Annotated in this window: 102 protein-coding genes and 2 pseudogenes (2 of these 104 only partly in view); 61 read left to right on the top strand and 43 right to left on the bottom strand. The window is 62.7% G+C overall.

Going from position 1 to position 115,343, the window contains the following annotated elements:
• The 5 genes from K5Q02_RS05385 to K5Q02_RS05365 all read right to left on the bottom strand — a co-directional run.
• Window positions 1-43: the 5' portion of a heme acquisition protein HasA gene (locus K5Q02_RS05385; RefSeq protein ID WP_225837159.1), read on the bottom strand. It extends 521 nt beyond the left edge of the window; 43 of the gene's 564 nt are visible here — the first part of the coding sequence; its start codon is at window positions 41-43; its stop codon lies beyond the left edge, outside the window.
• 116 nt (window positions 44-159) lie between these two features.
• The gene (locus tag K5Q02_RS05380) at window positions 160-3,159 is read right to left on the bottom strand and encodes a TonB-dependent receptor (RefSeq protein WP_225837157.1); all 3,000 of its coding nucleotides are present in this window, start codon (window positions 3,157-3,159) and stop codon (window positions 160-162) included.
• Between the two features lie 131 nt (window positions 3,160-3,290).
• Window positions 3,291-4,271 (bottom strand): FecR family protein, encoded by a 981-nt coding sequence (locus K5Q02_RS05375; RefSeq protein ID WP_225837155.1) that lies wholly within the window; start codon window positions 4,269-4,271, stop codon window positions 3,291-3,293.
• A 90-nt stretch (window positions 4,272-4,361) separates the two neighbouring features.
• Window positions 4,362-4,865 (bottom strand): RNA polymerase sigma factor, encoded by a 504-nt coding sequence (locus K5Q02_RS05370; protein ID WP_225837153.1) that lies wholly within the window; start codon window positions 4,863-4,865, stop codon window positions 4,362-4,364.
• Window positions 4,866-4,924: 59 nt separating this feature from the next.
• Complete coding sequence (locus K5Q02_RS05365; protein WP_225837151.1) at window positions 4,925-5,788, bottom strand: LysR substrate-binding domain-containing protein; 864 nt, start codon at window positions 5,786-5,788, stop codon at window positions 4,925-4,927.
• A 96-nt stretch (window positions 5,789-5,884) separates the two neighbouring features.
• On the opposite strand from K5Q02_RS05365, the gene K5Q02_RS05360 reads away from it, so the two are divergent.
• Entirely contained in the window at window positions 5,885-6,310 is a 426-nt protein-coding gene (locus tag K5Q02_RS05360; RefSeq protein ID WP_225837150.1) for a VOC family protein, read from the top strand.
• A gap of 28 nt (window positions 6,311-6,338) precedes the next feature.
• On the opposite strand, the gene K5Q02_RS05355 is transcribed toward K5Q02_RS05360, so the two are convergent.
• The 14 genes from K5Q02_RS05355 to K5Q02_RS05290 form a co-directional block, all read right to left on the bottom strand.
• Window positions 6,339-6,971 carry an SCO family protein gene (locus K5Q02_RS05355; protein WP_225837147.1) on the bottom strand — a complete coding sequence of 211 codons (633 nt, stop codon included), beginning with the start codon at window positions 6,969-6,971 and terminating at the stop codon, window positions 6,339-6,341.
• Window positions 6,972-7,239: 268 nt separating this feature from the next.
• Window positions 7,240-8,769, bottom strand: coding sequence for a SulP family inorganic anion transporter (locus K5Q02_RS05350; RefSeq protein WP_225837146.1), 1,530 nt, complete (start codon window positions 8,767-8,769; stop codon window positions 7,240-7,242).
• Window positions 8,770-8,969: 200 nt separating this feature from the next.
• A complete protein-coding gene (locus K5Q02_RS05345) occupies window positions 8,970-9,701 on the bottom strand; it encodes a carbonic anhydrase (RefSeq protein ID WP_225837144.1) in 732 nt (243 codons plus the stop codon).
• 411 nt (window positions 9,702-10,112) lie between these two features.
• Window positions 10,113-11,777: a glucose-6-phosphate isomerase gene (gene pgi, locus K5Q02_RS05340; protein ID WP_225837143.1), complete on the bottom strand. Its 1,665-nt coding sequence runs from the start codon at window positions 11,775-11,777 to the stop codon at window positions 10,113-10,115.
• A gap of 101 nt (window positions 11,778-11,878) precedes the next feature.
• Window positions 11,879-12,841, bottom strand: a complete 963-nt coding sequence (locus K5Q02_RS05335; RefSeq protein WP_225837141.1) for a carbohydrate kinase family protein — start codon at window positions 12,839-12,841, stop codon at window positions 11,879-11,881.
• A 70-nt stretch (window positions 12,842-12,911) separates the two neighbouring features.
• The gene (xylB, locus tag K5Q02_RS05330) at window positions 12,912-14,396 is read right to left on the bottom strand and encodes a xylulokinase (protein WP_225837140.1); all 1,485 of its coding nucleotides are present in this window, start codon (window positions 14,394-14,396) and stop codon (window positions 12,912-12,914) included.
• A gap of 3 nt (window positions 14,397-14,399) precedes the next feature.
• Window positions 14,400-15,875 carry a mannitol dehydrogenase family protein gene (locus tag K5Q02_RS05325; RefSeq protein ID WP_225837138.1) on the bottom strand — a complete coding sequence of 492 codons (1,476 nt, stop codon included), beginning with the start codon at window positions 15,873-15,875 and terminating at the stop codon, window positions 14,400-14,402.
• Between the two features lie 17 nt (window positions 15,876-15,892).
• Window positions 15,893-16,999 (bottom strand): ABC transporter ATP-binding protein, encoded by a 1,107-nt coding sequence (locus tag K5Q02_RS05320; protein ID WP_225837135.1) that lies wholly within the window; start codon window positions 16,997-16,999, stop codon window positions 15,893-15,895.
• A 228-nt stretch (window positions 17,000-17,227) separates the two neighbouring features.
• Entirely contained in the window at window positions 17,228-18,061 is an 834-nt protein-coding gene (locus tag K5Q02_RS05315; RefSeq protein WP_225837133.1) for a carbohydrate ABC transporter permease, read from the bottom strand.
• 10 nt (window positions 18,062-18,071) lie between these two features.
• Window positions 18,072-18,998 carry a carbohydrate ABC transporter permease gene (locus tag K5Q02_RS05310; RefSeq protein ID WP_225837131.1) on the bottom strand — a complete coding sequence of 309 codons (927 nt, stop codon included), beginning with the start codon at window positions 18,996-18,998 and terminating at the stop codon, window positions 18,072-18,074.
• A 107-nt stretch (window positions 18,999-19,105) separates the two neighbouring features.
• Entirely contained in the window at window positions 19,106-20,416 is a 1,311-nt protein-coding gene (locus K5Q02_RS05305) for an ABC transporter substrate-binding protein (RefSeq protein WP_225837129.1), read from the bottom strand.
• A 224-nt stretch (window positions 20,417-20,640) separates the two neighbouring features.
• Window positions 20,641-21,546 carry a helix-turn-helix domain-containing protein gene (locus tag K5Q02_RS05300; protein ID WP_225837127.1) on the bottom strand — a complete coding sequence of 302 codons (906 nt, stop codon included), beginning with the start codon at window positions 21,544-21,546 and terminating at the stop codon, window positions 20,641-20,643.
• 344 nt (window positions 21,547-21,890) lie between these two features.
• A complete protein-coding gene (locus tag K5Q02_RS05295) occupies window positions 21,891-22,616 on the bottom strand; it encodes a carbonic anhydrase (protein WP_225837125.1) in 726 nt (241 codons plus the stop codon).
• Between the two features lie 283 nt (window positions 22,617-22,899).
• Window positions 22,900-23,961: a PA0069 family radical SAM protein gene (locus K5Q02_RS05290; RefSeq protein WP_225837123.1), complete on the bottom strand. Its 1,062-nt coding sequence runs from the start codon at window positions 23,959-23,961 to the stop codon at window positions 22,900-22,902.
• A 181-nt stretch (window positions 23,962-24,142) separates the two neighbouring features.
• Between K5Q02_RS05290 and K5Q02_RS05285 the strand changes: the two genes are divergently transcribed.
• The 3 genes from K5Q02_RS05285 to K5Q02_RS05275 are packed head-to-tail and all read left to right on the top strand — an operon-like array spanning window position 24,143 to window position 29,384.
• The gene (locus K5Q02_RS05285; RefSeq protein ID WP_225837121.1) at window positions 24,143-25,240 is read left to right on the top strand and encodes an efflux RND transporter periplasmic adaptor subunit; all 1,098 of its coding nucleotides are present in this window, start codon (window positions 24,143-24,145) and stop codon (window positions 25,238-25,240) included.
• Window positions 25,237-26,304, top strand: a complete 1,068-nt coding sequence (locus K5Q02_RS05280) for an efflux RND transporter periplasmic adaptor subunit (protein ID WP_225837119.1) — start codon at window positions 25,237-25,239, stop codon at window positions 26,302-26,304. Before K5Q02_RS05285 ends, K5Q02_RS05280 begins: the two co-directional genes overlap by 4 nt.
• Window positions 26,301-29,384 carry an efflux RND transporter permease subunit gene (locus K5Q02_RS05275; RefSeq protein ID WP_225837118.1) on the top strand — a complete coding sequence of 1,028 codons (3,084 nt, stop codon included), beginning with the start codon at window positions 26,301-26,303 and terminating at the stop codon, window positions 29,382-29,384. The genes K5Q02_RS05280 and K5Q02_RS05275 overlap by 4 nt, the downstream gene beginning before the upstream one ends.
• 46 nt (window positions 29,385-29,430) lie before the next feature.
• Here K5Q02_RS05275 and K5Q02_RS05270 read toward each other — a convergent pair whose 3' ends face one another.
• Together K5Q02_RS05270 and K5Q02_RS05265 are read right to left on the bottom strand one after the other, a co-directional pair.
• Complete coding sequence (locus K5Q02_RS05270) at window positions 29,431-29,838, bottom strand: DUF2388 domain-containing protein (RefSeq protein ID WP_225837115.1); 408 nt, start codon at window positions 29,836-29,838, stop codon at window positions 29,431-29,433.
• Complete coding sequence (locus K5Q02_RS05265; RefSeq protein ID WP_225837114.1) at window positions 29,835-30,836, bottom strand: bile acid:sodium symporter family protein; 1,002 nt, start codon at window positions 30,834-30,836, stop codon at window positions 29,835-29,837. Before K5Q02_RS05265 ends, K5Q02_RS05270 begins: the two co-directional genes overlap by 4 nt.
• Window positions 30,837-30,934: 98 nt before the next feature.
• On the opposite strand from K5Q02_RS05265, the gene K5Q02_RS05260 reads away from it, so the two are divergent.
• Window positions 30,935-31,726 (top strand): AraC family transcriptional regulator, encoded by a 792-nt coding sequence (locus K5Q02_RS05260; RefSeq protein WP_225837111.1) that lies wholly within the window; start codon window positions 30,935-30,937, stop codon window positions 31,724-31,726.
• Between the two features lies 1 nt (window position 31,727).
• Here K5Q02_RS05260 and K5Q02_RS05255 read toward each other — a convergent pair whose 3' ends face one another.
• The 3 genes from K5Q02_RS05255 to K5Q02_RS05245 all read right to left on the bottom strand — a co-directional run bounded on the left by K5Q02_RS05255 (window position 31,728) and on the right by K5Q02_RS05245 (window position 35,088).
• Complete coding sequence (locus tag K5Q02_RS05255; protein WP_225837109.1) at window positions 31,728-32,507, bottom strand: DUF1835 domain-containing protein; 780 nt, start codon at window positions 32,505-32,507, stop codon at window positions 31,728-31,730.
• A gap of 22 nt (window positions 32,508-32,529) precedes the next feature.
• Window positions 32,530-33,603 (bottom strand): hypothetical protein, encoded by a 1,074-nt coding sequence (locus K5Q02_RS05250; protein WP_225837107.1) that lies wholly within the window; start codon window positions 33,601-33,603, stop codon window positions 32,530-32,532.
• A 72-nt stretch (window positions 33,604-33,675) separates the two neighbouring features.
• Window positions 33,676-35,088 carry an FAD-binding oxidoreductase gene (locus K5Q02_RS05245; protein WP_225837105.1) on the bottom strand — a complete coding sequence of 471 codons (1,413 nt, stop codon included), beginning with the start codon at window positions 35,086-35,088 and terminating at the stop codon, window positions 33,676-33,678.
• Window positions 35,089-35,593: 505 nt separating this feature from the next.
• Here K5Q02_RS05245 and K5Q02_RS05240 point away from each other — a divergent pair.
• The 3 genes from K5Q02_RS05240 to K5Q02_RS05230 all read left to right on the top strand — a co-directional run bounded on the left by K5Q02_RS05240 (window position 35,594) and on the right by K5Q02_RS05230 (window position 38,643).
• Window positions 35,594-36,562: a tripartite tricarboxylate transporter substrate binding protein gene (locus tag K5Q02_RS05240; protein WP_225837103.1), complete on the top strand. Its 969-nt coding sequence runs from the start codon at window positions 35,594-35,596 to the stop codon at window positions 36,560-36,562.
• 61 nt (window positions 36,563-36,623) lie between these two features.
• Window positions 36,624-37,109, top strand: coding sequence for a tripartite tricarboxylate transporter TctB family protein (locus tag K5Q02_RS05235; RefSeq protein ID WP_225837101.1), 486 nt, complete (start codon window positions 36,624-36,626; stop codon window positions 37,107-37,109).
• 10 nt (window positions 37,110-37,119) lie between these two features.
• On the top strand, window positions 37,120-38,643 hold the full coding sequence (locus K5Q02_RS05230; protein WP_225837099.1) for a tripartite tricarboxylate transporter permease: 1,524 nt from the start codon (window positions 37,120-37,122) through the stop codon (window positions 38,641-38,643).
• A gap of 61 nt (window positions 38,644-38,704) precedes the next feature.
• Here K5Q02_RS05230 and K5Q02_RS05225 read toward each other — a convergent pair whose 3' ends face one another.
• Together K5Q02_RS05225 and prlC are read right to left on the bottom strand one after the other, a co-directional pair.
• A complete protein-coding gene (locus K5Q02_RS05225) occupies window positions 38,705-38,989 on the bottom strand; it encodes a YheV family putative zinc ribbon protein (RefSeq protein ID WP_225837097.1) in 285 nt (94 codons plus the stop codon).
• Entirely contained in the window at window positions 38,986-41,034 is a 2,049-nt protein-coding gene (prlC, locus tag K5Q02_RS05220; protein ID WP_225837095.1) for an oligopeptidase A, read from the bottom strand. Before prlC ends, K5Q02_RS05225 begins: the two co-directional genes overlap by 4 nt.
• A gap of 99 nt (window positions 41,035-41,133) precedes the next feature.
• On the opposite strand from prlC, the gene K5Q02_RS05215 reads away from it, so the two are divergent.
• The 5 genes from K5Q02_RS05215 to K5Q02_RS05195 all read left to right on the top strand — a co-directional run bounded on the left by K5Q02_RS05215 (window position 41,134) and on the right by K5Q02_RS05195 (window position 43,689).
• The gene (locus K5Q02_RS05215) at window positions 41,134-41,676 is read left to right on the top strand and encodes a gamma carbonic anhydrase family protein (RefSeq protein ID WP_225837094.1); all 543 of its coding nucleotides are present in this window, start codon (window positions 41,134-41,136) and stop codon (window positions 41,674-41,676) included.
• Complete coding sequence (locus K5Q02_RS05210) at window positions 41,673-42,104, top strand: hypothetical protein (protein WP_225837091.1); 432 nt, start codon at window positions 41,673-41,675, stop codon at window positions 42,102-42,104. Before K5Q02_RS05215 ends, K5Q02_RS05210 begins: the two co-directional genes overlap by 4 nt.
• Before the next feature lie 130 nt (window positions 42,105-42,234).
• Entirely contained in the window at window positions 42,235-42,705 is a 471-nt protein-coding gene (gene parS / locus K5Q02_RS05205; RefSeq protein ID WP_225837089.1) for a type II RES/Xre toxin-antitoxin system antitoxin, read from the top strand.
• Window positions 42,705-43,166, top strand: a complete 462-nt coding sequence (locus K5Q02_RS05200; RefSeq protein WP_225837087.1) for an RES family NAD+ phosphorylase — start codon at window positions 42,705-42,707, stop codon at window positions 43,164-43,166. Before parS ends, K5Q02_RS05200 begins: the two co-directional genes overlap by 1 nt.
• Before the next feature lie 25 nt (window positions 43,167-43,191).
• Window positions 43,192-43,689 (top strand): GNAT family N-acetyltransferase, encoded by a 498-nt coding sequence (locus K5Q02_RS05195; protein WP_225837085.1) that lies wholly within the window; start codon window positions 43,192-43,194, stop codon window positions 43,687-43,689.
• A gap of 206 nt (window positions 43,690-43,895) precedes the next feature.
• Here the strand turns inward: K5Q02_RS05195 and solA are convergent, their stop codons facing one another.
• Both solA and K5Q02_RS05185 read right to left on the bottom strand, forming a co-directional pair.
• Entirely contained in the window at window positions 43,896-45,065 is a 1,170-nt protein-coding gene (gene solA, locus K5Q02_RS05190) for an N-methyl-L-tryptophan oxidase (protein WP_442963964.1), read from the bottom strand.
• Window positions 45,062-45,733 (bottom strand): HD domain-containing protein, encoded by a 672-nt coding sequence (locus tag K5Q02_RS05185; protein ID WP_225837081.1) that lies wholly within the window; start codon window positions 45,731-45,733, stop codon window positions 45,062-45,064. Before K5Q02_RS05185 ends, solA begins: the two co-directional genes overlap by 4 nt.
• 286 nt (window positions 45,734-46,019) lie before the next feature.
• Here K5Q02_RS05185 and K5Q02_RS05180 point away from each other — a divergent pair, with 286 nt between their 5' ends.
• The 11 genes and pseudogenes from K5Q02_RS05180 (at window position 46,020) to K5Q02_RS05130 (ending at window position 58,004) form a co-directional block, all read left to right on the top strand.
• Window positions 46,020-48,245 carry a type VI secretion system Vgr family protein gene (locus tag K5Q02_RS05180; RefSeq protein WP_225837080.1) on the top strand — a complete coding sequence of 742 codons (2,226 nt, stop codon included), beginning with the start codon at window positions 46,020-46,022 and terminating at the stop codon, window positions 48,243-48,245.
• Window positions 48,246-48,274: 29 nt separating this feature from the next.
• A complete protein-coding gene (locus K5Q02_RS05175) occupies window positions 48,275-48,727 on the top strand; it encodes a DUF6484 domain-containing protein (RefSeq protein ID WP_225837079.1) in 453 nt (150 codons plus the stop codon).
• A 1-nt stretch (window position 48,728) separates the two neighbouring features.
• Entirely contained in the window at window positions 48,729-49,676 is a 948-nt protein-coding gene (locus tag K5Q02_RS24510; protein ID WP_442963963.1) for a PAAR-like domain-containing protein, read from the top strand.
• 10 nt (window positions 49,677-49,686) lie between these two features.
• The gene (locus K5Q02_RS05165; RefSeq protein WP_225837078.1) at window positions 49,687-50,601 is read left to right on the top strand and encodes a hypothetical protein; all 915 of its coding nucleotides are present in this window, start codon (window positions 49,687-49,689) and stop codon (window positions 50,599-50,601) included.
• 22 nt (window positions 50,602-50,623) lie between these two features.
• On the top strand, window positions 50,624-51,736 hold the full coding sequence (locus K5Q02_RS05160) for a DUF2169 family type VI secretion system accessory protein (RefSeq protein WP_225837075.1): 1,113 nt from the start codon (window positions 50,624-50,626) through the stop codon (window positions 51,734-51,736).
• A complete protein-coding gene (locus K5Q02_RS05155) occupies window positions 51,733-52,770 on the top strand; it encodes a beta-ketoacyl synthase N-terminal-like domain-containing protein (protein ID WP_225837073.1) in 1,038 nt (345 codons plus the stop codon). The genes K5Q02_RS05160 and K5Q02_RS05155 overlap by 4 nt, the downstream gene beginning before the upstream one ends.
• Window positions 52,770-53,986 (top strand): annotated as a pseudogene (locus K5Q02_RS05150) (PAAR-like domain-containing protein). The gene K5Q02_RS05155 and the pseudogene K5Q02_RS05150 overlap by 1 nt, the downstream one beginning before the upstream one ends.
• Window positions 53,983-54,966, top strand: coding sequence for a hypothetical protein (locus K5Q02_RS05145; RefSeq protein WP_225837072.1), 984 nt, complete (start codon window positions 53,983-53,985; stop codon window positions 54,964-54,966). The pseudogene K5Q02_RS05150 and the gene K5Q02_RS05145 overlap by 4 nt, the downstream one beginning before the upstream one ends.
• Complete coding sequence (locus K5Q02_RS05140; protein ID WP_225837070.1) at window positions 54,878-56,116, top strand: TIGR02270 family protein; 1,239 nt, start codon at window positions 54,878-54,880, stop codon at window positions 56,114-56,116. The genes K5Q02_RS05145 and K5Q02_RS05140 overlap by 89 nt, the downstream gene beginning before the upstream one ends.
• A gap of 236 nt (window positions 56,117-56,352) precedes the next feature.
• Window positions 56,353-56,823 (top strand): DUF4198 domain-containing protein, encoded by a 471-nt coding sequence (locus K5Q02_RS05135; protein ID WP_225837068.1) that lies wholly within the window; start codon window positions 56,353-56,355, stop codon window positions 56,821-56,823.
• Window positions 56,824-56,924: 101 nt separating this feature from the next.
• A complete protein-coding gene (locus tag K5Q02_RS05130; RefSeq protein ID WP_225837066.1) occupies window positions 56,925-58,004 on the top strand; it encodes a lipase family protein in 1,080 nt (359 codons plus the stop codon).
• Window positions 58,005-58,049: 45 nt separating this feature from the next.
• Here K5Q02_RS05130 and K5Q02_RS05125 read toward each other — a convergent pair whose 3' ends face one another.
• The 4 genes from K5Q02_RS05125 to purE all read right to left on the bottom strand — a co-directional run bounded on the left by K5Q02_RS05125 (window position 58,050) and on the right by purE (window position 60,571).
• Entirely contained in the window at window positions 58,050-58,583 is a 534-nt protein-coding gene (locus K5Q02_RS05125) for a DUF3299 domain-containing protein (RefSeq protein WP_225837064.1), read from the bottom strand.
• A 66-nt stretch (window positions 58,584-58,649) separates the two neighbouring features.
• Window positions 58,650-58,898 carry a GlsB/YeaQ/YmgE family stress response membrane protein gene (locus K5Q02_RS05120; protein ID WP_084303730.1) on the bottom strand — a complete coding sequence of 83 codons (249 nt, stop codon included), beginning with the start codon at window positions 58,896-58,898 and terminating at the stop codon, window positions 58,650-58,652.
• A 96-nt stretch (window positions 58,899-58,994) separates the two neighbouring features.
• A complete protein-coding gene (locus K5Q02_RS05115) occupies window positions 58,995-60,080 on the bottom strand; it encodes a 5-(carboxyamino)imidazole ribonucleotide synthase (protein WP_225837061.1) in 1,086 nt (361 codons plus the stop codon).
• A complete protein-coding gene (gene purE / locus K5Q02_RS05110) occupies window positions 60,080-60,571 on the bottom strand; it encodes a 5-(carboxyamino)imidazole ribonucleotide mutase (RefSeq protein ID WP_225837058.1) in 492 nt (163 codons plus the stop codon). The genes K5Q02_RS05115 and purE overlap by 1 nt, the downstream gene beginning before the upstream one ends.
• Before the next feature lie 250 nt (window positions 60,572-60,821).
• On the opposite strand from purE, the gene adhP reads away from it, so the two are divergent.
• From adhP to K5Q02_RS05065, 9 genes are all read left to right on the top strand, one after another.
• On the top strand, window positions 60,822-61,844 hold the full coding sequence (adhP, locus tag K5Q02_RS05105; RefSeq protein ID WP_225837056.1) for an alcohol dehydrogenase AdhP: 1,023 nt from the start codon (window positions 60,822-60,824) through the stop codon (window positions 61,842-61,844).
• A gap of 89 nt (window positions 61,845-61,933) precedes the next feature.
• On the top strand, window positions 61,934-62,731 hold the full coding sequence (locus tag K5Q02_RS05100; RefSeq protein WP_225837054.1) for a hypothetical protein: 798 nt from the start codon (window positions 61,934-61,936) through the stop codon (window positions 62,729-62,731).
• Window positions 62,732-63,014: 283 nt separating this feature from the next.
• Window positions 63,015-63,923 carry a glutamate/aspartate ABC transporter substrate-binding protein gene (locus K5Q02_RS05095; RefSeq protein WP_225837053.1) on the top strand — a complete coding sequence of 303 codons (909 nt, stop codon included), beginning with the start codon at window positions 63,015-63,017 and terminating at the stop codon, window positions 63,921-63,923.
• 288 nt (window positions 63,924-64,211) lie between these two features.
• Window positions 64,212-64,958, top strand: a complete 747-nt coding sequence (locus K5Q02_RS05090; RefSeq protein WP_092371531.1) for an amino acid ABC transporter permease — start codon at window positions 64,212-64,214, stop codon at window positions 64,956-64,958.
• Window positions 64,955-65,623, top strand: a complete 669-nt coding sequence (locus tag K5Q02_RS05085; protein ID WP_225837051.1) for an amino acid ABC transporter permease — start codon at window positions 64,955-64,957, stop codon at window positions 65,621-65,623. Before K5Q02_RS05090 ends, K5Q02_RS05085 begins: the two co-directional genes overlap by 4 nt.
• On the top strand, window positions 65,620-66,354 hold the full coding sequence (locus K5Q02_RS05080) for an amino acid ABC transporter ATP-binding protein (protein WP_225837048.1): 735 nt from the start codon (window positions 65,620-65,622) through the stop codon (window positions 66,352-66,354). The genes K5Q02_RS05085 and K5Q02_RS05080 overlap by 4 nt, the downstream gene beginning before the upstream one ends.
• 106 nt (window positions 66,355-66,460) lie before the next feature.
• Window positions 66,461-68,362, top strand: coding sequence for a sensor histidine kinase (locus tag K5Q02_RS05075; protein ID WP_225837046.1), 1,902 nt, complete (start codon window positions 66,461-66,463; stop codon window positions 68,360-68,362).
• Window positions 68,363-68,402: 40 nt separating this feature from the next.
• Window positions 68,403-69,677 carry a sigma-54-dependent transcriptional regulator gene (locus K5Q02_RS05070; RefSeq protein WP_230411031.1) on the top strand — a complete coding sequence of 425 codons (1,275 nt, stop codon included), beginning with the start codon at window positions 68,403-68,405 and terminating at the stop codon, window positions 69,675-69,677.
• A gap of 82 nt (window positions 69,678-69,759) precedes the next feature.
• Window positions 69,760-70,293, top strand: coding sequence for an REP-associated tyrosine transposase (locus tag K5Q02_RS05065; protein ID WP_225837042.1), 534 nt, complete (start codon window positions 69,760-69,762; stop codon window positions 70,291-70,293).
• Between the two features lie 31 nt (window positions 70,294-70,324).
• Here the strand turns inward: K5Q02_RS05065 and K5Q02_RS05060 are convergent, their stop codons facing one another.
• A complete protein-coding gene (locus K5Q02_RS05060; RefSeq protein WP_225837040.1) occupies window positions 70,325-71,236 on the bottom strand; it encodes a LysR substrate-binding domain-containing protein in 912 nt (303 codons plus the stop codon).
• 179 nt (window positions 71,237-71,415) lie between these two features.
• On the opposite strand from K5Q02_RS05060, the gene aspA reads away from it, so the two are divergent.
• A complete protein-coding gene (aspA, locus tag K5Q02_RS05055) occupies window positions 71,416-72,873 on the top strand; it encodes an aspartate ammonia-lyase (protein WP_225837038.1) in 1,458 nt (485 codons plus the stop codon).
• 124 nt (window positions 72,874-72,997) lie between these two features.
• Window positions 72,998-73,765: a substrate-binding periplasmic protein gene (locus K5Q02_RS05050; RefSeq protein ID WP_225837036.1), complete on the top strand. Its 768-nt coding sequence runs from the start codon at window positions 72,998-73,000 to the stop codon at window positions 73,763-73,765.
• 205 nt (window positions 73,766-73,970) lie between these two features.
• On the opposite strand, the gene K5Q02_RS05045 is transcribed toward K5Q02_RS05050, so the two are convergent.
• Window positions 73,971-74,783: a helix-turn-helix domain-containing protein gene (locus tag K5Q02_RS05045; protein ID WP_225837034.1), complete on the bottom strand. Its 813-nt coding sequence runs from the start codon at window positions 74,781-74,783 to the stop codon at window positions 73,971-73,973.
• 161 nt (window positions 74,784-74,944) lie between these two features.
• Here K5Q02_RS05045 and K5Q02_RS05040 point away from each other — a divergent pair, with 161 nt between their 5' ends.
• From K5Q02_RS05040 to K5Q02_RS05030, 3 genes are all read left to right on the top strand, one after another.
• Complete coding sequence (locus K5Q02_RS05040) at window positions 74,945-76,393, top strand: alanine/glycine:cation symporter family protein (RefSeq protein WP_225837032.1); 1,449 nt, start codon at window positions 74,945-74,947, stop codon at window positions 76,391-76,393.
• Window positions 76,394-76,597: 204 nt separating this feature from the next.
• Entirely contained in the window at window positions 76,598-77,587 is a 990-nt protein-coding gene (locus K5Q02_RS05035) for an asparaginase (RefSeq protein ID WP_225837030.1), read from the top strand.
• 93 nt (window positions 77,588-77,680) lie between these two features.
• Window positions 77,681-78,076, top strand: a complete 396-nt coding sequence (locus tag K5Q02_RS05030; protein WP_225837020.1) for a hypothetical protein — start codon at window positions 77,681-77,683, stop codon at window positions 78,074-78,076.
• A 63-nt stretch (window positions 78,077-78,139) separates the two neighbouring features.
• Here K5Q02_RS05030 and glsB read toward each other — a convergent pair whose 3' ends face one another.
• Together glsB and K5Q02_RS05020 are read right to left on the bottom strand one after the other, a co-directional pair.
• Window positions 78,140-79,048, bottom strand: coding sequence for a glutaminase B (gene glsB / locus K5Q02_RS05025; RefSeq protein WP_225837019.1), 909 nt, complete (start codon window positions 79,046-79,048; stop codon window positions 78,140-78,142).
• 97 nt (window positions 79,049-79,145) lie between these two features.
• Window positions 79,146-80,045, bottom strand: a complete 900-nt coding sequence (locus tag K5Q02_RS05020) for a homocysteine S-methyltransferase family protein (RefSeq protein WP_225837017.1) — start codon at window positions 80,043-80,045, stop codon at window positions 79,146-79,148.
• A 111-nt stretch (window positions 80,046-80,156) separates the two neighbouring features.
• On the opposite strand from K5Q02_RS05020, the gene K5Q02_RS05015 reads away from it, so the two are divergent.
• The 8 genes from K5Q02_RS05015 to K5Q02_RS04980 all read left to right on the top strand — a co-directional run bounded on the left by K5Q02_RS05015 (window position 80,157) and on the right by K5Q02_RS04980 (window position 88,283).
• On the top strand, window positions 80,157-80,978 hold the full coding sequence (locus K5Q02_RS05015; RefSeq protein ID WP_442963962.1) for an ABC transporter substrate-binding protein: 822 nt from the start codon (window positions 80,157-80,159) through the stop codon (window positions 80,976-80,978).
• On the top strand, window positions 80,975-81,811 hold the full coding sequence (locus K5Q02_RS05010) for an amino acid ABC transporter permease (protein WP_225837015.1): 837 nt from the start codon (window positions 80,975-80,977) through the stop codon (window positions 81,809-81,811). Before K5Q02_RS05015 ends, K5Q02_RS05010 begins: the two co-directional genes overlap by 4 nt.
• An 82-nt stretch (window positions 81,812-81,893) precedes the next feature.
• Window positions 81,894-82,349, top strand: coding sequence for a GNAT family N-acetyltransferase (locus K5Q02_RS05005; protein ID WP_225837014.1), 456 nt, complete (start codon window positions 81,894-81,896; stop codon window positions 82,347-82,349).
• Between the two features lie 440 nt (window positions 82,350-82,789).
• Window positions 82,790-83,236, top strand: coding sequence for an Lrp/AsnC family transcriptional regulator (locus tag K5Q02_RS05000; protein ID WP_225837012.1), 447 nt, complete (start codon window positions 82,790-82,792; stop codon window positions 83,234-83,236).
• A gap of 388 nt (window positions 83,237-83,624) precedes the next feature.
• On the top strand, window positions 83,625-84,734 hold the full coding sequence (locus K5Q02_RS04995) for a TRAP transporter substrate-binding protein (protein WP_225837011.1): 1,110 nt from the start codon (window positions 83,625-83,627) through the stop codon (window positions 84,732-84,734).
• The gene (locus K5Q02_RS04990) at window positions 84,731-85,249 is read left to right on the top strand and encodes a TRAP transporter small permease subunit (RefSeq protein ID WP_225837009.1); all 519 of its coding nucleotides are present in this window, start codon (window positions 84,731-84,733) and stop codon (window positions 85,247-85,249) included. Before K5Q02_RS04995 ends, K5Q02_RS04990 begins: the two co-directional genes overlap by 4 nt.
• Window positions 85,246-86,571, top strand: coding sequence for a TRAP transporter large permease (locus K5Q02_RS04985; RefSeq protein ID WP_225837007.1), 1,326 nt, complete (start codon window positions 85,246-85,248; stop codon window positions 86,569-86,571). Before K5Q02_RS04990 ends, K5Q02_RS04985 begins: the two co-directional genes overlap by 4 nt.
• A gap of 128 nt (window positions 86,572-86,699) precedes the next feature.
• The gene (locus K5Q02_RS04980; protein WP_225837006.1) at window positions 86,700-88,283 is read left to right on the top strand and encodes a gamma-glutamyltransferase family protein; all 1,584 of its coding nucleotides are present in this window, start codon (window positions 86,700-86,702) and stop codon (window positions 88,281-88,283) included.
• 177 nt (window positions 88,284-88,460) lie between these two features.
• Here K5Q02_RS04980 and K5Q02_RS04975 read toward each other — a convergent pair whose 3' ends face one another.
• From K5Q02_RS04975 to K5Q02_RS04950, 6 genes are all read right to left on the bottom strand, one after another.
• A complete protein-coding gene (locus tag K5Q02_RS04975; RefSeq protein ID WP_225837004.1) occupies window positions 88,461-89,834 on the bottom strand; it encodes an alanine/glycine:cation symporter family protein in 1,374 nt (457 codons plus the stop codon).
• Between the two features lie 307 nt (window positions 89,835-90,141).
• A complete protein-coding gene (locus K5Q02_RS04970; RefSeq protein WP_442963961.1) occupies window positions 90,142-90,972 on the bottom strand; it encodes an alpha/beta hydrolase in 831 nt (276 codons plus the stop codon).
• Complete coding sequence (locus tag K5Q02_RS04965) at window positions 90,972-92,186, bottom strand: YeeE/YedE family protein (protein ID WP_225837000.1); 1,215 nt, start codon at window positions 92,184-92,186, stop codon at window positions 90,972-90,974. The genes K5Q02_RS04970 and K5Q02_RS04965 overlap by 1 nt, the downstream gene beginning before the upstream one ends.
• 206 nt (window positions 92,187-92,392) lie before the next feature.
• A complete protein-coding gene (locus K5Q02_RS04960) occupies window positions 92,393-93,064 on the bottom strand; it encodes a hypothetical protein (protein WP_225836998.1) in 672 nt (223 codons plus the stop codon).
• A 236-nt stretch (window positions 93,065-93,300) separates the two neighbouring features.
• On the bottom strand, window positions 93,301-95,112 hold the full coding sequence (oadA, locus tag K5Q02_RS04955; RefSeq protein ID WP_225836997.1) for a sodium-extruding oxaloacetate decarboxylase subunit alpha: 1,812 nt from the start codon (window positions 95,110-95,112) through the stop codon (window positions 93,301-93,303).
• Window positions 95,113-95,122: 10 nt separating this feature from the next.
• The gene (locus K5Q02_RS04950) at window positions 95,123-96,538 is read right to left on the bottom strand and encodes an acetyl-CoA carboxylase biotin carboxylase subunit (protein ID WP_225836995.1); all 1,416 of its coding nucleotides are present in this window, start codon (window positions 96,536-96,538) and stop codon (window positions 95,123-95,125) included.
• A gap of 186 nt (window positions 96,539-96,724) precedes the next feature.
• Between K5Q02_RS04950 and K5Q02_RS04945 the strand changes: the two genes are divergently transcribed.
• From K5Q02_RS04945 to K5Q02_RS04920, 6 genes and pseudogenes are all read left to right on the top strand, one after another.
• On the top strand, window positions 96,725-97,675 hold the full coding sequence (locus tag K5Q02_RS04945; RefSeq protein WP_329959559.1) for a LysR family transcriptional regulator: 951 nt from the start codon (window positions 96,725-96,727) through the stop codon (window positions 97,673-97,675).
• 48 nt (window positions 97,676-97,723) lie between these two features.
• Window positions 97,724-98,395, top strand: a complete 672-nt coding sequence (locus K5Q02_RS04940; RefSeq protein WP_225836991.1) for a GntR family transcriptional regulator — start codon at window positions 97,724-97,726, stop codon at window positions 98,393-98,395.
• Between the two features lie 264 nt (window positions 98,396-98,659).
• Window positions 98,660-99,733, top strand: a complete 1,074-nt coding sequence (locus K5Q02_RS04935; protein WP_225836989.1) for a proline racemase family protein — start codon at window positions 98,660-98,662, stop codon at window positions 99,731-99,733.
• A pseudogene (locus K5Q02_RS04930) lies at window positions 99,730-100,853 on the top strand (NAD(P)/FAD-dependent oxidoreductase). The gene K5Q02_RS04935 and the pseudogene K5Q02_RS04930 overlap by 4 nt, the downstream one beginning before the upstream one ends.
• Window positions 100,846-101,082, top strand: a complete 237-nt coding sequence (locus tag K5Q02_RS04925) for a (2Fe-2S)-binding protein (protein WP_225836986.1) — start codon at window positions 100,846-100,848, stop codon at window positions 101,080-101,082. Before K5Q02_RS04930 ends, K5Q02_RS04925 begins: the two are co-directional and overlap by 8 nt.
• On the top strand, window positions 101,079-102,344 hold the full coding sequence (locus K5Q02_RS04920; RefSeq protein ID WP_225836984.1) for an NAD(P)/FAD-dependent oxidoreductase: 1,266 nt from the start codon (window positions 101,079-101,081) through the stop codon (window positions 102,342-102,344). The genes K5Q02_RS04925 and K5Q02_RS04920 overlap by 4 nt, the downstream gene beginning before the upstream one ends.
• Before the next feature lie 1,059 nt (window positions 102,345-103,403).
• On the opposite strand, the gene K5Q02_RS04915 is transcribed toward K5Q02_RS04920, so the two are convergent.
• Window positions 103,404-105,821, bottom strand: a complete 2,418-nt coding sequence (locus K5Q02_RS04915; RefSeq protein WP_225836982.1) for a glucose/quinate/shikimate family membrane-bound PQQ-dependent dehydrogenase — start codon at window positions 105,819-105,821, stop codon at window positions 103,404-103,406.
• 210 nt (window positions 105,822-106,031) lie between these two features.
• Between K5Q02_RS04915 and K5Q02_RS04910 the strand changes: the two genes are divergently transcribed.
• The 9 genes from K5Q02_RS04910 to dctP form a co-directional block, all read left to right on the top strand.
• Window positions 106,032-106,781, top strand: coding sequence for an AraC family transcriptional regulator (locus tag K5Q02_RS04910; RefSeq protein WP_225836980.1), 750 nt, complete (start codon window positions 106,032-106,034; stop codon window positions 106,779-106,781).
• Between the two features lie 220 nt (window positions 106,782-107,001).
• Window positions 107,002-107,820, top strand: a complete 819-nt coding sequence (locus K5Q02_RS04905) for an ABC transporter substrate-binding protein (protein ID WP_225836978.1) — start codon at window positions 107,002-107,004, stop codon at window positions 107,818-107,820.
• Window positions 107,821-107,956: 136 nt separating this feature from the next.
• Window positions 107,957-109,768, top strand: a complete 1,812-nt coding sequence (lhpI, locus tag K5Q02_RS04900; protein WP_225836976.1) for a cis-3-hydroxy-L-proline dehydratase — start codon at window positions 107,957-107,959, stop codon at window positions 109,766-109,768.
• The gene (locus tag K5Q02_RS04895; protein WP_092371750.1) at window positions 109,761-110,426 is read left to right on the top strand and encodes an amino acid ABC transporter permease; all 666 of its coding nucleotides are present in this window, start codon (window positions 109,761-109,763) and stop codon (window positions 110,424-110,426) included. The genes lhpI and K5Q02_RS04895 overlap by 8 nt, the downstream gene beginning before the upstream one ends.
• A 12-nt stretch (window positions 110,427-110,438) precedes the next feature.
• A complete protein-coding gene (locus K5Q02_RS04890) occupies window positions 110,439-111,089 on the top strand; it encodes an amino acid ABC transporter permease (protein WP_225836974.1) in 651 nt (216 codons plus the stop codon).
• On the top strand, window positions 111,082-111,804 hold the full coding sequence (locus K5Q02_RS04885; protein ID WP_111462896.1) for an amino acid ABC transporter ATP-binding protein: 723 nt from the start codon (window positions 111,082-111,084) through the stop codon (window positions 111,802-111,804). Before K5Q02_RS04890 ends, K5Q02_RS04885 begins: the two co-directional genes overlap by 8 nt.
• Window positions 111,805-111,816: 12 nt before the next feature.
• The gene (locus K5Q02_RS04880) at window positions 111,817-112,854 is read left to right on the top strand and encodes a trans-3-hydroxy-L-proline dehydratase (RefSeq protein WP_225836972.1); all 1,038 of its coding nucleotides are present in this window, start codon (window positions 111,817-111,819) and stop codon (window positions 112,852-112,854) included.
• Window positions 112,855-113,168: 314 nt separating this feature from the next.
• Window positions 113,169-114,116, top strand: coding sequence for a dihydrodipicolinate synthase family protein (locus tag K5Q02_RS04875; RefSeq protein ID WP_225836970.1), 948 nt, complete (start codon window positions 113,169-113,171; stop codon window positions 114,114-114,116).
• A gap of 315 nt (window positions 114,117-114,431) precedes the next feature.
• On the top strand, window positions 114,432-115,343 hold the 5' portion of the coding sequence (dctP, locus tag K5Q02_RS04870) for a TRAP transporter substrate-binding protein DctP (protein ID WP_225836968.1). It continues 141 nt past the right edge of the window; only the first 912 of its 1,053 coding nucleotides appear in the window; the start codon lies at window positions 114,432-114,434; its stop codon lies off the right edge, out of view.

Below are 115,343 nucleotides of genomic sequence, written 5' to 3'. Positions count from 1 at the left end.
CCAAAGGAAACTCGTTGGCATCGTAGCTGTAGGAAATTGCCATTTTCTCTCTCCTTGCTTCGGCGATTGAATCGCCGCGTGAGTGACACCTCGCGGGTGCCGGTTTCCATGCCGTTCCCGACATGCTTCCTGGTTGGCCTCGAAAGGCAGTGGCCAGCCTCAGAACTGCAGCTCGAAACCGCCCATCACGGTGCGGCCCGGGCCATAGGATTTGGTGAAAATGTCGGAGTAGCCGCTGACGTAACTACGGTCGCGGATGTTTTCCACGGTGGTGCGCAGCAGCAGGTTGCGGCTGACCCGGTAGCTGGCGAACAGATCCCAGGTGGTGTAACTGGGCCACAGGTCGTAGTCCCAGTCCTCGGGGCCGCCAGCAGCGCTGTAGTTGAGCCGTGCACCAATCTCCAGGCTTTCGTTGAGCCAGCGGGTGCCGACCACCCAACTGCCGCGATCCATCGGCAGGTTGCGCGCACTGTTCATGCCGAACACATCACCGGCACAGGATTGCTGGGCATCTAGGTAGGCCTCATAGGAGGCATAGCCCGCAGCGATGGCATCGTTGTGGAAGTCCGAGTAGCTGCCGTCCTCGCGGGGCATGTCTTCATTGATGAAATCACTGCCCAGCGGGTACACCTTCTGGCAGAGCTTGTTATCGCCACCAAGCACATGGGTGTAGTTGATGCCCGTGTACCAGCGCCGAGCGTCGTAATCGACCTCGAACTCCATGCCGCGAAAATTCATCGGCACCTGGTTATTGACGAACATGGTGTTGCCCAGGCCGCCGGTGCGGCCCGGCAGGATATTGACCATGGAGGTCACCAGGTAATTGTCGACCCGAGTGTCGTAGTAGGCGACCTTGGCCTGGAAACGATCGCCACTGCGGAGCAGGTCGAAGGTGTCGACGTTGAAGCCCAGCTCCCAGCTACGTGAGGTTTCGGGATCGGCATAAGGGTTGGGATACATGCGCGCGAAGGGATCACCAGGGTGTGAGCCCTCCATCAGCGATTCGGTCAGCGCGGGCGGCCGCCAGGACTCGCCCCAGTTGGCGAACAGTTCCAACCAGCCAGTTGGCCGATAGGCCGCGGAAAGCGTCGGCAACAGCTTGCCCATACTCTCGTCGACGCTGTAGTCGCGCATGCCCGCATTCGAGAGCCAGCGCGGGGCGTAGTTGCCAGAGGTGTAGTAGTTGGCGACGGAGGTCGGATCGGCCAAGGCCGCTTCAAAGGTTATGGCACTGTTGCAGCCGGACTGGATACCGGCCGCGCAGCGCGCTCTGGCGTTGTTCAGTTGGTTGGTCACGACCGTGGTGAAACGTTCGAGGCGGCTCTGATAGGCCCACTCGGTTGACGGCACCTGGGTCTTGCCCTTGAGGTGGTAGTAGTCGTATCGCAGCCCACCGGAGAGCGTGAACTGTTCAGTCTCGAAGGTCAGGTTGCCGAAAGCGCTGGCGATGCTGCGCTTGCCATTCGGGTTAAGCGTGTTCTGCCCGGACGCGAAGTTTTCGCCCTGATAGTTGCTCTGGTTCTTGGAGGTTCCCTTATCGAGGAAATACTCCAGGCCATGATTGAAGTGAAACCCTTCCACACCAGCGACGGCAAAACGTGCGGTGTTGTCGAGTTTGAAACCGTAGGTATCGACCCGCGTGTTGGTCTCGCTACCCAGGCCAGCTTCGCACTCCTGCAGCCAGTCGGCAGGAATCGGGTTCTGCCGACAGTAACCCAGCCTCCAGGCCGTCGCGGTCATGTCCACGCCATCGGTAACGATAGGTCGGCCGGCCGCGGTATTGCGCTCGTTCCTGGTGGTCACGTAGTAGAGCTTGGCGTTCAGGTCGATCCAGGGCGAGTCAGGCGTGAAGGTGTAATCCAGGCCAAATGACTGCGAGCGCGCACTGGCATCGCCGAACTTGGCCCAGGCCGCGTCACCGTCGATGGCCGAACCGTCTACCGCGCTGGTCACACGGCGGTCGGAAACGTTGTTGTAGCTGAGGTCGGTGCCCACGTAGGTAAATTGCAAGGATTGCTCGGGCGTCAGGGTAAAGCGGCCCTTGAACAACTCCGAGTCTTGCTCCTGATTGGAGAACTTGATGCGGTCGACCACCTGGGTGACACCTTCCCTGCCGTCCTGAACGCCGGAGGTGAGAAAGTCGAAATTCTCCCGACGCGAGCCCGGTGCATAGTCGCCAAAGCTGCGTCGGCTACGTGCGCCGACCAGCTCCAGGCGGTCACCGAAGCGCCCGGCCACGGCGGCACTGCCGATGAAATTGACGCCATTGCCGTGGCCGCCCAGCCCGGTCATGCCGCGCAGGCGAACGCCCTGATCCTGGCCCGGCAGGATGATGTCATCGACATTCAGCGTGCCGAAGTTGGCGCTACCGGCAATCGACGTGGCTCCGGTGACGTCGGAGCGCGGGCCCTTCTCGATCACCACGCTGCTGATCAGCTCGGAATCCACGTAGAGCTGGCCATTGCGTTGCTGGTGGCCGTTCTCGTTGAAGTTCTGGCGCATGCCATCGATCATCGTGTTGACCCGACCGAAGTCCTGCATGCCGCGGATGTTCACCGACAGACCAGGATCCTGGGCGCTTACCGCGCTGTACACGCCCGGTGTTTCGACCAACATGTCGGCCGCATGCCGCGGCGGATTGCGGTCGAGCTGCTCGCGGGTGATCACGCTGACCGAGCGCGGCGCCTGGTAGATCCATTCGTTGCTGACGTCACGGGTCGATTCGATGGTCGTCGCATCGATCTGCAGCGTGCCGGCAACGTCGCTCACCCGCTCCACGTTGACCCGCCGCTCACCCGTGAAGCTGTAGCTGACCGGCAGTCCACTGAGCAGCAGACGCAAGCCCTGCTGCGGTGGGTGTGACCCCTTTAGCTCACGACTTTGCAGCCCCGCCAACTTGCTGCTGTCGAAGAACACCTGAATCCCGGCCTGCTCGGCAAAGGCAATCACAGCGCTCCCCAGCGGCTGTGCGGGAATGTCGAACTGGATCTGAGCCGCCCGTACATCGCTGCCCACAGCCGCCACAGGCGCCGGCTGCTGGGCCCAAGCGCTGCCGCCAGAGACCAGCGCCGCACCTACCAGCAACCCACCAGCCAGCCCCAGAGCGCGATGCGTTCTCTGGTTTCCGACGATTGGATGACGCATTCCCTTGTTGCCCATCGACCCTGCTCTTTGTTGATATTGGTGTGTAATGAAAATCACTACCAACAAGCAAGACGTTGCAGCAGGGAAAACTCAGTAAGCGTTTTTGGAAATTATTTGTTCGGCTGAAAAGCGCAGGCGACCGCGGCTCAGTAAATGATGCTGAGGCCGGGCAGATCGCTATGCCGGGCCTGCAGCTCGCCCGTGAGGGTGGCGACCGCAGCGTCCAGCGAATCCAGGCGGAACACACCGCTGACTCGGCGCTGCGCCAGTTGGCCGCCAGCGATGAGAATGTGCCCGTCGCGGTAGCGATTGAGCTGGGTCACCACCTGCTGCAACTGTACCTGATCGAAAATCAGCAGACCGCGCTGCCAACTGCTGGCTCGCGACAGATCCAGGCTCAGCCGCTCGATCCGCCCATCGGCGTCGAAACGCGCGCTCTGCCCCTCGTCGAGAATCAGGCTCTGGCCATGTTTGCTGACGGCCACGCGGTGCTGCATGACACCGACGAGCGCCTGCTCGGCGTCATCCCGACTGACCAGAAAACGCGTGCCTAGCGCCTGGGCCTTACCACCACCGCTGTCGACGATGAATGGCCGGGATTCGTGCTTGCCCACCGGAGCCGTCTGAAAAATCGCCGAGCCGGCCAGCAATTCGATACGCCGCGCCTGGGTGGTGTAATCGAGGCGTATGGCACTGCGCGCATCGAGCGTCGCCTGGCTACCGTCGGGCAGCTCGAAGGTGCGCACTTCCCCGCTGGCGGTCAGGTGGTCGGCGATCAGCGGCAGGTACAGAGCGCTGCCCTGCATCCAGCCGATAGCGGTAACGATCATCGCCAGTGAGGCACTGCTCAGCCAGCGTAATGCACGCCGGCTACGACGCCTTGGCAGCGCTGCAATCGGCCGAGCGGGTGAACGGCGCGGAGTATCTAGAACCGGCTCCCCCAGGCCTGCCAGGTCGCCCCAGGTATGCCGGGCGAACTGCAGGGCGGCGCCGTGACGCAGATCGAGGGCGAGCCAGGACTGCAGCGCCAGCTGCTCATTCTCGTCGAGTGGCGAGTCGCTCATGCGCACCGCCCATTCGGCAGCGGCCTGGCGAATCTCGCGATCCTGCAGGTCTGGGCTATTCACGTCGTGCTCTCGGTTTCTCTTATAAGGGTAATGACGCTCGGGCGGCCCTTTTACCGTAAAAGTACCCGCCGATAACGGTATTTTTGCCGTTCACGAGCTGGCTCCCAGGCGCTCCATGACATGCGACAGCGCCTTGGAGAGGTGCTTTTGCACCGAGCTGTCGCTGATTTCCAGACGCCTGGCGACTTCGGCGTGGGTCAGTCCTTCGATTCGGTTGAGGTGAAAGATTTCGCGGGTACGCGGCGGTAGTTCAGCCACTGCACGCTGCAACAGCTCCATACGTTGCTGCCTCTCGGTCGTGTCTTCCAGGCTGTCGACCTCATCTTCGACAGCATTGAGCACCTCGTCGCCCACCAGGTCGGTCTTACGCCGCTCCTGCTGGCGACGGTGGTCGATCAGCAGATTGCGTGCGGTACGGTAGAGATAGGCTGGGGTATTTTCGATGTGGTCGTGCCGCGCTTGCTCGGTCAGGCGCAGGAAACTCTCCTGAACCAGATCGGCGGCCAGGTGCGGGTCACGGCTCTTGCGCAGCAGGAAGCTTTGCAGCGCCCTGGCGTGCTGCTGGAAAAGGCCTTTGAGATCCAGATCCGACAATCGTCATACCTGACCTGAGCGGGAAGGAGCAGCATCTTACCGGCGGATGAGAATAGTTTTCAATTATCATTTCTGCCAAGGCACTGCAGCAGCCAGTCCAGTGCCGGCTGGCGCTGTGCCCGGCGCAAGATCGCCACCAGCTCACGATGGAAAGTTAGCTCGCCCAGCTCCAGCACGCGCAATGTTGTGGGTCGCTGGCACCAGAGCCCGGCGCGGGGGATCAGGGAAACGCCCAGGCCGCACTCGACCATGCGCACGATGGCTTCCAGTTCATCCAGCTCCAGCGCCTCGCGAGGCGTCAGGCGTTGCTCGCGCAGAAATCGTTCAACCTGGCGACCGCCGAATGAGCGCCGGTCGTAGCGCACGAAGGGCTGCTCGCGCAGTAGTTGCAGCGGGTCATCTCCAGGCAACTCGGGCGGCGCGATCAACACGAAAGGCTCGCGTACCAGTTCTACCTGCAGCAGCTCCTTGGGCAATTCGAACGGCGGGCGGATCAGCACGGCCAGATCCAGTTCGCCGGCATCCACCTGACCCAGCAGGTCGAGAGAAACCCCGGGAACCAGCTTCAACTCCACCTGCGAGGCCTGGGTGCGAAACCGCACCAGGGCTTCGGGCAACAACCCGGTCTGCACGCTGGCGATGGCGCCGATCTTCAATTCACCCTGCCATTCCGCCAATGCGGTCGGCAGGGCCATCTGCGTATACAGGCCAAGGATCTGCTCGGCCAGCGGCAGCGCATGGCGCCCGCCCGCACTCAGCACGGCGCTGCGCCCGCTACGATCAAACAGACGCACGCCCAGGCTCTGCTCCAGCACGCGCATCTGCGCGCTCACGGCGGACTGGGTGAGGCCCACACGCAAACCGGCGGCGGCGAAGGTGCCATAGCGGGCGACGGCGATGAAGGTTTTCAATTCGCGGAGCATTGATCGATTTCATTTGAGCTGGGCGGCAAGAATATTCGCTTTTAATCAAAATTCTTGCATCTAAAATCGACTGGCACCGACCTTAGGAGCCTGATCATGGCATTGTCCCCGTTTCACTTGGCCATTCCGGTCTACGACCTGGCAGCCGCCAGACATTTCTATGGCGACGTCTTTGGCTGCGCCGAAGGCCGCAGCAGCGACCACTGGGTGGATTTCGATTTCTTCGGTCACCAGTTGGTGATCCACGAAGCGCCGAAGATGGCGTACCAGGAATCGGCCGTCAGCAACCCGGTAGACGGCCACGACGTGCCGGTGCCGCACTTCGGCGTGATTCTCGACTGGCCGGTGTGGGAGGCCTTGGCGCAGCGCCTGCAGGAGCGCGAGACGGCGTTCGTGATCGAACCCTACGTGCGCTTCAAGGGCCAGGTGGGCGAACAGGCCACCATGTTCCTCCTCGACCCGTGCGGCAACGCACTGGAGTTCAAGGCGTTCAAGGATATGAGCCAACTGTTCGCGAAATGAAAAATGGGGCCGTACAGGCCCCATTCTTTCAGTCTTTGCGGATCAATCCCGGCAACTGTGCGGCCAGTTTTTCGACATTGATGGGCGCACGAATGAAGCCGCGCTGGGTGCCGTCCGGGCCGATGACGGCGAGATTGCCGCTGTGGTCGACGAGGTAGTTTTCCTTGCTGGTGTCAGCGGGGATATAGGGAATGCTCACCGCGTTGGCCAGTTTCTGGATGGTGTCCGGCTCGCCGGTCAAGCCCATGTAACCGGCGTCGAAATAGCCCAGGTACTTTTTCATCTGCTCCGGCGTGTCGCGATTCGGGTCGACGGTCACCAGCACGATGCGCAGATTGTTCCAGGCCTCCTCCGGGATTTCCGAACGCAGTTGGCGCAGCTGGGCCAGCGTCGCCGGGCAGATGTCCGGGCAGAAGGTGTAACCGAAGAACAGCAGACTCCACTGATCCTTGAGCTGGCCGGTGGAGAAGGTCTGGCCATCCTGATCGACGAAGTCCAGCGCCGGCACCTGGCGTTGTTGCGGCAGCATCACGATGCCGGCGTCGAGCAGCGCGGCGGGATTGTTCCTCGACTTGCTGCTGAGCACCTGATTGATGGCGAGGCCGAGCACCAGAGCGGTGATGGCGATCAGGACGAATACGGTGATTTGCTTTCGGGTCATGGCGGCCACGATGGTCTGAGTGAAAGGTGATCGCCCAGTCTGGCCAGATGACCCCGATCGACACGCAGATGACACGTCGGCCAGGCAGATGAGATCAGCCGGTAGGCGATGAACAGCGGGAAAAGGTACCAGATACTGAGCGCCAAGGTCGCATTGGCGCATGCGGCCAGCTGTCACGGTGAAGAGAGTCGCGCCTGCCATTGCAACAGGCGCGTATGAAACGGGCGGGCTCCACGCTGCACACTCTGCAGCTGAAGCCCCCGGGCTATCAGGCCACCGCGCGACGCATGCTCAGCGTGCGGCCTTCCAGCCGTCGGTTGAGGCCGTGGCGCTCGATCAGCAGCGCACCGCCCTGCTGTTCTGCCGCGCGGCCCCAGTCGTCGAGCAACTCCATGCAGGCATGATCGACGTAGCTAAGCTTGTCGAGCGGCACATGCAGACGAGTGGTTGGTGCAATGCCTTCCAGCACGCTGGCCAGGTGCGGCACCTTGAGGAAGGTGGCGGAGCCGATAAGGCGCAGTTCCGCTTCATCTGGGCCGAGTTGGTTGAGGTTGACCTTCAGGCGCGAAGCCTTGCCGGCCAGTTTGACCAGGGTCAGCGCGAAGCCGATCAACACACCAGTGAGCAGGTCGACTGCGACGATGCCGATGGCAGTGGCCGCGTAGATAAGTACCGGCGCACGCCCATAGCGGCCAAGGCTACGGATCGCCTTGATGTCGACCAGTTTGAAGCCGGTGTACACCAGTACCCCGCCGAGCGACGCGATGGGGATGCTCTGCAGCACGCCGGGCAACAGCATCACGAAGGCCAGCAACCAGGCACCGTGCAGAATGGCCGACATGCGGGTGCGCGCGCCGGCCTGCACGTTGGCCGAACTGCGCACGATCACCCCGGTCATCGGCAAGGCACCGAGCGCACCGCAGAGCATGTTGCCGATGCCCTGAGCGGACAGCTCACGATCCATATTGGAACGCGCGCCACTGTGCATGCGATCCACCGCCGCCGCCGACAACAGGGTTTCCGCACTGGCGATGAAGGCCACCACGACTGCGGCGAGCAGGATGTGCGGGTTGGCGAGGTTGAGCAGATCGGCGGGTTTTACCCAGTCGATGGCATCGCTCAGCGTGGCCGGCACTTCGACCCGCGCCACACCCAGGTTCATCCACAGGCTGATCAGCGTCATCGACGCCACACCCAGCAATGCGCCGGGCAGAAAACGCAGGCTGTTGGGGCGCAGCTTGTCCCACAGGAACATGCAGGCGATGGTGCCGAAACCCAGCAGGGCTGCCGCCATGGCGCTGCCGCCGCCAAGGCCGGGAATCGCCTGGCGCACCGTGTCGGGGAAGGCCAGCAGGTTGTCCAGGCCGGACGCCTGGGGTTTCACGTCGAACATCACGTGCAGCTGCGAAAGTATGATCAGGATGCCGATACCGGCGAGCATGCCGTACACCACGGCAGGTGCCGTGACGCGAAACCAGCAGCCCAGTCGCAGGCGCCCGGCGATCAGTTGCAGCAGACCAGCGAGCAGCAGAATCGGCCCGAGCATGGCCAGGCCGTGGGTGCGTACCAATTCGAACACCAGCACGGCGAGGCCGGCAGCCGGGCCGCTGACCTGCAGCGGCGAACCGGCCAGCCAGCCGACTACCAGGCCACCGATGATCCCGGTGATCAGGCCTTTGGCCGGCGGCATGCCAGACGCGATGGCAATACCCATGCACAGCGGCAGGGCAACGAGAAATACCACGATCGATGCCAGGGCATCACGGGGTAGCGCGGATTTGAAAGAAGCTAGGGTCATGGTGCGGTCTCCTGCGGGTACGGCGCACGAAAGGTCACGACGACAAGCAACGCTCGCCGTCTGGCAGGTAGGCAGTCAAAACCCAAGGGTCTGTCACCGTCATGAAACGACGGAGCAGACCCGAACACGGCTGTCGATTGTTGGCGGGGTTAACCCACGGGTCGATTCATGGCCACCGGGCGACGTCCTGTCGGGGTCGGCTAGGAAGCCAGGTAACGCGCCCGCGGGCTGGCGTTGGGAGCGGTTTCGCCATCGAGAGGCAGGAACTCGCCGCGCTCGGCGTCATAGGCCTTGATGGTGCAGTTCTCGATGTCGTAGACCCAGCCATGGATGAACAGCTGACCGCTGGCCAGGCGCGCCGCTACCGACGGGTGCGTGCGCAGGTGGTCAAGCTGGGCCACCACGTTCTCTTCGGTGAGCACGCCGAGCGTAGAGTGATCGGCGCAGCCGCAGTTGTCGGCCACCACGGTCTTGGCGACCTCGGCGTGGCGCAGCCAGGCCTTCACCGTCGGCATGCGCTCGATGGTGTCAGGCGCCAGCACCGCTTTCATGGCGCCGCAATCGGAATGCCCGCAGATGATGATGTGCTGGACGCCCAGGCCCATTACCGCGTACTCGATGGCGGTGGATACGCCCCCGTTCATCTGCCCGTACGGCGGTACCACGTTGCCGACGTTGCGGGTCACGAACAGCGAGCCAGGGTCGCTCTGGGTAATCAGTTCGGGAACGATGCGCGAGTCCGCGCAGGTGATGAACATGGCCTGCGGGCTCTGCTGGCGGGCCAGCTTGCTGAACAGTTCGCGCTGCTCGGGAAAGACTTCGGTGCGGAAACGCTGAAAGCCATCAAGCAGGGTCTGCAGGGCATCTTCCGCGGTCTGCTTGCCGGCTGCCGGGGGTGTGGCGGATCGGATGGAACGAATGCGCTCGCTCATGGTGCCTCCTGGTTTCAGTCGTGATATTGACTTGCCATCTGATGGCAGTTTGCAACATGACCAATCAGTCACATTGAAACCGAAGTTACCCATGAAGGCTTAAACCAACCTTAATCGCAAGAAAAGCGACTCAAATTGGTTGGCGATATGTAACTGCATGCCACTGAGCCGGGCTTACCCTCGCTCTACCACCAACTGCTCTAGCACGGGCCTTAAACCTATCCCATGTAAAAGCGTGCAGATGTCCGCAGTGTTACACCGAGCGGCCTTTGATCAGAAAAGTCATGGATGAGCAGAGCAAGGCCGGCCACGCACGGCCAGGCAAAACACTGATCAAAGGGAGAAATGCCGGGCGGCTTTTGCGCATATGGCTGCGCAAAAGCCGCTCCAGGCAAAGCTACTGCGGAACAATCAACCGCGGTGACGACCGCGGAAGAAGTCGATCAGGCCCTGGGTGGAGCCGTCTTCCGCACGCGCTTCTTCGCTGCCGACCATGCGCGAATAAACGCCCTTGCCAAGATCCTTGCCCAGCTCCACGCCCCACTGGTCGAAGGCGTTGTTGCCCCAGATAACGCTCTGCACGAACACCTTGTGCTCGTACATGGCGATCAGCGCGCCCAGGCGCCTTGGGCTGACGCGTTCCATGACCAGGGTGTTGCTCGGACGGTTGCCAGGGATCACCTTGTGCGGCGCCAGGCGCTGCACTTCTTCCTCGTTCACACCCTTGGCGCGCAGCTCTTCCTCGGCTTCCTCGCGAGACTTGCCGAGCATCAGTGCCTGGCTCTGCGACAGGCAGTTGGCGTACAGCCACTGCTGGTGGTCGGCGACCGGGTTGTAGCTGCTCACCGGCACGATGAAATCCGCCGGAATCAACTGAGTGCCCTGGTGCAGCAACTGGTGGTAGGCGTGCTGACCGTTACAGCCAACGCCGCCCCAGATCACCGGCCCGGTGGCGGTGGTGACCGGCTCGCCATCCTTGCGCACGCTCTTGCCGTTGGACTCCATGTCGAGCTGCTGCAGGTGCTTGGTGATGTTTCGCAGGTAGTGGTCGTACGGCAGGATGGCATGGCTTTGGGCGTTCCAGAAGTTGCCGTACCAGACGCCGAGCAGGGCCAGCAGCACCGGCATGTTCTCTTCGAACGGCGCGGTCTGGAAGTGCTCGTCCATGCGATAGGCACCGGACAACAGCTCCTTGAAGTTGGACATGCCGATGGACAGCGCGATCGGCAGACCGATGGCCGACCACAGCGAGTAGCGCCCGCCAACCCAGTCCCACATCGGGAAGATGTTCTCTTCACGAATGCCGAAGCCCACCGCCGCTTCGCGGTTGCTCGACACGGCGATGAAGTGACGATACAGCTCGGCCTCGGAGCCACCCTGAGCCAGGTACCAGCCGCGAGCGGCCTGGGCGTTCTTGAGGGTTTCCAGGGTGCCGAAGGACTTCGACGAGACGATGAACAGCGTGGTCTCGGCGCGCAGCTTGGCGGACAGTTCGTGGAATTCGCTACCGTCGATATTGGCCAGGTAGTGGCAGCGCACACCGCGCTGGGCGAAGGGCAGCAGCGCCTCGGAGACCAGTTGCGGGCCGAGGAAGGAGCCACCGATGCCGATGTTCACCACGTCGGTGATGGGCTTCTCGGTGTAACCGCGCCACAAGCCATCGTGGATGCGCCCGACCAGCTCGGTCATCTGCTGCAGCACGCGCTGCACCTCGGGGATGATGTCGACGCCATCGACCTGCACCTTGTCACCCAATGGGCGACGCAGCGCGGTATGCAGCGCCGGGCGCTTCTCGGTGTTGTTCAGCAGCTCGCCGTCGAACAGCGCGCGAATGCCCCGCTCCAGCCCCACTTCACGGGCCAGATTGACCAGCAGCTCGCGGGTCTCGGTATTGATCAGGTTCTTCGAGTAATCCAGAAACAGCCCGCAGCCGCTCAGGCTGAAGGTTTCGAAGCGCTGCGCATCCGCGGCGAAGGCCTGGCGCATGCTGAAACCGGCGAGGCGCTCACGATGGGCGACCAGGGCCTGCCAGCTCGGCAATTGCGTGACATCCAGCGATGATGAAAGGTACGGCATGAAGACTCCTTGGTTCGGGTCAGCCAGGCTGACCTCGCGAATTCAATTACATGCCGCATGGGTATCCGGCGTTGGCAAAATACTGCGCTGAAAATTGCCGACTACGCCTGGTGTCCCTCAACGGCCTGATAACGCTCCAGTTCATGGCGATACGGCAACTGCGGGCCAACCCGTGAACAGGTCAACGCCGCGGCCTGCACCGCAAAATCAAGCATCGCATCGAGCCTCTCACGAGACAACGCAGCAAGGGCAGTCGGGCTGTCCAGCCCATGCTGCACCAGGTAAGCAATGATCGCCGCCTGGAAGGTATCCCCCGCTCCCACCGTGTCACGCGTGACCACCTGGCGCGCCGGCACTGACCAGTGCCCATGCTGCCGGCTGAACACGCTCGCCCCTTCGCTGCCACGGGTCAGAAACACCACCTGGCAACGCTGGGCCAACCAGCGCTCGATGCTCGTCAGCGGCTCGATACCGGGATAGAGCAGCTCCAGGTCTTCCTCGCTGACCTTGATCAGATGCGCGTGGGCGGCAAAAGATTCAATTCGCTGGCGCCAGCGCTCGATATCCGGTGCAGGATTGAGACGTACGTTGGGATCCAGGGTGATCAGCCGGCGTTGGCTTTCGCGCTCGACCAGCGCCAGCAGGGTGTCGCCAACCGGCGGTACGACCAGCGAATAGGAGCCAACGTGCAGGCCGGTGACCTGCTCGTCCAGAGCGGGCAGATGCTCGGGGAGCAACTGTCGATCCGCGCAACCCTCGCCGCGAAACATGTACTGCGGCGAGCCCTTGGCATCCAGCGCGACCATGGCCATGGTGGTCGGCGCCTCGCTGGCGATCAGGTAACGATCGCTCACGCCCTCCTCCTCCAGCACCTTGCGTAGACGCTGACCGAGGTAATCGCTGGAAATACCGCCGAACAGGGCTGACTCCACGCCCAGCCGGCGCAGGCCGACCGCTACGTTGAACGGCGAACCACCGGCCAGGGCCTGGAAATTCAGCTCGCTGCTGCGCTCGCCAGGGTTGCAGAAGAAATCGAACAGGGCTTCGCCGCATACCAGGTACATGGAGTCTCCGCATCACAGAAGGCGCGCTCGCGCAGGGAAGAGCCGACGGCGAAGGGCCGCCGGAATGGATTCATTGCAGCTGTCGCACCTGCTCACGGTAGCGTTGATAGACGCCCTCGTAAGCCCGACTGCGCAGCGCGTCGGGTTGTGCGCTGCGGGTTTCATCCAGGGTCACGCAGCGCTCGCACAGGTCATCCAGGCTCAGCGCCTCGCCGTTGTCATGGCTCGCGCACCAGGCCGCCTGGATCGCCGCACCAAGGGCAGCCGCTTCGGTATGCTGCGGGCAGGCCACCGGCGCGCCCATGATATCGGCGACGATCTGCCGCCATGTGGTGCTCTTCGCGCCGCCACCGATCAGGCGGATGGCATCGCTGCGGATGCCGCTGTCGCGCAGCAGGTCGAGACCGTAGCGCAAGCCGAAGGTAGTGCCTTCCACCACCGCGCGACAGAGATTGGCGCGGGTCAGATTGTCAGTCGTCAGGCCATGCAGGCTGCCGCTGGCACGCGGTAGCGCCGGCACCCGTTCACCGTTGAGAAATGGCAGCATCAGCACGCCACCGGCGCCAATGGGCGCTTCGCCGACCAGCGCGCCGAAGGCCTCGATATCCAGCCCCAGCAATTCACGAATCGCACCGCTGGCGTTGGTCAGGTTCATGGTGCAGATCAACGGCAGCCAGCCACCGGATGACGAACAAAAAGTCGCCACCTGCGGATGCGGGCTGACCCGCGGCTGATCGGCGTAGGCGTATACCGTGCCGGATGTGCCGAGGCTCATGGTGATGGCGCCAGGGGCGATATTGCCTGTGCCGATGGCGCCCATCATGTTGTCGCCACCGCCGCTGGCCACCAGCGCCCTGGGGTTGAGGCCAAGGCGCTCGGCGATCTGCGGGCGAATCGGGCCGACGCAGCGATGCGATTCGATCAACTCCGGCAAGGCCCGCACCAGCGCGCCGCTCGGATCGATCAGCTCGAGCAGTTCGCTATCCCAGGCACGGTTGCGCACGTTGAAATAACCGCTGCCCGAGGCATCGCCGTACTCGGCGCAGAAACGTCCGGTCAGCCAGTAATTGAGGTAATCATGGGGCAGCAGGATGTGGGCGATACGGGCGAACACTTCAGGATGGTGATCACGGGTGCACAGCAGTTTCGACACCGTGTAGCCCGGCGCGATAGCCAGGCCAAGACGCTCGAGCGCACCGTTGTCACCGCCTAGAAAGTCCAGCAGATGAGCGTTTTCGGGCGCCGATTCGGTGTCGCACCACAGCTTGGCCGGGCGCAGCACCTCGCCCTTGGCATCGAGCAGCACCAGGCCATGCTGCTGCCCGGAGACGCCAATGCCGAGGATCTCGCGACCGGACACACCGGCCTGCTGCAACGCCCGCGCGGTGGCCAGCTCGAAGGCCTGCAGCCAATCGGCCGGCTCCTGCTCGCGGCGCCCGTTGGCGCCGCTGATCAGTTGGTGCGCCGCGCTGCCCTCGCCAAGCACCCGGCCACTGTGGATATCCAGCACCAGCGCCTTGGTACCCTGGGTGCCGCAATCGATGCCGAGGTACATGGCTCAATCACCCAACAGGGTCTGCAGGGTGCGTGTCACGCCGAGCTTGCGCAGGCTGTCGTAGCAGAGCTCGAAGGCCGTGACGAACGCCGCCGACTGCGGGATGGCCGTGCCGAAGATCACCTCGACGCCCAGCACGCGCTCACTGACCCGGTCGTCATCCTGTACCAGTGCCTGGCAGAACTCGGCACGCGGATCGGGGATGCGATAGCGGGTGCCTTTCTCGTCGACACCCTTGAGGTACAGCGCCCACGCGGCGACCACCAGCGCAGCGCGCTCCAGCGGCCGACCGTCCTCGATCAGCCGGTTGATGGTCGGCACGATGAACTTGGGAAACTTCGACGAGCCGTCCGAGCAGACGCGTTCGAGCTGATCGGCGATGGCCTGGTTGGAAAAGCGCTCGATCAGGGTGTCTTTGTAAGCCTCCAGATCGATACCCGGCACCGCCGCCAGTTGCGGGGTCACGTCGAGATCCATGAAGGTTCGCACATAGCGCTGGAACAGCGGATCGTTCATGGCTTCGTGAACGAAACGATAGCCCTTGAGGAAGCCCAGGTAGGTCAACGCCAGGTGGCTGCCGTTGAGCAGTTTGATCTTCATCTCCTCGTAGGGCGTGACGTCGTCGGTGAACTGCACGCCGACCTTTTCCCAGGCGGGGCGACCGCTGACGAACTTGTCTTCGAGCACCCACTGCAGGAACGGCTCGCAGACCACCGGCCAGGCATCCTCGACGCCATGGCGCTCGGCCAGCTGCTGGCGATGAGCGTCGCTGGTCATCGGTGTGATGCGGTCGACCATGGCATTGGGGAAGCTGACGTGGCTGTCGATCCAGGTCGCCAGCTCGTGGTCGGCCAGGTGGGCGAAAGCCAGCAGCGCCTTGCGGGTCACCGCGCCGTTGTGCGGCAGGTTATCGCAGGACATCAACGTGAATGCCGGCGTGCCGGCAGCGCGGCGCCTGGCCAGGGCGGCGCAGAGGAACCCGAAGACGCTGCGCGGTTCATCCGGGTGCGCCAGGTCATGCTGGATGTCCGGCAGATGGGCCATGAACTCGCCGCTGCTGTCGTCGATGCAGTAGCCGCCTTCGGTGATGGTCAGCGAGACGATACGAATCCCCGGGTCGGCCAGTTTGTCGATCAGCGCGGCCGGCGAATCCTCGGCCAGCAGCATGCCATTGATGGCACCGACCACACGGACTTCCAGACCGGGCTCATCACCCAGCACGAACATCGTGTAGAGGTGATCCTGCTCGGCCAGCGCCTGTTGCATGGCGCGGTCCTCGCGGCGCAGGCCAACGCCACAGATGCCCCAGTTCAGGGCTTCGCCACGGTTGAGCAGCGCTTCGGTGTAGATCGCCTGGTGAGCGCGGTGGAAGCCGCCGACGCCGATGTGGGCGATGCCCTGGCGCACGTCCGCCGGATCGTAGGCCGGTACGTCGACCTCGGCGGCCAGTGATGCGAGATTCTTGCGGGTCAGTTTCATGGGGTCATTCCTGCGCTTCAGGCGGCCTGGCCAGCCTGGATGCGTTTGTCGATGGCCAGGCCATCGGCGTTGAAGAGGTGGCAGTGGGCCGGATCGAAATCCAGTGCCAGAGGCTCGCCATAGGCCGGGGAGAAATCACCGCGTACACGCACGGTGAGCATTTCATCGCCCACCCGGACATGGCAGAAGGTGTCGCTGCCCAGACGCTCGCTGACGTCCGCCGTCGCCTGCAATCGGCCCTGGCCGGCAGGCACCACGTTGAGATGCTCGGGGCGGATACCCAGGGTGACCTGGCTGCCGCTCGCCAGGCCAGTGCCTGCCAGCGGCAGATCCAGCGTGGATGCGCCTTCCAGGCGGATCTGGCACAGCCCGGCATCGACGCGCTCGACCTGGCCGCGCAGGAAGCCCATCTTCGGCGTGCCGAGAAAGCCTGCGACGAACAGGTTGTCCGGGTGGTTGTAGAGCTCCAGCGGTGAACCGACCTGCTCCACGCGGCCGCCGTTGAGCACGACGACCTTATCGGCCAACGTCATGGCCTCGACCTGATCGTGGGTCACGTAGATCATCGTCGCCTTCAGCTCCTTGTGCAGGCGCGCCAGTTCCAGGCGGGTCTGCACGCGCAGGGCGGCATCGAGGTTGGACAGTGGCTCGTCGAACAGGAAGATCTTCGGATTGCGCACGATGGCGCGGCCGATCGCCACGCGCTGGCGCTGGCCGCCGGAGAGCTGCTTGGGCTTGCGCTCGAGCAGGGCTTCCAGCTCAAGGATGCGCGCTGCGTTGGCGACCTTCTCCTGCACTTCCTGCTTGCCCACCCGAGCGAGATCGAGGGCGAAGGACAGGTTCTTGCGCACGGTCATATGCGGATACAGGGCGTAGGTTTGGAACACCATCGCCAGGTCGCGCTTGGCTGGCGCGGTGTCGGTGATATCGGTGCCATCGAGGGTGATCGTCCCGCTGGACACTTCCTCCAGCCCGGCGATCAGCCGCAGCAGCGTGGACTTGCCGCAGCCGGACGGGCCGACGAAGACCACGAACTCGCGGTTCTCGATATCCAGGTCGATGCCCTTGATGATCGCCGTGCCGTCGAAGCCTTTCTTCAGGTTGCGGATTTTCAAATCAGCCATAGCGGGCTCCAGTCTTATTCTTCGATTATTTACAGACGCTGCAATTCTGCTTCTGCCCATCGGGCGTAGGAGCCCGGCTTGCCGGCGATCTGCTGGGCACCAGCAGCAAAAACTCCCTCGACCGTGACAGCAAGACTGCGTCTATCAGAGCTGCTGCCGGTTCCCGGCAGATCGCGAGCAAGCGCGCTCCTACGGCCTACGGCCAGAATCAAACACATAACGGCGCCCTCACTTCACCGCGCCGAACGACAGGCCGCGCACCAGCTGCTTCTGGCTGATCCAGCCGAAGATCAGGATGGGCGCACAGGCAAGCGTCGAAACGGCGGAAAGCTTGGCCCAGAACAGGCCTTCGGGACTGGAATAGGACGCCACCAGCGCGGTCAGTGGCGCCGCCGCGGAGCTGGTCAGGTTGAGCGACCAGAAGGCCTCGTTCCAGCACAGGATCAACGACAGCAGCATGGTCGAGGCCAGGCCGCCGCGGGCGATGGGCAGCAGCACGCGGACGATCTCCTGCCAGGTGGTGGCCCCATCCAGGCGCGCCGCTTCAAGGATCTCCACGGGGATGTCCTTGAAGTAGGTGTACACCATCCACACCACGATCGGCAGGTTGATCAGGGTGTAGATGACGATCAGCGCGATACGCGAATCGAGCAGGCCGAACTGCTTGGCCAGCAGGTAGATCGGCACCAGCACACCGACCGGCGGCAGCATCTTGGTCGAGAGCATCCACAGCAGCGTGCCTTTGGTGCGCTTGGTCTCGAAGAACGCCATCGAGTAGGCCGCTGGCACCGCGATCAGCATGCACAGCAGGGTCGCCGAGAAGGAGATCAGCACCGAGTTCCAGGCGAAGCTGAAGTAGTTGCTGCGCTCGTTGATGTGCAGGTAGTTCTCCAGCGTCGGCGTGAAGATGAACTGCGGCGGCGTGGCGAAGGCGTCGAGTTCGGTCTTCAGGCTGGTCAGCACCATCCAGAAGATCGGAAAGAAGATCAACGCGGCGATGGCCCAGGACAGGGTGCCGATGATCAGGCTCTGCAGGCGACGGGATTGCTTGAGCGTCAACATGTCAGGGCCCTCACTGCTTATCGGTCAGGTTTTTGCCGATCATGCGAATCAGCACGATGGCGGCGATATTGGCGATGACCACGGCGATCAGCCCGCCGGCGGAGGCCATGCCCACGTCGAACTGCAGCAGCGCCTGGGTGTAGATCAGGTAAGCGAGGTTGGTGGACTCATAACCCGGCCCGCCGCCGGTGGTGGTGTAGATCTCGGCGAATACGGAGAGCAGGAAGATGGTTTCGATCATCACCACCACGGCAATCGGTCGCGCCAGATGCGGCAGGGTCAGGTGCCAGAAAATGGCCAGCGGTCCGGCACCGTCTAGGCGCGCAGCTTCCTTCTGCTCCTGGTCGAGCGACTGCATGGCAGTCATCAGGATGAGAATGGCGAACGGCAGCCACTGCCAGGACACGATGAGGATGATCGAGAACAGCGGGTGGTGCGCCAGCCAGTCAACCGGCTGAGCGCCGAAGAACTGCCAGACCGCAGCGAGAATCCCCGAAACCGGATGGAAGATCAGGTTCTTCCACATCAACGCACTGACCGTCGGCATGATGAAAAACGGCGAGATCAGTAACACCCGCACGATACCCCGGCCAAAGAATTCACTGGCCTCCAGCAGCGCGGAAATCAGCACGCCGAACACCACGCTGATCAGCAGCACGCTGCCCACCAGCAACAGGGTGTTGCCCGCGCCAGACAGGAACGCGGCGTCGGTGACGAAGTACTCGAAGTTCTCCAGCCCGACGAAATCGTTCTCGCCGGGGTACAGCAGGTTGTAGCGGATCAGCGAGAAATAAACGGTCATGCCCAGGGGCACGATCATCCAGATCAGCAGCAGGATGACCGAGGGGCTGACCAGAAACCAGCCGGGCGCCAGGCGTCGCGACTTACGCGGCGCCGGCTCGCGGGCCTGCTCTGCAGGATTTTCGATGGTGTTCATCGTGTCTCCGAAAGACGGTTCTACAGCGGATTGATCGTTCCCACGTCGAGGCGTCGAAGCGTCCCGACATACGTTCCCACGCAGAGCGTGGGAACGATCGCGGCCCGCTACTTCGGATACCCGGCGCGCTTCATTTCCCGTTCGGTGCTCTGCTGTGCTGCCTGCAGGGCCTGATCAGGTTTCATCTGCCCGGTAAGCGCGGCGGCGAACAGCTTCCCGACACTGGTGCCGATGGCCTGGAACTCGGGAATGGTCACCAGCTGGATGCCCACGTAAGGCACGGGCTTGGCGCTGGGGTTGGCCGGGTCGGCCTTCTTCAGCGAGTCGAGGGTGACCTTGGCGAACGGCGCCGCCTTCATGTAGGCATCGCTGTAGGTCGAAGCGCGGGTGCCTGGCGGCACATTGGCTACGCCATCCTTCTCGGCGACCAGCTGGCCGTAGGCCTTGGAGGTGGCCCAGGCGCTGAAGGTCTTGGCAGCTTCTTTGGACTTGGAGCTGGTGGGGATCGCCAGCGCCCAGGAGTACAACCACGAAGCGCCCTTGTCGGTGACCTGGGTCGGCGCGAAGGTGAAGCCCACCGAATCGGCGACCTTGCTCTGCGACTTGTCGGTGACGAACGAGCCGGCCACGCTGGCATCGACCCACATCGCGCACTTGCCGCTGTTGAACAGCGCCAGGTTCTCGTTGAAACCGTTGCTCGACGCGCCCGGCGGGCCGTACTTGTTCATGGTGTCGACGTAGAAATTCAGCGCGTTCTTCCACTCGCTGCCGGTGAATTCAGGCTTCCACTGCTCATCGAACCAGCGCGCGCCGTAGGCATTGGCCACGGTGGTGATCAGCGCCATGTTCTCGCCCCAGCCGGCCTTGCCGCGCAGGCAGATACCGTACTGGCCCTTGTCGGGCTGGTGCAGCTTGCTGGCGAACTCGGCCATCTGATCCCAGGTCGGCTGTTCGGGCATCTTCAACCCGGCCTGCTCGAAGAGGTCAGTGCGGTAGTAGGTGATGGATGCTTCGGCGTAGAACGGCAGGGCATAGAGCTGGCCCTTGGCCGAGAGGCCTTCACGCACGGAGGGGAATACGTCATCGAGGGCGTAGTCGGCGGGCAGATCGGTCATCGGCTCCAGCCAGCCCTTCTCGCCCCACAGCGCCGCTTCGTACATGCCGATGGTCAGCACGTCGAACTGGCCACCCTGGGTGGCGATGTCGGTGGTCAGCCGCTGACGCAGCACGTTCTCTTCGAGTACCACCCACTTGAGCTTGATGTCGGGGTTCTGTTCTTCGAAGGTTTTCGCCAAGCGTTGCATGCGAATCATGTCGCTGTTGTTGACCGTGGCGATGGTCACGGTCTCGGCGGCCTGCGCGCCAACGGTGAGCGACAGGCATGAAGCGGCTACCAATACTTTGATCGTGTGGTTCATGGTCTTGAACTCCTCTCCCTGGCCGATTGAGCCTCGGGAGACATTATTGTTTTTGTGGGCCGACCCGGATTACACCCCTACGACCGAGCGCGGACAACGCCTCGACTGCACTGCAACCGATACTTTTTTGCACTCATCAGGTAACGGGCAGCAGTCATCAAATGAAGCAGAAAGGCTCAAGCGCGAGCCTTTCGACATCTTTCCGGTGAATGAGAGCGGCGGAATCAGTACAGGTTTTGCTCGGTAACCCGCTGCGTACCCAGCCTGCGATAGCCGCTGGGCGTCATACCCTTGAGCTGCTGGAAGCGCCGGTTGAAGTTGGAAATGTTGTTGAAGCCCGATTCGAAACACACCTGGGTCACCGGCTTGTCGCTCTGGGTCAGCAGCTCGCAGGACTTGCTCACCCGCATGCGATTGACGAACTCGACGAAACCACGCCCGGTGGCCTGCTTGAAGAAACGCGAGAAATAGGTGGGCGTCATGCCCAGGTACTCGGCCACTTCTTCCTGGGTCAGCTCTTGAGCGTAGTGCTGGAAGATGTAATCCACCGCGCGGTTGATGCGCTCGACGTGATGCTCGTCAGCCAGCTGCGCAGCGGTTCTGTCCGACAGCAACTGGTAGTCGTCGCAGGCGGCGAGCAGCTCCATGAGAATGAAGAAATTGCCCAGCCGGGTCATGCCCTGGGAATCGGCGATACGCTGCAGCAGCTGGCGTGCCTCGGCGATGGTGCGCTCGCAGCGGAACTCGATGCCGTAATGGGCACGGCTGAGCAGCGGCTGCAGATCCTTGAGTTCGGCGAATACCGCAGTGCCGCTTTCCAGCACCTCGTCGGTGAAGTTGACCAGCATGTCGCGCTCGGCCACCGCCTCGCCCACACCCATCTGGCTGATCCAGTTGTGCGGCAGGTTGGGGCCGGTAAGAAACAGGGTATCGGGGGAGAAATTGCCGATGTAGTCGCCGATGAACACCTTGCCGGAACTGGCAACGATCAGGTGCAGCTCGTATTCCTTGTGGAAATGCCAACGCACCAGCGGGCTGGGGAAGCCGTGCTGGCGATAGATCAACGAATGACCTTCGTGGTCATCCATCAACTCATAGGACGGGTCGAGCGTTCTTTGCGTTCGGGACATGGCTCGGCAGCCTGCTCTTGTTCTTGTCGAAACAGTTATCGACTAGAGACCCTAGCACAGACCGATGGGTTCGCTGACTGACCTCGCCGCGAGAACCCGGTCACACCCACGCCCTGCTCACCCACGCTGAGATCGCAAAGCGGTGAGCTGACATCGTGCGATCCACCGTGGGAGCGGGCCACGCCCGCGATTCGCGCGCATGGCGCGCTCCCACACAGACGCAGGGTGGCTCAGGGCGCGTAGCTGACGCTCTTTTCATCCACCATCGCGGTCAGGAAGCGGTGGGCTGACGTTACGCGATCCATTGCAGGAGCGGGCCACGCGCCCAACCAAAGCGAGCAGACTCAGCCCTGTGGATAACGAGCGCGCGGCGTCGCCATCGGCAGCGGGCCATCGCCGATCTGGCGGAACTCACCGGTTTCGGAGTCGTACGCCTTGATCTGGCAGCTTTCGATGTCGTACACCCAGCCGTGGATGAACAGCTGCCCGGCGGCGAGGCGCGAGGCTACCGACGGGTGGGTACGCAGGTGGTCGAGCTGGGCCACCACGTTCTCTTCGGTGAGCACGCCAAGAGTGGTGTGATCGGCGCAACCGCAGTTGTCGGCAACGACCGTCTTGGCGACTTCGGCGTGGCGCAGCCAGGCTTTTACCGTGGGCATGCGCTCCAGGGTTGCCGGGTCGAGCACCGCTTTCATCGCGCCGCAATCGGAGTGACCGCAGACGATGATGTGCTGGACGCCCAATGCCGCCACGGCATATTCGATGGCGGTGGAAACGCCGCCGTTCATCTGCCCATAGGGCGGCACGACGTTACCGACGTTACGGGTCACGAACAGATCGCCCGGCTCGCTCTGGGTGATCAGCTCGGGAACGATGCGCGAATCGGCGCAGGTGATGAACATGGCACGCGGCGACTGAGCGTGGGCCAGCTTCTTGAACAGCGCCTGCTGCTGCGGGAAGACATCCTGGCGAAAGCGCAAGAAGCCATCGACCAGATGATCCAGCGCTTCGGCGGCGGAAGCGGCGTTTTTCTCGGATTTGCCATCGGCAGAACGACGATTACCAGGCATAGCGTTACCTCGTTTACGGATGGGGGCGAAGCCTATGACAGTGCACAAGCTTCCCAGTCGGCAGGGTTGCCGACAAGTGGTCGAAGGCTTGGACTGTGCCAGGATGATTCAAGGCACGTCTGGGTGACAAATCTCCGCCCGGCGGGTGAGTGCAAGCATCCCTTCAGCCAGTTTTTGTCCGCAAACCTTGCCCTGGGTATCGCTTCGCTCAACGCCAGGCGCCAACCCCGTAGCCCGGGTCGAGCGAAGCGACACCCGGGAATTCCAGCAACGACGAAGGCCGTCAGAACAGCCCCATCTGCTGCCCGGGCGGCGCGAACAGTGAGCAATCCAGAACGGCTCGCTTCGTACCGTCGTACCCATAACGTCGGCGGGCCAGTCGAAAGCGCTGGGCCAACAGTTCGGCAAAGTGGCCTTCGCCTTTCATTCGCGCCCCGAAGCGGCTGTCGTAATTCTGCCCACCACGGGACTGACGTATCAGGCTCATTACGTGCTCGGCCCGCTCGGGAAAATGGCTCTGCAGCCACTCCTCGAACAGCCCGGCGATCTCCAGCGGCAAACGCAGCAGCACGTAGCCGGCCGAGCTCGCCCCCGCCTCACGACCGGCCTCGAGCAGGCGCTCCAGCTCCATGTCGTTGATCATCGGAATCATCGGCGCTGCCATCAGGCCCACCGGCACGCCGTGCTCGTGCAGGGTACGCATGGCCCGCAGGCGCGCCTTCGGCGTCGCGGTACGCGGCTCCATGATGCGCTTGAGGTCGTCGTCCAGGGTGGTGACGCTGAAGGCCACGCTGACCAGATTGAGGCTGGCCAGCTCCTCGAACAGATCGAGGTCGCGAAGAATCAGCGCGCTCTTGGTGATGATGCTGACCGGATGGCGATAGCGCAGAAGAATCTCCAGGGCCTGGCGCGTCAACTGGTGCTCACGCTCGATCGGCTGATAGCCATCGGTGTTGATGCCCAGCGCGATGGGCTTCGGCACGTAACCGGGCTTGCTCAGCTGTTCTTCGAGACGCTCGGCGAGGTTGGTCTTGGCGATCAGCTTGGTTTCGAAATCGATGCCTGGCGACAAGTCCCAATACGCGTGGCTGGGCCTGGCGAAACAATAGATACAGCCATGCTCGCAGCCTCGATAGGGATTCACCGAACGGTCGAAGCCAACATCCGGCGAGCTGTTGCGGCTGATCACCGTCTTCGCCAACTCCTGACGGACCTCAGTGACGAAGGTCAACGGCGTCTGTTCCTGATACCAACCATCGTCCTCGGCCTCGCTGCTGGTGGGTGCGAAGCGGTTGTTGGGCTTGCTGGCGGTGCCGCGTCCGCGCGGGGCTGAAGTCGGGTTCATGGTGCAGGCTCGATAACTGTATATAAATACAGTATTCGTTTTGCCCACATCGGCACAAGCCACCTTCGTCGGCGCGCTCGTGCCGAAACGGGTACAGACCCTATGAGGTTGCCTGAACCGTTCGTCGCCTGGCGCGGTCGCATTTGCACACACCTTCGCTTCCTGCCGTGCCGGAGCCCCCATGCCGCCCGTATCGATCTTCGCCTCGCCTCGCATAGCCGCGGCCTCGCTGGCTTTCGCGCTGCTGGCCGGCTGTGCCGATGAGGCACCACCTGAGCCGCAGCATCCACGGGTCAAGGTGGCGACCGTGAGCCAGATCGATTACGCGGTCGACGCCACGCTGACCGGCGATATCCAGGCGCGGGTGCAGACGGATCTGTCGTTTCGCATCGGCGGCAAGATCACCGAGCGCCTGGTCGATGTCGGTGACAGCGTGCAGGCCGGCCAGGTGCTGGCACGCCTCGACCCGCAGGATCAACGCAACGCGGTGCGCTCCGCCGAGGCCGCCGCCGAAGCCGCGCGGGCTCAGGTGAAACTGAGCGCCGCCAACCTCTGGCGCCAGCAGCAACTGCTGCCCAAGGGCTACACCAGCCGCAGCGAATATGACAGCGCCCTGGCCAGCGACCGCAGCGCACGCAACAGCCTGGCCGCAGCCGAAGCACAGCTGGCCGACGCCCGCGAACAAAGTGGTTACACCGAACTGCGCACCGAGAGCGACGGGGTGATCACCGCCCGCCAGGCCGAGGTCGGCCAGGTGGTGCAGGCAGCCACGCCGATCTTCGGCCTGGCCCGTGAAGGTGAACGCGACGCGGTGTTCAACGTTTTTGAAGCGCTGCTGGTCGAGCCTGGCCAGGCACTGCGCGTCAGCCTGCTGGACAACCCGGATGTCAGCACCGAAGGCAAGGTTCGCGAGGTCAACCCTCAGGTCTCGGCGCAGAGCGGCACGGTGCAGGTCAAGGTCGGCCTGGAGCAGGTGCCGGCAGCGATGACCCTGGGGGCGACGGTCAGTGCGCATGTGCGCAACCCGGCCAGCCCGAGCGTCGAGCTGCCCTGGTCGGCACTCACCAAGGCCGAGCACGAGCCGGCGGTGTGGCGGCTTGGCGATGACGATACCGCGCAATTGCACCCGGTGCAGGTCGGCCGCTACCTGACCGACAAGGTGATCATCCGCGGCGGCCTGCAAGATGGCGATCGCGTGGTGGTCGCCGGCGGTCAACTGCTGCATCCGGGCCAGAAAGTGGAAATCGCCGAAGCGCGCGAGCAGAAGGATCAACCATGAAGCGCTCCATAGGTTTCGCCCTGCTCGCCGCACTGCTCCTGGCAGGCTGCGCCGAGGAAGAAAAGCCTGAGCCGATTCGCCCGGTGCTGTACACCGAGGTGCAGCAGCAGAACCAGCAGATTCTTGGCCGTTTCGCCGGCACCATCGAGGCCCGAGTGCAGAGCACCCTGGGCTTCCGGGTTGGCGGTCGCGTGGCCCAGCGCCTGGTGGATGCCGGTGCCGAGGTAAAGGCCGGAACCACCCTGGCCACCCTCGACCCCACCGATCAGCAGAACGCCCTGCGCGCCAGCGAAGGTGATCAGGCGCGCAGCGAGGCGCAGTGGATCAACGCCCAGGCCAATGCCCGGCGCCAGCAGGAACTGTTCGACCGGGGCGTTGGCGCCAAAGCGGTGCTGGAGCAGGCGCAGACCGAACTGAGCAGCGCCCGCAGCAGCCGCGACCAGGCCGCAGCCGCCACCCGGCAGGCCCGCGACCGACTCGCCTACGGCAACCTGAGCAGCGAATTCGACGCGGTGGTGACCGCCTGGCACGTGGAGGCTGGCCAGGTGGTCGGCGCCGGGCAGGAAGTGGTGACGCTGGCTCGTCCCGACGTCAAGGAAGCGGTTTTCGACCTGCCCGTGGAACTGGCCGATGCCCTGGACGACCAGGTGCAGTTCAATATCGCCTCCCAGCTCGACCCGAGCATCGCCACCCGCGGCCAACTGCGCGAGCTGGGCCCCCGTGCGGACGCCGCGACCCGAACCCGGCGCGCCCGCCTGAGCCTGGAAGACACACCACCCGGCCTGCGCCTGGGCACCGCGGTGGCCGTCAGCCTGACCCGCGAACAGAAACCGCGCAGCCTGCTGCCGGCCAGCGCCCTGCAGGAAGTCGACGGCCAACCCCGCGTGTGGGTCATCGATACGGCAGCGAAAACCGTGCACCCGCGCGCCGTGCAGGTAGTCGGCCGCGAGGGCGAACAAATCAGTGTCGAGGGCCTGGCGCCTGGCGACAAAGTAGTCAGCGCCGGCTTGAGTGAGCTCAAGGACGGCCAGGCAGTACGCATCGATGAGGGCGTGGCACCATGAACCAGCAGGCGCCGCGCAAGAACGGCTTCAACCTCTCCGACTGGGCGCTGCGGCATCAGTCGTTCGTCTGGTACCTGATGTTCGTGTCCCTGCTCATGGGGGTGATCTCCTACATGAACCTGGGTCGCGAGGAAGACCCCTCCTTCACCATCAAGACCATGGTCATCCAGACCCGCTGGCCGGGCGCCACGGTGGACGAAACCCTCACCCAGGTCACCGACCGCATCGAGAAGAAGCTCGAGGAACTGGACTCCCTGGACTACGTGAAGAGCTACACGCGGCCCGGTGAATCGACCGTCATGGTGTTCCTGCGCGACACCACCAAGGCCGGCGACATCGACGGCATCTGGTACCAGGTGCGCAAGAAGATCGACGACATTCGCGGCGAGTTCCCCCAGGGCCTACAGGGCCCGTCGTTCAACGACGAATTCGGCGACGTGTTCGGCTCTATCTATGCCTTTACCGGCGACGGCTTGAGCATGCGTGCCCTGCGCGACTACGTGGAACAGGTGCGCGCCGAGATCCGCAGCGTGCCCGACCTCGGCAAGGTGCAGATGGTCGGCCAGCAGAACGAAGTGTTCTACCTCAATTTCTCGACCCGCAAACTGGCCGCCCTGGGCATCGATCAGAGCCAGGTGATCCAGAGCCTGCAGGCACAGAACGCAGTAACGCCTTCCGGGGTGATCGAGGCCGGCCCGGAGCGGATTTCCGTACGCACCAGCGGCCAGTTCGCCTCGGAAGCCGACCTGCGCAACGTCAACCTGCGCCTGGACGACCGCTTCTATCGGCTGACCGATATCGCCGAGATCAGCCGCGGCTACGTCGACCCGCCACAATCGCTGTTCCGCTTCGACGGCAAGCCGGCCATCGGCCTGGCCATCGCCATGCGCGACGGCGGCAATATCCAGACCTTCGGCAAGGCCCTGCACACGAAAATGGATGAGCTGACCGCCGACCTGCCGGTGGGCGTTGGCGTGCATGTGGTGTCCGACCAGGCCGAGGTGGTGGAGGAAGCGGTCAGCGGATTTACCCGCGCCCTGTTCGAAGCGGTGCTAATCGTCATGCTGGTGAGTTTCGTCAGCCTCGGCATTCGCGCCGGCCTGGTGGTCGCCTGCTCGATCCCATTGGTGCTGGCCATGGTCTTCATGTTCATGGAGTACAGCGGTATCACCATGCAGCGGATTTCCCTGGGCGCGCTGATCATCGCCCTCGGGTTGATGGTCGATGACGCCATGATCACCGTGGAAGTGATGGTCACCCGCCTGGAAAAGGGCGACTCACTGCACGACGCCGGCACCTTCGCCTACACCTCCACGGCGTTCCCGATGCTCACCGGTACCCTGGTGACGGTGGCCGGCTTCGTGCCCATCGGCCTCAACGCCAGCTCCGCCGGCGAGTACACCTTCACACTGTTCGCGGTGATCGCCGTGGCGCTATCGCTGTCCTGGCTAGTGGCGGTGGTGTTCGCCCCGGTGATCGCCGTGCACATCCTGCCCAAACGCATGAAGGCCAAGGAAAGCGGCCCAGGACGCATCGCCCGCGCCTTCGACAAGGGCCTGCTGCTGGCCATGCGGCACCGCTGGTGGACCATCGGCCTGACGATAGCCATGTTCGCCGCGTCCCTGGCAGGCATGACCCTGGTACAGAGCCAGTTCTTCCCCGCGTCGGATCGCCCGGAGATTCTCGTCGACCTCAACCTGCCGCAGAACGCCTCGATCAACGAAACCCGCGCCCAGGTCGACCGCCTAGAAGCCAGCCTCAAGGACGATCCGGACATCGCTCGCTGGAGCACGTACATCGGCCAGGGCGCGCTGCGCTTCTACCTGCCGCTGGATCAGCAACTGCAGAATCCGTTCTACGCCCAACTGGTGATCGTCAGCCAGGACATCGACGCCCGTGATCGGCTGGTCGGCAAACTGAAGAAGCGCCTGCGTGAGGATTTCGTCGGCATCGGCAGCTTTGTTCAGCCGCTGGAGATGGGCCCCCCGGTGGGTCGGCCGATCCAGTACCGGATCAGCGGGGCGGATGTCGACCAGGTACGCAAGCACGCCTTGGAACTGGCGGCGCTGCTGGACAAGAACCCGGACATCGGCGAGATGGTTTACGACTGGAACGAGCCGGGTAAGGTGCTGCGCATCGATATAGCCCAGGACAAGGCGCGCCAGTTCGGGCTGTCCTCGGAAGACGTCGCCAACCTGCTGAACAGCATCGTCAGCGGCACCACGGTCACTCAGGTCAAGGACGACATCTACCTGATCGACGTGATCGGCCGGGCCGAAGACAGCGAACGCAGTTCGCCGCAGACCCTGGAGAACCTGCAGATCGTCACTCCGAGCGGCGTGGCCGTTCCGCTGCGTGCGTTCGCCACCGTCGGTTACGAGCTGGAACAGCCGCTGGTCTGGCGCCGCGACCGCAAACCGACCATTACGCTGAAGGCGGCGGTGGTCAGCGAGATCCAGCCGACCGATCTGGTCGCCGACCTGGCGCCGGATATCCAGAAATTCTCGGACGAGTTGCCCACTGGCTACAGCGTCGCCACCGGCGGCACGGTGGAAGAAAGCGGCAAGGCCCAGGGCCCCATCGCCAGCGTACTGCCACTGATGCTGTTCCTGATGGCCACCTTCCTGATGATCCAGTTGCACAGCGTGGCGAAGACCTTCCTGGTGTTCAGCGTCGCGCCCCTGGGGCTGATCGGCGTGGTGCTGGCGCTGGTGCCCACCGGCACGCCAATGGGCTTCGTGGCGATCCTCGGCATCCTCGCGCTGATCGGCATCATCATCCGTAACTCGGTGATTTTGGTGACCCAGATCGACGAGTTCGAGCGAGCCGGCGACTCGCCGTGGCAGGCCGTGATCGACGCTACCCAGCACCGCCGCCGGCCGATCCTGCTGACCGCGGCCGCTGCCAGCCTGGGCATGATTCCCATCGCCCGCGAGGTGTTCTGGGGGCCGATGGCCTACGCCATGATCGGCGGCATCTTCAGCGCTACCCTGCTGACCCTGCTGTTCCTGCCGGCCCTGTATGTGGCGTGGTACCGCATTCGCGAGGATGACCCGCAGGATCAACCGGCCAAAGAGTAACGGCGACGCGCCTACCCAGCAGGGTAGGCGCAGATCGTGAAAGTACTCAGAAACTGCCGTTTGATTGGTAGGCCAGCAGTGCTTCTGCCAGCTGCAGATCGCTGTAATGGGCATACGCCGTGCGCTGCTGCAGCACCTCGAGCGCCGCCTCCAGCATCACGCCCCGAATCTGCCCGTGGCTACCGACAAAGGCCGCTGCATCGTCTCGAGCCAGCTTCAGCTTCTGGTCGATGCTGCTGCTTTCTTCGGATGCCGCCTCGGTCATTTCAGTGCCATCACCGGGTAATGTGGTGGTGATGAATGGCGCCACCGTCAACACCATACCGTAGTAGCTACTGGCGCCCACTGGCTGATCGGCGAACTCCGGCGTTACCCTGACCCAGGCATGAGCCGGCAGGGCCGGCAGCAAAGCGATCAACAGCAGTGAAGCCTTGAGCAGCCTGCAGCGGCTCAATTCACGGCGACCTTGTTTTCGCTCGGTACACTCGTATCGACCCGTTTGGCATAGCGCTGGGCCAGCACCGCGCAGACCATCAGCTGAATCTGATGGAACAGCATCATCGGCAAAATCATCAGGCCGATGCTGCTACCGGCGAACAGCACCTGGGCCATGGGTACGCCAGTGGCCAGACTCTTTTTCGAACCGCAGAACAGGATGGTGATGCGGTCTTCCATGTTGAAGCCGCACCATTTGCCGAGCAGCGCGGTGATGCACAGCGCCAGGGCGAGCAGCAGGCAGCAGGCGAACACCAGGGCGGCCAGGGTCGGCCAGGACACCTGATTCCACAGGCCTTCGACCACTGCCGCACTGAACGCGGTGTAGACCACCAGCAGGATCGAACTCTGATCGACGTACTTGAGCCAGTTCTTGTTGCGACCGACCCAGCCACCGATCCAGCGGCGGGCAATCTGGCCGAGGATGAAAGGCACCAGCAGCTGCAGGGTGATCTTGCCGATGGCATCGAGCAGCGAGCCGCCGCTGCCGTGCACGTCCATCAGCAGCGCAACCAGCAGCGGCGTGAGGAAGATGCCGAACAGGCTGGAGGCTGCGGCACTGCAGATCGCTGCTGGAATGTTGCCGCGCGCCAGCGAAGTGAACGCGATGGCCGACTGCACGGTGGCAGGCAGAGCGCACAGGTAGAGCATGCCCAGGTACAGCTCGGTGCCGATCATCGGCGAGAGCAGCGGCTTGAGCGCCAGACCCAGCAACGGAAACAGGATGAAGGTGCAACTGAACACCAGCAGGTGCAGACGCCAGTGGCCGGCCCCGGCAACGATGGCTTCGCGCGACAGCTTGGCACCATGCAGGAAGAACAACAGGGCGATGGCCAGGTTGGTAATCCAACCGAAGACCACCGCAGCCTCGCCACTGACGGGCAGGAAGGTAGCGACGGCGACCACCGTGATCAGGGTCAGCGTGAAGTTATCGGGCAGTAGACGGGAGCGGGCCATGGGCAGAATTCCAAGCGAACAGGGGCAAGCAGTTGCCACAGAAAGGTGCACACTTTACCCTGAGCCTGGATTGCCGACTAACGCCATAAAGCCAGATCATGTCGCCAAACGGACAAAACTTCATTGCCGAACGTAGCGTTCCCCAGCTTGAACGCCTGCCGCGACCGCTCTATGCGCGCAATGAATCGCTACGCCGGCAGACCGGCACGCCGCGCCATAGTCACACGTGGGTGCAGCTGACTTATGCCATCCAGGGCGTGCTGCATGTGCGCACCGCCGTCGGCAGCTTCGTCGCGCCTCCGCAGCGTGCTATCTGGATTCCCGCAGGGCTGGAACACGAAGTGCTGAGTTCGCCGAACACCGAAATGCGCAGCCTCTACCTGGACGACAGCTCAATCGATCCGCTGCCCGGCAGTTGCCGTGTACTTGGCGTGGACGCCCTGACCCGCGAGCTGATTCGCAGCTTTTGTGAGCTGCCGGTGGAATACGATGAAGCAGGGCCGGACGGGCGCCTTGCACACGTCCTGCTAGACCGCCTGCGCGCAGCGCCAGAAGTGCACCTGTCATTACCGCTGCCGAGCGACCCGCGCCTGCAAACGCTGTGCAAACGCCTGCAGAAAAGACCGGACGACGACCGCACGCTGGCAGCCTGGGGCGAAAATCTCGGCGTATCGGAAAAGACCCTGAGCCGCCTGTTCCTGCGCGATACCGGCCTCACCTTCCGCGCCTGGCGCCAACGCCTGCGCCTGCTCGGCGCCCTGACGCCGCTGGAACAAGGGCAGCGCGTCACCGACGTGGCACTGCTCTGCGGCTACGATTCCACCTCGGCCTTCATTGCCGCATTCCGCCAGCAGTTCGGCGCCACGCCGGGGGAGTTCTTTCGCGGCTGAGTTAACAGCCGCGACGCACTTGCAACGATGAATAACCATGCTCGCCCGGCTCGCCGCTGAGCACCAGCTGGCCTGCTGCGGCCAGTTCGCGGGCGCGCCAGAACAGGAAGTAATCGCTGGCGAAGAATCCATCGGTACGCGCCATCACGTCAGCCATGACGCGGGCCAGTGGCTTGGGCTCGGTGCCGGCGTGACGCAGCAGAGCAGCGTCGATGAGCTGATAATCCTCTGCGGCAAAAACGCCTGTCTGCCAACGATGAACGTGACCGCCATCGGCCAGCACGGCGCGCCACTGTGCGGCCAGCGCTGCACGACGCGCTGGATCGACCGGGCGAGGCTTGGCCAGGGCGAACAGCGCCTGCGGTGCGTGCATGGCGACCGCTTTGCGGCTCTGCACCCAGCTGTTGCCGGTGCCGCAGACCACCTCGAGCAACAGCACATCACTGCCCTCCAGCGCATGCGCCACCCGCGCCAGCAGCAATTGCTCGCTGGCACTGTCGCCATGCCAGACGGTGACGGGACGCGCCTGCCGGGAGAGGTCGGTGATCCACTGCGCATCGGCGGGCAACCCAGCCGCGAAGTCCGGAACCGGCGTTACGCCCTCGGGCCACACCGCGCTCCAAAACGCCACGCGCGCCGTACAGGGCGGCGCGTCGACATCGCCCAGCGGGCCGACCGCAAGGTCGTCACGCAGTACCCGCAACCCCTCATCGGCAGCCTGTTGCCCGATCACATGGCTTACGCCTTCTACGGCGTTGTCGCCACATACCAGATGCCACATAGGTGCTCCTTATCGAGCGAGGTCACGGGGTGAGCTGGACATCCAGCGCTGGCTTGTCGCCCTGCTGCCAGGTGCCTGTCAGGCTGCCATCGGCCTGGAACTCGAGTTCGAAGCGGGCCGGCGGCTCGCTGCTTTCGTGGAGGGTGACGAAGTCCTGCTGATGCTCGCCACCGAGATTGATGTACTTGGCGTGTTTATCGTAGAAGTAGCTGGCGGACAGGCTGTGGTCGGCATACAGCTGCTCGATCACCAGGGTGACCGGATAGCGCCCAACGGTACCGTGGTAAACGCCTTGCGCAGTGCTGTTGACCGGCAGCGCACAATCACTGCGTTTTTCCAGTAACAGGCAGCGTCCGTAAGAACTGAGATCGCCGCTCAGGGCTTGGTAGCTGAAACTGTTGGAAAACTCGCCGAGGTCGTCAAGGGCACGGCTGGCGTGGTTGGCGCAGCCCTCACCAATCAGAGCCAGGCTATCGGTGCCCAGCTGCACACGGTCATAGTCGAGGCTGATGTCGCGGCGCGTATCCAGGCAGTAGGAATACATGTTGCGCTGCCCTTCGAGCCACTGCTCGTCGTCACTCAAGTTATCGGGATCAGCGGGTTTGCTCGGCGGCAGCGCCTTGAGGAAGTCCTCCAGGCGCTTGACCCTCAAGCTCTGCACTTCGCCTTGCAGACGCAACAGCCCCTCGGGGGTCAGCAGTTGCGGCAAACCGATAGGGCGGCCGCTGGCCAGATCGAAGTTGTAGCTGCGTGAACTCTGACTGGTATAGGCGCCCGTGGACTCACCCTCGATGTTCAGGGACAGATAACCCGGCCCCTCACCAAGAACCTGATAATCGAGGCTGTTCACGCCCCACATCTCACCGTCTTTAGGCTGCACGTTCTCGAACGGCGACTTGGCCGAGCGTCCCGGTAGCGCCTGCAATTCGAGGGTATGCAGAAAGGTGTTGATGCGCCCGATGGCAGGGCTATCGCCAACCAGCAGCGGGAAGCGATAGGTTTCCCAGTCACTGCGCTTGGCGGTGAGGTCATCGATACGCACATCGGCCAACGCAGGTATGGCGATGGCAAGCAGAGGCAGCAGCAGGAAGCGCACGAGAAACGTCCTTATTCATGTCCCGGGAAGCTGGCAAGTATCCGCCAGTGAAAACCCGAACTCCACAAAGATTCAGAGCAGCTTGCCGGGGTTCATCAGCCCTGCGGGATCCAGCGTCTGCTTGATGCTGCGCATCAGTTCCAGCTCCAGCGGCTGTTTGTAATGACGCGCCGCCTCGCGCTTGGCCTGGCCCAGGCCATGTTCAGCGCTGATGCTGCCAGCGAAGTCGCGGGTCACTCCGTAGATGACATGCATGATCGCCTCGGCCTGAGCCTTGAAAGGCGCATCTTCGCTGCCCGGCGGCTTGCTGATGTTGTAGTGCAGGTTGCCGTCACCCACGTGACCGTAGGCAACGATGCGCACGCCCGCAAAAGCCTCTTGCAACTGGCGGTCGGCGGCTTCGATAAAGGCGGGGATGCTGCTGACCGGCACGCTGATGTCGTGCTTGAGGCTCGGCCCTTCATGGTTCTGCGCTTCCGAGATGCCTTCGCGCATCTTCCACAGCGCCGCCACCTGGGCTTCGCTGCCAGCCACCACGGCATCCAGCGCCTCGCCGTGTTCGAGGGCCTCGCCCAGACCGCTTTCCAGCATCTCGGCCAACGGCGCAGCGACCAGCGTGTCGCTCAGCTCGATCAGCACGTACCAGGGATGAACCTCGGCGAACGGATCGTTGCAGCCAGCCACATGCCGCAGGACGAACTCCACGCTCTGCCGCGACATCAGCTCGAAACCGGTCAGGCGATCACCGCACAGGGCGCGCATGCGCCCGATCAGATCGACTGCCGCCTGCGGGCTCGGCAGCGCCACCCAGGCGGTGGTGCGGCTGCGCACGGCGGGATACAGCTTGAGCACCGCCGCAGTGATGATGCCCAGCGTGCCCTCGGAGCCGATGAACAGGTGCTTGAGATCGTAGCCGGTGTTGTCCTTGCGCAGGCCGCGCAAGCCATCCCAAATGCGTCCATCGGGCAGCACCACTTCGAGGCCCAGGGTCAGGTCACGCATATTGCCGTAACGCAACACGGCGGTACCGCCGGCATTGGTGGCCAGATTGCCGCCGATGGTGCAACTGCCCTCGGCCCCCAGGGACAGCGGAAACAACCGCCCTGCTTCGGCGGCGGCCTCCTGCAGGCGCTGCAGGATCACGCCAGCCTCGACGGTGATGGTTTCGTTGGCCGGGTCGACCTGGCGGATCCGCGTCATGCGGGTCAGCGACAACACCACCTGGCTACCCGAGCCGTCGGGAATCGAGCCGCCGCACAACCCGGTGTTGCCACCCTGAGGCACCAGGGCGACACCTGCCTTGCTGCAAATACGAACGATGGCTGCGACTTCCTCGGTAGAGGCCGGGCGCACGACCAGCGCCGCATTGCCGCGATAGGCATTGCGCCAGTCACTGAGATAACCCTCCATTGATTGCTTATCTCTGATCAGGCCCGTCGCGCCCACCACACTCTCGAGTTCATCGCACAATTGTTCAAACTGCATACTCGGCAGACTCCCAGTCAACATACTCGTAAATAGCCAATCGAATTCGGCTCGATAAGCCAAGAGTATCCAACATAGACATACGTCATCATACGATTAAGAGCAAAATCGGCAAGTATCCGCCTATTTTATTTGAAAGATAACGATACAAATAAATAAAGTCCAAAATGATACACATAATTAATCGTTTAAAATCATACAGTTAAAATAATGAAACATTTCTAAGTCCAACTTATCACTGATGTTTCATTGACAGATCAAAGTCAGCAGCCAATCATCTGTTCACGTCATATGACAACGTACGACGCTAACTAATAATAAGCACAGGATTTACTCCCGCCATGAATATCAGTACCGCCCGCAGTCGACTCTGACGCCACAACGCCCCCCAAATACATGACTCACCTGCTGACTTAGTTGTCCGGCCGGGTTGGGCTTCCTATTAAGTGCGCGCTCGAAACAAGCCATCGAGTTATTCAAGCGTGGCGTTACCGGAGAACTTCCAATGAATAAAATTCTGTCCGCGACCTTACTGTCCACAGCCCTGCTGACCACCTCTGCAACAACCTTCGCCCAAGAGCCGAACTGGCCGACCCGAGCCGTGCAAGTGGTTGTTCCGGCCAATGCCGGGGGTGACACCGATTTCAACGCCCGGATGATGGCCAAGTACTTCACGCAGATCACCGGCAAGCCGATGGTCATCACCAACATGGGCGGTGGCGGTGGCACCGTGGCGGCCTCCCACGTGAAGGAGTCGGCAGCCGACGGTCACACCATCCTGTTCACCCACACCGGCCAGTTGATCGTTAACGAAGTGGCAGGACTCAGCGAAGACAGCTACGACGCCTTTGAAGTGTCGTGCATCGCCGGCGTCGACAAGGCATCGATCTTCGTCGCCTCGAAGCAATCGGGCATCGACAGCGTGGAAAAGCTGATCGAACGCGCCAAGGAAAAACCACGCAGCATCACCTACGGCACCGAGATGGGTAACTTTTCCCACCTGCAGGGCCTGATGTTCGAGAAGCGCACCGGTACCGAGCTGCGCTACATCGACACCGGCACCGTTGCCGAGCGCATCGTCGCGCTGCTGGGCGGTCGTATCGACATGGGCGCCATCAGCTACGGCGCGCTGCAGGACTACATCCAGGGCGGCGCCATGAATGCCCTGGCCCAGCCCAACGACGAGCGTAACCCGCTGGTTGGCGACATCCCCACCTTCCGCGAGAAGGACGTCGACCTGGTCGTCGAGAAGCCCTATGTCGTGGCCTTTCCCAAAGGCACCGACGCCGCCATCGTCGCCAAAATGGCCGACGTGATGAAAGAAATCACCGAGATCCCGAGCTACGGCGAAGAGCTGGCGAAAACCTACAAGCAGCCGGTGACTTACTACGGTACCGACGATGCTATCGCCATGCTCAAGGAGCACCGCGAAGAGTTCATGCAGTTCAAGGATGCGTTACGCCAATCGAAGTGATCCACGCAGCCGGAAGCCCACGCTTCCGGCTTTTTCATTCTCTGATCCATAGGAGTTCGCTGTGGATGCTTACAAGCGAAAAGAGCTGATCACCGGCGGCTTCATGCTGGTCGCTGGCGTGGCTTATCTGCTGGCCACCATGGCCCTGCCACGCAAGTCGTTCATCGACGCCGCGTTCGTGCCTTACGTGCTGGCGATCTTTATGTGTGTACTGGGCGGGCTGCAACTGGTGTTCGGCGCCCGTAAAGCGCCTGCGGCTGAAGCCGAGGCAGCTGCCGACGGCAAGAAAGATGAAGTCTCCGAATACCTGACGGTGATCAAGACCCTCGCGCTGATCGCCGCCTACATCGCCACACTGGAACCGATCGGGTTTCCGATCGTGACTGCGGTTTACCTCTACCTGCAGTTCATCGTCCTGACGCCTCACGGGCAGAAGATCCGCCACGTGATGTATGCCATCACGGCGCTCATCTCGGCCATCGTCATCTTCCTCATCTTCCGCCAGGGCTTCGATCTGATGCTGCCCTCCGGCATCCTGAACATCTAGGAGGCGCGCGATGCTCGACTTGATGCAACACGGCTTCGCTGCAGTCTTCTCGATGCAGATATTCATCCTCATCACGATCGGCGTGGTGGTTGGCATCATCTTCGGCGCGGTGCCGGGTCTGTCCGCCACCATGGCCGTGGCGCTGTGCCTGCCGCTGACCTTCACAATGGGACCGGCCGCCGGCCTTTCGCTGTTGGTCGCTCTCTACGTGGGGGCGATTTCCGGCAGTTTGATTCCGTCGATTCTGCTGAAGATACCCGGGACGCCCTCATCGATCGCCACGGTGTTCGATGGTGGGCCGATGATGGAGAAAGGCGAAGGCTTCAAGGCCCTCGGCATCGGTATCGTGTTCTCGTTCCTGGGTACCATCTTCGGCATCGGCGCACTGATGTTCATCGCGCCGATTCTGGCCAAGGTGGCGCTCAGCTTCGGGCCCCATGAATACTTCGCCATCGCCATTTTCTCGCTGACCCTGATCGCCACGCTGTCCACCGGTTCGCTGACCAAGGGCGTGTTTTCCGGCGCTCTGGGCTTCGCCTTCTCCACCGTCGGCATTGCCCCGGTGGATGCGATTCGCCGCTTTACCTTCGACCAGTCCAACCTCAATGGCGGCTTCGCCATGCTGGCGGTAATGATCGGCATGTTCGCCGTGGCCGAGGTGATACGCCTGGCCGAAACCGGACGGCATGCCGGCAAGACCAAGGTCGCCCCGCTGGACATGTCCAAGGTCAAAGGCTTCGGCTTCTCGCTGAAGGAATTCGTCGGCCAACTGCGTAACGCCTTCCGCTCGGCAATGATCGGCCTGGGCATCGGCGTGCTACCCGGCGTCGGCTCGGGCACCTCGAACATCGTCTCCTACATCGTCGCCAAGAAACGCGACAAGGATCCGGACTCCTACGGCAAGGGCAACCCGGGCGGCGTGGTCGCCAGTGAAACCGCCAACAGCGCCGGCATCGGCGGCGCCATGGTGCCGCTGCTGACCCTCGGCATTCCCGGCGACACGGTCACCGCCATGCTGCTCGGCGGCTTCCTGATCCACGGTATCCAGCCGGGGCCGCTGCTGTTCATCACTCAGGGCCCGCTGGTCTACACCATCTTCGCCGCGCTGATTCTGGCCACGGTGATCATGCTGGTGCTGGAGTTCTACGGCCTGCGCATCTTCATCAAGCTGCTGTCGGTGCCCAAGCACATCCTGCTGCCGATCATCCTGGTGCTCTGCGTGGTGGGTGCCTTTGGCCTCAACAGCCGCCTGTTCGACGCCTGGAGCATCCTGCTGTTCGGGATCATCGGTTACGGCTTCATCAAGGCGGGTATGCCGGCACCGCCGTTCATCATCGGCTTCATCCTCGGGCCGATGGCGGAGACCAACCTGCGCCGTGGCCTGATGTTGTCCGATGGCAACTTCAGCGCCTTCCTGACCAGCCCGATCTCAGCCACCTTCCTGGGCCTGGCCGCGCTGTCCGTGCTCTGGCACGCCTATGGCCTGCTGCGCGCCAAGAAGCAGAAACCTGCTGAAGCGCTGTCGCCCAGCTAGCGATCACCCCTGAAACAAAACAAGCGCCTTCGGGCGCTTGTTTTGTTTGTGCCGCTGGGAATTACTCAGGCTTCTTCAGCTTGGGGTTCGGGAAGAACTGCACAGCCTTGACCTTGGGGTCGGCCGGTTTCTTCGGCGTCAGGGCGCTGACGTTGACGCGGGTCGGCAGCTCCTTGGCCACCGAGTTGCCACGCTCGTCCAGGGTGTCGGCATAACCGCACTGCACGCACTCGCGATGCGGCACGCCATCGACGTTCCACATCTTGATGCTGTCCATTTCGCTGCACGCCGGGCACACGGCTCCGGCGATGAAGCGCTTGGGCGTTATCACCGGCTCGTCGCTCATGCCGCCTCCGCACTCAGGCCCAGGTGGCGCAGCAGCGCGTCGATGCTCGGCTCGCGGCCACGGAAATCGACGAACAGCACCATTGGCGCCAGGGAGCCGCCGCGGGCCAGGATTGCTTCGCGGAAGGCGCGCCCGGTCTGCGGGTTGAGCACACCCTCTTCTTCGAACTTCGAGAAGGCATCGGCAGACAGAACCTCAGCCCACTTGTAGCTGTAGTAACCGGCGGCATAACCGCCAGCGAAGATGTGCGCGAAACTGTTGGGGAAACGGTTGTAGGCCGGCGGACGCATCACCGAGACCTCGTCACGAATGCCTTCGAGCACTTCCAGCACGCTGCGGCCGTCGCCATGAATGGCATGCAGTTCGAAGTCGAACAGCGAGAACTCCAGCTGACGCACCATCATCAGACCAGACTGGAAGTTCTTGGCAGCGAGCATCTTGTCGAGCAGATCCTGCGGCAGCGGCTCGCCGGTTTGGTAATGACCGGAGATCAGCGCCAGGCCCTCGGGCTCCCAGCACCAGTTTTCCATGAACTGGCTGGGCAGCTCGACGGCATCCCAGGCCACGCCGTTGATGCCGGAAACCCCGACATGCTCGACGCGGGTCAGCAGGTGATGCAGACCATGGCCGAACTCGTGGAACAGCGTGGTGACTTCGTCGTGGGTCAGCAGGGCCGGCTTGCCGGTCGACGCCGGGGTGAAGTTACACACCAGGTTGGCCACCGGGCTGACCAGCTCGCCGCAGGCAGCACGACGCTTGTCGCGGGCACCGTCCATCCAGGCACCACCGCGCTTGTTGGCACGGGCGTACAGGTCGAAGAAGAAGCGCCCGACGTGCTGGCCGTTCTCGGAAATCTCGAACAGGCGTACGTCCGGGTGCCAGGTATCGAAGCCGGAAAGCTCCTTGATCTGGATGCCGTAGAGCTTCTCGACGATGGCGAACAGGCCGCCGAGCACCTTGTCGATGGGGAAATAGGCACGCAGGATTTCCTGGGAAATGCTGTAGCGCTGCTCACGCAGTTTTTCGCTGTAGTAGCCCACGTCCCAGCTCTGCAGATCGTTGCAGCCATGCTCGGCGGCATAGGCCTTGAGCTCGGCCAGATCCTGCTCGGCGAACGGCTTGCTGCGCACCGCCAGGTCACGCAGGAAGCTCAGCACCTGCTCGGTGGACTCGGCCATCTTGCTGGCCAGGCTCAACTCGGAATAGTTGGCGAAGCCGAGCAAGCGTGCCAGTTCCTGGCGCAGGTCGAGAATCTCGGCCATCACCGGGCCGTTGTCGTTCTGCCCGGCATTCGGGCCCTGATCCGAGGCACGGGTGCAGTAGGCGGCGTACAGCTCTTCGCGCAGTGCGCGGTTGTCGGCGTAGGTCATCACCGCGTAGTAGCTGGGGAATTCCAGGGTGATCAGCCAGCCTTCCAGCCCTTTGGCCTCGGCAGCCTGTTTCATCTGCGCCTTGGCGGAATCGGTGATGCCGGCCAGCAGGCTTTCGTCCTCGACGTGTTTGGTCCAGGCCTGAGTGGCGTCCAGCAACTGGTTGGAGAAACGGCTGCCCAGCTCGGAAAGCTTCATCTGGATCTCGCCGTAACGCTTCTGCTGCTCGGCTGGCAGGTCGATACCGGACAGGCGGAAATCACGCAGAGCGTGTTCGAGAATGGTCTTCTGCGCCACGTCGAAACCGGCCGCTTCAGGGCTGGCAGCGAGAGCCTCGTAAGCCTGGAACAGGGCGCGGTTCTGGCCCATTTCCGTCCAGTACTCGGAGAGTTTGGGCAGGCAGGCCTCGTAGGCGGCGCGCAGCTCGGGGTTGTTGCGCACGGCATTGAGGTGGCTGACAGGGCTCCAGGCGCGGCCTAGCTTCGAACCCTGCTCGTCGAGCGGATCGATCAGCGATTCCCAGCGCGGCGCATTGCCCTGGCTGGCCAGCAGCTCGGCCACCGCCGTACGGCTTTCGGCGAGGATGGCATCGACTGCCGGCTCTACATGCTCGGGCAGGATGGTCGAATACGGCGGCAGGTCGAAATCTTGCAGCAGGGGATTGTTCACACTCACGTCGGGTACCTGTGGTGGAATGAATTTAGAAGACTGACAACTGATATGGCGTCCATCTTAATTACAATCAACCCCTGGCGCAGCTTAAGAGGTTCTATCGTGGCGATTCGTACTTACCAATCCATCACCCCGCAGCTTGGCGAGCGCGCATTCGTCGACGCCTCGGCGGTGGTCATCGGCAATGTGGAAATCGGTGAAGACAGCTCCGTGTGGCCGCTGACCGTGATCCGCGGCGACATGCACCGCATCCGTATCGGCAAGCGCACCAGCGTGCAGGACGGCAGCGTGCTGCATATCACCCATGCCGGTCCCTTCAACCCGGACGGCTTCCCGCTGATCATCGGCGACGAAGTGACCATCGGCCACAAGGTGATGCTGCACGGCTGCACCCTGGGCAGCCGCATCCTGGTCGGCATGGGCAGCACGGTGATGGACGGCGCGGTGGTCGAAGACGACGTGATCATCGGCGCCGGCAGCCTGGTGCCGCCGGGCAAGGTACTGGAAAGCGGTTACTTGTACGTCGGCAGCCCGGTGAAACAGGCGCGGCCACTGACCGACAAGGAGCGCAACTTCTTCAGCTACACCGCCGGCAACTACGTGAAGCTCAAGGATCAGCATATCGCCGAAGGTTACGACAGGTGAGGCGCCTGCTGGCATTTGCGCTGCTGGCTACCGCCTGCGCGCCAGCCTGGGCGGACGATGTACGCTGCCTGCAATCGACGGGCGGTGGCAAACCGATCCGCCTCAGCCTGACCCTTTTCACCACCGAGCAGGGCGACTGGAGCCGCGCAGGCACGGTGCTCTATGCCGGCCAGGCCGACAGCTTGCCGATCGTGTTCAAAAGCAGCGAAGTCGTCGATGAGGTGGAGGGTCGCCCGTGGGAATACCTCAGCACCTGGCTGGAAGTGCTGACCGACGAGGAGCGCATCGGCGGACGCTACACCTTTCACCATCAGGGCGCCGTGGTGTTCGACTTTCAGTACAAGAACCTGCGCACCGGCAAGACCTTTAATTTCGAGGAAAACCCGGCGGCACTGGACGCTTACAACAGCTGTAACTGGCCCGAATAGACCGGATGCGATATCAACTGCGATTGCGAAGGTCGCAGCTCATCGCCATCCGCTAGGCGGACGTGCAAGCGAGAGCAGAAGGGAGTAACCTTCATTTGACTTTTATTATCATTCAAATGAAGGAGGCTACATGACCATCACCGCAATGCGTCAGGCCAAACAGGGCAAGGGCGAGGCCCAGCCCCTGAGCGCCGCCTTCTGGGCGTTCAGCGCCGGCCGTGAAAAACTCAGTGAAGCCGAGCGCCTGCAACAGATCCGGGATGGCTTCGCCGCCGAGCTGGTACAGGCCGTGAAGGCAACCTTCGCCTTGCCCGAGCGCAACCTGGAAATCCTTCTCAACGCATCGATTTCTACCCTCGAACGGCGGCGGCGCGAGCACAAGCTGCTCGACCCGGTCGCCTCGGAGCGCTTGGATCGGATCGCCATGGTCTGCCAGTTGGCCGAAGAGGTGTTCGAGAGCCGCCAGGCGGCTGCAGACTGGATGTCGCGTGCCAATCAGTCGCTGGGCGGGCAGGCGCCGATCATGCTCTGCGAAACGGAAATCGGCGCCAAGCAGGTTCGCCGGGTGCTCAACGCCCTCGATTGGGGTGGCGCGGCCTGATGCGCGCCTGGCGTGTCGCCAAGGCCAAGCGGGCGACGGATCTTTCCGGGCGCGGTGCTGCTATCGAAGGTGGGCGTTGGAACGAGCAGGATGTCGCAGCGGTGTACATGGGGCTTTCACCTGCCATCTGCTGCCTGGAAACCTTCGTGCACGCAGAAGGCCCGCCAGCGATGCCGATGAAGATCACCTGCTTCGAGCTGCCGGACGACCCCGCGCTTTACTGGGAGCCCGCTGCCAACGAACTGCCGAAAGGCTGGAACGCCCTGCCGGTCGACCGCCCGAGCATGCACTTCGGTACGACCTGGCTGCGCGCGGTCAGTCACCTGGGGCTTATCGTGCCGTCTGCGGTGCTACCGCTGGAACGCAATCTGCTGATCAATCCGCTGCATCCGGCCATCAGCCAGATCAGCATACTCGACATCTACGACTTCACTTACGACCCGCGCATGTTCAAGGCGTGAGTCGCTGCATACCCCAGGAGAGCGCGTGAATATCCGCCCTATTACCAGCGCCGACTTCGATCAGGTCTGGCCCATCATCCGCGACGTCACCCAGGCCCAGGAAACCTACGCCTATGACCCGGCCATGGATCGTGAAATGGCCTGGAAACTCTGGGTCGAGCTGCCCAGCGCCACCTTCGTCGCCGAAGAAGACGGGCAGATCCTTGGCAGTTACTACATCAAAGCCAACGCCGCCGGCCCCGGTGACCACGTATGCAACTGCGGCTACATGACCTCGCCGGCAGCCCGAGGCAAGGGCGTGGCGAGCGCGCTGTGCCAGCATTCGCTGCAGATCGGTCGCGAACTGGGCTTTCAGGCGATGCAGTTCAACTCCGTGGTGGCAACTAACACAGTCGCTGTGGCGCTCTGGCAGAAGCACGGTTTCAGCATCGTCGGCACCCTGCCGAAAGCCTACCGGCACCGCACCCTGGGCCTGGTGGATTGCCACGTGATGTATCGCTGGCTGAATGACGATGATCTTTAGCCGAAAGATTGCCTGCGATGGCCACAACGTGGCGAAAGCGGCCGATCGCGTAACTTGTGGGAGGGGCTTTACCCGCGAGCTCTTCACGCCTAGACAGGCACAATCGCGGCTAAAGCCCCTCCCACAAAAGCAGCAGCGCCCGATGTCCGCTTCTGCCTTGCTGCCGTCTATTCGTCAGTAGCTCCTGAGAGCTTACTTGCAGGTAACTACCTGAAGCGCGCCAGCGAGAAGGGTGACAGGTCGACAGCGCCTGGTTCGTTGCAGTGATGCATGGCCAGCGCTTCGCCAATGCCGGCGGAATGCTTGAAGCCATGCCCCGAACAGGCCGACACCAAAGTCACGTTGGCCAGCTGCGGATGGGCGTCGATGATGAAGTTGAAGTCCGGGGTGATGGTGTAGGTACAGACCTTGGACTTGAGCACCCGCTTCGACACACCGAGCAGGCGACCAGCCACATGAGCATCATACATGGCGTCGATATCGGCCTGGCTGACACTGCGATCCAGCGCATCGGGGTCACAGCCATCGAGGTACTGCTCGGTGGCGATCTTGATAGCGTTTTCGCCCGGCAGCGGCGGGAAGCCGTAGCAACTGTCGGTGTCCGCCGCACCGTGCAGCAGGATATAAACCGGTGAGTCGGCAGCGAAACGTTCTGGCTCATCGAGCTCGAACCAGAACAATTGCTGGCGGCACACCTTGAGCAGGCTCTCGACCGGCGCACCGAGCAGGCGGCCGGTCCACATGCCGGCGCAGACGATGGCCTTGTCCGCGGTCAGCGTGCCGTTGCTGGTCTGCACGCGAACACCCTGGCCGACGGATTCGATGGCGCTGACCGGCGTGTTCTTGTGCAAGGTCGCGCCCAACTGCTCGGCCAGCCTCAGTTGCACGTCGATGGCCAGTTCGGGGCGCACGTAACCGGCTCCCGGCTCGTAATAGCCGGTAGCCTCTTCGCTGAAACCGCCGAACTGCGGAAAGCGTGCGCGAATCCCTGCGGCATCCAGCAGGTCGTGTTCGATGTCGAAGCGCTTGGCCAGCGCTGCTGTCTCACCGCCGAAATCAGGTGTGCCATGACCGCGAGTCGGCGCCTGGCTGCTGCTGAGCATCAGCATGCCGCAAGCCTCGAACAAGGATTCGCCACTCTGCGCTTCCAGCTCCCGCCAGATGCGCTGGGAATTCAACGCCAGCGGTACATAGGCCGCTCCCTCGCCCACGGCCTGGCGGGTGATGCGTGTATCGCCATGGCTGGAGCCCTGATCGTGGGGCGGCGCATGACGATCCACGCCGGCCACGCGCACACCGCGCTTGGCCAGTTGATAAAGGGTGGCAGCGCCCATGGCGCCCAGTCCGATGACGATGACGTCGTAGTGCATGCTCACTCCTCTATTAAGGTCAAAGGCGGTTGGATTTCCTCGCGAAATGCGTCGAGGAAGGTGACCATCCGCGCGTGCCGCTGCTCGGCCAGACGCGCGCCTGCCGCGGTCTGAAAGCCAGAGGCTAGGCCCAGCAGCTTGGTGCGGAAATGATCGAGTGCGAAGCGCTGGTCATCCAGCGGGCGATGCAGCGCGTCGATATCGTCAGCGTCGTACAAGGCGCTGCCCATTCGCCCGGACACATGAAAACAACGCACCACGCCGATCAAACCGATGGCATCGAGGCGATCGGCATCCTGCAGGATGCGCGCCTCCAGGCTGGTCGGCGCGATTGCCGCAGAGAAACTGTGCGCTTCGATGGCATGGCAGGCCGCCGCGATACGCTCATCGCGCCAACCCAGGCTGGTGAGCACTCCAGCGGCGCGCTCGGCAGAAAGGCGCGATGCGTTGGCACGCAACGGCGAATCCTTTTCCACCGCTACGCAGTCGTGCAACAGCACGGCCGCCAGCAGCAGCTCCAGATCACCACCCTCTTCCCGTTGCAGCAGAAGGACATTGGCCCAGACCCGCTGCAGGTGCGACAGATCATGGGCACCATCGTCGGTCGAGGGCGCGCAGAGCGCCAGCAACCGGGTTGCCTGCTGCACAAAGGGGGCAAAACGATCCATGGTCATCGGCTACTGGCTGTGGGCGAAAGCCGCACCTTAGAGCCAGGCGCTGTGGCTAGCAAGCCAAGCGGCCAGGCATTGCTCATCGCTATTACTGGACAATGCCGCATCGCTTGCGACACCTTTGCGCTTCGCCGGCCTGATCAAGCGCTGTCACAGGCAGCGCCACACCAACCCGCGTGGAAAAAACAGACAGACCGGCCAGCTTGATCGTGCATTCCCAACGGCGTCTCAGCACGTAACGGCATTCCCGGTTATCTTCGACACAGGACGGCATCCCAGGGTCACGGAAATGGCAATCACACAACAGTCGCGCATGGCCAAGGTCAACAGCCCGCTCGGCGAAAACGCGCTGGTCATGGAACGTCTGAGCGGCACCGAGTCTCTCGGCCGCCTGTTCCAGTACGAGTTGAGCCTGGCGTCGGAAAATTCATCGCTGAAGCTCAACAACCTGCTCGGCAAACCGATGGGTATTGCCGTGCAACTGGCCGATGGCAGCGATCGCTACTTCCACGGCATCGTCGCGCGTTGCAGCCAGACCGCCCATCGTGGCCAGTTCGCCAGTTACCAGGTCACGCTCAAGCCTTGGCTATGGTTGCTATCGCGCACGTCCGACTGCCGGATCTTCCAGAGCAAGACCGTGCCCGAGATCATCAAGCAGGTATTGCGCGACCTCGGTTTCTCCGATTTCGAAGACGCCCTCACCCGCTCCTATCGCGAGTGGGACTACTGCGTGCAATACCGCGAGACCAGCTTCGACTTCGTCAGCCGGCTGATGGAGCAGGAAGGGATCTATTACTACTTCCGTCACGAGCAGGAACGCCACGTGCTAGTGCTCTGCGATGCCTACGGTGCACACAGCACGGCACCCGGCTACGCCAGCGTGCCGTTCTACCCGCTCGATGATCAGATGCGCGAGCGCGATCACATTCATGACTGGCACCTGGCGCACGAAGTGCAACCTGGCTCCCTGGCGCTCAACGACTACGACTTCCAGCGCCCCAGCGCGCGCCTGGAAGTTCGCTCCAGCATCGCCCGCGAGCACAGCAACGCCGACTATCCGCTCTACGACTACCCGGGCGAGTACGTGCAGAGCAAGGATGGCGAGCAATACGCGCGCAATCGCATCGAGGCGATTCAGGCACAGCACGAGCAGATTCGCCTGAAGGGCAACGCCCGCGGGCTCGGCAGCGGCCACCTGTTCAGCCTCACCGACTACCCGCGCGATGACCAGAACCGCGAATACCTGATCGTCGACAGCGAATACACCGTGACCCAGGATCTGTATGAAAGCGGCCGGGGCAGTGAAGCCTTCCAGTTCGACAGCAGCCTCACCTGCATCGACGCCAGCCAGGTATTCCGGCCGCTGCCACTGACCGTTCAGCCGATCGTGCAGGGCCCGCAGACGGCCATGGTGGTCGGCCCCAAGGGCGAGGAAATCTGGACCGATCAGTACGGCCGGGTAAAGGTACATTTCTACTGGGATCGCCACGACCAATCCAACGAGAACAGCTCCTGCTGGATCCGCGTATCGCAGAACTGGGCCGGCAAGAACTGGGGCTCGATCCAGATCCCGCGCATCGGCCAGGAAGTCATCGTCGGCTTCCTCGAGGGCGATCCCGACCGGCCAATCATCACCGGCCGCGTCTACAACGCCGAACAGACGGTGCCCTACGATCTGCCTGCCAACGCCACCCAGAGCGGCACCAAGAGCCGCTCGAGCAAGGGCGGCACGCCGGCCAACTTCAATGAAATCCGCATGGAGGACAAGAAGGGCGAAGAGCAGTTGTTCATCCATGCCGAGAAGAATCAGGACATCGAGGTCGAGAACGACGAAACCCACTGGGTGGGCCACGACCGCAGCAAGACCATCGATCACGATGAGACCGTGCACGTCAAACACGACCGTACCGAAACGGTGGACAACAACGAGACCATCACCATCGGCGTCGACCGCACCGAAAAGGTCGGCAACAACGAGTCCATCACCATCGGCGTGAACCGCACCGAGCAGGTTGGCAGCAACGAGACCATCAGCATTGGCGCCAACCGTACCGAGAGCGTCGGCAGCAACGAGACCATCAGCATCGGCGCCAACCGCACTGAAAGCGTCGGCAGCAATGAAACCATCAGCATCGGCGCCAACCGTACCGAAAGCGTTGGCAACAGCGAGCGCACCACCATCGGTGCCGACCGCACCGCGCTGATCACCGCCAACGAGTACGTGCTGATCGGCGCGGATCTGGCGACCATGGCCGGCGGTAACGAGTCGCACTATGTGCGCGGCGAGCGCAATAGCCGAGTCCTCAAGGATGACAATCTGCATGTCGGCAAGAACTTCGTACTCAAGGCCGGTGACTCGATCACCCTGCAGACTGGCGCCGCCAGCATCGTCATGAAGAAGGACGGCACCATCGTGATTCGTGGCAAGAACATCAGCATCGACGGCTCCGGGGCGATCAACGTCAAGGCCGCCAAGAACATCGTGATGAAAGGCCAGAAGATCCTGCAGAACTGAGCCGCGACCACGGCCATGGAGCAACCTATATGACAGTCCAGTTCCACACCCCAGCCGTCACTCGCCTCGACGGCGTGGTCATCGGCGTGCTGCTCGATGTGCCCCAGGCGTCCAGCCCGGTAGTGGCGTTCCCCGGCTGCCCATCGGAAACCGGTATCGCCGCGACCACCACCACGACGCTCAGCCGTGAAGACATCGGCGCTCAGGTGGCGCTGATGTTCGTCGCCGGTGACCCGTCTCAGCCACTGGTGATCGGCCGCATCCAGCGCCTGCCGCAGGCGCCGATCGCCACGCCAGCGGCTGTGGCGCACATGGACGGCGAACGCCTGGAATTCAGCGCCGAACGCGAGATCGTGCTGCGCTGCGGCAAGGCCAGCATCACCCTGACCCGCGAGGGCAAGGTGCTGATCAAGGGCGCCTACCTGTCCAGCCGCTCCAGCGGCGTGAACCGCATCAAGGGCGGTTCGGTGCAGATCAACTGAAATGAGCCATACGGTTTACGCCAATGGTCGAGAAATCTCGGCGAAGAGCTCCGACGGCAAATCCATTGCTGCCTTTCCTGACGTTTGCTTTACGCCGCCCCAGGCACCGCCCACCCCCATGGGCATTCCCATCCCTTCTCCCAACACGGGCCTGGCCAGCGACACCACCAAAGGAACACGCACGGTCAGGATGGCGGGCAGGGAGGTGATGCTCAAGAACAAGAGTCACTACAAGACTAGCTATGGTGACGAACCCGGCTGCGCGCCCAAGAAAGGTATTCTGACTGGCAAGATCAAAGGGAAGGTGTACTTCACCTCTTGGTCTATGGACGTCAAGTTTGAAGACAAGAATGTCGTTCGCCACCTTGATCTGACTACTCACAACCACGGCTCAAAGCCCGGCAACACGCCACCATGGCCGCACACAGCCAGCATGGTGCTGGCCTTCCAGCCGGGCGGCAAATATGCCGGGATGGAACACCTGCGCGTACAGCCCTACAGCGATCCCTGCCCCGACTCGGCCAGCGGTGAGCGGCACACCGGCCACCACCTGATTCCCGGCCGTTGCATGCGCGATATAGCCAACTACAACCATCAGCAGGCACCGGTCATTTGCGTTTCGTTCGGCAACCAATATCAAGGCTCGCACCAGCGTTGCCACGAACGATTCGATCCTGTCGAGCTGAACCATCACCAACAGGGCAAACCGTTCACCTACGCAACCGCCAGGAAGACCGCAGCAGCGTCGGCCGGTGGCGCACTCACGCCACCGCGCGATATCACACCTGATGAACAGGCGTGCGTAGAGCACCAGCTCGACCAGTGCTACACCAGCACATCTGCCAAGGCCCCGGCCTGTACCGACTCAACCGTACTGAGGGCATCAGGCAAACCCGGCAAAGCTATCCCGGCCCCAGTCAGCCCAAGCGCCCCAGCGGGCATGCCTTAGGATTTCAATCATGCAACGCAAAGACTCCGCCCTCTACTTCAAGCACGTGATCGCCATTTCCGCCGAGCGCGCGTTGCTGAGCGGACTTCTCTATGTCGAAGAGACCGAGCCGACCATCAGTCGTATCATGATGATCGCCGAGGGCAGCTGGTATCACCTCTATGACCTTGATGACATCACCCAGGACAGCCATCGCCAGGCCGCAGATGGCAACCGCGGCAAGGATGTCTACCACCTGCTAGGACGCCTCGGCTCGCTACGTATCCATCCATCCGGCCAGGCCTTTTACGACGAGCAACTGCCGCTGGCCAACGCCTATTTGAAGGCCCTGCGCGAGATCGACGGACAGCTATACGCTTGCGGCACTCAAAGCCAGGTTCTGCGACGCACGGCCCAGGGCTGGCAACGCATGGATCAGGGCATCTACGAGCCGTTACAGGATCAGGTCACCTCAAGCCTGAATGCGCTGGACGGTACAGCGGCCAATGATATCTACGCTGCAGGCGATAGCGGTGCCTTGTGGCACTGGGACGCCAGTAAATGGACTCGCCTGGAAAGTCCCACCAACCTGCCGCTGTACGTGGCCCATCAGCACAGCGACGGCTCTGTATTCCTGGCCGGTTCGGGCGGCGTTCTGTTCAGGGGTAATCGCCAACAAGGCTGGGCAGATTTGAGTGACTCCGCGTTTAGCCATCTGGTGTTGGAAAATGCATGCGAATTCCAGGGTGCTCTGTATCTAACTGCCGGCACGCATTTACTGCGTTATGCCAACGATCAGTTGTCAGCCGTTCAAGTTCCCCTGCCAGGGCCACTGGCATTTCACAACCTCGACGCCTGTGCCGAGGCACTGTGGTGCGTAGGAGATGACTGCGTGTTGTCTTTTGATGGTCAGCATTGGCAAGCACATTCCTGCCCGGAGAACTGATGCGCGAACGGGATAGGTTCTGATGGAACTGCTCAACGCCACGCGAATGGTGGCCGCCTACAACCAGGGTCTGGATGCTGATGGCCGCGAATACTTGGTGGTCATCGTCAAGGGCACCTTCGATCTGCCGGTGGACGGCAGCGTGGCGCGCCTGCTCGATGAGCAGCAGCGGCTGCTGATGAGCGACACCTTCGCGGGTGACCCGGCACTCTCCGCGCCGCTGCGCGAATTCGATTTTGCGCCGTTCAAGCCATACTGCGACGTGCTGGTCAGCGGCAGCGCACACGCGCCAGGCGGCCGCCCGGTCAGCCAGCTGACCGTGGGCATCCGTGTCGGCCGGGTCAGCAAGGCATTCAGCGTGTACGGCCCGCGGCACTGGCAACCCGGCGCCCTGGGCACCAGCGCCGGCGCGCCACAGCCCTTCGTACGTCAGGACATTTCCTACGCCAGTGCCTTCGGCGGCCACCACACGGCGCCGAGTAACCCCGAGCACCTGCTGTGCAATCTGCGCAACCCGGCCGGCCAGGGCTGGTACCCGCGCAGCCTGAGCGGCGGCACCGTGGTCGGCATGCCGATGCCCAGCACCGAAAAGCTCGGCCAGCCCGTGGATGTGCCCCATGGCGATTTCGAACCCATGGCCCTGGGCCCGCTGGGCAAGCACTGGCAGGCGCGCGTCGGCTTCGCCGGCACCTACGATCAGGCCTGGCAGGACGAACAGTTTCCCTTCCTGCCCAAGGACTTCGACGAACGCTATTTCCAGGCCGCCCCGGCCGACCAGCAGACCGACTACCTCAAGGGCGGCGAAGAGGTTTTCCTGCTCGGCCTGCTGCCCAGCGAACGCGCCGGCTTCCGGGTGCCCAGTGTGCGCATGCCGGTGACCTATTTCCTCAGCGCCGGCGGCCATGAAACCGCAGATGCGGTCATCGACACCCTGCTGGTCGATACCGATGCCGGGCATGTGGAAATCACCTGGCGCACGCGCCGGCCACTCAAACGCAGCCTGTTCGAGATCGCCCAGGTGCTGGTGGGCGAGAAGTCCCGCGCCTGGTGGCGCGCCCGTGAGCTGGGCAAGGACTATTACCCGTCGCTGGCCGCGTTGAGTCGCAGTCGTTCGACTGAGGATGACCTGTCATGAGCGCCCTCAGCATCCTCTCCAGCGGTATGGTCAGCGCCGTGGGCCTGAGCGCGCCGGCCAGTTGCGCGGCGATCCGCTGCGCCCTCGACAATTTTCAGGAAACCCGCTTCATCGACGGCGGCGGTGAATGGCAGGTCGCCGCCAGCGTGCCACTGGAGGAGGCCTGGCGCGGCCGAGCCAAGCTGGTGAAGATGGCCGCCCGCGCCATCGCCGAAAGCCTCGCCGCCTTGCCTGGCCTGGATTGCGCCGCTACGCCGCTGCTGCTCGGCGTCGCTGAACTGGATCGACCAGGGCGTTGCGACGGCCTGGACAACAGCCTGCTGCGCGATATCGAGCGTGAGCTGGGTGTGCAGTTTCATGGTGCGTCCACGCTCATCCCGCGCGGCCGGGTCAGCGCCGGCGTGGCGCTGCTCAATGCACGCCGGCTGATCCACGAAGGCGGTCATCGGTACGTGCTGATCGCCGGGGTCGACTCCTTTCTCAACGCAGCCACCCTGTCCGCCTTCGAGCAACGTCAGCGGCTGCTGACCAGCCGCCACTCCAACGGCTTCATTCCCGGTGAAGGCGCAGCGGCGGTGGTGGTCGGCGCGCCGGTGCGCCAGGACGCCGAACAGCTGATCTGCTTCGGGCTGGGCTTTGGCGTCGAGAAGGCCACCGTGGAGGCCGACGACATCCCGCTGCGCGCCGACGGGCTGGTGCAGGCCACCCAGGCGGCGCTCAAGGATGGCAACTGCCCCATGGAACAGATGGACTACCGGCTGACCGACAATTCCGGCGAGCAGTACTACTTCAAGGAAGCAGCCCTGGCGCTGAGCCGCACACTGCGGGTGGTCAAGGAGGAGTTCGATATCTGGCACCCCGCCGACTGTATCGGCGAATGCGGCGCCGCCATCGGCCCGGCCATGCTGGCAGTGGCCCTGGCCGCGTCACGCAAGGGCTACAGCCTGGGTTCGAACATCGTCTATCAACTGGGCAATGATGCCGGCGAGCGCGCCGTGGCGCTGCTGCGTTATCAGCAGGTAGGAGCAGCCTGATGGCCAACGAGGTCTATGCCAACAACCGGGAGATTTCCTGCAAGGCAGCCAGCGGCAAGTCCATCGCCGCCTTTCCCGACGTCTGCTTCACCCCACCGCAGACGCCGCCGATGCCCCTGGGCATTCCGATCCCGTACCCCAACACCGGGCTGTCCAAGGACACCACCAAGGGCACGCGCACCATCCGCATCACCCGCAAGGAAGTGATGCTCAAGAACAAGAGCTACTACAAGACCAGCTACGGCGACGAACCCGGCCGCGCCCCGAAGAAAGGCATCATCACGGGCAAGATCAAGGGCAAGGTGTACTTCACGTCCTGGTCGATGGACGTCAAGTTCGAAGGCAAGAACGTGGTGCGGCATATGGATCTGACGACCCATAACCATGGGTCGATGCCGGGCAATACGCCGACCTGGCCGTATCTGGATCAGATGGCGGTAAGCAAGGGAGAAGGGCCGTGCAAGGAAGACATCAAGAAAGAGAAGGATGCCTGCAAGGAATACACACCTCATGGGGATGGGGGCCGTGTCCGCCAACCACAGAACTGGTGAAAGCAAAAAAAGCGCGGGCGCTTACCGCTAAGGGCTCCCCTGCCAGAACCCAGGCCAATACGTCAGTTAAAAGCGCCTACGAGCGACTCGCCAGTAAAAATCGAGCCAACAAATGCCTGCAGGCTCGGCGCTGCATGCTAACGCCCTACAAACCCAAAGGCCGCGGCAAAACCCGCCAGCCGGGCTGCTGCCCTGGCCAGACAGGCCATCATCTTATAGAGGCTTCGGCGTTTCTTGAGCCAGGAACCCGCAAAGACGGTGGCTCACTACGGGCGCAGTTCAAGAACTCGAAATATGACCTTGATCGAGCACCCTGCGTGTGTGCGGAAGGCCCTGACAATACGACTGCAACCCACGGTTTGATGCACACCTATCAAGGCGTCAGGGCAAAAAAGCTGGCTCCAGATGGCACATGGACCTTGCGCCAGGCCACTGAATGCGGCGCGGCGTCAGTGAATATGGTCTTTCAGAGCGGGTGTGATCAGCAGTGCCTGGAATCGCAACTCAATGCCTACCATTCCAGTCCAGAAGTGGGTGTAAAACCAAACACGAAAATACCGTCGTCACCCAGTGGCAAAACTGACAGCAAGGTTGCTGAGCAGGCTTGGCAGCAATATGACAAGGGCAAACGATTGATAGATAACTCAGGGAGTATCACACGATGATGTTCAAAGATGTTGGTTACCGTTACCGCAGCGGGGCTGTGCGCTACGGCGACCTCGCTTATGTCTTGTGCATTGATCCTGATCTTGCGGCAGACGGCTTACCACATACATCTTTTTATGCCTGGGATAATGGCGGATGGGGCATGTATGAGATAGGACGCTGGAACGCTCATTCGATCTGCGTTACTCAAACCCCAAAAGACCAAGCTATCGCGCTGGGCGAACACGGAAATATCCGTGTGATGGGCAACAACGACGATTACGATGAGCAGATAACCTGTCCCGGCGTAACGCTGAGCATCATGCGAGAAATACGCAACATCGGTGGTTTCGCCTATGTCTGCGGCATGGATCGTCAGGTATTCAAACGAGAGAGCCCAGACAATTGGATCGCTCTACACGGCGATATGCCTAACCAACCAGCCAAGGACATAGTTTTCGGGTTCGAATCCATTCATGGCTACAGCGAGCAAGATATCTACGCCGTCGGCTGGTATGGCGAAATCTGGCATTTCGATGGTGCTGCCTGGAAGAACTGCGCCAGTCCTACCAACATAAATCTCACTCGGGTGTGCTGTGCCGAAGACGGCTGGGTGTATGCGTGCGGTATGCACGGCATTCTTCTGCGGGGTAAAAACGATCAATGGGAAAACCTTGATCATGAGGCTACCGATTCAGATATTTGGGATCTCGAGTGGTTCGCCGGCAAGCTTTATGTTTCTACGCTCCATGCACTGTACTGGCTCAACGGAGACCAGCTTGAGCTGGTCGACTTCGGTGATTTGATCCCCAATAGCTGCCACAGTCTGAGCAGTGCTGATGGGCTGCTCTGGTCATCGGGGAAAATGACATTCTGGCCTTCGACGGTACTTCGTGGACCCGAGTCGAGTAATGATCGCCACCATCCTCGACCAACACGCCGAAGAAGCCGCCTTCCTCGCAGGCCTGCGCAGCTACGCGGTAGGCGCGCCCCATTATGACCTGGAGCATCTCGGCGATCTGGACGAGCGGATCGAGGCGCATCTCGATGGTCTGCAGGTCGCCGGCCTCAAAGGGCTTCACCTGTTGCTGGAGCAACTGACCCCACACGCCCAGGGCGAGGTATTCGCTACGGCTGCGCTGGCACTGCGCCTGAGTAACGACAGCGCCCTGGAAACGCTGTATCAACATCTGCACGCCAACCCTGAGGGCGAGCCGTTTCTTGTCGCCGCAATAGGCTGGCTGGAGTGGCACGAAGTCTCCGCGCTGATCGAAGGCGATCTGCATGCCACTGACGTACAGCGCCGACGGATCGCCCTGGCTGCCCACACACTGCACGGCAAGGATCCAGGCCCGGCGCTGCTCTCGGCCCTCGGCCACGGTGATGCCAGCGTACTGGCCGCCGCGGCTCGGCTGGCTGGTACCCTGCGGCGCCGTGACCTGCTGCAGCAGACGCTGCGCCAACACCGCCTGCACGGTGACGATGACGTGCGTTTCTGGAGCAACTGGGCCAGCGCCCAGATGGGCGACCAGGAGGCGCTCGGCAATCTGCGCCTGTTCGCCGAGCAGCCGGGTGAGCGCCGCCGGCCCGCGCTCGAGGTACTGCTCGCCTGGCAACCGCGAGAGGCCAGCATTGCCTGGTTGCGCGGCCTGATGCAGAGCGAGGCGCACCGCCATATGGCGATCCAGGCCATCGGTCTGCTCGGTGATCCGCAGACCATTGCCTGGCTGATTCGGCAGATGCACGAACTGCCCACGGCCCGTGCGGCGGGTGAAGCGTTCAGCCTGATTACCGGTGCGGACCTCGCGGAACTCGACCTGGAATTGAGCGTCTATCCCGACTACGACGAAGGCCCTACCGATGATCCGTCCGAGACAAACGTCAGCATGGATCCGGACATCGACCTGCCCTGGCCCGACCCGTATCAGGTCGAACAATGGTGGCAAGGCCAGCAGCAGAGCTTGCAGCCGGGCATCGGGCATTTGCTGGGCCAGCCGTTCAGCGAGAGACAGTGCATGGCCGTGCTGCGCAGCGGTACACAGCGGCAGAGACGCGCAGCGGCCAGCTTACTAGCGCGCTACCAGCCGACCAGCATGCTGTTTGCAACGGATGCGCCGGCACGCCGGCAAAAGCGATTGCTGGGCTGCTGAGCCCAATCAATCAATCAATGACACAAGGAGAGTGCGAACATGCTCAAGAAATCCCAGCTGTCCCCGTCGCTATACTCCGACGCCAGCCATGGGCAGAAATCCCGCTCGAAGAAACCGCCTGCTCACAAGCATGACTACCGCATCAGTCTGCGCATAGCGCCGCTGATTTCTCCTCGCCGCAGCAATCAACCTGCGGCACGTCCCGAAACGCTCAGCCATTCGGCGAGGGAACGACCTTGAACCGCAAAACACTTTCCTGCTGCGCATTGCTGCTTATCGGACTACTCACACAGGGTTACGCCATGGCTTTTTCTAAGACGCTTTATCTGTTCTCCGAGGTAGAGGGCACCGTGTTGCTCGACGGGAAACCTGTTCAGGGTGTGGAGATAGAACAGGAATATCACTGGCATTGGAAAAACGAGCACCGTACCAACACCACACAATCCGATGCTCAAGGCCGCTTTCAACTGCCGGCCGTGACTGCGAAATCACTGACAGCAGGCTTCATGCCCCACGAACCGGTGACCGGCCAGCGAATCACCCTGCGCTATCAGGGTAAGGAACATAAAGGCTGGGTATTCACCAAACACAATTATGACAACCTGGGTGAGGTGAAGGGCCGCCCACTGAAGTTCATCTGTGAGCTCAACAGCGAACCCGTCGCTCACCCGGAAACTGAAACATTCGGCATCTGCGTTCTTCAGTAACGCCCCCATCATCAGACCAGAAGGATTCGGCTGTGAACCCCTTGAGCCCCAAACAATCCGCGCAGATCGCAACGCATGTCTACACCGTCAAGGATGCCGTCATGTCATCCAAAGGTGGTGTGGAGGATGAAGCCGCCCGTCTCGGGCTGAGCAACTCATTCGACTTCTCCAATCTGCAAATGGCCAGTGGAACCAGCGGTGCCGTTTTCCGTACACGGACAGGCTTCGCCTATGCCGTACACGGCGTAGGGGGGCGGCAGGGAGAGATGCTGTTGGCATTTCGCGGCACCGACACCTTTGCAGATGCTATGACCGATGCGAACGCCGGCCTGCAACGCGGCCCGAGCACCTGGCCTGTGCACGCAGGCTTCAATGAAACGTTCAAGTCGTTACGCAATGATCTCGATTCATTCATGCGTGGACGCAACCCCAGCACCGTGCACTGCGTGGGCCACAGCCTGGGCGGTGCGCTGGCTACTCTGGCGGCAGATCACCTCAGTGAACTCGGCGTGGCCGGAATCAAGCTCTACACCTTCGGCTCACCACGCACAGGTGTCGGCGGCTTTGCCCGGCACCTGAGCGGCAAGCTTGGTGCCACCAACATCCATCGCGTTTACCACAGCGCCGATCCGGTGAGCATGGTGCCGATATTCCCGTTCAGCCATGTGCCAGTCAGCGGCAATGTCTGCATGATCCCCTGGAAGGGCGCGCAGATCAGCCCCAACGCACACCGTATGACCCAGTACCTGCCTGCCATTGGCGATGCCACCTGGACAGGGCTGTACCGCAACCCTGAGCCGCCACTCGATCGGGAAATCGACATCTGGCTGGAGAGCGCCAGCTACGGCCCCACCATGCATTCCGCAGCGACATTGTGGATGATTTCCAAGGCCATGCAGTACCTGCTCAAGAAGGCTGCCAATATGGTAATCGGCAGCGCGATCACCGTGAGCATGACCGTGCTGGATCAGATTGCCAGTGTCCTGGTGCAGGGCGCACAGCTTTGCAAGGACATCAGCGATTCGATACGCGCCCTGATCGTGAAAATCTTCAAGTTCCTGGGTCGCGCAGTGCCTGCCACCATCGAAGTGACCACGTTTTTTCTGCGCTGGGTGCTCGATCTGCTGGCCAGGGCGGTCGTCGACATGGCGCGCCAAGCCATGCAGCTCGTGATTCGCTAGTGAATAGCTAAATGACGTTGGCGCCCGACCGGGCGCCAACGTTCATCACAGATCGCTTTCCTCGACCATCCGCGCGCTACTGGCGTCTAGCGCATAGGCAGCGTCGGCCAGGTCATTGCTGACCGGCTCGATCTTCAGCGTGCCATTGACCCAGAGTGGCTCGTAGATATCGTCCAGGGCGATGCCCTTGGGATAGCGCACCAGCACCAGTTGGTTGGGCGGCGGTGGCGGGACATGGATGCAGGCGCCGGGATATGGCACCAGGAAGAACAGCGTGCTGCGCCCGGCATTATCGGTTTCCAGTGGAACCGGGTAGCCACCGAGACGAATTTGCTTGCCGTTCATGGCCGGCACTGTCTTGGCCGAATACATGACGGCGGGCAAGCCCTTTTGCTGTTGTTTGAGGCCGCCCTTGCTGTCGAAACTGCCAGCCGCTTCAGGGCTGTCGTGGGTGATCTCCGGCATCTGCTCCAAGGCACGCTGATCCGCTTCGGGCATCAGCTCCAGCCAGTCGGTTTCGGGCAGTTCGGCACGGGCGATGCCGCAGATCAATAGCAGAACAAGGGGCAGGTAACGCATCGACGGGACTCATGGTGGTAATAGCCAACAGGGAGTAGCCAGTCGTCGATGCGTCAGGCTACCGGTTCAACGCTTCTTGGTGATCAAGCCGTAGATCACCAGCAGGATGATCGCACCAACCACCGCGCCGATGAAACCAGCGCCTTCACCCGCCCGGTAGATGCCCAGTGCCTGACCACCGTAGGTCGCAGCGATGGAGCCACCGATACCCAGCAGGATGGTCATGATCCAGCCCATGCTGTCATCGCCTGGCTTGAGGAAACGGGCGATCAACCCGACGATCAGGCCGATTAAAATAGTGCCGATAATACCCATGACGCCCTCCAGAATAGAAAAAGGCGCCGCACGAATGCGGCGCCTTTCATCTGACGAGCGCAGCGCTGGAGAGGTTCAACCTCCCGCGCCAGAGGCCTAGCCTGCTGCGATAAGCGCCTGTACCTCGGCGATACGGCTGTCGAGGGTCGCCCGATCCGCACAACGCAGGGTGGCATGACCAACCTTGCGCCCGACCTTGAAGGCCTTGCCGTAGTGATGCAGGTGGCAATCATCGATGGCCGCAACCTTATCCACAGCCGGTACGCTGCCGATGAAGTTGAGCATGGCGCTCTCGCCGACCTTGGCGGTCGAGCCCAGCGGCAGGCCGGCGACAGCGCGCAGGTGGTTCTCGAACTGGCTGCACTCGGCACCTTCGATGGTCCAGTGCCCGGAGTTGTGTACCCGCGGCGCGATCTCGTTGGCCTTGAGGCCACCGTCGACCTCGAAGAATTCGAAAGCCATGACGCCAACGTAATCGAGCTGCTTCAGCACGCGCCCGACGTAATCTTCGGCCAGCGCCTGCAGCGGGTGATTGGTGCTGGCCACCGATAGGCTGAGAATGCCGCTGTCGTGGGTGTTGTGCACCAACGGGTAGAAGCGTGTTTCGCCATCACGGCCACGCACGGCGACCAGCGACACTTCACCGCTGAACGGCACGAAACCTTCGAGGATGCACGGCACGCTGCCCAGCTCGGCGAAAGCACCGGTGACGTCTTCAGGCTTGCGCAGAACCTTCTGGCCCTTGCCGTCATAACCCAGGGTACGGGTCTTCATCACGGCCGGCAGGCCAATGCTGGCAGCTGCCGCATCCAGATCGGCCTGTGACTGGATATCGGCGAATTCCGGGGTGGGGATGCCCAGATCACGGAACATCGATTTCTCGAACCAGCGATCACGGGCGATGCGCAGCGACTCGGCACCGGGGTAGACCGGCACGAACTGGGACAGGAACGCCACGGTTTCCGCCGGCACGCTTTCGAACTCGAAGGTCACCAGGTCGACTTCATCGGCCAATTGACGCAAGTGATCCTGGTCGCCGTAATCGGCGCGGATGTGCTCGCCCAGCGCCTGTGCACAGGCATCCGGTGCCGGGTCGAGAAAAGCGAAATTCATGCCTAGCGGAGTGCCTGCCAGGGCCAACATGCGGCCGAGCTGGCCACCGCCGATTACGCCGATCTTCATCACTGCGCCCTCGGATCCGGGTTATCCAGCACGGTATTGGTCTGCTCATCACGGAACTGCTTGAGCGCCGTGTGGAACTGCGGATGCTGATGCCCAAGGATGCTCGCCGCCAGCAGCGCGGCGTTGATGGCGCCAGCCTTGCCGATGGCCAGGGTGGCGACTGGAATACCAGCCGGCATCTGCACGATGGACAGCAGCGAGTCGACGCCCGAGAGCATGGACGACTGCACCGGCACGCCGAGCACTGGCAGATGGGTTTTAGCAGCGCACATGCCAGGCAGGTGAGCGGCACCACCGGCACCCGCGATGATCACCTGAATACCGCGGCCTTCGGCTTCTTCAGCGTACTGGAACAGCAGATCCGGGGTGCGGTGGGCAGAAACCACCTTCACTTCGTTGGGAATGCCTAGTTTATCCAGCATCTCGACGGTATGGCTCAGGGTGCTCCAATCGGACTTGGAACCCATGATCACGCCTACCAGTGCGCTCATCGTCGTGCCTCTCTCGTCTCGGGCGCAACGCGCCATGTCGATTCATCGGGCGCCTTGCGCCTCGACATAAACCAACAAGCCACGCGAAGGGCGTGGCTTGTGGAAACCGGCAATTATACTGCAGTCGTGCGCAAATCGATAATCGGCCGCTCGTCGGGGAACAGCGTTATAGCGGCAGCTATTGTCCTGGGACAGTGCGTGGCGCGGTGGGCCTTCCATACTGAGGCTCTCTATCGAGGAGGATCGCGCCATGCAACAGACCATGAAAGCCGCCGTCGTGCATGCCTTCGGCGAGCCTTTACGGCTCGAAGAGGTAAAGGTTCCCTTGCCCGGCCCTGGGCAAATACTGGTAAAGATCGAGGCGGCTGGCGTCTGCCATACCGATCTGCACGCCGCCGACGGCGACTGGCCGGTGAAACCCAGCCTGCCGTTCATTCCCGGCCATGAGGGCGTGGGCTATGTCGCCGCCGTAGGCCGCGGCGTGACGCGGATCAAAGAAGGCGACCGCGTCGGCGTACCCTGGTTATACACAGCCTGTGGCTGCTGCGAGCACTGCCTTACTGGCTGGGAAACCCTTTGCGCTGATCAGCAGAACACCGGCTATTCGGTCAACGGCAGCTACGCCGAATACGTGCTGGCCGATCCAAACTATGTGGGCATTCTGCCCAAGAACGTCGGATTCGCCGAGATCGCGCCGATCCTCTGCGCAGGTGTCACTGTCTACAAGGGCCTGAAGGTCACCGGGGCGCGCCCCGGCCAGTGGGTGGCCATTTCTGGCATCGGCGGCCTGGGCCACGTCGCCGTGCAGTACGCCCGTGCCATGGGCCTGCACGTGGCCGCCATCGATGTCGACGATGCCAAGCTGGAGCTGGCCAGGAAACTCGGTGCCAGCCTGACCATCAACGCCTGCCACGAGAATCCCGCCGAGGTCATTCAGCGTGATATCGGCGGCGCCCATGGCGTGCTGGTCACGGCGGTGTCGAACAGCGCGTTCAGCCAGGCCATCGGTATGGCGCGTCGGGGTGGCACGGTGGCGCTGGTGGGACTACCGCCGGGCGATTTCCCAACGCCGATCTTCGATGTGGTGCTCAAGGCCATCAGCATCACCGGCTCCATCGTCGGTACACGCGCCGACCTGCAGGAAGCCATGGACTTTGCTGGCGAGGGGTTGGTCAAGGCAACTATCCACCGCGATACGCTGGATAACGTCAATGGCATCCTCGAGCAGTTGCGCGCCGGCAAGGTCGAGGGTCGGGTGGTCATGCAATTCTGAGCGCGGGCTTCGCCAGTGGGGAACGCAGTCACATCCTTCGCTGTCGGACGCCTCTAGAATTCCCCCAACTCCATGAAAAGGACTACGCCATGACACGGCTGTCGCTGCTTATCGCCTCCACCCTCCTCACCGCCAATGCCAGTGCGCTGGAGCTCGCCAAATATCCCAAGGCCTTCACCACCGGTGACGGAGTCAGCGTCACCGTCGCGCCCAGCAATGATGAAAAGCAGGCACTGGTGCAGATCAACGGCATCAACCATCCCCTGGATGAAGTGGTACTGCTGACCGACGTGAAACCGCGCGGCCAACAGGAAAACGACTACACCACCACGCTCGACGGCAGCGCCTATGTACTCATCGGCCAGCGCCAGTCCTGGGGCGGAGAGTCCTACCAGCTGTACCTGCCCAACGACCGCGAGCCCCGGTATCTGGGCCTCGACGAGAAGGCCAGCAAGGCCGTCAAGACCAACGAGCTGCTGGCGCTCTACGAGAAGCAGAAGAAGGATGGCGTGCAGGAAAAACTCACTCGCTTTGATCGCGAAAAGCGCCAGCAGTATCACGTCGAGCAGCTCGAGCAGATGGATGCGCAAGCCTCCAGCAGTTGCGGCAGCCCGGTAAAAACCGAGGTGGACTTCAACGGTATCGACGAGAAATTGCTGAAGGAACTGAGCATCTCCAGCTATTGCGGCGAAGTGGTCAACCAGATGGACAACCTGTGCAGCAGCTCTCCTGCTTTCAAGGAGCAGGCCGCCAAATTCGATACCGTGCAATGCAGCTTCGGTGCCGAAATGAAGATTCGCGAGCAGGGCGACCGCATCCTTTTCACCACCGAACGCGAAGCGGCCAATCAGGGCGACTTCATCAAGGCGTTCTTGCGCAATCTCTGAGTTAGCAAACCGGGCGGCCAGTACGGCCGCCCTCCCGCCGCATTCGGAATCCCGAACGCAAAGCTATCGAAAAACCGAACAACCGAACCTCAAGCCACTCTAGATAGCTTGCTCTCGATATAAATATCTATATTTTTCATATAGTTATCTAGCATATAAGTGCCGGAAGCGGCCTGGCACACATCCTGCTCCCTATCAGCTCAGGAATGCGATAGCTCTTCCACACGGAAGCACGTACCACGCTGTACGGCTTCGATAACAACAACACCGAGGAAATCGACCCATGCGTATTGTCCCCCGCGTACTGGCTGTAGCCGTTGCCGCCACCCTGATGTCCAGCCCGGCTTTCGCCGCAGAGCTGACCGGCACTCTGAAGAAGATCAAGGACTCGGGCACCATCACCCTGGGTCACCGTGACTCGTCCATCCCCTTCTCGTACTTCGGCGACACTTCCAAGCAGCCGGTTGGCTACTCCCATGACCTGCAGCTCAAAGTGGTCGAAGAGCTGAAAAAGGAGCTGGAGCTGCCTGACCTGAAGGTGCGCTACAACCTGGTGACCTCCCAGACCCGTATCCCGCTGGTGCAGAACGGCACCGTGGATCTGGAGTGTGGCTCCACCACCAACAACGTCGAGCGTCAGCGCCAGGTCGACTTCTCCGTCGGCATCTTCGAAGTCGGTACCCGTCTGCTGACCAAGAAAAGCAGCGGCATCAACGATTTCGATGACCTCAAGGGCAAGAACGTGGTGACCACAGCCGGTACCACGTCCGAGCGCCTGCTCAAGTCCATGAACGCCGAGAAAAAGATGGGCATGAACGTGATTTCCGCCAAGGATCACGGCGAGTCCTTCCTGATGCTCGAATCGAACCGTTCCGTGGCCTTCATGATGGACGACGCTCTGCTCGCCGGCGAGATGGCCAAGGCCAAGAAGCCGGATGACTGGCATGTAGTCGGCACTCCGCAGTCCTTCGAAATCTACGGCTGCATGGTTCGCAAAGGCGACGAAGGCTTCAAGAAGGTGGTCGACAAGGCCATCAGCGCGACCTTCGCATCGGGCGAAATCAACGACATCTACAACAAGTGGTTCCAACAGCCAGTTCCGCCAAAAGGCCTGAACCTCAATTTCCCCATGAGCGACGAGCTGAAGAAGCTGATCGCTGAACCAACCGACAAATCTGTAGAGCAGATCTGACGGTGTGATGCCGCGCCCCTTTCACGAGAGGGGGCGTAGCGGGGACTCGGAGAGGCCGCTGGCCTCTCCTCCAATTTCCTGACGAAGCCAAAAAACCGTCCGCTCACGCGGACACGGGTAACTGTTGTCCTTCGTCAACGTATTCAAGATCTCGCGAGCTAGAGCCATGCAAGGCGAGAACAGGCGAGGAAGCGGAGTGTGCTGTAGCACATGAGCATTCCGAGTCTGTTTTCAACGCAGCAGGGCCGACGCGCAGCAGATCGCTTCCTCACTAGAGGGGAAACCCGCATGAACTACAACTGGGACTGGGGCATATTCTTCAAGTCCACCGGCATTGGCAGCGAGATCTACCTGGACTGGTTCATCACCGGCCTGGGCTGGACCATCGCCATCGCATTGGTGGGCTGGCTGATCGCCCTGTCACTCGGCTCGCTGCTCGGTGTGATGCGCACCGTACCGAACCGCCTGATTTCCGGGATCGCCACGGCGTACGTGGAAGTCTTCCGCAACGTGCCGCTGCTGGTACAGCTGTTCCTCTGGTACTTCCTGGTGCCCGACCTGCTGCCAGAACCGCTGGAGCTGTGGTTCAAGCAGGATCTCAACCCTGCTACTTCGGCCTATCTGTCGGTTGTGGTTTGTCTCGGCCTGTTCACCGCAGCCCGCGTCTGCGAGCAGGTTCGTACCGGCATCCAGGCGTTGCCGGCCGGCCAGACCGCCGCTGCCTACGCCATGGGTTTCCGCCTGCCGCAGATCTACAGCAACGTGCTGCTGCCCCAGGCCTACCGGATCATCATTCCGCCATTAACCAGCGAATTCCTGAACATCTTCAAGAACTCCTCGGTGGCTTCGCTGATCGGTCTCATGGAGCTGCTCGCGCAGACCAAACAGACCGCCGAGTTCAGCGCCAACCTGTTCGAAGCCTTCACCCTGGCGACGTTGATCTACTTCACCCTGAACATGAGCCTGATGATGATCATGCGCATGGTCGAGCGTAAGGTCGCCGTGCCGGGCCTGATTTCCGTGGGAGGCAAATGATGGACTTCAGTCAGATCATCCCCGCCCTGCCAGGCCTCTGGGAAGGCATGGCCATGACCCTGCAGTTGATGGTCATGGGCGTCATCGGCGGCGTGGTGCTGGGCACCCTGCTGGCCCTGATGCGCCTGTCGAGCAACGTGTTTCTATCGAAGCTGGCGGCTACCTACGTCAACTACTTCCGCTCGATCCCGCTGCTGCTGGTGATCACCTGGTTCTACTTCGCGGTGCCGTTCATCCTGCGCTGGATCACCGGTGAAGACACGCCGATAGGCGCGTTCGCCTCCTGTCTGGTGGCCTTCATCATGTTCGAAGCGGCGTATTTCTGCGAAATCGTCCGCGCCGGCATCCAGGCCATCCCCAAGGGCCAGATGGGCGCTGCCCAGGCACTGGGCATGACCTACGGTCAGACCATGCGCCTGATCATCCTGCCCCAGGCGTTCCGCAAGATGACCCCGCTGCTGCTGCAGCAGAGCATCATCCTGTTCCAGGACACCTCGCTGGTTTACACCGTCGGCCTGATGGACTTCCTCAACGCTGCCCGTTCGCGCGGTGACATCCTCGGTCAGCCCCACGAATTCCTGATCTTCGCCGGCCTGGTCTACTTCACCATCAGCTTCGCTGCCTCGCAGCTGGTCAAGCTCCTGCAAAAAAGGTTAGCCGTATGATTTCCATCAAGAACGTCAACAAGTGGTATGGGGACTTCCAGGTGCTGACCGACTGCACCACGGACGTCAAGAAAGGCGAAGTGGTGGTGGTTTGCGGGCCGTCCGGCTCGGGCAAGTCCACCCTGATCAAGTGCGTCAATGCGCTGGAGCCGTTCCAGAAGGGCGACATCGTTGTCGATGGCACCTCCATCGCCGACAAGAAGACCAACCTGCCCAAGCTGCGCTCGCGGGTCGGCATGGTGTTCCAGCACTTCGAACTGTTTCCGCACCTGACCATCACCGAAAACCTGACCATCGCACAGATCAAAGTGCTCGGCCGCAGCAAGGAAGAAGCCAAGCAGAAGGGCCTGCAGTTGCTCGAGCGCGTAGGCCTGTCGGAACATGCCCACAAGCATCCCGGCCAGCTTTCCGGCGGCCAGCAGCAGCGTGTAGCGATTGCCCGCGCCCTGGCCATGGATCCGATCGTCATGCTGTTCGACGAACCGACCTCGGCCCTTGACCCGGAAATGGTCAACGAAGTGCTCGACGTGATGGTGCAACTGGCCCACGAAGGCATGACCATGATGTGCGTAACCCACGAAATGGGCTTCGCTCGCAAGGTCGCTGACCGAGTGATCTTCATGGACGCCGGCCAGATCGTCGAAGACTGCCCCAAGGAAGAGTTCTTCGGCGACGTGAGCGCCCGCTCCGAGCGCGCCCAGCAGTTCCTCGCCAAGATCCTGCAACACTGATCCACCCTGTCGGCGCTGCGGGAAGCCGCAGCGCCGACAAATTTAGGCGCCCCACCGCTCCTAAACCGCCAAACGCCCTGCAACTGGCCAGCTCAGGAGGACTGTGATGCAATGCGCCTCCGCCAGCCTTCGTGTGGTGCCGCCTGCCTTGTCCGCCAAACCGCGCTACGTCCGTCACCTGCTGCTGACCCTGCTGATGCTGATACTGGTCGCCGTATGCGGCTACGCCGGTTATTACCTCAGCGAAAAGACCGGCATCCGCAACCTGATCGAAAGCGGTGAACGCCAGCTCGAGCTTAATGCCAGGGCGGTGGAAAGCGAGATCAACAAGTACACCTACCTGCCCAGCCTGCTGGAGCTGGAATCCAACGTCAGCCGCCTGCTGCTGACACCGGACGCCTACCGCCGCCAACGCGTCAACGACTACCTCGAAGGCCTCAACCGGCGCAGCGGCAGCATGGCCATCTACGTGATGGACACCGACGGCCGCGTGCTCGCCACCAGCAACTGGCGCCAGCACGACAGCTACCTGGGCGAAGACTTGTCCTTCCGCGCCTATTTCCAGGATGCCCTGCAAGGCGAACAGGGTCGCTTCTACGGTATCGGCAGCACCACCGGCGAACCCGGTTACTACCTGTCCCATGGTCTCAAGGCCAACGGCCGGATCATCGGCGTAGCTGTGGTCAAGGTACGCCTCGATCCGCTGGAACAGCGCTGGCAGCGAGCACGCCTGGAAGCCTACGTCAGCGACGAAAATGGAATCATTATCCTCTCCAGCGACCCAGCCCGCCGCCTCAAGGCCGTGCGCCCACTGAACGCCGAGATCAAGGAGCGCCTGGCGCGCAGCCTGCAGTATCACTGGTCGTCACTCGATGAGTTGATCCCCCTGGCACGCACCCCAGTGGCCACCGATGTCGAGCAGGTCAGCTTCGCCACCACCGGCGAGCAGGAGGCCAACGAGGCGATCAACTACCTGTCGCAAAGCCGCCAACTAGAGGACACGCCCTGGCACCTGACGCTGCTCAGCCCATTACAGGATCTGCGCCGCGAAGCGGTCAGCCACGGCATGCTGGCCGCCGCTGCCTTCGCGCTGCTGGCCTTTCTGCTGATCGCCTGGAACGAACGGCGCAAGGTGATCGCTACGCGCCTCGCAGCCCGTGAAGCGCTGCAGTTGGCCAACAGCGAACTGGAGCGCAAGATCACCGAACGCACCGCCGATCTACGCGCCAGTAACGACCGCCTCAAGGCGCAGATCCGCGAACGCCGGCAGGCCGAAGAGACCCTGCGCCTGGCCCAGGATGAACTGGTACAGGCCGGCAAACTGGCGGTGATCGGGCAGATGTCCACCAGCATCGCCCACGAGCTCAACCAGCCACTGGCCGCGCTGCGCACGTTGTCCGGCAATACCGTACGCTTCCTGTCCCGGGGCTCGTACGACGTGGCTACCACCAACCTGCAGACCATCAACGAACTGGTCGACCGCATGGGCAAGATCACCGGCAGCCTGCGGGCCTTCGCGCGGCGCTCCAATGACGGCGGCGAAGCGAGCCTGAGCAAAGCCGTGGAAGCGGCGTTGCAGGTGGTGCAGCCACGCCTGGAGCGCACCCCGCTAAACATTCACCACCAGTTCGACGAGGCGCACCTGGCGATCAACCAGACCCGCCTGGAGCAGATTCTCGTCAACCTGATCGCCAACGCTGCCGACGCCATGAGCGCCCAGGCGGATCGCCACTTATGGCTGCAGGGCAGCGCCGATGGTGATCGCTACCGCTTGCGCGTGCTCGACAACGGCCCCGGCATTGCCCCGGCTGATCGCACGCACCTGTTCGAACCCTTCTTCACCACCAAGCCCGGCGAACAGGGCCTGGGGCTCGGTCTGACGCTATCGGCCAGCCTCGCAGCCGCCGCAGGCGGTAGCCTCAGCGCCGATCACCCGCCCCAGGGCGGCACCGCTTTCGAACTCAACCTGCCTCAGGTTGCCGCTGTCATGGAGACACCCAATGAATGACGACCTCACCGTGCTGATCGTTGAAGACGATCCCCACGTGCTGCTCGGCTGCCAGCAGGCCCTGGCCCTGGAAGACATCGCCAGCATCGGGGTCGGCAGCGCCGAACAGGCCCTGCAACGCATCAATGCGGACTTCGCCGGCATCGTCATCAGCGACATCCGCCTGCCCGGCATGGATGGCCTGAAGCTGCTTGACGAACTCAAACGCCGCGACCCGGCGCTGCCCGTAGTGCTGATCACCGGCCACGGCGATATCGGCATGGCCGTGGGCGCGATGCGCGACGGCGCTTACGACTTCATGGAGAAACCCTTCTCTCCTGAGCGCCTGGTCGATGTCACCCGCCGCGCGCTGGAGCAACGCAGCCTGGCCCGTGAGGTGTCGTCACTGCGCCGCCAACTGGCCGGCAAGCAGGCGCTGGAGCATCGGCTGATCGGCCGCTCGCCGGCCATGCAGCAGTTGCGCGAGCTGATCGCCAACGTCGCCGACACTTCGGCCAACGTGCTGATCGAAGGCGAAACCGGCACCGGCAAGGAACTGGTCGCGCGCTGCCTGCACGACTTCAGCCGGCGGCAGAGCAAGGCCTTCGTGGCGCTGAACTGCGGCGGCCTGCCGGAGAACCTGTTCGAGAGCGAAATTTTCGGCCACGAGGCCCACGCCTTCACCGGTGCCGGCAAGCGGCGCATCGGCAAGATCGAACACGCCAACGGCGGCAGCCTGTTTCTCGACGAGATCGAAAGCATGCCGCTCAATCTGCAGATCAAATTGCTGCGCGTGTTACAGGAGCACAGCCTGGAACGCCTGGGCTCCAACCAGTCGGTCGCTATCGACTGCCGGGTGATCGCCGCGACCAAGGCCGATCTCGACGAGGCTGGCAAGAGTGGCCACTTCCGCAGCGACCTGTATTACCGCCTCAACGTAGTCAGCCTGGAACTGCCGCCCTTGCGCGAACGGCGCGAAGACATTGCCCTGCTGTTCGAGCACTTCCTGCAGCTCTCCGCCCTACGTTTCGACCGCGCGGCGCCGGAGCTGGATCGCCACACACTCGCAGCACTGATGGCCCACGACTGGCCCGGCAATGTGCGCGAACTGCGCAACGTCGCCGAACGCTTCGCTCTCGGCCTGCCAGCCTTCAAGAAAAGCGGCAGCAACGACGGTATCGCACCGAGCTTCGCCGAGGCCGTGGAAGCCTTCGAGCGCAACCTGCTGGTCGACGCCCTCGAACAGCACACCGGTAACCTCAGCCAGGCTGCCCAGGCCCTGGGCATGGCCAAGACGACCTTGTTCGATAAGGTCAAAAAGTACGGGCTGGGCTAAACACAGCCCATAGGATGGGACGGGGCGCGTAGCCCGAGCTAAGCGATACTCATCACTAAACACATCAGCAAGGAAGCTGACGATGACCGAATACCGCCGTGACCATACACCTGGCGCCACGTGGTTCTTTACCCTGAATCTGGTTGATCGCAGTAGCGATCTGCTGGTCGAGCATATCGACCCTTTGCGTGCCGCCTTTCGTTACGCCATGGGCCGTCATCCATGGTTTATCGATGCGATCGTGATCCTGCCTGACCATCTCCACGCGCTCTGCACGCTGCCAGCCAACGATGTGGATTACGCCCTACGCTGGCGCTTGATCAAAACCCACTTTTCACGGGCGATTCCGCGCACCGAAGACATTTCCCCGAGCCGCGCCAGACGCGGAGAAAGAGGCATCTGGCAACGCCGTTATTGGGAGCACCGTATCCGCGATGAAAATGACTTTGCACAGCACGCCGATTACATCCACAACAATCCCCGCAAACACGGCTATGTGGAGCGGGTGGCTGACTGGCCGTGGTCATCGTTTCATCGCTACGTGAGAGCCAGGCTGCTACCAGAAAACTGGGCGGGAGAGCAGGTGTTCGACGTAGGCCTGGGTGAGCGTGAATAAGCCATTCCCTCACCATCACATCCAAACGGCCTCAGCCTTCTTCACGCCCCACACCACCTTCGAGCTTGCGCCATAGCAGGCGCACGGCGGCCTTGCGCGACATGCTCCAGCGGTAGAGGCGGATCTCCAGGGGGATGAACCAGTGTTCCTTGCCGCAGACCACCAGCTCGCCACGCGCCAGCTCGGCGTTCATCGACAGCCGCGGCACCCAGGCAACGCCCAGGCCTTGCAGCGCCATGGCCTTGAGGCTGTCGGCCATGGCCGTTTCATGCACAGTGGTGGAGCGCAACGCGCGTTGGCGCAGCAGCAAGTTCACCGAGCGCCCCAGATAAGTGCCGGCGCTGTAGGCCAGTAGCGGCACGCTCTGCCCTGAATCCAGATCGAAGAGCGGCGCGCCCTGATCATCGGCGGCGCAGACCGGCAGCATCTCGCTATTACCCAGATGCAACGACGGAAATAGGTCAGGGGCCAGTTGCACCGCGGCATCCTGGTCGTGATAGGCGAGGATCAGGTCGCAGGTGCCTTCGCGCAGCGAGTGCACGGCCTCGCCGACGTTGGTCGCCACCAGGCGCGTGGTCAGCGGCAGGCCATCGCGGCGCAAGCGGGCAATCCACTCAGGGAAGAAACCGAAAACCAGGGAGTGAGCGGCGGCGATCTGCAGTGCTTCCCCCTGCTGCCCTTCGAGGTGATGCAGGTGGCGCACCACCTCCCCCAGTTGCTCGACCATGCTACGCGCGGTGAGCAGAAACAGCTGGCCAGACTCGGTCAGCTCCACCGGCGTGCGAGAACGGTTCACCAGGGTAAGGCCCAACGCTGCTTCGAGACTTTGGATACGCCTGCTGAAAGCTGGCTGGGTAACGAAACGCTTCTGCGCCGCCTGGGAAAAGCTGCGCGTAGAGGCCAGCGTCACGAAGTCTTCCAACCATTTGGTTTCCAGATTCACGGAGCATCCTCGACTCGCATTAGCGCCACGCACACGTTGGGTGCAACGAGGCAGTCACACCTACATTATGCCGATTACGCATACCCTAGCAAGCAACAGCATTGGCCTTCCAGGGGCCTCAGTCCTTATTCTAAGGCCCATCGCGGTATCTTCCGCGCCTTTATGAGAATCGAGACATCATGTCCGCTGCTGCATTGTTCCGCGTCGAAAAAGACCTGCTCGGTACCCTCGAAGTCCCTTCCGAGGCTTACTACGGCATCCAGACCCTGCGTGCGCTGAACAACTTCCGCCTGTCCGGCGTGCCGTTGGCGCACTACCCGAAACTGGTCGTGGCCCTGGCCATGGTCAAACAGGCCGCAGCTGACGCCAACCGCGAGCTGGGCTACCTGCCTGCCAACAAGCACGCTGCGATCAGCGAAGCCTGCGCACGCATCATCCGCGGCGATTTCCACGACCAGTTCGTGGTCGACATGATTCAGGGCGGCGCCGGTACGTCGACCAACATGAACGCCAACGAGGTAATCGCCAACATTGCCCTGGAAGCCATGGGTCATGCCAAAGGTGAATACAAGCACCTGCACCCGAACAACGACGTGAACATGGCGCAATCGACCAACGACGCCTACCCCACCGCGATCCGCCTGGGCCTGCTGCTCGGTCATGACACCCTGCTGGCCAGCCTGGACAGCCTGATCCAGTCGTTCGCCGCCAAAGGCGTCGAGTTCAGCCACGTACTGAAGATGGGCCGCACTCAGCTACAGGACGCCGTACCGATGACCCTCGGCCAGGAATTCCGCGCATTCGCCACCACCCTGGGTGAAGACCTGGCGCGCCTGCGCAGCCTGGCGCCGGAACTACTCACCGAAGTGAACCTGGGCGGCACTGCCATCGGCACCGGCATCAACGCCGACCCCGGCTACCAGCACCTGGCCGTGCAGCGCCTGGCGCTGATCAGCGGCCAGCCGCTGGTGCCGGCTGCCGACCTGATCGAAGCCACCTCGGACATGGGCGCCTTCGTGCTGTTCTCCGGGATGCTCAAGCGCACCGCGGTCAAGCTGTCGAAGATCTGCAACGACCTGCGCCTGCTCTCCAGCGGCCCGCGCACCGGCATCAATGAGATCAACCTGCCGGCCCGCCAGCCAGGCAGCTCGATCATGCCCGGCAAGGTCAACCCGGTGATCCCGGAAGCGGTCAATCAGGTGGCCTTCGAAATCATCGGCAACGACCTGGCCCTGACCATGGCGGCCGAAGGCGGCCAACTGCAACTGAACGTGATGGAGCCGCTGATCGCCTACAAGATCTTCGACTCGATCCGCCTGCTGCAACGCGCCATGGACATGCTGCGCGAGCATTGCATCAACGGCATCACCGCCAACGAAGCCCACTGCCGCGCACTGATGGAGAACTCTATCGGTCTGATCACCGCACTCAACCCCTACATCGGTTACGAGAACTCCACCCGTATCGCCAAGGAAGCGCTGGTCAGCGGCCGTGGTGTTCTGGAACTGGTGCGTGAAGAAAACCTGCTGGACGACACCACCCTGGCCGAGATTCTGCGCCCGGAAAACATGATCGCCCCGCACCACCTGAAGCCCCTGACGCCACCGGCCAAAGAGGCGGTTGACCAGCAACGCTAAGCGCCTGCTGCAGCCCGAAGCCCCGTATCTGTTCACAGTACGGGGCTTCGCTCTTTCAGGAGCGATTGCCGTTTGCGCGCCAGCGCGATACAACGGCAGCAGCCCAACAAAGAGAAGCCCCCTCATGACCGTCAAAGCCGCATGGTTCGCTTGTTTGCTGTCCGTTTCCAGCGTCTTCGCCCTGCCCGCTCAGGCCGAACTGCCGCCTGGTTATCAGGTGGTGTTACAAACGGAAAACTTTCCGCCATTCAACATGGCCGACAACGAAAAGAATTTCGCCCGTGACGCCAATATCCAGGGGGTCAGCACCACCATCGTGCGCGAGATGTTCAAGCGTGCCGGCATCGACTACACCCTGACCCTGCGCTTCCCCTGGAGCCGTGTCTACGACGCCACCCTCGCCAACGCCAACCACGGCCTTTTTTCCACCTCGATGAACGAGGCACGCCGCCCGCTGTTCAAGTGGGTTGGCCCGATTGCCAAGGTCGAGCGCGTGCTGCTCGCTGCGCCGGGCTCCAACATCCCCAACCTGACGAGCCTCGAGCAGGCCCGCCAATACCGCATCGGCAGCTACAAGGACAGTGCCGCCAGCCAGACCTTGGAGAAGGCTGGGCTAGAGCCGATCAACACACTGCGCGACCCGGAAAATATCGCCAAACTGACCCAGGGCCGCATCGACCTGTGGGGCACCACCGACCCGGTATGGCGCCACCAGGCCCGCCAGGCGGACGTCACCGGCCTGCGCAACGTGCTGACCTTCGACCGCTCCGACCTTTACCTGGCACTCAACCTCGACACGCCGGACGAGGTCGTCGCACGGCTGCAAAAAGCGCTGGATGAGATGAAGAGCGAAGGCTACGGCACCTGCAACAAACACCCGGAGCTGTGCTGATCGCGACTGCACGTGCACGTCTTTACAGATAAGGTAGAGGCGGACGGTCGCGATCTTGTGGGAGGGGCCGGGCGGCGATCCGCTTTAGCCGCGAGCTCTTTACGCCTAGCTAGGCAAAATCGAGGCTAAAGCCTCTCCCACAAAAGCTCTGCTCTCCGTCCGCTTCTGCCTTGAAGCAGCCGCTCGGCACTTCGTCAGACCCCGCTCACTCCACCTCGAACAACCCATCACGCACCGGCGCGTGGGCCAGGCGCTGGCGGATGTCTTCGTCGATGCGCGGGTCATCCGGCTGATAGAGCATCACCTGGCGATAGGTGCTGATGCGGTTGATCTCCGTACCCAAAAACTCCCACACCACGCGGGTGCATGCCGGTGTGCGGCGGTCGCCACTGGAGACGCCGGTCTTCAGGCCATTCAAGCGCGTGATGCGGCTCTTGAAGCTGGGGATCAGGATGGTCTGGCTCATCTCGTTGACCGTCAGCGACTCGTAGTCGATGAGGAACAACCGATCCTGCAACTGGAACGCAGCGCCCAGGTAGCGGCAGCGCGCCGAATCTTCGGCGAGCCCGCCGGCGGAGGTCACCTGCCGCTCCTGACGCTCGAACAGGAAGGTGCCGCCCTCCTCACGCATGTGAATCAGCGACAGCAGGATGGTGCCCGGCACTGACATGCAGTTGGCATATTCGAAGTAATAGCCGCAATACCGTGAGAGATCACCGGATCTTTCACGTAACGGCTGTAACAACTCGTGTAACGGATCCTGCTCGGCAGGTGCGCCGATCTGCGTACCTCGGGCGCCGATCAAGCGGGCGAATTGATCGCCTGGCAAGCCCAGCTCATAGCCCTCGACGCCGAAGAAATCCCCAATTCTTTTGAGGTTATAGGCCGTCGGCTGGCTCTCTCCAGACAGGTACTTGTTGAACTGCGCGCGGTTGATGCCGACTTTTCGGCACACCTCGGCAATCGAGCGGTAGTGGCTGCATAGCAACCGGAGATTCTCACCGAGGTGATTGGACATGGGCGGCTCAGATGATGCGAGTGACGTGATTATAGCATCAGGTCGCATCACCTAGGATCGACCCGCGAAATTGTTCCGATGGCGGCATTGCTCAAAAATCATCCACCGCAAACCGCTTCGCACTTTTCGCGAAAGCTCACAATAAGAACCGAGGATTCATCATGCTCGAAGTACTGAACGACTTCCTGTCCGGGAAGGTGTTGATCGTGCTCATCGTCGGCCTGGGTAGCTACTTCACCCTGCGCTCCCGCTTCGTCCAGTTCCGTCACTTCATACACATGTTCAGTGTGTTCAAGGAATCGCTGCGCAGCAGCGGCGGCCAACTCAGCTCGTTCCAGGCGCTGATGCTCAGCCTCGCCGGTCGTGTGGGTGCCGGTAACATCGCGGGTGTCGGTATCGCCGTGACTCTCGGCGGCCCAGGCGCGGTGTTCTGGATGTGGGTGACTGCACTGGTCGGCATGTCCAGCAGCTTCTTCGAATGTACCCTCGCCCAGGTCTACAAACGCAGCGACGGTGACGGCCTGTACCGCGGCGGCCCGGCCTACTACATCCAGCACGGCCTGAAGCTGCGCTGGATGGCGATGACCTTCGCCGTCCTGCTGCTGGTCACCTACGGCTTCGCCTTCAACGGCCTGCAGTCGTACACCGTGACCCACTCGCTGCAGAACGCCTTCGACATTCCGGTGCAATACAGCGGCATCGCCCTGGCCGTACTGCTGGGCCTGGTGTTCATCGGTGGCATCAAGCGCATCGCGTCGGTCTCGGATTTGCTGGTTCCGGTCAAGACTCTGATCTACATCGCAGTGACCCTCTACGTCATCGCCATCCAGATCGAACACGTGCCGGCCATGCTGGCGACCATCGTCAAGAGCGCCTTCGGCCTCGAGCCTGCGTTCGCTGGCCTGCTCGGCAGCGCCATCGTGATGGGTGTAAAACGCGGCGTGTTCGCCAACGAAGCCGGTCTGGGCAGCGCGCCTAACGTCGCGGCTGTCGCCTCGGTCAAGCACCCGGCTGCACAAGGCGTGGTTCAGGCGTTCAGCGTGTTCCTCGATACCTTCGTGATCTGCACCTGTACCGCCCTGCTGATCCTGCTGTCCGGCTTCTACACTCCGGGCTTCGAAGGCGACGGTATCGTTCTCACCCAGAACTCCCTGGCAGCAGTCGTCGGTGACTGGGGTCGTACCTTCATCAGCGTGGCACTGAGCCTGTTCGTGTTCACCTGCATCCTCTACAACTACTACCTCGGCGAGAACGCCCTGCAGTTCCTGGTCGGTCGCAGCAAGGTCGCCCTGCTCGTCTACCGCGGCCTGGTACTGGCGCTGATCTGCTGGGGTTCGATGCAGAACCTGGGCACCGTGTTCGCCTTCGCCGACATCACCATGACCTGCCTGGCGTTCGTCAACCTGACCGCTCTGGCCATGTTGATCAAGGTCGGCCTGCGGGTCATGAAGGACTACGACGAGCAGCGCAAGGCCGGCATCGCCCAGCCCGTATTCGACGGTTCCAAGTTCGCTGACCTGGATCTCGACCGCGCCTCCTGGCCGGCCGCCAAGCCAACCGCTGACGCTCAGCCACAGAGCGCACCGGAACTGCTGCCGACTCAACGCTGAGTCGTCCAGCCTGATCGGGCGACACGCCTCGTGTCGCCCGATTCGCCGCCCAAGTCGCGGCTCTCCTTTTCTGCCGTTCACCTGGCGCGCCACTTGGCGAGCCGTGCAGGGCTTCGTCTTCAGATCACCCCCAGGTCTTTCATGAGTGGCAATCAGATGTATCCTGCCGCTTTCCATACCCATTCTTTCAATAAGGAAAAAGGCATGCCTGCAGCGCAAAAACTCCTCGTGCTTTATACCGGCGGCACCATCGGCATGCAGATGAGCGCTGCCGGCCTGGCCCCTGCCTCCGGCTTCGAGGCGCGCCTGCGCGCACAGCAGACGGAACAGAGCGAGCAGGTGCCAGCGTGGATTTTCCGCGAGCTGCTGCCGCCGATCGACAGCGCCAACATGAGCCAGGACAACTGGCTGGCAATGGTCGCGGCGATCCGCCAGGGCATCGAGCAGGATGGCTGTGACAGCGTTCTGGTGCTGCACGGCACCGACACACTGGCCTACAGCGCCGCGGCGCTGAGCTTTCTGCTGCTGGGGCTGCCGGTGCCGGTGGTGCTGACAGGCTCCATGCAGCCGGCAGGCGCGGAGAACAGCGATGCGTGGCGCAATCTGTTCGGCGCCATGCAGGCGTTGCACGATGGTGTCCAGGCGGGCGTGCACCTGTATTTCGACGGCGCGCTGATGCACGGCGCTCGCGTCAGCAAACTGCGCAGCGATGCCTTCGACGCGTTCCAGATCATGCCGCGCCTGCGGCACAGCGAGCGGCTGGCCGAACTGCCCGCACCCATCGACTTCCGCCAGCAGCGCCAGCCGGTCAACCTGCTCGCCCTGCCGTTGATCCCCGGCCTGCGTGCCAGCCACCTGCGTGCCCTGCTGAGCAGCGGCGTGCAAGCCCTGCTGCTGGAGTGCTATGGCAGCGGCACCGGCCCGTCGGACAACGCCGAGCTGCTTGACGTACTGCGCGAGGCCCACGAGCGGGGCGTGGTGCTGGCGGCGATCAGCCAGTGCGCGCAAGGGCATGTGGAGTTCGGTGTGTACGCCGCCGGCAGCCAACTGGCCGAGGTGGGCCTGGTCTCGGCTGGCGGCATGACCCGCGAAGCGGCGCTGGGCAAACTCTTCGCGTTGCTGAGCGCGGGTTTGCCGCAGGATGAAGTGGAGCGCCTGTTCAGCCTGGATCTGTGTGGTGAGCGTGCGGAGTGAGTCATGGATCGCAGCGCGACGAGCCGGTATAGTCGCGCCCCGCTGACATAACTAGTCACTTTTCCGTTTACTTCCTGCCCACAAGGACGTCCCATGCCTTTGCTTCGCTCCAGCGTTTTCCTGCTGCTCCTCCTGGCCGTCACCGGCTGCTCGACCAAAGCCTTTTTCAAGCTGCCAGAGCACGCCACCATCAGCGTCAACGAACGCGCTGAGCAACATCCCCAAGGCCTGGTGAAAACCCGCCCATTCTTCTGGAACCGTACTGGCGGCGTGCCGTACAAGCTGACCAGCGCGACCGGTGAAACCCTCGCCGAAGGCAAGCTGCGCACGCGCTTTCGCGTGGTGTCGATCTTCTGGCCGCCGTACAGCATCATCTACTGGCCAATGGGCTTCGGCCAACGTTGCTACGACATGACCCGCGCCATGCCCAGCTCCTGCACCCACCAGGATCTGTGGACGCTGCGCCAGGAATACCGCGACAACAACTGATGCCTGGGCCGCCGCCTTGGCAGCCCGAATGGAAGAGGAATCGAGCCCCTCGGTTCCTCTCTCTCAGAACACCGACCAGCCAATCCGCTCACTAAGCACTTCCAGCGCCGCCATGCCGGCCAACGAGTTGCCGGCTGCGTTGAGCCCGGGCGACCACACGCAGATTGTGTACTGCCCCGGCACCACCGCGACGATGCCGCCACCCACGCCGCTCTTGCCCGGCAAGCCAACGCGATAGGCGAAGTTACCCGCTTCGTCGTACAGCCCGCTGGTGGCCATGATCGAGTTCACCTGCTGGGTCTGCCGTGCCGTGAGAATCTGCTCGCCGCTGTGCTTGCAGAAGCCGTCGTTGGCCAGAAAGCAGAAGGCCTTGGCCAGGTCGACGCAATTCATGCTCAGGGCGCAATGGCTGAAGTAGCCGCGCAGCACCATCTCCACATCGTTGTGAAAATTGCCGAACGATTGCATCAGATATGCCATCGCCGCATTGCGCGCGCGATGCTGGTACTCGGACTCGGCGATGCGCATATCCACCGACACATGGGCGTTGCCTGACAGGCGCCGGACGAAATCGCGCATCGACAGCACCGGGGCAGCGAAGCGTGACTGGTTGATGTCGCTGATCACCAATGCGCCGGCATTGATGAACGGATTGCGCGGTCGGCCGTTCTCCAGTTCCAGCTGCAGCAGCGAGTTGAACGGCTGCCCGGAAGGCTCGTGACCAAGCCGCTCCCAGATGGCCTCGCCGCTGTGCTGGATCGCTTGCACCAGGCTGAACACCTTGGAGATGGATTGGATCGAGAACGGTGTCTGCGCATCACCGGCGGTGAACAGCTCGCCGTCGTTGCCATACACCGCGATGCCCAAGCGATCGGCAGGCACATCGGCCAACGCCGGGATGTAATCGGCAACCTTGCCTTTGCCAATCAGCGGCCTGACTTGATCGAGGACTTCATTCAGCAACGCTTGCATGCTCGGACTCGCAGTGATGCTCGGCAAGGTGCCTGAGCGACCCTAGGAAGACGCCTGGATCGCCATTCAGAGCACATGGCATGCCGAACCTGATTGATCAGTTCAGGCGCTGCGCCAGCACCGCGATATGTTCCGGGCCGATGCCACAGCAGCCGCCCAGATGACTGGCCCCACGGGCGCGCCAGTCGGCTACCCAGCGCAGATAACCGGGCGGGTCGAGATCCTCGCGCAGCGGGTCCAGGCCATCGTTGGCGGTGGCCTCTTCGGGCTGCGGCGGGAAGGCATTGGCGTAGGCACCAATGGCGATGTCCGCGCCGAGGCTGGCGAAGGTTTCGCGCGCCACGTCGATGGCCGTGCCGATCACCTCCGGCTGGCTGCAGTTGAACAGCAGCACCTCGACACCCAGTTCGGCGGCAGCGCGGGCAGCATCGGCCACCGGCTCGCCGGAGCGTAGGCGCGGCACCTCGTCGGTGTCTTCGTCACGCAGGGTGAAGGACAACCAGAACGGCTTGCCGTCATCTGGCAGATGGGCACGAATGGCCCGTGCTTCGGCGATAGCACTCTGGGTTTCGGCCAGCCACAGATCGACGTGAGGCGCCAAACCTTCTATCAGCGGCGTCAGCACCTCGGTCACCCGTTCGGGCTGGAACAGATCAGGCCGATAGGAGCCGAACAGCGGCGGCAACGAGCCCGCGACCCGTACCCCGGTGGCAGCCCGATCAGCCGCGTTGCGCGCCAGCTGACCGGCACGCTCGGCAAGGGCGCGGCCTTCGTCGGCGAAGCGCTGCTCACCGATATGAAAGGGCACCACCGCGTAACTGTTGCTGGTGATCACCTGGCTGCCGCTGGCGATATAGGCGGCATGCACGGCTTCCACCTGCTCGGGCGCCTCGCTCAGAGCCAGCGCCGACCACTCCGGCTGACGAAACGGCGCGCCACGGCGCTGCAGCTCACGGCCCATACCCCCGTCCAGCAAAATCAGAGGTCGCTCGCTCATATAAACTCCAGTCATATCGATATGCATTAAATTCATTTGGACACATTCATTTATAACTATTTAATACACACAATTCGCCTGTCACAACTCTTTTCGTGCTTAAGGAATCCTGTGAAAACCACGCTATTCGCGGCCCTCGGCCTGACCTTCGCTTCCTTCTGCAACCTGGCTCTGGCAGGCCCTACACTCGACCGCATCGAGAAGAACGGTGAGCTGGTCAATGTGCTGATGGAAAACTATCCGCCGTTCTCCTTTCTCAACGACGACAACCAGCTCGACGGTTTCGACGTCGATGTGGCCAAGGCAGTGGCTGACAAGCTCGGCGTCAAGTTGCGCCTGGAAACGCCGTCCTGGGATGTGATCGCCGCTGGCCGCTGGAACGGTCGCTACGACATCTGCATCTGCTCGATGACGCCAAGCCAGGCTCGCGCCCAGGTCTTCGATTTTCCCGTCACCTATTACGCATCCCCGGCGGTGATCGTGGTCAACGCCGCGGACGAGCGCATCCAGTCGGCCAAGGATCTTTCCGGCCTGAAGGTCGGCGTCACCAGTGCTTCTTCGTACGAAGGCTACCTGAACAAGGATCTGGTCATCGAAGGCGCAGAAGACAAACCGCTGGAGTACCCGTTCGACGCCGTACAGGTCGCGCCGTACGACAACGATACCGTGGCCTTCCACGACCTCGCCCTGGGTGCCGGCGTGCGTCTCGATGCCATCCTCACCAACCTGGTCACCGCGCAGCCGCGCATCGATCAGGACAAGCGCTTCAAGCTGGCCGGCACCGCGCTGTATGCCGAACCGAATGCCGTGGCCATCGAGAAGGATGACGCCGAGTGGCGCGCCAAGGTCGAGAGCGTCTTCGCAGAGCTGCGCAAGGACGGTACCCTGGCGGCCATCTCCAAGAAGTGGATCGGTTCCGATATCAGCCAATGACACCCCCACCTGAATCCCCTCGCCCGCCACCCATGGCGGGCGAGTCGTTGCTGCAGCGTCTGTTCGGCTTTCGCACCCGCCTGTATGTCACCTGGGCGATCATGTTCGCCCTGTGCGTGGCGTTCTTCCTGAGCTTCGACCTGAAGTTCTCGATCATCCTCGACAAGCTCCCCAACCTGCTCGGCGCCAACCTGGCACCCAACGGCTTTCTGCAGGGCGCGGCGCTGACCCTGTTCCTATGCTTCTGCTCGATCTGGGCATCCCTGGCGCTGGGCTTCGTCACCGCCCTGGCGCGCCTGTCGAAGAGCGCCGTGGCGTTCGGGATCGCCAGCTTCTACGCCTCGTTCTTCCGTGGCACGCCGTTGCTGATCCAGATCCTGCTGATCTATCTGGGCCTGCCGCAGCTGGGCCTGGTGCCGGGCGCGATCACCGCCGGGATCATCGCCCTGTCGCTGAACTACGGCGCCTACCTGAGCGAGATCTTCCGCGCCGGGCTGATCGGCGTTGCCCCCGGCCAGCGCGAAGCCTCCCTGGCACTCGGGCTCAAGCCGGCGGTGATCTTCTGGCGGGTGACGCTGCCCCAGGCGATGCGCACCATCATTCCGCCGACCACCAGCCAGTTCATTTCCATGCTCAAGGACTCGTCGCTGATCTCGGTAATGGGCGTCTGGGAAGTGATGTTCCTGGCCCAGTCCTATGGCCGCTCGTCCTACCGCTACATCGAGATGCTGACCACCGCGGCAGTGATCTACTGGCTGCTGTCGATCGGCCTGGAGCTGATCCAGGCACGCCTCGAGCGTCATTACGGCAAGGCCTATCTGAACGGGCGCTAGGCCGCTTCACCTGCACGGATGCTTGCGATGCCGGCCCCGGCATCGCAGGATGGCGGTCGACCGACTTTCAGGAGAGCTGCCCATGACCGTCCGCATCCCTGTGGAAATACGCGCCGTCACCGCTGACGACCATGCTGCCTGGCTGCCGTTGTGGCAGGGCTACCAGCGCTTCTACATGACCGAGATCGATGCGGACGTCAGCGCCACCACCTGGCAGCGCTTTCTCGATCCTGCCGAGCCGATGTTCGCCGCCCTCGCCTGGCGCGACGGCGAGGCGATCGGCCTGGTGCACTGGATCTACCACCGCTCCTGCTGGACCACCGGCGACTACTGCTACCTGCAGGATCTGTTCATCGGCAAGGACGTACGCGGCAATGGCGTTGGCCGTCAGTTGATTGAGCACGTCTATGCCGTCGCTCAGGCCGCCGGTTGCTCCCGCGTGCACTGGCTGACCCACGAAACCAATGCCAAGGCCAAGCTGCTCTACGAGCGCATCGGCGAACACTCGGGGTTCGAGCAGTACCGCAAACTGTTCTGAGCCGACTGCATGCTGCCCGGCGTGCCGCCACCCTGTAAGCCCGCTTGCGGGCGATGCGATAGCGGCCGTTCTGCAAAATGGCGGCAGGTCTCCCAATCGCCGGCAAGGGCTAGTTCACCCCGGCTCCTACGCCACCGCGTGAATACCAAAGCCCATGTAGGAGCCCGCTTGCGGGCGATGCGCTAGCGGCCGTTCTGCAAGATGGCGGCATGGCTGCCAATCGCCGGCAAGGGCTAGGCGCCCCCCCGGCTCCTACGCGACCGTGTGGATGCCCGCGCCATGTAGGAGCCCGCTTGCGGGCGATGCGCTAGCCGCCGTTCTGCAAAATGGCGGCACGGCTCAATCGCCGGCAAGCTGGCTCCACTGGCATTCACCTCACGCCGGAAATTGGCATGCAAAGCGCATCCCTGTTGCCACACTCGCTTCGATAAGCCCTACCCATGAACAAACTGGACAACGCGCTGCTGAATATCCTGATCAAGGATTCACGCACTTCCTTCGCCGATATCGCCCGCCAACTTAATATCTCCCGCGCTCATGCCCGCACCCGGGTGCAGGCCCTGGTCGAGAGCGGCGTGATCGAGAAATTCACTGCGGTGGTCAACCCGGAGAAACTCGGCAAGGGCATCTCCACCTTCGTCGATCTGACCGTCGCGCCGCACGCCATAGAGGCCGTCGCCGAACGGCTTTCAGCGACCATGGAAGTGGTCAGCCTGTACATCATGAGCGACCTGAAAAGCCTGCATATCCACACCCTGACCGACAGCTACGAAACCTTCGATGGCTTCGTGCGCCAGCACATCTTCAATCACCCGGAAATTCTCACGGTCGATTGCAAGGCACTGATGACCCGGGTCAAGCATCGGCGTGGCGGCGCGCGTCTGTAAGCCGCTGTTCGACGTTCACTGCATGTGTTCGGCGATGCTGCGCACTGCGTCAAAAGCGTGCCCTCGGTGCGTTTTGGTGCACAAATGACATTCGTTCGCTCGCCGCAGCCCTGCTTACCGGAACGTACCCGGATAACCGGCGTGACCTGACAAATGTTCAGCACTCGCTGCTGCAGTTACCGTTTCGTCACCTCAAGAACCTCCGCCACGCTTGTTTTGTGTGCGTTTGGCATTTCGAAGGCAAATCTGGACAATCAGATAATTCATTTAAAATCATATAGTTAAAATAATTTTCTCCTGGCATGGCTGTTGCTGAAGGCATTCGGTAACGACTTTACATCCGGCAGGCAAACGCCCGTCGCAATGGCCACAGTGAAAGGAGAATCCCATGAGCCTCAATCGACGTAACTTCATCGGCGCCGGCGCCCTCGCAGCAGGTGCTGGCCTGGCGATGGGTGCCAGCGGTGTGGCCAGTGCGGCTGTCAGCAGCAAGACCTTCAACTGGAAGATGACCAACGCCTATGCGCCGGGCTCGCCCTTCTACGTGCAGGGCCCGGGCAGCCCGACCGACTTCTGCAAACGCGTGGAGGAAATGTCCGGTGGACGCCTGAAGATCCAGCACTTCGCCGCCGGTGAGCTGATTCCTGCGCTGGAGGGCTTCGACGCCGTCTCCAGCGGTATGGTGGAGATGAACGCCGCGAACGCCTTCTTCTGGGCCGGCAAGATTCCTGCGGCGCAGTTCTTCACTGCCGTGCCGTTCGGCATGAACACTCAGGGCATGAACGCCTGGCTGTACAACGGCGGCGGCCTCAAGCTCTGGGAAGAGCTCTACGAACCCCACGGCCTGGTGCCCATGCCCATGGGCAACACCGGCACGCAGATGACCGGCTGGTTCCGCCAGCCCTTGGAAAACGTCGATAGCCTGAAAGGCCTGAAGATGCGTATCGCAGGGCTAGCCGGCAAGGTCTACAGCGAACTGGGCGTGGCCGTACGCCTGCTGCCCGGCGGCGAGATCTTCCCCGCTCTGGAGCGTGGCGTGATCGACGCCGCCGAGTTCGTCGGCCCCTATCAGGATCGCCGCATGGGCCTGCACAAGGCGGCGAAGAACTACTACACCACCGGCTGGCACGAGCCGACCAACGTCACCGAGCTGATCATCAACAAACAGGCCTGGGACAGCCTGCCAGCCGACCTCCAGGCGATCGTGCGTTTCTGCGCCCAGGCCTGCAACAACGACAGCTGGTCATGGTGCGACGCGGTCAACGCCGAAGCCATGCAGGATCTGGTCAACAACCAGGGCGTGATCGCCCGACCGCTGCCGGACGACATCATCAAGCGTCTGCGTGAAGTCACCCACGACACCCTGTCGAGCATGGCGGCGAGCGACCCGGCGACCAAGAAGGTCTACGAGCACTTCTTCGCCTTTCGCAAGCAGTACATCTCCTGGGCCTCGGTGGGAGAGAAGGCCTTCATGGAAATCGGGATGGGCGAGTCATGATGCCTATCGTCAGCCGTATCGAAGGGCTGGTCGAGGCCCTGGGCTTTATCGCCCGGGCCTGCGTACTGCTTCTGGTGCTGCTGGTGTCGTTCGATGTGCTGATGCGCTACCTGTTCGACTTCAGCCCGGTCGCCCTGCAGGAGTTGGAGTGGTACCTGATCTCGCCCATCGCCCTGCTCGGTATCTCCTACACCCTGAAGCACCGTCAGGACGTGCGCGTGGACTTTCTCTACGAAAAATTCAGCGTGAAGACCAAGGCCGCCGTTGACCTATTCAGCGGGATCGCCACCGCGGCAATCGGTTTCTACATCGCTCGCCTGGCGTTCAACTACACGATGCAGTCCTACAACATCGGTGAAGGCTCGCCCGACCCGGGTGGCCTGCCGTATCGCTTCCTGGTCAAGGCCTTCCTGCCTCTGGGTTTCGGTCTGTTGGGCCTGCAGGGCGTGGCCGATAGCCTGCGGGCACTGTGCACCCTGCTGCAGCCCGCCTCGCCTGGGGAGGTACGCGCATGAGCCCCAATGAATGGTTGGCCATCGCCATGGTCTTCGGCTTCTTCGCCATGATGATGGCGGGGGTGCCGGTGGCCATTTCCCTGGCCGTATCAGGGTTCGTCGCCGGCATGATCGGCTTCGGCCCGATGCTTTTCGCGCTGCTGCCGGCACGCATGTTCGGTGTGGTCAGCAACTACACACTGCTGGCGATACCCTTGTTCACGTTCATGGGGGTGATGCTGGAGAAGTCCAGGGTCGCCGAAGACATGCTCGATACGATTGGCCGCGCCATGGGCGGCCTGAACGGCGGCATGGGCTTGGCGATCATTCTGGTCGGCGTGCTGCTCGGCGCCTCCACCGGTATCGTCGGTGCCACGGTGGTAACCATCGGCCTGCTGACCCTGCCCACGCTGCTGCGCCGCGGCTACAACAAGACCGTGGCCTGCGGCACCATCTGCGCGTCCGGCACCCTCGGGCAGATCATCCCGCCCAGCCTGGTGCTGATTCTGCTGGCCGATATCCTCGGCCAATCGGTGGGTTCGATCTTCGCTGCGGCCTTCATTCCCAGCCTGGTGCTGGCGTTGATCTACGTGGCCTACATGCTACTGCTCGGCTGGCTGCGCCCGGACTGGGTGCCGGCGATTCCTGCAGAAGAACGCGCCCTGACCAGCCGCAAGCAATTGCTCAAGGACATGGCGCGCAGCGTGCTGCCACCTCTGCTGCTGGTGATGGCGGTGCTCGGCTCGATCATCGGCGGCGTCGCGGCGCCTACCGAAGCGGCCTCCATGGGCGCACTCGGCGCGTTGCTCATCGCTGCGGTTTCAGGTCGCCTGAGCTGGCCGACGCTGAAGGCCACCCTGCACGGCACCCTGACCATCAGCGCGATGATCTTCCTGATCCTGCTCTGCTCTCAGCCCTTCTCCCTGGCCTTCCGCGGCCTCGGCGGCGAGGCCCTGGTGCATGACCTGTTCACCATGCTGCCAGGCGGCGAACTGGGGGCGATCCTGTTCCTCATGGCGGTGCTGTTCGTGCTCGGTTTTTTCCTCGAGTGGATCGAGATCTCCTACATCGCCCTGCCGATGTTCCTGCCGGTGTTCATCGCCTACGACACCGACCTGGTGTGGCTGGGTATCCTTGTGGCGCTGAACCTGCAGATGTCCTTCCTGACACCACCTTTCGGTTGGGCGCTGTTCTTCCTCAAGGGCGTCGCGCCACCGGGGATCAGCACGAGGGACATCTACATCGGCGCCCTGCCGTACGTATTCCTGCAGATGCTCGCGGTGGCCGTGGTGTTCTGCTTCCCGTCCCTGGCGACCTGGCTGCCTGCCGCTATCGGCTGGTGACGCCAATAACGGGCACCTCTAAAAACCATCTGCGCTGTCATCCAGCCGCACCAACGTTTTTAGAGGCGCCCCAGCGAGCCGTACCGTTATGATCAGTGCGGCCCGAAAACAACAAGGAACCTGATCCCATGCTCAAGAGCACCCACGCCACCGGCGGCCTGTTCGTCGCTCCCCATCATCTTGCCGCCCAGGCCGGGCGCGACGTGCTCAAGGCCGGCGGTAACGCCGTGGAAGCGATGGTCGCGGCAGCGGCGACCATCGCCGTGGTCTATCCACACATGAACGCCATTGGCGGCGATGGTTTCTGGCTGATTCACGAGCCCGGCAAGCAGCCGCTGGCCATCGACGCCTGCGGCAGCAGTGCCACCCTAGCCGATCGCGATTTCTACGCCGGCCACGCGCAGATTCCCAGCCGCGGCCCGCTGGCTGCGCTGACCGTGGCGGGCACCGTCGGCGGTTGGGCCGAAGCACTGGCACAGACCGCCCACTGGGGGCCGGGCATGCCTCTGCCCGACCTGCTGAGCGACGCCATCGGCCATGCCCGCCGCGGCATCGTGGTCAGCCGCAGCCAGGCGCAACTGACCCAAGGCAAACTGGCCGAACTGATGGATGTGCCTGGTTTCGCCGACGTCTACCTGAACGATGGCCAGGCGCCCAAGGAGGGCGATCTGCTGCGCCAGCCGGCCCTGGCCGAAACCCTGCAGCGCCTTGCCGATGCCGGCCTGGACGACTTCTACCGCGGTGAACTGGCCACGCGCATGGCCGCCGATCTCGAGCGCCTGGGCAGCCCGCTGCGTCTGGCCGATCTGCAGGGTTACCGGGCCCGCGCGGTCGAACCGCTGAGCGTGCGCCTGAACGACGCCACCCTGTACAACATGCCGCCGCCGACCCAGGGCCTGGCATCGCTGCTGATCCTCGGCATCTTCGAAAAGCTCGCGGTCGAGCAGGCCGAAGGTTTCGAGCATGTGCACGGGCTGGTGGAAGCGACCAAGCAAGCGTTCCTGATCCGCGACCGCGTGGTAACCGACCCAGGCCGTGTGCCGCAAGATCCACAAGCCTTGCTGGACGACGCCAACCTGCAACGCCTGGCCGCCGCCATCGACCCGCAACACGCGCTGCCGTGGCCACAACCGGCTGCGCCCGGGGATACCATCTGGATGGGCTGCATCGACGATCAGGGCCGCGCCGTCAGCTTCATCCAGAGCGTGTACTGGGAGTTCGGCTCCGGTGTGGTGTTGCCGTCTACCGGCGTCGCCTGGCAGAACCGCGGTATCAGTTTCTCCCTCGATCCCGCCGCGCTGCAGACCCTGGAACCGGGCCGCAAGCCCTTCCACACCCTCAACCCGGCTCTGGCACTGTTCGACGATGGGCGCACCCTGAGTTACGGCACCATGGGCGGCGAAGGCCAGCCACAGACTCAGGCCGCGATCCTCAGCCGCTACCGCCTGGGTAGCGACCTGCAGGCCGCCGTCAGCGCCCCGCGCTGGCTGCTCGGCCGCACTTGGGGGGATGTAAGCACCACGCTCAAGCTGGAAAGCCGTTTCCCGAGCGAACTGGTCGAGCGGCTGCGCCAGGCCGGGCATGTCATCGATGTGCTGGACGAAGCCTTCAGCGACACCATGGGCCACGCCGGCGCCCTGCTGCGCCATCCCAACGGCATCCTGGAAGGCGCCGCCGACCCGCGTAGCGACGGCAGCGTCTGCGGGCTATAAAACCAGCGCCGCAAAACGAAAACGCCCCGCTCGTGCGGGGCGTTTTCATTGGCGACCAAGCTCGTAGGATGGGTTGAGGAGCAAAGCGACGATACCCATCGGGGATTTACGGGTGCCCCTTGATGGGTATCGCTGCGCTCAACACCATCCTACGATAACGTCTACGTAGCACCACAATCAGTCCTCGGTCTTCCAATTCTTGCGGCTCATGTAATCGCGGGTTTCCTTGACCACGATGCCGGAGAGCAACAACAGGCCGATCAGGTTGGGCAGCGCCATCAGACCGTTGGCGATGTCGGAGAAAGTCCACACCACTTCCAGCGACGTCACTGCGCCGACGAACACCACCATCGAGAAGATCAGCCGATACGGCATCACCGCAACGCGGCCCATCAGCCGCTCCATGCAGCGCTCACCGTAGTACGACCAGCCGAGAATGGTGGTGAAGGCGTACACCAGCACACCGATGGTCACCGTGTAGATACCCCAGCCGCCACCCAGGCCCTGCTCCAGCGCCCAGGCGGTCATCGGCGCGCCCTTGAGGCCTTCCTGCGTCCATGCGCCGGTGACGATGATCGCGAAGGCGGTGAAGGTCACCATGACCAAGGTGTCGAGGAAGGTCTGGGTCATCGAGACCATGGCCTGGCGTACCGGCTTGTCGGTCTTCGCTGCGGCCGCGGCGATGGCGCCCGTACCCAGGCCGGATTCGTTGGAAAAGATGCCCCGCGCCACGCCCATCTGCACGGCCAGAATGATGCTCGAACCAAGGAAACCACCGGCCGCGGCGCTACCGCTGAAGGCATCGGTGAACACCAGTACGATGGCGTCTGGCAGACGGTCGGCGAACACCACCAGCACGGCGATGTTGCTGATGATGTACAGCACGATCATCACCGGCACCACGCCCGCAGCAAAACGGCCGATACTCTTGATCCCACCGATGATCACCACGGCAGTCGCAATGGCCATCACCAAGCCAGTGGCGGTGGGCGAGATGCCCCAGGTGTCATAGAGCTGATGGGCAGCGGTGTTGGCTTGCACCATGTTGCCGATGCCGAACGAAGCGATCGCACCGAAGATGGCAAAAGCGATACCCAGCGTCTTGCCCAGGGTGCCGCCGACACCACGCGTGAGGTAGTACATCGGCCCGCCGCTCTGCTCGCCCCTGGCATCGGTGACCCGGTACTTCACGCCCAGCAGTGCTTCGGAGTACTTGGTGGCCATGCCGACCAGGCCGGTCATCCACATCCAGAACAGTGCGCCCGGGCCACCGATACCGATGGCCGTCGCGACACCCGCGATATTGCCGACGCCGATGGTCGCCGCCAATGCAGTGGCCAGGGCTTGGTAATGGGTGACGTCACCGGGTACGTCGCCCTTTTCCTTGCGCTTTACGAAGGCCAGCCAGAAGGCATGGCCGAGCACGCGGAACTGGATGCCACGCAGGCGAATGGTCAGGTACAAACCGGTGAGCAGCAACAAGGGGATGAGCAGAAACGGCCCCCAGATAAAGCCACTGATGGCCGAGAGCACAGCGAGAAATTGTTCCATCGAGGATGTCCTTCTTGTTCTATCCAGTTGCGGCTCGTGGCCGGCAGGAACGGCACCCGGGGCTGGTAGCGCGGGATGTCGAGGAATGAACGCAGATGCGTCCGTGCAACGTTGGTGACCGCGTTACGAACGCCAGGAACGTAACGAAATGTTAGGCGAATCAATCGATTGCGACGGTGCCGATTGTTGCCAGGACGGCAAGGCTATAACAACTTGCCCGCGAAAGGGGCTGAAAAAACGGGGAATTTCTCTGCTGCGATGCACTGAATCAGTGCGATCGCCTCGCCTGATCGGCCTCCGCCAGAAACTATTCGGCGCACTTCAACGGCTGCTGCCGCCACTGTGCCCAGGCGGCCTCCCAACCATCGCGGTGCGACACGTGTGGCAGGCTGACGGCTTCCATACAACGCGCTTCGCCAAGCCCATCGAGGTAATGGCCCAGGACGTCGGCGGGCACTACGCGATCCTCGTCGCCGACCAGATGACGCTGAGCAATCAGTGCAAGACGTTGACGATAATCCAGCGGCTCCAGGGAGCCATCCAGCGGGCTCAACTGCTGCAGTTGCACCCAATAGCGCGGGCTCAGATTGCCCGCGAGGGTCTGTACGCTGGCGACATCATCACGGCGGGCGGCGAGCAGCAGGGCCAGCGCCGCGCCACCGGAGTAGCCGACCAGTTCGAAGTCACGGTTGCCGTAGCGCGTCTTGATCAGATCGAGGGCGCCGTCGAGGCTGGCCAGCACCTCGTTGCCAAAGCGCCGATTCGTCCACAGCGCGGTTTCGCAGGCATCGCTGCGTACGAACTGACAGGGCCGCGCCAGGTACAGGCTCGGCGTCGGATCGGCGAACGCCAGACGGGCCACCAGCAAGTCGCGGGGAGACGGGTCGAGACTGGGCTGCGAAGGCGTGGCCCAGGCTTGGCCATCGCCCTCCAAATAAACCCGGATGCGCGACGCGGACACCGCGTTATTCGGCGCGCTGAGGAGCAACGGGAAGGGCTTGAGGTCGAGTGTTTGCACGCGCTGGCCCTGCTCGCCCGCCAACTCGTCGAGCCGTTGCAGCGGGGATTGGCAGCCGCTCAATGCAACGGTCAGCGCCACGCCAACAAGCAGCGCGGCTGACCTTACGCGGCTGGCCATCAGCATCCCGTCAGCTTCGCCTCGCGTCGCTCGCCAGGGAAGAAAAATGGCCGCAGACGCACGCCCACGCCATTGCCGATGAACGCCGCCACCAGCCACAGCCACCCGTGCAGGCTACCGGAGGCAATGCCGCTGAAGTAGGCGCCGATGTTGCAGCCATAGGCCAGACGCGAGCCATAGCCGAGTAGCAGGCCACCAATCACTGCGGCGATCAGCGAACGCAGCGGAATGTTCAGGTTCGGCGCGAAACGTCCGGCCAGCCCAGCGGCCAGCAGTGCACCGATGACGATGCCGATATCCATTACCGTGGTGATGTCTTCCCACAGCGGCGCGGCCAGCGCTTGGGCATTGCCCGGTTGTTGCCAGAACGCCCAGGCGGAAACGTCGACACCGGTGCCCTGCAGCACCTTGGCGCCCCACAGCGCGAACGCCGACGTGATGCCCCACGGGCGACCGGCCAGAGCCAGGGTGGCGAAGTTGAGTAGCGCCAGCAGCACTGCGCCCCAGATCAGCGGCCAGGGGCCACGCAGGAAACGCTGCCAGCCCTGCTGCTCACTCGGCGCCGCCCGCTCCAGGCTGCCATGCCGACGCAGCTCCAGACGGGCGCTGATTGCCGCGATGGCGGCGAACAACGCGAGGCTGACCAGCAGCGCGGGCACCAGCCCCAGGCTGGTGACGATGGAGGTTGGCGGCAGGCTCGGCAGGGCCGACCACCACTCCAGATGATGAGTCGCGCCAACGCCACCGATGATGAAGAACAGCAGTGTCACCAGCATCCGCGCGTTGCCGCCACCCACGGTGAACAGCGTGCCGGATGCACACCCGCCGCCCAGCTGCATGCCGATGCCAAAGATGAAGGCACCGACGATTACCGAGGTACCTGCCGGCGCCACCAGCCCCTTGACCGGCTCACCGAACAGCGTGCCCGCCGACAGCGCCGGGAAGAACAGCAGCACGGCAATCGCCAGCATGACCATCTGCGCACGCAGGCCAGCGCCACGGCGCTCGTTGAGCAGCACACGCCAGGCCGAGGTGAAACCGAATGCTGCGTGGTAAAGCACCAGGCCCAACGCACCACCGACGATGAACAGCAACGCCTGACGACCACTCACCGCGAAGGTGAGCGCCAGGGCACCCGCCAGCAGCAGCGCCACGGCAACCAACGGCGTGCCCGGACGATTGGCCGGCGCCGCAGCAGGAATGGAGAGATTCATATAGACCTTCGAATAACCAATTGAAACGGTCGGCCATTGTAGCCCGCCCCGAGCGCCTGGGCAGGCTGATCGTTAGACCGATTCCTGAGAGGGTTATGACACCGCGCTACAACGAATGCCAGCACACGCGATGTGCGAACCCAGCCCAATGGTCAGCGGCGGCTCAGCGACCATGACTGGCTAGCCGAACCGCAGGCACCATCTGCTCAGTACACCCCGTCACGGGCAGCCGGCGGGGTGAACAACCCGGCCGGGTCGCGACGCACCGAACCTTCCTTGATCTCGGCTGCCTCGACGACCTCGACCTGCTCGCCATTCAAAGCCTTCTGCACGGTCTGCTGGGTCAGCGCGCTGGAGAGGATGGTCTTGCCGGAATCGGTGAAGTCATAAACGGTGGACGAGCCCTGCAGCGGCACCGAGGCCAGGCGCTGACCGCGGCTATCGAATACGTCGGCAGTCAGTGCGTGGGTCAGCACTACACCCATGAAGCTCTCGCTCTTCCATTCACGCACGCGAATCGACAGCAGCATGGCATCGGCGGAAGACGCCTGGCTTACCTTGCTATCGACGGCGCGGGCCTTGACGCCTTTGCGCTCGAAACCTCCCAGCAAGGACTTCTGCAGCTCCTGCGCCAGCGGCTCGCCAGAACGGGTGTTGACGTCATAGGGAATGTAATAGCTGCCGCGGATCAGCCCGACGAAATGGCCCTTCTTGTTACCGGACAGCACATAGGGGCGGTCGTCGATGACCTGCACTTCGACGGACTTGGCGAAGGCTTGCGGCACCTCGGGATACGCCTGGGAATAGTCGATTTTGCGGCCATTGGAGCAGGCGGCCAGGCTGAGCAACAGCATGAGGAAAAAGCAGCGACGGAGCATGAAATATCCCTATCAGGGTTGACCTCGCCCCTTCAGGAGCGACGGCTAAAATGCAGAGCTCCGGTGAATCCGAAGCGACGCGGTACGAACGCAGCCGCTGTATGCCAAAGCAGCGGAGCCAACGCAAGCGACGGCGCCGATATGAACAAGGGAAATATGAAAAGTGCGATAGCTGCGGCAAATGCCAGGCAAAAAAAGGGAGCCTTGCCAGGCCCCCAGAGGTGAATTGCTAGCCGTCAGGCTTCGACTTCGATCAACACCTCACCCGGGTTGACCCGGTCGCCTTTGGCCACGTGCACAGCCTTGACGGTGCCGGCGATGGGCGCCTGCACTTCGGTTTCCATCTTCATCGCCTCGGTGATCAGCACGGCCTGCCCGGCCTTTACGGTGTCGCCCTCCTTGACCAGCACGTCGACGATGTTGCCCGGCATGCTGGTGCTCACGTCACCCGGCGCACTGGCGGTGCGGCGCTTGCTGCCGGTGCCACCGGCGACGTAATCGTTGAGCGCCTCGAACACCACTTCTTCGGGCATACCGTCGATGGACAGGTAGAAGTGCCGCTTGCCCTCACCCTTGACGCCGACGCCGGTGATATCCACGCGGTAGCTTTCGCCGTGCACGTCGATGATGAACTCGGTCGGCACACCTGCTCCGCCTACTGCCGCCACACCGCTGCCATCGGGAATAGGTAGCAGCACCTCGGGTTGCAGGCTGCCGGCTTCACGCTCCTCGAGAAACTTGCGGCCTATGTCCGGGAACATGGCGAAGGTCAGCACGTCCTCTTCGGACTTGGCCAGGTCGCCGATCTGCCCGCGCAGCTTGTCCATCTCCGGCTTGAGCAGATCGGCGGGGCGCACGTCGATCACCTCTTCATTGCCGATGGCCTGCTTGCGCAGCGTCTCGCTGACCTTGCCCGGCGCCTGGCCGTAGCCGCCCTGCAGGTAGAGCTTCACCTCGTTGGTGATGGTCTTGTAGCGCTCGCCGGCGAGCACGTTGAAGAACGCCTGGGTACCGACGATCTGCGAGGTCGGCGTGACCAGCGGCGGAAAGCCGAGGTCTTCGCGCACCCGCGGAATCTCCGCCAGTACTTCGTTCATGCGGTTAAGAGCGCCCTGCTCCTTGAGCTGGTTGGCCAGGTTGGAAATCATCCCGCCCGGTACCTGGTTGACCTGCACGCGGGTATCGACGGCGGTGAATTCGCTTTCGAACTGGTGGTACTTCTTGCGTACCGCGTGGAAGTACATGCCGATTTCCTGGATCAGCGAGAGATCCAGGCCGGTGTCGTATTCACTGCCCTTGAGCGCAGCGACCATGGACTCGGTGCCAGGATGGCTGGTACCCCAGGCAAAGCTGGAGATGGCCGTGTCGATATGGTCGGCGCCCGCCTCGATGGCCTTGAGCTGACACATCGACCCCAGGCCCGCAGTATCGTGGCTGTGGATAAATACCGGCAGATCGATCTCGGCCTTCAGCGCCTTGACCAGATCCGCCGTGGCGTACGGCGTGAGCAGACCGGCCATGTCCTTGATGGCGATGGAGTCGATGCCCATTGCCTGCATGGCCTTGCCCTGGGCGACGAAGGCATCGACGGTGTGCACCGGGCTGGTGGTGTAGGCGATGGTGCCCTGGGCGTGTTTGCCGGCGGTCTTCACCGCTTCGATGGCGACGCGCAGGTTACGCACGTCGTTCATGGCATCGAAGATGCGGAACACGTCGATGCCGTTCTCCGCCGCCTTGGCAACGAAGGCGCTGACCACGTCATCGCTGTAGTGGCGATAACCGAGCAGGTTCTGCCCGCGCAGGAGCATCTGCAGACGGGTGTTGGGCAATGCCGCGCGCAGCTCGCGCAGGCGCTCCCACGGGTCTTCCTTGAGGAAGCGCACGCAGGCATCGAAGGTGGCGCCGCCCCAGACTTCCAGCGACCAGTAGCCAACCTTGTCGAGCTTGTCGCAGATCGGCAGCATGTCTTCGGTACGCATGCGGGTGGCCAGCAGCGACTGGTGGGCGTCGCGCAGGATAGTGTCGGTAACCGTGATCTTTCTTGTCATGGTGCGTTCCTCACAGGCCGGCATGGGCGGCGATGGCGGCGGCGATGGCCAGGGCCAGTTCGCCCGGCTTGCGTTTGATCGAGTAGTTGAGCAGCTCGGGATGGTTGTCGACGAAGCTGGTGTTGAAGCGCCCACTGCGAAATTCGTCGTTGGCGAGAATCTGCTGGTAGTAGGTGGCGGTGGTCTTCACACCCTGTACGCGCATGTCGTCCAGCGCACGGGAACCACGGGCCAGGGCCTCTTCCCAGGTCAATGCCCAGACGATCAGCTTCAGGCACATGGAGTCGTAGTACGGCGGAATGGTGTAGCCGGTGTAGATCGCCGTGTCGGTGCGCACGCCCGGGCCGCCGGGGGCGTAGTAACGGGTGATCTTGCCGAACGATGGCAGGAAGTTGTTGCGCGGGTCCTCGGCGTTGATACGAAATTGCAGGGCGAAGCCGCGGTACTGGATGTCTTCTTGCTTGATCGACAGCGGCAGGCCGGAGGCGATGCGAATCTGCTCGCGAACGATGTCGATGCCGGTGATTTCCTCGGTGATGGTGTGCTCCACCTGCACCCGGGTATTCATCTCCATGAAGTACACCTCGCCCTCGGCGAGCAGGAACTCCACGGTGCCGGCGTTCTCGTAGCCCACCGCCTGGGCGGCACGCACCGCCAGGTCGCCGATATAGGCACGCTGTTCAGGGGTCAGTTGCGGGCTGGGGGCGATTTCGATGAGCTTCTGGTTGCGCCGCTGAATCGAGCAGTCGCGCTCGAACAGGTGCACCACATTGCCGAAACTGTCGCCGAGAATCTGCGCTTCGATGTGCTTCGGGTTGACGATGCACTTCTCGAGAAACACCTCGGCCGAACCAAAGGCCTTGGTGGCCTCGGAAATCACCCTTGGAAACGCCTGCTCCAGCTCCTCACGGCTGTTGCAGCGGCGAATGCCCCGACCACCGCCACCGGAAGTGGCCTTGAGCATCACCGGGTAGCCGATGCGGTCACCTTCGAGCAGCGCCTCGGCGATATCCGCCACGTTGCCCTCGGTGCCCGGCGTCACCGGCACGCCGGCCTTGATCATGCTGCGCCGGGCTTCGGTCTTGTCGCCCATGCGGCGGATGACCTCGGCGCTCGGGCCGATGAATTTGATGCCCCGCGAGGCGCAGATTTCTGCCAGCTCGGCGTTCTCGGAAAGAAAACCATAGCCGGGGTGCAGCGCATCGCAGCCGGTTTCCACGGCCAGGTTCACCAGCTTGCGCGGGTTCAGGTAGCCCGCCAGCGGGTCATCACCAATACCGTAGGCCTCGTCAGCACGTTTGACGTGCAGGGCCTGGCGGTCGGCGTCCGAATAGATGGCCACCGAACGAATGTTCATCTCGGCGCAGGCCCGCACGATGCGGACGGCGATCTCGCCACGGTTGGCTATCAGGATTTTCTTGATCACGAGCCAGCATCCTCGATCACGTGAACAGGCGACCCAAACGAGTCGGCGTATGACCGGATATGTCCGCCCGGCCTTGCAACCAACCCTACGCCCGCTAATGGATTAACCAAAATCAATAATTGTTGGGTTATGCATAAGTAAAAACTTATGCTTGGCGAACAAGCATTCACTCGAGTGGTGAAGAAAATTCGCAAGTCATTGTTACGCATGACCTTTCGGCAACTTCAGGTGTTTCGTTCGGTGTGCGACAACCGCTCCTACAGCCGCGCAGCCGAGGAAATGGCCCTGACTCAGCCAGCCGTCAGCCTGCAGATCCGCCAGCTCGAAGAGCTGCTCGATCAGCCGCTGTTCGATTACGTCGGCAAAAAGCTGTACCTGACCGAAGCGGCGGAAGCCCTGCAGCGCGCCAGCGAGGACATCTTCGGGCGCCTGGAGAGCCTCGACATGCAACTGGCCGATCTCAAGGGCTCACTGCAGGGCCAGTTGAGCCTGGCCATCGAGTCCAGCGCCAAGTACTTCATGCCGCACCTGTTCGCCGCCTTCCGCCGCGAGCACCCGGAAGTCAGCCTGCAACTCACCGTAGTCAATCACGCCCAGGCGGTCAGGCGCCTGAGTGCCAACCGCGACGACCTGCTGATCATGTCGCAGGTGCCGGCGGACATGTCTCTGGAATTCCTGCCGTTCCTGAACAACCCGATCATCGCCGTAGCGCCGCCCGATCACCCACTGTGCCAGGCACAATCGTTGCAGCTGCAGGATCTATGCGCCTGGCCATTGCTGGTGCGCGAACCTGGCTCGGGTACCCGGCGAGCCTGCGAGGAGTACTGCCACCAGAAGCGTGCACATTTTGCCCAGCTGCAGGAGGTCGGCTCCATGGAAGGGCAGCGCGAAGGCGTGATTGCCGGTCTGGGTCTGGCCCTGATACCGCGCCATGCGGTGCGCCGCGAGCTGCAGCTGGGCGTGTTGCGTGAGTTGCCCGTGACCGAACTGCCACTGCTGCGCAGCTGGTGCGTGGTGCACCCGCGGGGTAAATACCTGTCGCCAGTTGCCCAGGCCTTCTTCAATTTCGTGCGCAACGAACGCACGCAGATTGGCGCCCTGGCCGAACAGTTCAGCGGCGCGAGCAATTCGCTATAGGGATTTCGTATATGATATCCAAACTCTTCACCTGACCGGTGCAACCGCGTGCCATTACCACCCCTGAACGCCCCCAATCTGGGCATCACTCCGTCTGCCTCCGAGGTGATCACCCGGCACCTGCGCGATGCCATCGTCTCCGGCCATTTCGCCGAAGACGAGCCGGTGCGTCAGGACGACATCGCCAAACTGTTCAACGTCAGCAAGATCCCCGTGCGCGAGGCGCTCAAACGCCTGGAGGCCGAGGGGCTGGTGGTGTTCCAGCGCAACAAGGGGGCGGTGGTCACGCGTATCTCCGAGCCGGAACTGGCGCAGATGTTCGAGGTGCGCATCCTGCTCGAAGACAAGGTGCTGCGCCTGGCCATTCCCAACATGAGCGAAGAGACCTTCGCCCGCGCCGAGCGCATCTGCGAGGAGTTCATCGGCGAGGACGATATTGGCCGCTGGGCCGAACTCAACTGGGAGCTGCACGCCTGCCTCTACGAACCGGCGCAACGTCCGTTCCTGGTCAGCCTGATCCGCTCCATCCACGACAAGCTGGAGCGCTACCTGCGCATGCAGATGAGCCTCTCCGAGGGCAAGGATCGCGCCGACCGCGAGCACCGCGAGATCATCGCCGCCTGCCGCGCCCGTGACATCGAACTGGCGGTCACCCTGCTCGACCAGCACATCATCGGCGTATGCCGCAGCCTGTTCGAGCACCTGCCCGAGCATCGTTGAAGCCGCCGGCGATGGCGGCCACTGGCATTGCCGCGTAAATAGCCCAGCGATGGGCTGAAGCGGATCGCCGCCCGGCCCACCCGGCAAAGTTGCGTGGGCTTTAGATACCGCCTTGCCTCCTCCGCCCAGATCATCAGCCAGCACCACGCAACGGCCCTGGGCACTATGCTGATTTCGTCATCACGCCCGTGCAAATCCTTCAAGCCGCACAGCCCGCCTCACGTCACCCTGTAGCCATCCAAACGGCATACAGGCGCAACTCCCATGAAACGTATCGAGGTTATCGACTCCCATACCGGCGGCGAGCCGACCCGCTTGGTCGTCAGCGGTTTCCCAGACCTGGGCAGTGGCAGCATGGCCGAGCGCAAGCAGCTTCTGGCCAGCGAACATGATAACTGGCGCAGCGCCTGCATCCTCGAACCGCGCGGTAGCGACGTACTGGTCGGCGCCCTGCTCTGCGAGCCCGTCGATCCCAGCGCCTGTGCCGGAGTGATCTTCTTCAACAACACTGGCTACCTCGGTATGTGCGGGCACGGCACCATCGGCCTGGTGGTGTCGCTGGCACATATGGGGCGCATCGGCGCTGGCGTGCACAAGATCGAAACGCCAGTGGGCACTGTGGAGGCGACCCTGCATGAAGATCGCTCGGTCAGCGTGCGCAACGTGCCGTCCTACCGTTACCGCCAGGCCGTCGAACTGCAGGTGCCAGGCTACGGCTCGGTGCAGGGCGATATCGCCTGGGGCGGCAACTGGTTCTTCCTGATCGCCGACCACGGCCAGCGCATCGCCGGTGACAACGTCGAAGCCCTCACCGCTTACACCTACGCGGTACAGAAAGCGCTCGAGGATCAGGGCGTACGTGGCGAGGACGGCGGCCTGATCGACCACATCGAGCTGTTTGCAGAAGATGAACAGCAGGAAGGCTCGCAGCCAAGCGTCGCGAGCGAAGAGGAGGCAAGGCGGGAACTGGCGAAAAAGCGCAGTTTACTGGCTGTAAATGAGCATTTTTCGCCAGCTCCCAACGCAGCATCATCGAGCGCAGCAGCTTCGCTGCGAGCCGACAGCAGGAACTTCGTGCTGTGCCCCGGCAAGGCCTACGACCGTTCGCCTTGCGGCACCGGTACCAGCGCCAAGCTGGCCTGCCTGGCCGCCGATGGCAAGCTGCAACCCGGTGAGATCTGGCGTCAGGCAAGCGTGATCGGCAGCGTGTTCGACGGCTCGTTCGAATGGCAGGACGACAAGGTGATTCCGACCATTCGCGGCCGCGCCAATATCAGCGCCGAGGCGACCCTGCTGCTCGAACAGGACGACCCGTTCGCCTGGGGCATTCGCCCGTGAATCCGACGCGGGTCGCTGATGTGATCGTCATCGGCGCCGGCATCATCGGCGCTGCCTGCGCCCGCGAACTGGCCCGCCGTGGCCAGCAAGTGCTGGTGATCGATGCCGGTCTGCACGGTGCCACCGCTGCCGGCATGGGGCACTTGCTGGTGCTCGATGACAACCAGGCCGAACTCGACATCAGCCGCTACTCGGTGCGCCGCTGGCGCGAGCTGGGCCCGCAGTTGCCGGACGACTGTGCCTACCGTAACAACGGCACGCTGTGGCTGGCCGCCAACGAGCAGGAATTGGCGGCGGCGGAAGCCAAGAGCATCAACCTGCGTGCCGAGGGAATTCGCTGCGAGATGGTCCCGGACACGCCCTGCAGGGGATGGAGCCGATCCTGCGCGATGGCCTGCACGGCGCCCTGCGTCTGCCCGACGACGGCATTCTCTACGCACCGAACACCGCTCGCTGGATGCTCGATGTACCAGGCATCACACAACGCCGCGCCAAGGTCATGGAGCTGGACGGCAACCGCGTACGCCTCGAAGACGGCGGCTGGCTGAGCGCCGATGCCGTGGTGCTCGCCAACGGCATCCAGGCCGTGGAGTTGTGCCCGGAGTTGCCCATCGCGCCGAAGAAAGGCCACCTGTTGATCACCGATCGCTACCCGCATCCGGTTACCCACACCATCACCGAGCTGAGTTACCTGACCAGCGTGCACAACACCAGCGGCGCCTCGGTGGCCTGCAACATTCAGCCGCGGCCGACGGGCCAGCTGTTCATCGGTACCTCCAGGCAGTTTGACACCCTTGATCCTGAAGTCGAGGGCTGGTTGCTGGCACGCATGCTCAAGCATGCCGCGAGCTATGCGCCAGGCCTGGCGCAACTCAATGGCATCCGCGCCTGGGCGGGCTTTCGTGCTGCCACGCCAGACGGCATGCCGCTGATTGGCGAACACCCCGCGCAGCCCGGCCTATGGCTGGCGGTCGGCCACGAAGGGCTGGGTGTTACCGCTGCGCCGGGTACTGCCGATCTACTGGCCGCACTGCTGTTCAACGAGGCCGAGCCAATCCCTGCGGCGGCATATTCGCCGCGACGTTACCTGAGCCAAGCTGGAGACCCCGCCCATGCCTGACCTGCATCTCGACGGCCGCCCGCTCAGCGTAGCGCCGGGCACCACGGTCGCCGCAGCCCTGGCGCTGGGCGGTGATGGCAGCGCGCGCACCTCGGTCAGCGGCCAGCGCCGTGCGCCACTGTGCGGCATGGGCGTCTGCCAGGAATGCCGGGTGACCATCGACGGCCTGCGCCGCCTGGCCTGCCAGACTCTTTGCCGGGATGGCATGCGCGTGGAGACGCGGCCATGAGCGAACAGACGGAAGTACTGATCATCGGTGCCGGCCCGGCGGGCCTGTCGGCAGCGCTGGCCGCCGCCAACGACGGCGTGCAGGTGGTGCTGCTCGACGATAACCCGCTGCCCGGTGGGCAAATCTGGCGGGACGGCGCTCAGGCCAGCATCCCCGCACAAGCCCGCCGCCTGCGCGATGCGGTGGATGCACACCGCAATATCCAGCGTCACGCCGCCACTCGCGTGGTGGCACGATCCGGCAGCCATGCACTGCTGGTGGAAGATCCCGAGCGCGGCTGGGTGATCGCCTACCGCAAGCTGATCCTGTGTACCGGTGCGCGCGAGTTGTTACTGCCGTTTCCCGGTTGGACATTGCCCGGTGTTACCGGTGCCGGTGGCCTGCAGGCGCTGATCAAAGGCGGGCTGCCGGTAGCCGATGAACGCATCGTGATCGCCGGCAGCGGCCCACTGCTGCTGGCCAGCGCGGATACAGCGAAACACAACGGAGCCAGGGTGCTGCGCATCGCCGAGCAGGCATCGGTAGGCGCAGTCGCCGCCTTCGCCGTGCAGCTGCCGCGCTGGCCGCACAAGCTGTTGCAGTCCTTCAGCCTGTTCGACGGCGGTTACCGCCCTGGCACCCGGATCGTCGCCGCACTGGGCAAGGATCGCCTGGAGGGCGTACGCCTGCAGCGCGGCGGCAAGATCGAAGAGCTGGAGTGCGAGCGCCTCGCCTGCGGTTTCGGCCTGATTGCCAACGTGCAACTGGGGCAGGCCCTTGGCTGTGCGCTGGGTAACAACGCCATCAAGGTGGATGCCTGGCAGGCCACCGATGTGAGCGGTATCTACGCCGCAGGCGAGTGCACCGGCTTCGGCGGCAGCGAGCTGGCCCTGGTCGAGGGCAGCATCGCCGGCCATGCCGCAGCCGGTAACCGCGAGGCTGCGCAACACTTGTGGAAAGGACGCGCGCGCTGGCAGCGCTTTGCCGACGAGTTGAACAAGCGATTTGCCCTCGACCCAGCACTCAAACGCCTTGCCGAGCCGGATACCCTGCTGTGCCGCTGCGAGGACGTGCCCTACGCCGCCGTAGCCGCGCACAGTAGCTGGCGCGAAGCGAAGCTGGCGACCCGCTGCGGAATGGGCGCCTGCCAGGGCCGGATCTGCGGCGCGGCCACCCAATACCTGTTCGATTGGCAGCCTGCGGCGCCCCGCCCACCTTTCGGCCCGACTCGAATCGAAACCCTGATGCAACTGGAAAGCGCGGCCCAGAGCGCCCAATCGTAGAAATGAATCTCATTTGTAAAAAGGTGTTCCAGTGCTCCATCAAACGGTAACAAACCGAGTAGTGCGGTAACGCTTTCAGCAGCTGAAAACCGTTACGCAAAAACCATAAATAACTAAGCCTTTGAAAAATATAGATATTCTAAAATTGGCACAGGATATGCTCTATGTTCCGCACAACAAAAATAACAAGACACATCTGATAACAAGAACAAAACAACGGCTCTAGCATAAGAAAGACAAAATCGCAGAGACGCAGCTAACTGATTTCTTTGGAGAGGACCGCCCTCGGGCTTGTACCGCAACCGGGTCGAGAACAATAAAACTGCTTTGTAAGGCAGCGACAGACGGGTTGGATCTTCGGATCACGGCAACATCAGCGTCCAAACAAATCCGTTCGCTCTTGGCCCCCTTTGGGGGCCGCGGCTAAAACAAGAACAAAAGGCCGGTAGCACTAATAAGAACGATGATTCGAATAAGATTTAGGGGAGCTTCGGCTCCCCTTTCTGCTTTCTGGCGTTCAGCCTTGTTTCCCTCCCCATGGCTATGGCAGTTCCTTTTCCTATCCAAATACCCCGAGAATCGCCTCTGGGCCGCATCTCTGCGTCTTGTGGGTAACTCAGGGCCTTATCGTAGGAGCGGGGGGCGCCTAGCCCTTGCCGGCGATTGACGGCCATAACGTGCATCTACTGATCGGCCACCACCGCATTGCTCGCAAGCGAGCTCCTACCGATTGTTGCTACCTCTCACGACCCCGCGGCGAATGGCAGGCGCGCTGCAGATTCTTTTGGATAGCCACAATCGCTTCGCCCCGAGGGCGGGGCTCCTACAGATTGTTACGGCCTCTCGCGATCCTGTAGGAGCTGCGACCTCGCAGCGAATGGCGGGCGCGCTGCAGATTCTGTTGGATGGCCATCATCGCTTCGCCCCGAGGGCGGGGCTCCTACAGGGTGTGGATAACTCATGTGCCTCAGCCATGAATTTCAGCCACCCGAATCGCAGGCATGAAAAAGGCCGCATCGCCTTTCGGGCGATGCGGCCTCGATTACCGTACAGGCGAACTTACGGCAGCGCGTAGGCGATCACATAGTCACCGCGATCTGGCGACTGACGGGCACCGCCGGCCGTTACCACGATGAACTGCTTGCCGGTCTTCGGCGACACGTAGGTCATTGGCGTGCCTTGGCTACCAACCGGCAGGCGCTGTTTCCAGACTTCCTTGCCGGTGCCGCTATCGAAGGCGCGCAGGTAGTAGTCCTGGGTACCGGCGAAGAACACCAGGCCGGACTGGGTCGCCAGCGAGCCGCCCAAGGTCGGCATGCCGACCGGCATCGGCAGGCGCATCTTGATACCCAGCGGATCGGTATCTTCGACGGTACCGACCGGCACCTGCCAGGCGATCTTCTGGGTTTTCATGTCGATAGCGGTGAGCGTGCCGAACGGCGGCGCCTGGCATGGAATGCCAGCCAGCGACAGGAAGCGGTTTTTGTTGACCGCATAGGGCGTGCCCTTGAGCGGTACAGCACCCATGCCGGTGTTGACGGCTTCACCACCCGACGAGGCCGCGCCACGATTCTCTGCCGGGGTCATCTGCACCCACAGGCCAAGACGCATGTCGTTGACGAAGATGTAGTCGTTGACCGGGTCGGTGGACAGGCCACCCCAGTTCATCCCACCCAGGGAACCCGGGAAGCTCAGCGACACATCGGTGCCCGGTGCGGTGTAAAGGCCTTCGTAACGCATCTGCTTGAAGTTGATACGGCACAGCATCTGGTCGAAAGGCGTGGCGCCCCACATGTCCGACTCGGTCAGCGTCTGCGCACCGATCTGCGGCATGCCCACCGACAGCGGCTGCTTGAGCACGTACTGCTCGCCCTTGATGTCCGCCGCCTTGACCGTTACATCAGCGACTTCAGTCAGCGGTTGGCCGGTGGCACGGTCGAGCACGAAGATCTGACCGGCCTTGGTGCCGATCACCACGGCTGGCACCTTGCTGCCGTCGGCTTTGGGGAAATCGATCAGGCTGGGCTGCATCGGCAGGTCGAAGTCCCAGAGGTCGTTGTGCACGGTCTGGTAGACCCACTTTTCCGCACCGGTGGTGGCGTCCAGGGCGAGGATCGAGGCGCCGTACTTGTGATTCAGCTCGGTGCGCTCGGCACCGTAAAGGTCGGTGGACGGGCTGCCCATGGGCAGGAACACGGTGTTCATCGCCGGATCGTAGGACATCGGCGCCCACGAGTTCGGCGTGCTGCGCACATAGGTCTGGTCACCGGACGGAGCCTGACGATCTTCAGGGTTACCCGGGTCGAACGCCCAGCGCATGGCACCAGTGACCACATCGAAACCACGGATCACGCCACCCGGCATGTCGGTCTGCACGTTGTCGGCCACACGCCCACCCACCACGACGGTGGTACCGGCCAACAGCGGCGGCGAGGTGAGTTGGTAATGCGGATCCGGCGCAGCGCCCAGACCGGCCTTCAGGCCGACCTGGCCATTCTCGCCGAAGCCTTCGCAAAGTGCGCCGGTGTCGGCATCTACCGCGATCAGGCGGGCGTCGATGGTGTTGGTCAGCAGACGACGACGGCAGTTGGCGCCTTCGGCGATGGCCACGGTCGGCACCGCGACGGCACCCGCAGCATCAGGCTGCTGCAGTGGCGCATCGGCGTCGAAGTAGGCCAGGCCACGGCAACGCTGCCAGACCGAAGCCTGGGCGTTGATGTCGTTGCGCCACAGCTCGCTGCCGGTATCGGCGTCGAGGGCGATGATGTTGTTGTGTGGGGTGCAGATGAACACCTTGTCACCCACCTGCAGCGGAGTGAGCTGATCTTCGGCACCGTTGCCGTTGCTCTCGGCCACGTCGCCGGTGTGATACGTCCAGGCGACCTGCAGGTCCTTCACGTTGGCACGGGTGATCTGATCCAGGGCCGCAAAACGGCTTCCACCAGCGGTATTGCCGTAATGCTCCCAGTTCTTCTGGGCCTGGGTCGGATCGACCGGCTGCACGGCCGGGCCGTCGCCGCTGGCCGCCACGGTGGGGTGGGCCACGAAGGTGCCGCTGAAGCTGGCGATCAGCGCCACCGCCAGCAGGGCTGCCAGCGCATAGGCGCCACGCCCACCGCGATCACCAGCGGCCTTCTTCAAAGTCGGGTAGATCAGCGCGACGACTAGAGCGATCACACCAAAGGTGAACAGGCGTGAGAACAGTGGCCAGAACACCAGACCGACATCGACCAGTGCCCAAATCACGGTACCGAGCAGCGCCAGGGCGAACAGCCAGGCGCCCGAGGGTTTGCGAGCTGCGATCAGCGCGCCGCTGGCCAGTACGGCCAGGCCCATGATCAGGAAGTACCAACTGCCGCCGAGGCTGGCCAGATAAGCACCGCCGCCGAGCAAGACAAGGCCGACCAGGGCGATCAATACGCCGACGATCAGCAATAGTGCACGTGTGCCGCGCTGGGCACCTTTACCCTCATTCATCGTTTTATCCTGTTTTTCACAAACACAGAGACACAGCATCGACGCCGCTAACACTAAGGATAGTCGCCGATACTGTTTGTAATAATTGGTATGAGCGCCAGTGTGCACCGAAACGGAACAGGTCGCACCTGTAAATTAACCAAACGGTACATTTTCCTGCGTCAATCCGACGCGGTAGGCTCAGCGCCTTCTGATCAGCCGCCACCCGCCATGCAAACTCTGCTGCCAGCCGCTCTACATCAAGACTTACCCGCGCTGATCGCCAGCCTTCGGCAGATCGAGCCGCTGCTCGATGCCATGCCCGAGGTGGTGTTTTTCATCAAGGACACGCAAGCGCGTTACGCGCTCGTCAACCAGACACTGACGCAGCGGCTGGGCTTCAAGAGCAAGGCCAAGCTGCTCGGGATGACCGCCGAGCAGGTGTTCCCGGACAGCTTCGGGCCTTCCTACACGGCGCAAGATCGACGGGTACTCACAGACGGTGACCATCTCGCCGATCAGCTGGAGCTGCATCTTTATTATGGCAATCAGCCCGTCTGGTGCCTGACCCATAAACTGGCGCTACGCAATCAGGCCGGGGAGATCATTGGCGTGGCCGGGATTTCCCGAGACGTGCAATTGCCGCAATCGAGCCACCCGGCCTATCCGAAGCTGGCAGCGGTGGACGCTTATATCCGCGAGCACTTCGCCCGGCCGATCAGCCTGGCCGAGCTCACCGAGCTGGCCGGTCTGTCGGTGGCGCAACTCGAGCGCCACTGCAAGCGCATCTTCCAGCTCACCCCGCGACAGATGATCCACAAGGCGCGCCTTGGCGAGGCCAGTCGCCTGCTGTTGCAGGACTTGCCGATCACCGAAATCGCCCTGCGCTGCGGTTACACCGATCACAGCGCCTTCAGCCGCCAGTTCCGGGCGCTGACCGGGCTGACGCCGAGCCAGTTCCGCGACTCGCATAACCGGTGATACCTGCTAGTGTTCCGAAATGGGGCGCTGGCGCGATGACATTGCTCCCATCTGTAACATCCCGCCGCCGGCGATAACCGTCGATTCCTTTCCGATCTCTGCTCAACCCGCGCCCCGCAGGGCCTCCACGCGCAAGCGTCGAAACAGGCACAGCCGTTGCATATGAAATATCGTATACGAAATTTCCTATAACGATTGTCTGCACAGTTTCGAGGCTCCTATGAAAAACCCCGCTTTTGCCGTAGCCCTCAGCGCAGTACTTAGCACCACCCTGATTGGCACCGCACACGCCGACAAACTCGACTCGATCATCGAATCCGGCAAGCTGCGCTGCGCAGTCACCCTGGATTTCCCGCCCATGGGCTCGCGTGACGACAAGAACCAGCCGATCGGCTTTGACGTCGACTACTGCAACGACTTGGCGAAAGTGCTCGGCGTCGATGCCGAAGTGGTGGAAACACCGTTCCCGGATCGTATCCCTGCGCTGGTTTCCGGCCGTGCCGACGTGATCGTCGCCTCCACCTCCGACACCCTGGAGCGCGCCAAGACCGTAGGCCTGACCGTGCCTTACTTCGCCTTCCAGATGGTCGTGCTGACCCGCGACGACACCGGGATCAGCAAATACGAAGACCTCAAGGGCAAGGCCGTGGGTAACACCAGCGGCACCTACGAAGCCATCGCTCTCGAGAAGGACGTGAAAGCCTGGGGCGACGGTAGCTTCCGCGCGTACCAGTCGCAGAACGACACCATCCTCGCTGTCGCTCAGGGCCACATCGCCGCCACCGTGGTCACCAACACCGTAGCCGCTGCCACCCTCAAGTCCGGCAAGTACAAAGGCCTGAAAGTGGTCGGTGATGCGCCCTACGTCGTCGACTACGTGTCCCTCGCAGCCAAGCGTGACGAGTACGGCCTGATCAACTACCTCAACCTGTTCGTCAACCAACAGGTACGCAGCGGCCGTTACGACGAGCTGTGGAAGAAGTGGGTCGGCGACGAAATCAAACCGGCCAACCTGACCGTGCCGGGTGTGTACTACTGATCAACGGCCATTCCTAGGGTGGGTTGAGGCGCAGCGCCTAACCCGCGTGGCCCGACCCACCCGACCAGCAACACCCACGATTTCATGCTCGCGCGCCCCATGGCGCCGGGCTTTTTATTCACGCCTGGAGCCATCGATGCCAACAGTCGCTGACCATGCCTCGACCCACCTGCCAGCCTGCGCCATTCAGGGCCGCAGCCTGGTCGCCGGGTGTGCCGAGGGTGAGTTGCTGTTCGCCGAGATGGGCCTGAGTTTCTGGGGCGGCGTCGACCCGTTCACGGGCGAGGTGATCGACCGTCATCACCCGCTCAGTGGCCAGAATCTGGCGGGCCGCGTGCTGGCGATCCCCAGCGGCCGCGGCTCCTGCACCGGCAGCAGCGTGATGATGGAGCTGCTCAGCGGCGACCACGCGCCTAGCGCCCTGGTGCTCGCCGAGGCCGACGAGATCCTCACGCTGGGCGTGCTGGTGGCTGAACTGCTGTTCCAGCGTTCCATTGCCGTGCTGTGCATCGGTCACGAAGCCTTCACCCGCTTGCGTGGCCAGGCTTACGCCCGCCTCGACGGTGAGCGGCTGCAGCTTTATCCACAGCGCCCCGCCGATGCCCGGCCGACAGGTGTGGCTTCAATACATCAGCAGCCGCTGTTCGCCAGCGCCCTGCAATTGAACGAAAGCGACCGTGCCCTGCTCGACGGTAGCCAGGGCAAGGCGGCACAGGTCGCCATGCAGCTGGTGCTGCGCATGGCAGACCTGCAGAGCGCCAGCGAACTGCTGGATGTCACCCAGGCGCATATCGACGGCTGCATCTACACCGGCCCGGCCAGCCTGCGCTTCGCGGAGCAACTGGTGGCCTGGGGAGCCAAAGTAAGGGTTCCCACCACCCTCAACTCGATTTCCGTGGATCAGCGCCGCTGGCGTGCACTGGGCATCGATGCCGCATTCGGCGAACCGGCCAGTGCACTCGGCGATGCCTACATGGCCATGGGCGCCCAGCTCAGTTTCACCTGTGCGCCCTACCTGCTGGACAGCGCGCCGGCCGAGGGCGAGCAGATCGTCTGGGCCGAGTCCAACGCGGTGGTCTACGCCAACAGCGTGCTTGGGGCACGAACCCTCAAATATCCCGATTACCTGGATATCTGCATCGCCCTCACCGGCCGCGCGCCCAAGGTCGGCTGTCATCTCGACGAGCACCGCATGGCCAGCCTGCAGATTCAGCTGCCAGAGCTCGCCGAGCTGGACGATGCCTTCTACCCGCTGCTCGGCTATCACGTCGGCCTGCTCTGCGGCAGCGGCATTCCGCTGGTACGCGGCCTGGAGAAGGCCCAGCCGAGCCTGGACGATCTCAAGGCCTTTGGCGCAGCATTCGCCACCAGCTCGGCAGCACCGCTGTTCCATATCGCCGGGGTGACCCCGGAAGCCAAGCACCCGCAGAACGTTATCCACAGCGGCCAGCCGACGCCCACCGAGCAGGTCACCCTCGCCGATCTGCGCCGCAGCTGGGACGAACTCAACAGCGCTGATGACGCCGAGGTAGGGCTGATCGCGCTCGGCAATCCGCATTTCTCGCTCAGTGAATTCGCCCGCCTCGCCGAACTGTGCGCGGGCCGCAGCAAGCACACTCAGGTAAGCCTGGTGATCACCTGTGGCCGGGCGATTCACGAGCAGGCCCGCGCGGCCGGTTACCTCACCGTGCTGGAAGCCTTCGGTGCGACGCTGGTGACCGACACCTGCTGGTGCATGCTCGGCGAGCCGGTGGTGCCGACCACTTGCCGCACCCTGATGACCAATTCGGGCAAATACGCCCATTACGCGCCAGGGCTGGTCGGCCGTTCGGTGCACTTCGCCAGTCTGGCCGAGTGCGTCGACGCCGCCTGTTCGGGCCAGGCCAGCGGCCGTCTGCCGCGCTGGCTGCAACCGGCTTCCCCTGTGGAGAACCCCACGCATGTTTGACTACACCTTCCATTGGCGCCAGGCATTCAAGGCTCTGCCCGACATGCTCGCCGGCGCCTGGGTGACCTTCGAGACGGCCGCCCTGTCGATGATCTTCGGCGTACTCATCGCCCTCGCCCTGACGGTGATGCGCGAGCTGAAGAACCCCGTGGCCCGTGGCTTCGCCAATGGCTGGGTATCCATCGCGCGCAACACGCCGTCGCTGTTCCAGATCTACATCCTGTACTTCGGTCTGGGCTCGATGGGCTGGCACGTCAGCTCCTGGGTCGCGCTGCTGGCCGGCATCACCTTCAACAACGCCGGTTACCTGGCGGAGAACTTCCGCGGTGGCCTCAAGGCCGTGCCCGACACCCAGGTGCGTGCCGCGCGCTCGCTGGGCATGAGCGCCTTTCAGGCCTACCGGATGATCGTCGTGCCGCAGCTGCTGCGCATCGTCTTCTACCCGCTGACCAACCAGATGGTCTGGGCCGTATTGATGACCTCGCTGGGGGTGATCGTCGGCCTCAACAACGACCTCACCGGCGTCACCCAGGACTACAACGTCAAGACCTTCCGCACCTTCGAGTTCTTCGCCATCGCGGCGGTGCTGTATTACCTGATCGCCAAGGCGATCGTAGCGGTTGCCCGGCTGCTGGCCTGGCGCCTGTTCCGTTACTGAGGAAGCACCCACATGTTCGATACCAGCTTCACCTGGAACGATTTCCTCTACCTGCTCGACGGTGCCTGGGTCACCCTGCAGCTGACCTTCTGGGCCATCCTGCTGGGCTCCTTCGCCGGCCTGCTGTTCGGCCTGCTGCGTGCCCTGCTGCCCCGCGCCACCCTGCCGCTGGCCTGGGTACTCGACGTGTTTCGCAGCGTGCCACTGCTCATCCAGTTCGTGCTGTTCAACTCGTTCAAGAGCATCGCCGGCATTGATATCAGCGCCTTCGCGGTGGGCTGCATCGTGCTGGGCATCTACGCCGCCGCCTACTTCACCGAGATCGTGCGAGCCGGTGTGCTGTCGGTGCCGTTTACGCTACGCCGCGCCAGCCGCTCCCTGGGCCTGAGTTATCTGCAGGACCTGCGCTACATCGTCCTGCCGATGGCCACGCGGGTAGCCTTCCCTGGCTGGCTGAACCTGGTGCTCAGCGTGATGAAGGACACCGCGCTGGTCATGTGGATCGGCATCGTCGAGCTGCTGCGCGCCTCGCAAACCATCGTCACACGCATTCAAGAGCCGCTGCTGGTGCTGTGCATCGCCGGCCTCATCTACTACGTCATGAGCCTGGTGGTCGCCCGCCTTGGCGCCCGTCTGGAAAGAAGGTGGCAGGAAAATGATTGAGATCGACAACGTATACAAATCCTTCGGCGAGCTCGAAGTGATCAAGGGCGTCAGCCTGACCGTGAACAAGGGTGAAGTGGTGTCGATCATCGGCGGCTCCGGCTCCGGCAAATCGACCCTGCTGATGTGCATCAACGGCCTGGAGTCGATCAAGAGCGGCAGCATTCGCGTTGACGGCACCGAAGTGCATGCACCGGGCACCGACATCAACAAGCTGCGGCAGAAGATCGGCATCGTGTTCCAGCAGTGGAACGCCTTCCCGCACCTGACGGTGCTGGAAAACGTCATGCTGGCGCCGCGCAAGGTGCTCGGCCTGAGCAAGCAGGAAGCCGAGGCCATCGCCGTGCAGCAACTGACCCACGTGGGCCTGGCCGACAAGCTCAAGGTGTTTCCCGGCAAGCTGTCCGGCGGCCAGCAGCAGCGCATGGCGATCGCCCGCGCCCTGGCCATGAGCCCCGATTACATGCTGTTCGACGAGGCCACCAGCGCCCTCGACCCGCAGCTGGTCGGCGAAGTGCTCGACACCATGCGCATGCTCGCCGAAGACGGCATGACCATGGTGCTGGTAACTCACGAGATTCGCTTCGCCCGTGACGTGTCCGACCGTGTGGCGTTCTTCCGCAACGGCCTGGTGCACGAGATCGGCGCGCCCGAGCAGGTGCTCGGTAATCCACAGCGACCGGAAACCGCCGACTTCCTCAAGTCGGTTCATTAAGAGGACTGCCCCGTGCGCTCCAGCAAAGTCATTCATGTGGTCAGCTGCCACGCCGAAGGTGAGGTCGGCGACGTCATCGTCGGCGGCGTCCCGCCACCACCTGGCGATACCCTGTGGCAGCAGTCACGCTGGATAGAACAGGACGACTTCCTGCGTAACTTCGTGCTCAACGAACCGCGCGGCGGCGTGTTCCGTCACGTCAACCTGCTGGTGCCGGCGAAGAACCCCAAGGCGCAGATGGGCTGGATCATCATGGAGCCGGCCGATGTGCCGCCGATGTCCGGCTCCAACTCGCTGTGCGTAGCCACCGTGCTGCTCGACAGCGGCATCCTGCCGATGACCGAACCGCAGACGCGCCTGACGCTGGAGGCCCCCGGCGGCCTGGTGGAAGTGATCGCCGACTGTCGCGACGGCAAGGCCGAGCGGGTCGAGGTGAAGAACGTACCGTCGTTCGCCGACAAGCTCGACGCCTGGATCGAGGTCGAAGGCCTGGGGTCGCTGCAGGTCGATACCGCCTACGGCGGTGACAGCTTCGTAATCGCCGATGCGCGTCACCTGGGTTTCGCCATCCAGGCCGATGAGGCAGCCGATCTGGTCGCCGTGGGCCTGCGCATCACCAAAGCCGCCAACGAGCAGCTCGGTTTCCAGCACCCGCTGAACCCGGACTGGAGCCATATCTCCTTTTGCCAGATTGCTGCCCCGGTGATTCACGAGAACGGCATCGCCACGGGCGCCAATGCGGTGGTCATCCGTCCCGGCAAGATCGACCGCTCGCCCTGCGGCACCGGCTGCTCGGCGCGCATGGCAGTGCTGCACGCCAAAGGTCAGCTGGCGGTGGGCGAACGCTTCATCGGCCGCTCGATCATCGGTTCCGAATTCCACTGCCGCATCGACTCGCTGACCGACGTGGCAGGTCGCCCGGCGATCTACCCCTGCCTATCCGGCCGCGCGTGGATCACCGGCACTCACCAGCACCTGCTCGACCCGAGCGATCCCTGGCCAACGGGCTATCGCCTGTCGGATACATGGCCGGTGGAGCTGAAGCTTTAATAGGTACTTCATGATCTCGTCGACTAGCAAAAAGCACGTCGATTGAGAGGCTGCAAAGCAGGAGCGGCCATACATAGGGTGGATCGGGGCGCGTAGCCGACGCTTTTTTCATCCACCGTAACGATTGCAGAGCGGTGGATGGGTCGAGCCACGTAGGTGAGGCGTCATCCACCTTACGGCCTGAAAGTTTGAAGTCCGCCGGTTCGCCGGCGCTATGAACCGGGTGTTAAGCCCAACAACGGAAAACAGACGGCCCGATACGGCTTTTTGCTTTCGTATACGAAATACTTTTACTCTGTCCAGGAGGCAACACCATGAACAGCAACATCTTCACCGGCACCATTCCCGCGCTTATGACCCCGTGCACCGCCGACCGCAAGCCGGATTTCGACGCGCTGGTGCGCAAGGGCAAAGAACTGATCGAGGCCGGCATGAGCGCGGTGGTCTACTGCGGTTCCATGGGCGACTGGCCGTTGCTCACCGAAGCCCAACGCCAGGAAGGGGTGGCACGCCTGGTCGCTGCCGGCATCCCGACCATCGTCGGCACCGGTGCGGTGAACAGCCGCGAAGCTGTTTCCCATGCTGCCCACGCCGCCAAAGTTGGCGCCCACGGTCTGATGGTCATCCCGCGCGTCTTGTCCCGTGGCGCTTCGCCAGCCGCCCAGGAAGCGCACTTCGCCGCCATTCTCGAAGCAGCGCCAGAGCTTCCGGCAGTGATCTACAACAGCCCGTACTACGGCTTCGCGACCCGCGCCGAACTGTTCTTCAAGCTGCGCCGCAAGTACGCCAACCTGATCGGCTTCAAGGAATTCGGCGGTGCCGCCGACATGCGCTACGCCGCCGAGCACATCACCTCGCAGGATGAAGACGTGATTCTCATGGCTGGCGTCGATACTCAGGTGGTGCACGGCTTCGTCAATTGCGGCGCGACTGGCGCCATCACCGGTATCGGCAATGCCCTGCCGCGCGAAGTGCTGCAACTGGTCGAACTGAGCAAGAAGGCCGCCAAGGGCGACGCCGTTGCCCGCCGCCGCGCCCTGGAGCTGTCCGAGGCGCTGAACGTGCTGTCGTCCTTCGACGAAGGCACCGACCTGGTTCTCTACTACAAGCACCTGATGGTGCTCAATGGCGACCAGGAATACGCCCTGCACTTCTACGAAACCGATGCCCTCAGCGACGCCCAGCGTAACTACGCCGAGACGCAGTACACGCTGTTCCGCCAGTGGTACGCCAACTGGTCGGCCGAAAACAACGCCGCCTGATCGCTGTACGTCGGCCGGGTGCCTCCAGCGCATCCGGCCGAGCGGGTGCAATGCATCACGCTGTGCGAAGCCATTGCGGCCGCAGCGCTGAGCTGACCCGTTTGTCACTACACGGCGAAGACCGTGCCCACGCCAAGCCATCACGGCCAACGCGCTGGCCAACCGTCCGCACCTGCCGGATGTCGGCCTGTAACAACCGCTACAGCTGCATGGATGCGGGAGGCCACCCCTCCCGCTTCTTTGGCCTCATCTGCCTTGCCTGATAGATGCGCACGCCGCGCACCTGGCAAACACATAAAGACCAAGGGGAACAGGATGATCAACAAGACCACTCAGCTTTTTGCCGCTCTCGGCCTGGCGCTTTGCTGCGCCACCACCCAGGCGGCCAGCTACACCTATTCGGTGCCGACTTCAGTGCCGGAAGGCAGTTTCTTCTTCGACAACTTCCTCAAACGCTTCGCCAGCAACGCCGCCCTGCTCACCGATGGCGAGGTGAAGATTCGTCCGATCGGCGCTGGCGTCATCGTGCCGCCGTTCCAGGTCTACGAATCGGTACAGAACGGCGTGCTCAAGGCTGGCCACTCCACGCCTACCTATCTGGTCAATCAGGACCCGCTGAACAACGTGTTCGCCGGCTACCCGGGCGGCATGTCCGGTGAAGAAACCCTGGCCTGGCTGTATGAAGGCAACGGCCTCAAGTACCTGCAGGAGTTCCGCCGCAAGAACATGGGCCTGCACAGCCTGGTCGTCGGCGTCGGCAGCACTGAAGTGCTGGCCCACTCCAACAAGAAGATCGAAAAACTCGAAGACTTCAAGGGCCTGAAATTCCGCACGGCCGGGGCCTGGGCCGAAGTGATTCAGCAGGTCGGCGCATCACCCACCGTAGTACCGCCGGGCGAGATCTACACCCTGCTGCAACGCAAGGGCGTGGATGCCGTCGAGTGGGCGACGCCAGGTGCCAACCTGACCGAAGGCTTCCATGAAGTGGCGCCTTACCTGCTCACCCCCGGCGTGCATCAGCCGTCGTTCGTCTGGGAGTTCTTCATGACCGAGGAGAACTGGAACGCCATCGACGAGAAGACCCGCGCCAAGCTGGAAGAGGCCGCCAAGCTGACCACGATGCAAAGCTACTTCCACTTCCTCGACAGCGACATGAAGGCCATGCAGACCTACCGCAAGGCCGGCATCGAGATCATCGAGCTGGACAAGAGCATCACCGACGACCTG

This window comes from Pseudomonas sp. MM211, assembly GCF_020386635.1.
Lineage (GTDB): Bacteria > Pseudomonadota > Gammaproteobacteria > Pseudomonadales > Pseudomonadaceae > Aquipseudomonas.
This window is presented reverse-complemented; position numbering and strand designations above follow the sequence as displayed.

What these genes read in the sequence shown, in the direction of transcription:
- K5Q02_RS05380 (WP_225837157.1), bottom strand. Translation starts at nt 3,159, where the DNA reads ATGGGCAACAAGGGAATGCGTCATCCAATCGTCGGAAACCAGAGAACG.
- K5Q02_RS05365 (WP_225837151.1), bottom strand. Translation starts at nt 5,788, where the DNA reads ATGCTCCGCGAATTGAAAACCTTCATCGCCGTCGCCCGCTATGGCACC.
- K5Q02_RS05360 (WP_225837150.1), top strand. Translation starts at nt 5,885, where the DNA reads ATGGCATTGTCCCCGTTTCACTTGGCCATTCCGGTCTACGACCTGGCA.
- K5Q02_RS05355 (WP_225837147.1), bottom strand. Translation starts at nt 6,971, where the DNA reads ATGACCCGAAAGCAAATCACCGTATTCGTCCTGATCGCCATCACCGCT.
- K5Q02_RS05350 (WP_225837146.1), bottom strand. Translation starts at nt 8,769, where the DNA reads ATGACCCTAGCTTCTTTCAAATCCGCGCTACCCCGTGATGCCCTGGCA.
- K5Q02_RS05345 (WP_225837144.1), bottom strand. Translation starts at nt 9,701, where the DNA reads ATGAGCGAGCGCATTCGTTCCATCCGATCCGCCACACCCCCGGCAGCC.
- pgi (WP_225837143.1), bottom strand. Translation starts at nt 11,777, where the DNA reads ATGCCGTACCTTTCATCATCGCTGGATGTCACGCAATTGCCGAGCTGG.
- K5Q02_RS05335 (WP_225837141.1), bottom strand. Translation starts at nt 12,841, where the DNA reads ATGTACCTGGTATGCGGCGAAGCCCTGTTCGATTTCTTCTGCAACCCT.
- xylB (WP_225837140.1), bottom strand. Translation starts at nt 14,396, where the DNA reads ATGTACCTCGGCATCGATTGCGGCACCCAGGGTACCAAGGCGCTGGTG.
- K5Q02_RS05325 (WP_225837138.1), bottom strand. Translation starts at nt 15,875, where the DNA reads ATGAAACTGACCCGCAAGAATCTCGCATCACTGGCCGCCGAGGTCGAC.
- K5Q02_RS05320 (WP_225837135.1), bottom strand. Translation starts at nt 16,999, where the DNA reads ATGGCTGATTTGAAAATCCGCAACCTGAAGAAAGGCTTCGACGGCACG.
- K5Q02_RS05315 (WP_225837133.1), bottom strand. Translation starts at nt 18,061, where the DNA reads ATGTTGACGCTCAAGCAATCCCGTCGCCTGCAGAGCCTGATCATCGGC.
- K5Q02_RS05310 (WP_225837131.1), bottom strand. Translation starts at nt 18,998, where the DNA reads ATGAACACCATCGAAAATCCTGCAGAGCAGGCCCGCGAGCCGGCGCCG.
- K5Q02_RS05305 (WP_225837129.1), bottom strand. Translation starts at nt 20,416, where the DNA reads ATGAACCACACGATCAAAGTATTGGTAGCCGCTTCATGCCTGTCGCTC.
- K5Q02_RS05300 (WP_225837127.1), bottom strand. Translation starts at nt 21,546, where the DNA reads ATGTCCCGAACGCAAAGAACGCTCGACCCGTCCTATGAGTTGATGGAT.
- K5Q02_RS05295 (WP_225837125.1), bottom strand. Translation starts at nt 22,616, where the DNA reads ATGCCTGGTAATCGTCGTTCTGCCGATGGCAAATCCGAGAAAAACGCC.
- K5Q02_RS05290 (WP_225837123.1), bottom strand. Translation starts at nt 23,961, where the DNA reads ATGAACCCGACTTCAGCCCCGCGCGGACGCGGCACCGCCAGCAAGCCC.
- K5Q02_RS05285 (WP_225837121.1), top strand. Translation starts at nt 24,143, where the DNA reads ATGCCGCCCGTATCGATCTTCGCCTCGCCTCGCATAGCCGCGGCCTCG.
- K5Q02_RS05280 (WP_225837119.1), top strand. Translation starts at nt 25,237, where the DNA reads ATGAAGCGCTCCATAGGTTTCGCCCTGCTCGCCGCACTGCTCCTGGCA.
- K5Q02_RS05275 (WP_225837118.1), top strand. Translation starts at nt 26,301, where the DNA reads ATGAACCAGCAGGCGCCGCGCAAGAACGGCTTCAACCTCTCCGACTGG.
- K5Q02_RS05265 (WP_225837114.1), bottom strand. Translation starts at nt 30,836, where the DNA reads ATGGCCCGCTCCCGTCTACTGCCCGATAACTTCACGCTGACCCTGATC.
- K5Q02_RS05260 (WP_225837111.1), top strand. Translation starts at nt 30,935, where the DNA reads ATGTCGCCAAACGGACAAAACTTCATTGCCGAACGTAGCGTTCCCCAG.
- K5Q02_RS05255 (WP_225837109.1), bottom strand. Translation starts at nt 32,507, where the DNA reads ATGTGGCATCTGGTATGTGGCGACAACGCCGTAGAAGGCGTAAGCCAT.
- K5Q02_RS05245 (WP_225837105.1), bottom strand. Translation starts at nt 35,088, where the DNA reads ATGCAGTTTGAACAATTGTGCGATGAACTCGAGAGTGTGGTGGGCGCG.
- K5Q02_RS05240 (WP_225837103.1), top strand. Translation starts at nt 35,594, where the DNA reads ATGAATAAAATTCTGTCCGCGACCTTACTGTCCACAGCCCTGCTGACC.
- K5Q02_RS05230 (WP_225837099.1), top strand. Translation starts at nt 37,120, where the DNA reads ATGCTCGACTTGATGCAACACGGCTTCGCTGCAGTCTTCTCGATGCAG.
- K5Q02_RS05225 (WP_225837097.1), bottom strand. Translation starts at nt 38,989, where the DNA reads ATGAGCGACGAGCCGGTGATAACGCCCAAGCGCTTCATCGCCGGAGCC.
- parS (WP_225837089.1), top strand. Translation starts at nt 42,235, where the DNA reads ATGACCATCACCGCAATGCGTCAGGCCAAACAGGGCAAGGGCGAGGCC.
- K5Q02_RS05200 (WP_225837087.1), top strand. Translation starts at nt 42,705, where the DNA reads ATGCGCGCCTGGCGTGTCGCCAAGGCCAAGCGGGCGACGGATCTTTCC.
- K5Q02_RS05185 (WP_225837081.1), bottom strand. Translation starts at nt 45,733, where the DNA reads ATGACCATGGATCGTTTTGCCCCCTTTGTGCAGCAGGCAACCCGGTTG.
- K5Q02_RS05180 (WP_225837080.1), top strand. Translation starts at nt 46,020, where the DNA reads ATGGCAATCACACAACAGTCGCGCATGGCCAAGGTCAACAGCCCGCTC.
- K5Q02_RS05175 (WP_225837079.1), top strand. Translation starts at nt 48,275, where the DNA reads ATGACAGTCCAGTTCCACACCCCAGCCGTCACTCGCCTCGACGGCGTG.
- K5Q02_RS24510 (WP_442963963.1), top strand. Translation starts at nt 48,729, where the DNA reads ATGAGCCATACGGTTTACGCCAATGGTCGAGAAATCTCGGCGAAGAGC.
- K5Q02_RS05165 (WP_225837078.1), top strand. Translation starts at nt 49,687, where the DNA reads ATGCAACGCAAAGACTCCGCCCTCTACTTCAAGCACGTGATCGCCATT.
- K5Q02_RS05160 (WP_225837075.1), top strand. Translation starts at nt 50,624, where the DNA reads ATGGAACTGCTCAACGCCACGCGAATGGTGGCCGCCTACAACCAGGGT.
- K5Q02_RS05155 (WP_225837073.1), top strand. Translation starts at nt 51,733, where the DNA reads ATGAGCGCCCTCAGCATCCTCTCCAGCGGTATGGTCAGCGCCGTGGGC.
- K5Q02_RS05145 (WP_225837072.1), top strand. Translation starts at nt 53,983, where the DNA reads ATGATGTTCAAAGATGTTGGTTACCGTTACCGCAGCGGGGCTGTGCGC.
- K5Q02_RS05140 (WP_225837070.1), top strand. Translation starts at nt 54,878, where the DNA reads ATGATCGCCACCATCCTCGACCAACACGCCGAAGAAGCCGCCTTCCTC.
- K5Q02_RS05130 (WP_225837066.1), top strand. Translation starts at nt 56,925, where the DNA reads ATGTCATCCAAAGGTGGTGTGGAGGATGAAGCCGCCCGTCTCGGGCTG.
- K5Q02_RS05125 (WP_225837064.1), bottom strand. Translation starts at nt 58,583, where the DNA reads ATGCGTTACCTGCCCCTTGTTCTGCTATTGATCTGCGGCATCGCCCGT.
- K5Q02_RS05120 (WP_084303730.1), bottom strand. Translation starts at nt 58,898, where the DNA reads ATGGGTATTATCGGCACTATTTTAATCGGCCTGATCGTCGGGTTGATC.
- K5Q02_RS05115 (WP_225837061.1), bottom strand. Translation starts at nt 60,080, where the DNA reads ATGAAGATCGGCGTAATCGGCGGTGGCCAGCTCGGCCGCATGTTGGCC.
- purE (WP_225837058.1), bottom strand. Translation starts at nt 60,571, where the DNA reads ATGAGCGCACTGGTAGGCGTGATCATGGGTTCCAAGTCCGATTGGAGC.
- adhP (WP_225837056.1), top strand. Translation starts at nt 60,822, where the DNA reads ATGCAACAGACCATGAAAGCCGCCGTCGTGCATGCCTTCGGCGAGCCT.
- K5Q02_RS05100 (WP_225837054.1), top strand. Translation starts at nt 61,934, where the DNA reads ATGACACGGCTGTCGCTGCTTATCGCCTCCACCCTCCTCACCGCCAAT.
- K5Q02_RS05095 (WP_225837053.1), top strand. Translation starts at nt 63,015, where the DNA reads ATGCGTATTGTCCCCCGCGTACTGGCTGTAGCCGTTGCCGCCACCCTG.
- K5Q02_RS05090 (WP_092371531.1), top strand. Translation starts at nt 64,212, where the DNA reads ATGAACTACAACTGGGACTGGGGCATATTCTTCAAGTCCACCGGCATT.
- K5Q02_RS05085 (WP_225837051.1), top strand. Translation starts at nt 64,955, where the DNA reads ATGATGGACTTCAGTCAGATCATCCCCGCCCTGCCAGGCCTCTGGGAA.
- K5Q02_RS05080 (WP_225837048.1), top strand. Translation starts at nt 65,620, where the DNA reads ATGATTTCCATCAAGAACGTCAACAAGTGGTATGGGGACTTCCAGGTG.
- K5Q02_RS05075 (WP_225837046.1), top strand. Translation starts at nt 66,461, where the DNA reads ATGCAATGCGCCTCCGCCAGCCTTCGTGTGGTGCCGCCTGCCTTGTCC.
- K5Q02_RS05065 (WP_225837042.1), top strand. Translation starts at nt 69,760, where the DNA reads ATGACCGAATACCGCCGTGACCATACACCTGGCGCCACGTGGTTCTTT.
- aspA (WP_225837038.1), top strand. Translation starts at nt 71,416, where the DNA reads ATGTCCGCTGCTGCATTGTTCCGCGTCGAAAAAGACCTGCTCGGTACC.
- K5Q02_RS05050 (WP_225837036.1), top strand. Translation starts at nt 72,998, where the DNA reads ATGACCGTCAAAGCCGCATGGTTCGCTTGTTTGCTGTCCGTTTCCAGC.
- K5Q02_RS05045 (WP_225837034.1), bottom strand. Translation starts at nt 74,783, where the DNA reads ATGTCCAATCACCTCGGTGAGAATCTCCGGTTGCTATGCAGCCACTAC.
- K5Q02_RS05040 (WP_225837032.1), top strand. Translation starts at nt 74,945, where the DNA reads ATGCTCGAAGTACTGAACGACTTCCTGTCCGGGAAGGTGTTGATCGTG.
- K5Q02_RS05035 (WP_225837030.1), top strand. Translation starts at nt 76,598, where the DNA reads ATGCCTGCAGCGCAAAAACTCCTCGTGCTTTATACCGGCGGCACCATC.
- K5Q02_RS05030 (WP_225837020.1), top strand. Translation starts at nt 77,681, where the DNA reads ATGCCTTTGCTTCGCTCCAGCGTTTTCCTGCTGCTCCTCCTGGCCGTC.
- glsB (WP_225837019.1), bottom strand. Translation starts at nt 79,048, where the DNA reads ATGCAAGCGTTGCTGAATGAAGTCCTCGATCAAGTCAGGCCGCTGATT.
- K5Q02_RS05020 (WP_225837017.1), bottom strand. Translation starts at nt 80,045, where the DNA reads ATGAGCGAGCGACCTCTGATTTTGCTGGACGGGGGTATGGGCCGTGAG.
- K5Q02_RS05010 (WP_225837015.1), top strand. Translation starts at nt 80,975, where the DNA reads ATGACACCCCCACCTGAATCCCCTCGCCCGCCACCCATGGCGGGCGAG.
- K5Q02_RS05005 (WP_225837014.1), top strand. Translation starts at nt 81,894, where the DNA reads ATGACCGTCCGCATCCCTGTGGAAATACGCGCCGTCACCGCTGACGAC.
- K5Q02_RS05000 (WP_225837012.1), top strand. Translation starts at nt 82,790, where the DNA reads ATGAACAAACTGGACAACGCGCTGCTGAATATCCTGATCAAGGATTCA.
- K5Q02_RS04995 (WP_225837011.1), top strand. Translation starts at nt 83,625, where the DNA reads ATGAGCCTCAATCGACGTAACTTCATCGGCGCCGGCGCCCTCGCAGCA.
- K5Q02_RS04990 (WP_225837009.1), top strand. Translation starts at nt 84,731, where the DNA reads ATGATGCCTATCGTCAGCCGTATCGAAGGGCTGGTCGAGGCCCTGGGC.
- K5Q02_RS04985 (WP_225837007.1), top strand. Translation starts at nt 85,246, where the DNA reads ATGAGCCCCAATGAATGGTTGGCCATCGCCATGGTCTTCGGCTTCTTC.
- K5Q02_RS04980 (WP_225837006.1), top strand. Translation starts at nt 86,700, where the DNA reads ATGCTCAAGAGCACCCACGCCACCGGCGGCCTGTTCGTCGCTCCCCAT.
- K5Q02_RS04975 (WP_225837004.1), bottom strand. Translation starts at nt 89,834, where the DNA reads ATGGAACAATTTCTCGCTGTGCTCTCGGCCATCAGTGGCTTTATCTGG.
- K5Q02_RS04970 (WP_442963961.1), bottom strand. Translation starts at nt 90,972, where the DNA reads ATGGCCAGCCGCGTAAGGTCAGCCGCGCTGCTTGTTGGCGTGGCGCTG.
- K5Q02_RS04965 (WP_225837000.1), bottom strand. Translation starts at nt 92,186, where the DNA reads ATGAATCTCTCCATTCCTGCTGCGGCGCCGGCCAATCGTCCGGGCACG.
- K5Q02_RS04960 (WP_225836998.1), bottom strand. Translation starts at nt 93,064, where the DNA reads ATGCTCCGTCGCTGCTTTTTCCTCATGCTGTTGCTCAGCCTGGCCGCC.
- oadA (WP_225836997.1), bottom strand. Translation starts at nt 95,112, where the DNA reads ATGACAAGAAAGATCACGGTTACCGACACTATCCTGCGCGACGCCCAC.
- K5Q02_RS04935 (WP_225836989.1), top strand. Translation starts at nt 98,660, where the DNA reads ATGAAACGTATCGAGGTTATCGACTCCCATACCGGCGGCGAGCCGACC.
- K5Q02_RS04925 (WP_225836986.1), top strand. Translation starts at nt 100,846, where the DNA reads ATGCCTGACCTGCATCTCGACGGCCGCCCGCTCAGCGTAGCGCCGGGC.
- K5Q02_RS04920 (WP_225836984.1), top strand. Translation starts at nt 101,079, where the DNA reads ATGAGCGAACAGACGGAAGTACTGATCATCGGTGCCGGCCCGGCGGGC.
- K5Q02_RS04915 (WP_225836982.1), bottom strand. Translation starts at nt 105,821, where the DNA reads ATGAATGAGGGTAAAGGTGCCCAGCGCGGCACACGTGCACTATTGCTG.
- K5Q02_RS04910 (WP_225836980.1), top strand. Translation starts at nt 106,032, where the DNA reads ATGCAAACTCTGCTGCCAGCCGCTCTACATCAAGACTTACCCGCGCTG.
- K5Q02_RS04905 (WP_225836978.1), top strand. Translation starts at nt 107,002, where the DNA reads ATGAAAAACCCCGCTTTTGCCGTAGCCCTCAGCGCAGTACTTAGCACC.
- lhpI (WP_225836976.1), top strand. Translation starts at nt 107,957, where the DNA reads ATGCCAACAGTCGCTGACCATGCCTCGACCCACCTGCCAGCCTGCGCC.
- K5Q02_RS04895 (WP_092371750.1), top strand. Translation starts at nt 109,761, where the DNA reads ATGTTTGACTACACCTTCCATTGGCGCCAGGCATTCAAGGCTCTGCCC.
- K5Q02_RS04890 (WP_225836974.1), top strand. Translation starts at nt 110,439, where the DNA reads ATGTTCGATACCAGCTTCACCTGGAACGATTTCCTCTACCTGCTCGAC.
- K5Q02_RS04885 (WP_111462896.1), top strand. Translation starts at nt 111,082, where the DNA reads ATGATTGAGATCGACAACGTATACAAATCCTTCGGCGAGCTCGAAGTG.
- K5Q02_RS04875 (WP_225836970.1), top strand. Translation starts at nt 113,169, where the DNA reads ATGAACAGCAACATCTTCACCGGCACCATTCCCGCGCTTATGACCCCG.